The following is an 85,826-nucleotide window of genomic DNA, read 5'->3' as shown; positions in this document are numbered from 1 at the left end:
GGTGGTCGAATTCTGTAGGACTCAGCCCGACCAGCCGCTCAAAGGAACGTGCTCTGGACGTCAACTTCTCCAGCCGCAACACGCCTCAAGCTACCCACTTCCACTCCTACTGCGCAACAGGTCTTGATCTGATCCACAGGGAGAGGTCCGGGCCCGCGCTCGCGGGCGCCTCTCGGGCAGGAACAGCCCGTCCCCACACCCGGGGGCGGGTTTTGCCGTTTGCTGAAGGGATGAGCCCCGCTTCATTGGCCGTCATCGTGGAAGAACATGGAGGCCCCGAGGTGCTGCGCTGGCAGGCCCGGGCGCTGCCCCAGCGGGGCCCCGGGCAGGTGCGGGTGCGTGTGGAAGCCACGGGCGTGAACTACGCCGATGTGCTGTCCCGGCGCGGCGGCTACGGCCCCGGCGCCCCGCTGCCGTTTGTCCCCGGCCTGGACGCCGCCGGCACCGTGGACCGCCACGCCCAGGACTTCGTGGCCCTGACCCTGGAGTTGACGGGTGGCCGGGGGGCCGACGTGATTCTGGATTCGGTGAGCGGCGAGACGGCTGAGCGTGGCCTGATACGGGTTCCGAAAAATTCCGTAACGTGTTACGGAATTTTTTCGACCAGAGGAAGAGGGAAAAGAGACGGATTTCCGGGAATTGGGCTGGAACAGCGCCGAAGGCGGGGAACATCCGGCGCTGTCCCGGATGTTACGGAAATGGACGGAATCCGTATGAGCTGCCTCGCCCGTTTTGGCCGGCTGGTGACTTACGGGCACGCCGGCGGGCGCCCCGGCCTGATTCCCACCGCGCCCCTGCACCGCGAGGGCCGGGCCGTGATCGGCTATTCCGGCAGCACCCTGCGCCAGCACCGCCCCGAGCAGGCGCGGGCCGTTGCGCAGGCGGCCCTGGGTGCTCTGGCACGCGGTGAGGTGCATCTTCATGGCCCCCTTCCTCTGCCACTTGCCGAGGCAGAAGAGGCCCACCAGCTCGTCGAAGCCGGGCAGGTGAGGGGGCGCCTCACCCTGCTGGCTTAAGACCCGCTCAGCGACCCGGGCCCGTGACTGACCAGAGGCAGACACAGGCGCCGCTACAATGTGGGCCGCATGAAACACAACCTTCTCCTGATTGGCGCCGCCCTGAGCCTCAGCAGCTGCGCGGCCGTCTTTGGTCCCTCGCAGGTGGACGTGACTGTGATTGGCGTCAACGACTTTCACGGCAACCTCCTGCCCACCTCGTTCCGCGTGCCCGACCCCGCCGACCGCAGCAAGACGCTGACCGTGCAGGCCGGCGGCGTGGAGGCCATGGGCACCATTCTGGCCAACGCCCGCCGCACCAACCCCAACACGGTGTTCGTGGGCGTGGGCGACATGACCGGCGCCAGCCCCCTGATCAGCGGCCTGCTGCGCGACGAGCCCACCATTGACGCCCTGACTGGCCTGGGCATGAAGGTGAATGTGGTGGGCAACCACGAGTTCGACTACGGCTTTGCCGAGCTGCAGCGCTACCAGAAGGGCGGCTGCAACAGCAATGACGCTGCCAAGGCCTGCAAGTTTAACAACACCTTTGCGGGCGCGGGCTTTACCTACATCGCCGCGAACGTGCTGGACGAGAAGACCGGCCAGCCGGTGCTGCCCGCCTACAAGATCGTGCAGGTGGGCCCGGCCAAGATCGCCTTTGTGGGCGCGGTGCTCAAAGACACCCCCACCGTGGTCACCCCCAGCGGCGTGGCCGGCCTGCGGTTTGCTGACGAGGTGGCCAGCATCAACGCCGCCATTCCGGCCATCAAGCGCATGGGTGCCGACGCCATCGTGGCGCTGGTGCACCAGGGCGGCACCGCCCGCGACACCTTTGACATTGTGGACTGCACCACCCTGTCCGGGCCCATCGTGGACATTGCCAAGGGGCTGGACCCGGCGGTCAGCGCCATCATGACCGGGCACACCCACCGGGGCTACAACTGCCGCGTGCCCGACCCTAACGGCACCCCCCGCGTGGTGATTCAGGGCGACGCCCTGGGCCACCTGCTGCAGCGCCTGGACCTGACGGTGGACCTGCGCACCAACCGCGTGCTCGCCGTCAAGGCCAGCAACGTGGTGGTGGACGCCGCGAATACTGCCAAGGACCCGGCCATGACCGCGCTGGTGAACAAGGCCAAGGGCCTGACCGACCCGATTGCCAAGACCGTGATCGCCACCCTGGGCGTGGAGCAGATCAGCCGCACGGCTACCCCGAACGGCGAGAGCCCGCTGGGCCGCGTGATTGCTGACAGCCAGCTGGCCGCCACCAGCAGCCCCGACAAGGGCGGCGCCGTCATCGCCTTTATGAACCCCGGCGGCATCCGCGCCGACCTGCCCGTGAACGTGCCCAACGCCAGCAAGCAGGTGACCTACGGCGACGCCTTTGCGGTGCAGCCCTTCGGCAACATCCTGACCGTGATCACCCTGACGGGCGCGCAGATCAAGGCCGTGCTGGAGCAGCAGTTCGACAACCCCTCGGCGGGCAGTAACCGCATTCTGCAGGTCAGCAGGGGCCTGAGTTACACCTGGGACAACAGCAAGCCCAAGGGCGAGAAGGTCAGCAGCCTGCGCCTGAACGGGCAGGCCATTGATCCAGCCGCCAGTTACCGCGTGACCGTGAACAACTTCCTGGCCGACGGCGGCGACGGCTTCACGGTGTTTGCCCAGGGCACCAACCGTCTGGGCGGCGAACTGGACATCAACGCCTTCCAGGCGTTCCTGACTGCCGGCACCGTGACCCCCGACACGACCGAGCGCATCACCCGCCTGAACTGAGTCCGGGCAGAGCGGAGAGGGGAGAGCCAGCGTGCTCTCCCTTCTGCGTTGTTCCAGGAGGGGGGTGGGCCGGTCGCCCTCAAGCAGCGTGCGCTACGCCGTGGGCTGGGGGGAAACCCCATTCATTTCGCGCACCTGCCCGCCCTCCACCTGCCAGCGGCGGGTGGCCACCCGCGAGAGCAGCGCGCGGTCGTGGCTGGCCAGCAGCACGGTCCCCGGAAAGGTCACCAGCAGCCTTTCCAGGGTTTCAATGGCCCGCACGTCCAGGTGGTTCGTGGGTTCGTCCAGCACCAGCACCTGGGCGCGGGTCACGCTCAGGCGGGCCAGGCTCAGACGGGTGCGCCCGCCGCCGGACAGGGCGCTCAGGGCAAAGGCCGGGCCGCCGGGCACCTGCAGTCCCGCCGCCACCTCGTGCAACTGGTGGGGGCTCAGGTGCGGGTTGGCGTCCAGCAGGGCGTCGCCCACTGTGCTCAGGCCGCGCAGTTCCTCGCCGCCCTGCCCGATCACCGCGCGTACCAGTCCAGCGCCCCAGCGCACCGTGCCGTGGGCAGGCAACTCGCCCAGCAGGGCGCGCAGCAGCGTGCTTTTGCCGCCGCCGTTGGGGCCGGTCAGGGCGACGCGCTCGCCCCGGCGCACCTGCAGCGTCACGTCACTCAGTACGGTGCGCCCGCCGCGCGCGGCGCTCAGGCCCTGCACGGTCAGCACCTCGGCCGGCCCAGGGGGCGCGGGGGGCAGGTCCAGGCGCACCGTCCGGTGGTCGGTGTAGGGGCGGGCCACCGCCTGTTCGTCCAGGCGCTCCAGTTGCTTGTGCAGGGCGCGCGCGCGGGCCGAGTGAATCTGCTGGGCGCGCCCGGCCTTGTGGCTGGACAGAAACTTGTCGTTGTCGCGGGCGCGGCGGCGGTTTTCCGGTACGGCCCCCTTGCTGGCCTGCCGGCGCCGCTCCTCGTCCAGGGCGGCGCGTTTGCGCTGGTAGGCCGCGTAATCGCGGGCCTGGGCCCCGCGCAGGGCCGCTTTCAGGGCCATGGCCTCGGTGTAGCCGCCCGGGTACTCGCGCAGCTCGCCGCGTTCCAGTTCGGCCGCGCGCGTGGCCACCGCGTCCAGAAAGGCCCGGTCGTGGCTGGCCAGCACAAAGGCAGCGGGCGAGGCCTGAATCCAGGCTTCCAGCCACGCGGCCCCGGCGCTGTCCAGGTGATTGGTGGGTTCGTCCAGCAGGTACACGTCGGCGGGCGAGAGCAGCAGCCGCGCCAGCCACACGCGCCGTGTCTGGCCCCCGGACAGGCTGCCGGCCGGTGCGTGGCCCGGCAGGTTCAGGCCCGCCAGCACCGCCTCGGCCCGGGCTTCGGCGTCGTAGCCGCCTGCCACGCGCCAGTGCTCCTCGGCGTCGGCGAACGCCTGCAGCGCCGCCCCGGTGCCGCTGCCCAGCGCCGCCGAAGCCGTCTCGAAGGTCCGGCGCGCCCGGCGCAGCTCGGCGGGCATCACGGCGTCCAGCACCGTGCCGCGCAGCTCGGCCTGCTGGGCCAGGAGCGCCACCCGGCCGCTGCGGGTCACGGTGCCGGCGTCCGGGGTGTCCAGGCCCGCCAGCACCCGCAGCAGGGAACTCTTGCCGCTGCCGTTGGCGCCGATCAGCGCCACGCGGTCCCCGGCGCCCACCTCCAGATGAATGTGGGCAAAAACGGTGCGGTCGGCGTAGGCACGCGCGACCCCTGTGGCCTTGAGCATGTGGTGTCTCCCTGGGTGAATGGGCGCCCGGCGCCTACACAGCGGCGCGTGGGCAACGTCAACACGGTTTCAGGGATGATCAACGCAAGGGCAAAGGAGTCCTTTGAATGGGCGGAGGGCCGGGCCTCCGGCACGCCAGGCACCGGAAAGGAACCTTGGGGCGGGAGCGCTGAGCCCAGGGTACCCTCTGCGCCCAGACCTGGGGTGCGCCGAGTGGCCTAGTCGGTGGCCCAGTGGGCCCATCTGCAGCGCCGGGGGCGGCTGGGCCCCTTTACAGTGGGCGGGTGACCCCACTTCCCCGCACCTCTCCTGAAGCCCAGGGCCTGTCGTCGCGCGCCGTGCTCGCGTGGCTGGACGCGCTGGAGGCCAGTGGCCTGGAACTGCACGGCTTTGTGCTGCTGCGCGCGGGCGCGGTGGTGGCCGAGGGGCACTGGGCCCCGTATGCGCCGCAGCAGGTGCATCATCTGTACTCGCTGAGCAAGAGCGTGACAGCGCTGGCGGTGGGCGCTCTGGTGGCCGACGGGCGGGTCCGGGTGGCCGACCGACTGGTGGACCACTTTCCAGACGACCTGCCCGTCCCCGTGCCGCCCCACCTGGCGGCCATGCGGATAGAAGACCTGCTGACCATGCGCACCGGCCACGCCGAGGACGTGACTGGCGCCCTGATGGCCGCCCCTGATGGCGACTGGGTGCGGGCCTTTCTGGCGCAGCCGGTGGCGCACCCGCCCGGCACCCATTTCGTGTACAACAGCGCGGCCACCTTCATGCTCTCGGCGCTGGTGGAGCGGCTTTGCGGGCAGTCCCTGCTGGCGTTCCTGCACCCCCGGCTGCTGGCGCCACTGGGGATTGAACACGCCCGCTGGGTCGCCAACGCCCAGGGCATCCACCTGGGCGGCTGGGGCCTGCACCTGACCACTGAGGGGGTGGCCCGCCTGGGGCAGCTCTGCCTGCAACGGGGCGAGTGGGCGGGGCAGGCCCTCCTGCCCGCCGGGTGGATGGACGCCGCCACCCGCGCCCAGGTGCCCCCCGGAGACGACCCGGACAGCGACTGGGCCCAGGGCTACGGCTATCAGTTCTGGCGTTGCCGCCACGGGGCTTACCGGGCCGACGGCGCCTTCGGGCAGTTCTGCGTGGTCATGCCGGAGCCGCAGGCGGTGCTGGCCATCACCGCCAACGTCCCCGACATGCAGGGCGTGCTGAATCATGTCTGGACCCATCTGCACGCCGCAATGGGAGCCGGGACCTGTCCCGAGGACCCCGCTGCCCTGGCCGCCCTGCGCGCCCGCTGCGCCGGGCTGCATCTGCCCTTGCCCGCGCCGGGCGCGGTGTGGAACGGGCCGGTTCAGCCCGCCACCTTTGTGTTCGAGCCCAACGAGGTGGGGCTGGCGGCGCTCCGGGTCGAAGCGGGGCCGGGGGGCTGCTACATCACCTTCACCGATGAGCGGGGCGAGCACGCGCTGGAGGCGGGCGTGGGAGAGTGGCGAGAGAGCCGCACCACCGCGTGGCCCGTCAGCGAGGAACCCGTGCTGGCGCGGGCAGGGCTCACCCACCAAGGAGAACTTCACGTCATGGCGGTGTGGATTGAGGCCGGCTTTCACTGGACAGTGGCCGTCGACGAGGCGGCCGGCACCCTGAGCCTGCAGCTGCCGGCCACGATGGGCTTTGCCGGGCGGCCCCTGCGGGCGGTGCGCGCGGCGCCTAATCCCGCTTTCTGACCAACAGAGCCAGCAGAAAGATGGCCGTGTTCACCAGTACAATCGTCGCGCCCGGCGCCGTGTTCAGGAAATAGCTGAGGTACAGCCCGCTCACACCACCCAGGGTGCCCAGCAGCGCCGAGAGGGCCATCATCTTCTTCAGGCTGCGTGACAGCAGCCGGGCCGCCGCGCTGGACGTGATGAGCAGGCTCACGCTGAGGGTGGTGCCCACCAGTTGCACGGTGAGCACCACCACCAGGCCAATCAGAATAAGCAGCAGGCTGTCCAGCCGGCGCACGGGCAGGCCCACCGCCCGCGCCTCGGTGGGGTCGAAGGCGGCCAGCAGCAGTTCCTTTTGCAGCGCCAGAAGCACGCCGCCCACCACCAGCGTGACTGCCAGGGCGCCCCACAGATCGGCCGGGGTCACGCCCAGCGGGTTGCCAATCAGGAAGTTGCTCAGGTCGGTGGTGAAGGTGGGCACGCGTGAAAGCAGCACAATCCCCAGCGCGAACATGCCCACAAACACGATGCCGATAGCGCTGTCCTGTTTCAGCCCGCTGCGCCGCCCCACCGCGCCAATGCCCAGGGCGGTCAGCACGGCGGCCAGCAGGGCCCCCAGCAGCAGATTGCCTTTCATAAGGAAGGCCGCCACGATGCCCGGCAGCACCGCGTGGCTCATGGCGTCCCCGATGTAACTCAGCCCGCGCAGCACCACCCAGGCGCCCACCAGGGCACACAGCGCACTGACCAGCGTGACGGCCAGCAGGGCCCGCACGAAAAAGCCAAATTGCAGGGGATCAGTCAGCCAGTCCATAGGGATGTGGGGAGTGGGCTGTGGGAAAAGAGGGGAGACGCGGTGCGCAGGAGAAAGAAGCGAAGCTGCCCCCAGATGCTGGGCAGGAGTCCATTCACCATCAACCTTCCGCCATCACCGCCCCTACGCATGCGTAGGGCCCAGGTGGCTGGTGCTGAAGGTGGCTTCGATGTTGGCGGGGGTGTACACCTGCGGCGGGGTACCGTCGGCAATGACGCGGCGGTTCACGAGCACCAGATGGTCGCACCAGCGCCGGGCCTGTTCGAGGTCGTGGGTCACCATCACCACCGCCCGGCCCCGGTCCGCCTGGGCGCGCAGCAGGGCCATCAGCTGTTCCTGGGTGGCGGCGTCCACGCCGGTCAGGGGTTCGTCCAGCAGCAGCAGGTGCCCCTGGCGGGCCAGCATCCGGGCCAGCAGCACCCGCTGGCGCTGCCCGCCCGAGAGCGCGCCAATGTGGCGTCCGCGCAGTTCGTAGACCCCGGTTTCCTTCAGCGCTTCCTCCACAATCTGGCGGTCCCGGCGCCCTGGCCAGCGCAGCCAGCCCAGGCGCCCGGTGCGGCCCATCATGGCCACGTCCCACACGGTCACCGGAAAGGCCCAGTCCAGTGTCTGCTGCTGCGGCACATAGGAAATGCAGCCGCGCGCCGTGTGGCCCGGGTCAAAGCGCACGGCGCCCTCGGGGTCGGGCAGAATCCCGACCAGGGTCTTGAGCAGCGTGCTTTTGCCGGCGCCGTTGGGCCCGATCACCGCGCTGAAGGCGCCTGCCTCAAAGCGCACACTGGCCCGTTCCAGGGCGGTGTGTGCGCCGTAAGCCACTGTCAGGTTCTCCACGCCCAGCATCAGACCAGCATACTCTTCCGCCGCTTGATGTTGCGAGTGCAGAATCAAGAAGACAACGAGGCGTCGCCCGGCCACAGGCGAAGCCGGGCGCTGGGGACAGAGGAGAAGGGTCGTTAGCGGGCCTGCTTCAGCGCCCGGACCATGATGTCCACGTTGGCGCGCAGGGCCCGCAGGAAGGTGTCGCCCGCGCTGCCCTTGGGGCCCAGCGCGTCGGTGTACAGGGGCGGGGCCAGCACGGCGCCGGCCTCGCGGGCCAGGGTCTGGGCCAGGCGGGCGTTGACGGTGTTCTCGGTAAAGATCACGCGGGCGCCGGTCTTTTTCATGGTCTGGGCCAGGGTTGCCAGTTCACGGGCGCTGGGCTCGCGCTCGGTGCCCACGCCGGGAATCACCGCGCCCACCACCCTCAGGCCGTAGCGCTCGGCCAGGTAGTGCAGGCTGTCGTGATTGGTGACCAGCACCCGGCGCGCGGGCGGTACGGCGGCGAACTGTGTTCTGGCGTAGGCGTCGGCGGCGGCCAGGGCCCTGCGGTAAGCGGCGGCGTTCTTCGCGTACACGGCCTTACCGGCCGGGTCCAGCGCACCCAGAAACGACTGGGCGTTGTTCACGTAGCCGGCCGCCAGCCCCGCGTCCCACCACGCATGCGGATCCAGCGCGCCGTGGTCGCCGTGGCCGTGATCGTCGTCGTGCCCGGCCCCAGGCTCATGTTCCGCCGGGTGCAGCTTCAGGCCCTGGGTCAGCAGCTTCACCGGTACCTTTGGGGCGCTGGCCTGCAGTCTGGGCAGCCAGGGTTCCAGGCCTGCCCCATTGGCAAACAGCGCGCGGCTCTGGGCCAGGGCGCGAATCACGCCGGTGGAGGGCTGAAAGGTGTGGGTATCGCCGCCCGGGGGCACGATGGTGGTCACCTTCACGCGGCTGCCGCCCACCGCCTGCACAAAGTCCGCCATGATGCTGGTGGTGGCGCTCACCTGCAGGGGCGCGGCCTGGGCGGCGCCCACCAGCAGGGCGGCCAGAACGGGCAGCCGCCTCATACGAGTTCGGTGCCCCGCACCAGCCCCCGGCCCAGGGTGCGCAGCGCCGAGGCACTCAGCCATACGGTCTTGACCACGCCGCCCTCGCGGATAGTCCGCTTGTGCAGGTTGGCCCGCTGCACCCGCTTGGTGACGCCCGTGATCTTGCGGCCCACGCCGCCCTTGGCGCGCGCCTTGCCGCGCCGGACCACACTGTTGACCACCATGTTCTTCTTGCCTGTCAGGTAACATTCACGGCTCATCTTGATTTCTCCTTATCATATCCGGCGAGTAGGGAAAGGGGCAGGGTCACACCTTCGGCGGGCCTGTGCTCAGACGGAAGGCAGGTGGGCCGCAGGCGAGGAGTGAGCGGACGTGCCGCGCGAACCCGAGAACAGACGGAACACCTCTGATGACAACGCAGCTTGGGCAAGGCGCCAGCGTGCTGTTCCATCGTCGGCGCTCCGTCCTCAGCCCTGCAGGGCCTCAGTCAGCAGCCCGTCCAGCGCCTCGCCGTCCAGCGCGCGGCCAATAAACACCAGTTCGCTGTGGGCCTGCGCGGGGTCCAGCCACTCGCCGGCCTGTTCCAGTGCCAGCTGCCGCCCGGTGTGGTTCCACAGGGTGGCCACGCCGTCGCCCAGATTGATCCAGCCCTTGGAGCGAATCACGTTCTTTGGCAGCCCAGCCGTGAGCGCGCGGGTCAGGCGGTCGGGGTCGAAGGGCTTCTGGGCGCGGAACAGGTGCGTGTCCAGCCCGTAGGTTTCCGACTCCGGGGCGTGCGCTTTGCCCAGCTCGGCCATCCAGGCGTCCAGCCCGCTGGCCTGGTCAAAGTCGAACAGGCCGGTGTTCAGCAGAGCCCCGGCGGGCAGCACGCCGCGCACGGCGTCCAGCACCCGGGCGCGCGGGTTGGTGATGCGCACGAGGTCGCGCAGCGCCGCCACGTCGTCGGGGGCGGCCAGGTCCAGTTTGTTCAGCACCACGATGTCTGCAAATTCCAGCTGCTCGGCCAGCAATTCGCCAAAGCCGCGTTCCAGATCGTCGCCGGGAATAGCGTCCTGACGGTTCCACAGGGGGAAAAACTGCGCGCTGTCCACCACAGTCACCATCGCGTCCACATGCACGCGGCCCAGCAGGCTGGGCAGGGGGCCTTGGCCGTCTTCGGGCGCCAGATCCAGTTCTTCCGGAGTCAGGCAGAAGGTCTGCGCGATGGGCAGCGGCTCGCCAATGCCGGTGGACTCGATCAGAATGGCGTCCAGTTCGCGGGTGCTCAGCAACTCGTCCACCGCCTGCAGCAGGTCGCCGCGCAGCGTGCAGCAGATGCAGCCGTTGGACAGTTCGGTGATCTGCTCGTCAGTTTTTACCACCAGCGAGGCGTCAATGTTCACGGCCCCGAACTCGTTCACGATCACGGCGATGCGCTGCCCCTCCGTCTGGGTGAGCAGGTGGTTGAGCAGGGTGGTCTTGCCCGCGCCCAGAAAGCCACACAGCACGGTAATGGGGACAGAGGCAGGGAAGGGTGTGGAGGAACCAGGGCTGGTCATATTTGATAACGATAAACTATTCTCAATATCATGGCAAGGTTTCACACGGTTCGCTGCTGCCCCCTGACCGCCCAGTTCTGGTTTCTGGGCGTGGATGCTCGCCGGGGCGACTTGAGTCTGCGGGGGTTTTCCAGGGCGTGCGCTCCACAGGGCAGCAGCCTTTACACCCTGGAAAACCTGTCGCTGCACAGCGCCGGCCTGACCCTGCAGACGCCGCGCGGCCCGCTGCACTTCAACCGCCGCACGCAGACCTTCACGCTGGCCGGGCAGCATGTGCCGCTGGCCCTGGGGCGCACGCAGGTGCGCGCGGCGCTGCAGGCGCACGAACGCTGGATTGAAGGGCGCTACGGGCCCGGATACCGCCCGGCCCTGGCCCAGACGCTGCGGCCCCCGCGCCCAGTGCGGGCGGCTCTGCCGGCGTGGCAGGCGTGGCACAGGGGGTCACTGGCAGAGCCAGCCCCACTGGCGTTTGTGGGGACGGGCGGCGGGGCCTTCTCCCGACTCACCCAGGCTGAGCCTTACCTCTTGGCGGTCAATCAGATGGGCCCAGCCAGAGTGCCCGTTCACTGACCTCGACCATGGGGAGAGAGGGTTGCCAGGACACCCGGCCTATCCCCATGCGCACGCCCAGCAGCACCAGCGTGAACACAGCCGCACACCACAGCAGCGCGCCTAGGCCCCGCCAGCGCCGCTGCGCCAGAGCATGGCGGGTCAGAAAAGCCCCCAGACTCAGGGTGGCCAGAGTCAGGGCCCAGTTCAGCAGCAGCGGCAGGACATAAAAGGCGTACTCCCCGCTTGAACTTCCACCGAAGTGCGTGTAGGGGAAGGGAAAGCCGTACACGGGCAGGGGGGCAAGACCGCCAGGGGAGGGGGCGGCCGTGTCCGGCACCATCACCCTGGTGCGCACCGTGACCCAGTACGGAAGCACGAGGCTCAGGGGCAACACCAACCGCCACCAGACCAGCCTCATGCCGGGTTACCGCACGTCCTTCAGGGCCTCCCGGGCCGCCTGGGCATCCCGGGCAATCTGGGCCTTCAGTTCATCCAGGCCGCTGAACTTCTGCTCGCCGCGCAACTTTGTAAAGAATTTGATCTGCAGCTCCTGCCCGTACAGGTCACCTTCAAAATCGAACAGATGCACCTCGAAGCGGCGGGTGCGGCCATCCACCGTGGGCCGGAAACCCACATTCGCCACGCCGTGCCAGCGCCCGTGGTCGCCCAGCGCCACCACGGCGAACACGCCCAGCGGCAGCGCCTTGCCGTCCGGCACCTGAATGTTCGCCGTGGGCCAGCCCAGGGTGCGGCCCAGGTGGTCGCCGCTCACTACCACGCCCTGCGCGTCGTAGTGGCGGCCCAGCAGGCGCCGGGCGCCGTCCACGTCACCTGCTTTCAGGTACTCGCGCACCCGGGTGCTCTTGATGTCCTCGCCCCCCAGGCCATGAATGGGCACCACCACCACCTCGGGGGCCACCGTTTTCAGGTCCTCGGCGCTGCCGGCCCGGCCCTTGCCAAAATGAAAGTCCTCGCCCACCACAATCGTATGGGGCCGCAGGGTGCGCAGATCGTCTAAAAAGGCGTCCTTGGGACGCGAGGCGAATTCGGAGGTAAAGGCGGCGGCAATCGTCTCGTCCACGCCGTAGCGGGCCAGCAGGTCCAGCTTTTCGGGCAGCGTGGACAGGAACTCCACGCCCTGCGTGAGCACGCGGGTGGGCGGATCGAAGGTGTAGACCACGCTGGGCACACGGTGCTCGCGCGCCTTGGCCTTCAGCTGGGCAATCAGGGCCTGGTGGCCCAGATGCACGCCGTCAAACGAGCCGATGGCCACGGCGGTGGCGGTGTTCGGGCGCTGCGAGGGCGAGACGTAGGTTTTCACGCGCGCTCCGCGAGGCGCTGCAGGCCAAACAGCGCGGCCGTGACGGTGGACGCACTGCCCACCAGCGAGCCGCTGCGCAGCCCGGCCAGCACCTGGGCCGGGGGCAGCCACAGCACCTCAATGCCTTCCTCGTCCTCGTCGTGGGGCAGCTTGCTCTCGCGCAGGCCGGTGGCCTCGAACACATGCAGTTCCTCGTCGCAGAAGCCCGGGCTGGAATAAAAGCGGGTGAGCAGCGTCATGTCGCCGTCCAGGCCCGCTTCCTCCTGCAGTTCGCGGCGGGCGGCGGTTTCGGGCGACTCGCCCTCGTCAATCAGGCCCGCCGGCGCCTCCACCGTCACGGCGTCAATCGCGCGGCGCTGCTGGCGCACCAGGAGCATCTCGCCGCGCGCGTTCAGGGCCAGCACCGCCACCGCGCTGGCGTGGCGCACGATCTCCCATTTGCCGTCCTGCACTTCCAGCCGCACGATGTGGCCGTCATAGATCACCTGCGTCTGCTCACTCATCTTGCGGCAACTGTAATGCACCGGCCCCCGGGCGCGGGGGGCGCCGTACACTGCAGGGGATGATCACCCGGGCCCAGCTCGAAGCGCGCGAGGCCGCCACCCTGGCCCCCTACGCTGCCCTGAGCCGGGCAGCCACGCGCGAACACCCCGAGCGCGAGAGCGACACCCGCACGGCCTTTCAGAAAGACCGCGACCGGGTGCTGCACACCACGGCCTTCCGGCGCCTGGAGGCCAAGACGCAGGTGTTTCTCTCGGCGGCGGGCGACCATTACCGCACCCGCCTGACCCATACCCTGGAGGTGGGGCAGGTGGCCCGCAGCGCGGCGCTGTCGCTGGGCCTGAACGAAACGCTGGCCGAAGCGGTGGCCCTGGCGCACGACCTGGGCCACCCGCCGTTTGGCCACGCGGGCGAGCGGGTGCTGAACACCCTGATGGCCGGGCACGGCGGCTTTAACCACAACACCCAGGCGCGGCGCATCGTGACCGAACTGGAGCGCCCCAAATCCGAATACGCGGGTCTGAACCTCACCCTGGACACGCTGGACGGCCTGAACAAGCATGACCGCGCCGGCCTGGGTCGCCCCAGTCTGGAAGCGCAGCTGGTGGACGCCGCCGACGCCCTGGCCTACACCGCCCACGACATAGACGACGGCCTGCGCAGCGGCCTGATTACCCCGGCGCAGCTGTGTGCCCTGCCCCTGTGGTGCGAGCTGCTAGGGGGCGCGGGGCTGCGCGGCGACACCCTGACCGAGCGCGAGCGCCGCACCCTGCACCGCCGGCTGCTGGGCACCCTGATCCGCGACCTGACCCACGCCAGTCACGCGGCCATCGAGGCCAGCGGCGTGCGCCGCCCGGAGGCCGCCCGCACCTTTGCCGGGCCCCTGATCACCTACAGCCCGGCCATGCAGGAGCGCCTGCGCGAGACCAGTGCCTTTCTGCGCGAGAACCTTTACCGCCACTGGCGCGTGGAGATGCAGGTGGAGCAGGCCACCCGCGTGCTCACCACCCTGTTCGAGGCCCTGGTGAACCGCCCCAGCATGTTGCCGCCTACCTTCCGCGCCCGCGCCCAGGCGGGCGATCTGCCCCGCGCCGTGTGCGATTACCTGGCCGGCATGACCGACCGCTACGCCCTGGACGCCCACAGTTCCATCACCCCGCCGGCCACGCCCACGCTGTGGCCGCGCTGAGTGGCCGGGCGTTGACAGCCTTTGCCGGCCCTGCTACATTTATGCCCGCCTGCCCGAGAGGGCGCGGCCAAGAAGGGCGCGGGTGTAGCTCAGCTGGTTAGAGCGCACGCCTGATAAGCGTGAGGTCCCCAGTTCAAGTCTGGGCATCCGCACCAACAAAGAATTCCCCCGTCCTGGACGGGGGAATTCGGTTTTTACCTGTCGGGTCGTTGGGCATGCATCTGGCTGAATAGTGGCAAAAGCGTGGGGTCTGAAACTCCGGATTTTGGGGTCATCCAGCCCAGAGCTTGAGGTCATTCAGCCGGGTCGAAGGAGCCCGATATGCACTTCACCCTCCGCCAGCACACCCAGGACTTTCTCATGCACTGCCGCCAGAAGGGCCACGCACCAGGAACGATGGCCGCGTACAAGCTGTCGCTGGACAAGTTCCTGGACTACGCCGAGCCAGCGGGGGTGACCCTCGCCGAGGACGTCACCCGCACGCTGATGCGCGCCTACGTCACCCACCTGGGCGAGTGCCTGAGTCCCGGTGCGGCGCACGCCCGGCTGCGGCCCCTCAAGACCTTCTTCCGGTGGCTGGAGGACGACGAGATTCTGGAGAAGTCCCCGATGCAGCGTGTGCCGATGCCGAAGCTGCCCCGGAAGGTCCTGCCCGCCATCGACACAGCGGAAGTCCAGCAGCTCATGGACGTCGCCCGGAGCACCAAGCACCCGTTTCGGGACCGGGCGGTCCTGGCTGTGCTCTTCGACACGGGGGTGCGCGTTTCGGAGCTCTGCGCCCTTCAGCTGGACGACGTGCAGACGGGCGGGCGCATTCGCGTTCAGGAGGCCAAGGGAGGCCGGAGCCGGGTGGTCCCGGTCTCCAGGGCCGCGCTGCGGCACCTGACCCGTTACGTGAACACGGAACGCCCGGAAACCCGGTTGCCGTACTTGTTCCTGTCGAACGACGAGACCCCGATGAACCGGGACAGCGTGAAGCAGATGCTGGAGCGGCTGTGCCGCACGGCTGGGCTGCCCGTCTTCACGCCCCACACCTTCCGGCGGGGCTTCGCCGTGAACTACCTCAGGAATTCGGGGGACGTGTTCACGCTTCAGCGCATTCTCGGCCACACCACGCTGGAGATGACGAACCGCTACGCGGTCTTGCAGGACGACGACCTGAAAGACGTTCACCGCCGGGCCAGCCCGGTGAGCGCCCTGAAGCGCTGAGGAGGACGGGCCATGCCGAAGAAGAAGGATGAAACGCCAGCCCGTGATGTGGCGGGCGGGGCCGGTCCGGCAGACCCTGGGGGGCCACGGGGCCAGCAGGCCCAGAACCCCGCCAGAGCCTCGGGAAGGGCCGGGGGCGACATGGAGGCGACCGAACCCCGGACCGAGCGGATGCGGCTCGTCACGCTTGGCCTGGGCCGGAATCTCGCCCAGATTCGCTGGGCCTGGGAGCACCCCGCCAAGGCATACGACCACGTCTCGGTCCCCATGCAGCTCGTGATGACGCTGCTGGGCTTGGTCGTGCTCTGCCCGCTGGAGGAGATGGTGTTCGACCTGGCGGACGATGAGCTCACCACCCGGCGCATTCCTGCTGTGGTCAGCCGGGACCTGGACCTGCACAACCCGGAGGGCTTTGTGGCGAACCTGCCCCGCTGGCGGCGGGCGGTGGCGACGGGCCGGGTGGAACTCTTCACGGACGCGAAGGGAAGGAAGTTGGACGGTGTTCGTGCCTGGCTGCCTCCCTCGCCGGACACGGCTGCCTGGACCATGACGCTCGATACCGCCCGACTGGCCGAACTGGTGACATGCCTGACGGCCATCCTGCCGGCCTGGGGCACGCCGCCCATCCGCGTCACGCTGCCCCCGAACGTGCGGTGAGCGGGCTCAGGCGACCCAGGTAAGGCTGGAACGGGCAGAAGGGTGAGTCCGGGCGGACGGTGACGGTGGGCTGCCAGGCTGAGGCCGGGAGCAGGTAGAGGTACTTCAGGTCGGTCTGCTGCTCGTTCAGGATGACCAGCGCGAGGAAGTCGGTATCGCGCTGGTAGTCCTTGCCGTACTTGTGGGTCATGAAATGGGAGCTGCGGGACGCTTCGAGGCGGAACTCGTAGGTTGCCCCCGTGCCTGACTGGCCGCTTCGGCAGTAGCCGAGTTTCACGTCAACACGCCAGCCGTTCACCAGCAGGTCGAATGGCGCTCGGTGATGGGTGGAGGGCGTGACCTCTGCCCCTGAGGCCGAAAGAAGCTGGGCGGTCAGCTGCTCGGCGAGCTTTCCCCGGTTGTTGTGGTGGCAGTTGCTGCCCAGGCCCAGGTGCTGCCTGCGGCGCTTCACGGTAGCGAGGCTGATACCGAACAGGGCAGCCAATTCGGCATCCTTGCAGCCCCGCGCATGGGCGGCGACGAAGGAGGGCTCGTCGATGGTTTTCTTATACATGGGTGACCTCCGGGTCGAAGAAATTCGCCCGGCGCAAGCCGGGCGGTTGAGAGGGTGAAATGGTTTCGGTTGTTGTGGAGCAGGCCGTCCAGGCCCACCTATCTGAGTAGTCTGCGCAGGGCTCTTTCGGCATCACTGGTCGTCGCTGCGAAGACGCGGGTGGTCGATGCTCTGCCCGCTACGACCACCTTCACATCATGTTTCGTCAGTGCGTGAAGCGCAGGTTCATCAGCTGAATGAAGAGCTCCGGCGATCAGGGCTGTTGTGCTCCCATCGGCCGCCTTGAATTCCCCGAGGCGATGTTGGAGGACGTCGGGATGTGTCGTCCAGGCGAAAAGGACCGGAGCCTTAACTGGAGCTGCGGGGTCGGTCTTCAGCAGAAGCCGAAGTTCAGGCTCTATGGAGGTCCACAGCGCCTTTTCCATGGGTTTAGCTGTGTAGAGCTCCAGCCCTGCCAGACAGGCCTGCGGGACGCCGCCAAGGAGTGCGTGAAGCTCAGCTGCGATGGCCTGGACCGCCGCAGGGTGGAGCGGATTCTTGGCATGGCGACTGAAGCGGAGCTGAGGCTGAAAAGGCCGGGTCGTCGCCCAGGTGGGGGGAAGCTCTCCAGGATGGAAGAACAGGACGACGCGGGGGCGGTCGGGTGTACCCACAGGATAATTGGTCTGTCTACCACGGTGGAGCATTTGCAGCAGTTCGCTCTGGAAAGCGTGTCGCGCCAGCTGGTTCCGGTCGGATGGTGAGTGGGGGGCCAGAGCAGCCATCGTGTGCCACCTGTAGGTAACGGGACGGTGGGGGGGATGCCAGGCCACCACATGCCGCCCGTCGAACGAGTTGATGCCCCGTCCGCTGAACCACCACATGGTCTCGACGGCCTTCGGTGGAAGCGCAGTCAGAGGGGGTGATGACCGCCAAGACCAGCGGGCCTGGAGTTCTGGGTCTTCCAGGTGCTTGATGACATTCCGGTACGACAGCATCAAGGTTCCCGCAGGATGCCCCCGCGTCAGTTCGCCCGTCTCGGCCATCAGATAGTTGCGGAGCTGCGGCTGCTTCCCGGCCACGAGATTCACACGGTCGATTCCAAGATCGACTTCTCCTTCGTCCTCAGCGTCGTCAAGGTCTGTGGTGTGTTCAATGTCCAGCGGGGTAAAGGGCCACTCCTCGACATAGGTCACCGTATGATTGGGGAACAGTCGCTCGTACTGCCGCAGTTCCCGACTGGCATAAGCGTCCAGAACAACGATGGGTGGGGTGTCCCTCGGAATACGCCGGAGCACGTCCCCTCGGAACTGCATTCCCCTGATGGTGTGGTCCGCTGCTTTGATCCAGGTCAACCCGAACCGGGCGCTTTCCGCTTTGGGAGAAGCCAGGTCCTCTGTGAAGGCGGCGAAGAAATCTGCGGGAATTCGCTCTGTGTCGGTGTCAACAGCTGCGCGAAGACTGTCCTGGAAGTGGCGGAAATCAGGCACGGCCCCATCGAGCTCCTGGGCCAGTGCTTTCCAGAATGCAGCGCCAGTCAGACTGTAAGACGTCGACTTCCGTCGTCGGTTGGTTACGTGCTCAGCCTCGGCATCGAATGCACCAGTAGTCGCCCTGTCCATGAGACGCAAAATGGCCTGTTCGATATTCCCAGCCTGCCCCAGGGACTGGCGTGTCTGGAGGAAATCCCGGGTGATCGGGCTGTTCGCGGTGACGGTCGGGTCCTTGCGTGCTGCCCCCAGCGTGTAGATGAATGAGCTCGTGGGGTCTTCATCGATGACGATGAGTGATACGTCTTTAAGCTTTTGATAGTTCGGGTTGGACGGGTTGTTCAGGACCATAGGCAGATGCGCATGGCTGATAACCGACACCACACTGTTCCGGGACGTGGTGAACTGCTGTTCGTAATCAATCTGGTTGGCGGCGCAGTAGTCCCGGCCGTAGAGGACATTCACGACCTCCCAAGCTGGCTCGAACGGGTCGTAAGTCAGGAAGCTCAGTCTGGGATTCAGTAAGCCAGACAGATGTTCCCGCGCCTCTTGCCCCAGAGCTCTCCGCACCCTGGTGCTGTCTTTCGGGTCAGTCTTCTCTTGGGTGCCATGTGTCGCCCAAAGCGCCCGGAACCGGCGAAAGAGGAGAAGGTCCGGGTCTAGGACCATGTCATATACAGCTTCGTACATCGCCTTGCTCTTCCCAGAGCCAGGAGGGGCGACGATGACCAGGACATGGCCGTGGGAGGCCCCTTCAATGCGACGGCGGAGTTGGTCGCGTTCGACTTTGGAAGTGGGCGTTGTCATCGGCTTTCTCGACGGAATCATCTCATTCCAGCGCTGATACCCCCATGTGGGGGGTGGATGACAATACTACATATAGCAGTCCTGGTCTTGGACGCTGACCCCATAAGAGAGGAAAGTCAGTTCAAAAGAAATCCATATGCTGGAAAGAGAAGGAGCGCCAGCGCACCTGACCAGGAGCTGGGGCGACGTGGTGAGGGCATTGCCCCATAAGAATTGCACCCCTTGCCTGGCTGCGTGCGACTTGGCCTCGATTCCTTCACATGCAATCGCCTGCGGAGCAGGCCGACGCCGCAGGCGGCGGAGACTTTCGGGAACAGCGCGTCCGGCTGGTCACAGAGCAGGAGGACCTGAGCGGCAGTGTGGGGTAGGGGGCGGGGGGGACCTTACAAACCTGCGGGCCGGGGCGTTGGGGGGCTCTTCGAGGGGCAGGGGAGGGGGGGTGGTTTCCCACCTGAACTGCAACTCCGCTGCGGGCCTTTTTTCAGGGGGCAAAGGGGCCGACTGCCCGCTCAGGTCAGCGCATGTTCCCCGCCTACGGCGGGCCGCTGCGCGGCGGAAGAGGGCGGAGGTGAACGGGAGTACAGTCGTGCGGCGAACGCCTGACCTTTGCAGCCGTGAGGTTTCCCGAAGAGGAGGGGACGTGGTGAGGCACAGCGTCCGTCACAGGTCATGGTCCGCGCCGTGCCTGGCCAGCCAGCGCTTCCTTTCGGCATAGTCCGGCAGCAGCACCTCCAGGCGCTCCCAGAATTCAGGCTTGTGGTGATGGAACTCCAGGTGGACCAGTTCGTGCAGCAGCACATACTCGGCGATGCGTCTGGGCAGCAGGGCGACGCGCCAGTGCAACGAGACGGTACCGGTCCGGCTGGCGGCCCCCCAGCGGTAGCCGAGGTCCGTGACCTCCACCTGCTTCGGCTGGACCCTCAACCGCAGCGCGAGCCGCTGGACCTGGTGCCCGGCCCACTCCGTGAGCTGCTCGGTGTACCAGCGGACGAACAGCTCCCGGCCCTGGGCGGCCTGCGATTCCGGGAGTTCGAAGTGCTGGCCGTTCAGCGTCAGTAAGGCGTCTGGCCTGGTGGGGCTGTGGGCCTGGACCAGGTGCAGGCGGTACGACCGGCCCTCGAACAGGAACCCCTCACCGCTGACATACTCCCGTTGCGGTGAGGGGCGGTGCAGCGCGGTCTTCTCCGCGAGTTTGCCGTACAGCCAGTCCAGCCGGGACGTGACGAAGGCCGTCAGCTGCGCCTCACTGGTTCCGGCGGGCACGAGCAGCAGCAACTGCCCGTCCCGCTCGACGCCCAGGCTGAGGGTCTTGCGGCGGGCGCTCTCCCGCACGGTGAACTCCATCTCCTGAATGCGCAGGGTCCATTCGGCGGCAGGCTGGGCCTTCAGAGCGGCGCACTCCACCGGGCATTCAGCCGCTTCGCCAGGTGCATCAGGTCATCGGCCACCACGCCGCACTGCTCGAACTCCACCAGGTTGTGGTCGTCGAGGTGCGCTGCCATCCACCCGCGTACCTGGGTCTGCTGAACGGGATTCCGCCAGAAGTCAGGCACCGTAGTCCGCTGGCGCAGGCCCTGGACGATGTGGACGGTCCCCTCGATGAGCCGGCGCACTTCGGTCTCGGCCAAGTCCTCGAACTTCGCGTCCTGAGCGGCGACAATCAGGCTGAAGAAGGGCGCTTCCGTCTTCGGGTCGAGCCCCGTCCGGTCGGCGGGTCTGCCACTCTGCATCTCCGCGATGAACCGCTTGAGGGCCTCGACCAGGGCGTCCCAGTGCTCGTTGTGCAGCTTGATGATGTCTTGCAGCCGTTCACTCAGCTTCTGGTAGAACACCGGGTCGTCATCCAGGTGGGCGGTGATGAAGTGCCGGGCGGCGTGCTCCATGGCGGCAGCCTGGGTGCGTTTGGATTTGAAGCCGCCGACCTCCTGGCGGAAGTTCGGGTCGAGCACCTCGATGCGCGGCACCTTGACCTGGATGCCCTCGGCGTCTACGTACTGGGCGATGAGCGCCTTGACCTTCGCTCCCGCGCCCAGGGGCAGGCCCTCGTCCTCGGTGTCGCGGTACACCTTCCGGACCATGTCGTAAATCCGGCTGAGGAGCGTGGCGTCCCGGATGAACTTCAGCGCTTCCGGGCGGGGCAGCACGATGTCCAGGGCGTCGAGGAACTCCTTAAGCTTCACCTTGAATTCCGCCCGCTGTTTCGGGTCGGCCAGGTGGTTCACGCAGGCTTCCCGGTCATCCAGGGCCAGCCCGGCGTCCGTGAACAGGCGGGTGGCGTCCAGGTGGGCCGCTGCGAGCTTTGGCAGCGTGTCGGTGATGGATTGCATGCTGCCCTGGATGTCTGCCTGCGTGTAGTCGCTCAGGGCCTGCGCCAGGTGGTGCCCCACCCCGAAGTAGTCCACGACCAGCCCGTGGCGTTTGCCGGGGGCGGTGCGGTTCACACGGGCAATCGCCTGAAGCAGCTCATGGTTCCGGATGTTCCGGTCCAGATACAGCGCCTGCTCGACCGGCGCGTCGAAGCCCGTCAGTAGCATGCTCTTCACGATGATGAGGCCGAGCGGGTGCTTCGGGTCCTTGAACTGCCCGTCCTCGCCGATGCGCTTGGCCTGCTTGGCCGGGTCCGTCCATTCAGCCCACTCGGCGGGGTCGTCCTTCCCGCCGTCTGAAATCACCGTGGCGAACTCCAGCCCGGCCAGCCGCTCCCGGTGCGGATGGGCCGCCACGAGCCTGCGGGTACGTTCTTCCAGGCTGGCGAGCTTCTCGATGGGCAGACTCAGGAACAGGGGGTTCAGCTCGTTCAACTCGGTGACCAGGTCCTGCTGCGCCCGGACGAACGCCTTGTGGTACTGCACGGCAGCGGCGCGGCTGTGCGCCACGACCTGCGCCTTGAAGCCGTTCGGGAGCACCTCGCTGGCGTAGTGCAGCAGTATGTCCTGCGCCTTGTCCGCGATGAGCTTCGGGGAGTTCAGCAGTTCACCCTGCGTGGCGTACCTGCGCTGCAACTCGTCCCGCTGGTCGTCCGTCAGCTGGTCGAAGAACAGGTCGAAGAGCTGGTCCACGCTCTTCCCGTCTTTCAGGAAAGCATTGACCTTGCGGCCCTCGTACAGAATCGGCACGGTCGCCCGGTCCTCCTGGCTTTCCAGGATGGTGTACTGGTCAATCATCGGCCCGAAAATCTCGTGCGTCTTCTTCGCTTGCCCTTTGATAATCGGCGTACCGGTAAAGCCAATCATGGCGGCGTTCGGCAGGGCCGCCCGCAGGTTGGCGTGCTGGGCGCTGCTGTGCGAGCGGTGCGCTTCGTCCACCAGCACCAGCAGGTTCGGCTGCGCGTTGACCACAGCCTGGTTCGCGTCGAAGGTCTCTTCCGGCTGGCCGCGCAGCTTCTGCACCATCCCGAACACGAACCCCGCGCCCGGCACGGCCAGCGCCTGATACAGCTCCTTCACGCCCCTGGCGACCTTCACGGGCTCCCCGGCCACCCTCGCGGTGCTGGCAAGCTGCTTCTCCAGGTCCCGGCGGTCGGTGACGACGACAATCTTGTAGGACCGCAACTCTGGAATTGTCCGGATGGCCCGGACCAGGAACATCATCGTCAGGCTCTTGCCGGACCCCTGGGTGTGCCACACGACCCCGCCTCGCCCGTCCACTTCCGCGCCCAGCAGCTTGGTCTTCCCGGTCCTGAGCCGCTGGAGGGCCTTGCGTACGGCGCGGTACTGCTGGTAACGGGCGACGCGTTTGCTCTTCGCGTCCGTGAGCGTGAAATTCTCCAGCAGGTCCAGCAGCGTGGCTGGGTTCAGCACGCCCGCCGTGAGCACCTGCTGGGCATGCAACTGGGGCTTACCGAGCTGCGCCTGCACCTGTTCCCGTGTGAACGGGTACGTGTCCTTCCAGGTCAGGAAGCTCTCCAGGGGCGCACCGACCGTGCCGAGCACCGCCTCGTAGAAGCTTGTCCCCACGAGCAGCTGCACCGTGTGGAAGAAGCCCTGCACGCCTTCCGGCTCCACGCTGCCGCGCAGGTTCTGGTAGAGCAGCAGGTCGTTGACGCTCTTCTCGATGGGGGCCGTGACATCGGGGGACTTGCATTCCACGACCACCAGGGGAATGCCGTTCACGAACAGCACGACGTCCGGCACGATGTACCCGGCCCCGCCAGAGTGGCCGGGCGGGTCCACCCGGAACTGATTCACTGCCAGGAAGTCGTTCCGGTGCAGGTACTCCGGCCGGAATTCAATGAACCGGACCGTGTGACCCTTCCCGTCCGGTCCCGTGACCTGCGCCCCGTCCAGCAGCACCCTGGTCAGGTGCTCGTTCACGGCCATGAGCCCGTGGAGACCGGCTGGAAGCCGGGTGAGCTGGCTCACGGCCTGACTGATGTGCGCGTCCTCCAGCCAGGGGCAGTCGGGTGCGTTGATGCGCCTGACTGCTTCCCGCAGTCGCCCCTCCAGCAGGTGCTGCTGGAACGATTCCCGCTCCGTGACCGCAGGGACAAACTTGTCGCCCTCCAGGTAACTCCAGCCCAGGCCCTGAAGGTGCCGGAGCAGGGGGGCTTCCACCTCGTTGTATTCGGCTCCAGGGGTCATGCGTCCGCGTCCTGTTTTTCCTGAGCGGTCATCGGCTCGCTGGAGAACAACTGGTCGTTAATGTCCGTGACCAACTCCACCCGTGTCACGGTGACCCCGATGTGGTGCTTGATGAGCAGGTCGATGAGCTCGTCGCCATCCACCAGGGTGATTGGCACCGTGTTGTCCGGTGCGGCGGCTTCCCTGGCCTTCTTGGAGAAGCTGGCAACGGTGAAGATGGTGCCCTTAAGGGCCTTGGCGTTGTGCAGGCTGCCACGCAGCTCGTTGACGGTGCCCGGCTGGATGTTCTGCTGAACCCGCTTGACCTGGATGGCCTCACGGAATGAGGTGACGCCGAAGCGCAGGTCAGCCAGGACGTCAATTCCGCCGTCGCCACTCTGCTTCGTCACCTCGACATTTTCGTACCCCATCGCCATCAGCAGCGTCCGGATGAGGTGCTCAAACCGGTAAGGGTGCATGGTCCTCAGGAGGTCCCGCAGGCGGCTCCGCTGCTCAGCGCGGTACGTCGCCAGGGCGCTGTCCAGCGTGAGCTTGGCTGAGTTCTTCTGCTGAACTTCCACGCTCGTGGCGTACTTCCGGCCCTGGCTGGTCAGAACGTACTTGTGCCCATCGCGCTCAACCAGACCGCGCTCCACGACATTGACCAGACGGTCGTAAAGCTTGCTCTCCATCGTCCCCTGCGAACGGCCATCCCCACCTGGGGCGAGGGCCTCCATCCAGGGCACCACGATGTCTTTCCGCTGAGCTGTGCCAATCGTTGCCAGCACGGAGAGCAGCTGCGTGATCCCCTCCGCTTCGTCAATTTCCCGGATGATGGCGGGTTGCTGCGCAATGAAGGCCTGCCCTCTGGCCGTGAGTCTGTACACCCCTGCTGTATCGGTTTCCAGCAGTCCGTAGTTCCGCGCCAGGGCCATTTCCCCCCCGGAGTACCTGGGGTTCAGCTTCGGGCCGTCCCACAGTTGCCGGGCCAGGTCGCGGTCCTTGCCCTGGAGCCGGGCGTCAATCCACTCATCGGGATCGCTCCAGCTCACCTGGCTCTGAGGCGTGCCCATCTGTTTGCCGATGGCTTCGTCCATGCTGCGGAAGTCACTGGCGGCCACACCATCCATGGCCGTCATCATCTGCCGGGCACGCTGATACGTCGGAAACCAGGGGGTACGGGCGATTTTTTTCATTGGTCCAGTCCTCTGCGCCTGCGCTCCGACGCTTCCTTCCGGGGTTTTTGCGGCCAGCTGAGCTTGGTGGCCCAGCCCTCGATGAGTCCAGCTGCTTTCAGGATGGTGTAGATACTCACGCCATGCGGCACATCTTCGCCACGACCGACATACCCGGCCAGGTACTCTTCTGAGTTGGAGTCGAGCCCCAGGCGTCGGCACACGATGAATGCCACCGACTCCGCCTCGAACTCGGCCACCTGAGGGACCTCGTGTGGCCGCTGCGGCCAGTCGTCACTACTGATGCCGCCGACGTGCCCGCAGCACAGGTGACCCAGCTCGTGCAGCAAGGTGACGAACTGCGATGCCCGGTTGAGCTGGGTTGTCTGGCCGCTCAGCTGAACGCGGTACCTCACTGGAGGCTCCTCTTTGTTTAGCTTCTGTGGTTTCCAGCCAGTCCCCACTGGGAGCGAGTACGGTCCGATGCTTCCCGCTGCCCCAGAACCGTCGTCGCGGAACTCCACCAGGACGCCGCGCCGCCGGGCATTGCGCATCAAGCACTCCCAGGATTCACTGCTCACGTAGCCATGCGCCCGGTACGGCTCCAGCACCTGCTGCGGCAGCGGTTCTCCCTGGGTATCCTCGTAATCAATCACAAAATCCACGGGACCGAAGGGCTTGAGGATGACGAGTGGAAACACGGGTCGGTCACTGCGAACCGTTCGCCTGAACTTCCATTCCCAGTCGGGGAGCCGGGCAGCGAATCGCAGGGTGGGCCGCTGCACCTGGAGCAGGTAGGCGTTGAATGGCGAGAAGCCCGAAAGCGCCGCAACGACCCGTAGCGCTTCCAGGTACTCAGCGCTGTTCCGGTAAATCTGGGTACGACGGACCAGCTCGTCGAAGTGCGCCGCCGCGTCAGGTCGTGCCACGTCAGGGCTCGCCAGTGAGCTTATTGCTGAGTGCCTTGAGTTCAGCGGTGACGTTAGGCCGAAGCTTGGGAGGGTTTACGCGGCTCCAGTTCTTCGTTTCGTGCCCGTACCTTCCGGCGACGATGGAGATGTGCCGCCCGACCCTGCGAGCGAGATGGAACAGCTGAGGGTCGCTGGCAGGGTGCCTGGCGAAGAACGCCTGCCATTCATCAGGGGGAATCAGGAGGTCCTGAGCCCACCCGTTCGCGGCCTGCTCGTCTGGGCTGCTGGTGTCGTACTCCTCCAGCGATTCTTCGGGGACCGGTGCATGGCCCAGCCGAATGTGCGCGAGCTCGTGCAGCAGGTTGAACCAGAACACATCCAGGTACGGGTAGCGCAGAGACAGGCCCACGACAGGCTGCGTGCGCCCCGGCTCGTCCAGATAGAAGGCCGCACCGTTTGTTTTGCTCTGGCTGGTGTGAGGGAGCAGCATGAAGCGGACCCCCGCCTTCGAGAGGACGTCCGGTACCTTCAGGAGACCCTGGCGGTCAGAGGTCAGACCCATAAGCTCCGGCAGCACCGCGTCCAGCGCATCGGGAGTGTACGTTGCCACCCGCTGGCCCTGGACGGCCTCTACCAGCTGGCGTGTCCATTCAGACATGGCTTGGGTATCAGCACCAGCCGCAGCACGGTACATGGCAGGCTGGGGGACCAGAGCGGGCATCGTCGGGATAACGGGGAAGTCCTCTGGGACAGCAATTTGAGCAGCAGGTCGAAGAGGATGACCAGCATCGCTGTCTTCGACTTCGGCAGCAGGCAAGGGCACCCGCACCCGCCCGGTGAGCAGGTCGTCCATCAGGCCACGCTTGAGCGCCTGGAGCTTGTCCAGCTTGGAGAGTTCCGTGTCCACTCGGTTTTGAAATCCGTCGAGCAGTCCTGCGATGCGCGCTTGCTCGTCAACCGAGGGCAGCGGAATGATGAGTTGCTGGATAGCTCCCTGAAACAGATTCGGCTGTGCAGCCTGAAGCTGCGTGTTGCGAATTTGGGCTTGTGTTCCAGAAGAACGCAGCGCCCATTCAGCAAAGCGGGTGGTGAGCTGAGTTTGGTTCAGTTTTACAAGCGCGGCACTGCGGACCAAGCAGCACCTCATCCCCGCTGGGATGGCTGCAACCCTCCCGATGGTCCCAGAACACGAAATAAGGATGTCTCCAGGCTCAGGGAAACAACGCCGAATCATCCGCTGGTATTCCTGTTCTGGCACATAGTCAACGTCATCAAGGGCAAGTTCTCCGTTAAGGACGTTTCTTGCGCTTAATAGCAAAACGCCCGAACTGGCCCGTTTCGGTGTGTGATGGTCACCATCGGTAATTTTGTGTGCCACATTTTGAAGCTGTGTGACGTTCCAGTCTCTCGGCAATATGCCCAGCTCTGTGCTTTCGAACTGTTGTGGGTTCTGCTCTGGGTCTCGGAGCTGACCCCGTTCGTCTAACCCTCGCTTCAGGAGGTCGTGTAGCAGGCCCTGGCGGCTGGCCTGAAGCTTCTCGATGACGCGCTGCGTGCCCTCAATGGTGCGGTCAAGGGTGTCGAGGATTTCAGCTATACGGCGCTGTTCGGGGAGGGGTGGAGTGAGAAGCTCATATCCCTCTAACTCACTCTTCTTGATGTGAACTAGGCCAGAAGCTCCATGGGCATCTTGTTCAATAGTCGGGGTGAGATGTTTAAGAGATTGAAATAGCCATGAAGGGTCCACTCCTGAAGTTAAGTGGAGCTTGAAAATGTGTTGGTTTAACAGCCCCTTAGCTCCATTCCAACGAAAGGGCCCAAAGGATGTTCCTCTACTGCCCGACCACGAGAAGAGTAAGTCACCAGGATTGACGACGACATGCCCTTCGCTGCTTCTCTCGAAGCAGTTGAAGTCGGTGCTGCCGTTCAAATTCTGAATTCGAATTATGGGCAATCCATGACTTCCCCAGTCTTCTGGCCTGAATGCTGAGCCGTTCTCGAACCGACATAACTGCCCCAGTGTTTTCTTCTGCACGTCAAGCCGAGGCATAGCCCAGCTCCCGTAAAAACTCGTCCAACTGTGCCGACGCTTCGTCCCGCTCCCGCTCCAGCTCGCGCAGGCTGATGTGATACTTGTCGTGCCAGCCTTCCAGCACAGCCACGATTTGGTTGCGATGTGCTGTGACAGCACGCTTCAGAGCTCTCTCTATGTTCTCTTGCATGAAGGTCAGCGCGAGCTGCTGCCGCCCCTCGTCGGTCATCGCTTCCACGGTGGCCTGAAGGCTGCTCAGTGCCTCGGTCAGCGTTGTCTTGTGGACCTTCTTCGTGTCGGTCAGCTTCTTCTTGACCAGCTTGGCGACGGCCGCATTCTGGGCGGCGGCCAGCGGGTCGTGGCCCTCGACTTCGTCGCCTTCCTCGGTCCCTTCGCCATCCAATGCCGTCAGCTCGGCTTCCAGCTCAGCGCGGCGCTCCTCCAGAGTTTGCAGGTCTGCCATATGTTTTGGGGCCAGGGCATTGAGCAACCGGTCCCGGTCGATGCCGCCCGTGGTGCTGCCGTCATTGTCCTCGCTGGTGGCGTTCTGAATCCAGCCATTCAGAAGTTCCTGCCAGCCGTTCGCGGCGAGGGTTTTCAGGTTGTTCTTGTTGTCGTCCCACCAGGCGGCGATGACGCCCGCAACCTGGAAAGGACCGAGCAGTGCAGCGCGGTCGCCCGAGGGGCCAAGGTGGTCCTGGAAGGTGCCGAGCAGCTCGCTCCGGACCTTCTGGAACGCCCTGGTCTCCGGCAGCGTGACGAGGTGGTGCTGCTGGGCGCTCCACCAGTTCTGGAAGCGCCGGTTCAGGTCCCGCTCCACCTCCTGCACGCCGCCGTCGTTCTCGACGACCCAGCGCTGGGCCTGCCGGGTTTCGGCATGTCCCCCGAAGTGCAGGTAGCGCGCATCCTCCGGGTTGTTGTGGAACACGACCTGCATGGGGTCGAATCCGTGTGAAGCGAACAGGTCCCGCTTCGCCTCGACTTCGGTCCTGGGCACGCCGCCCTGAAGGTGGGCACGCACATCGTGTGGTTCAGGCGCAGGCGTGTTGTCGGCGTACCGCCGAATGTTCAGGTTGTCGCCCTGTTCGCGCAGTTCTTCGCGGGTCACGACACGGGCATACCCCGGCACGTCCCGGAAGGCCTCATAGGTGCTGACGATTTTCTCGATGTGCTCAGGGCGCAGGACGTTCTGGGCGCGGATGGAGTGGTATTCAGCGTCAGCATTGATGAACAGCACCTTGCCCTGACGTTCGGCGGGTTTGTCCCCGGAGTGCCGGAGAACCAGGATGGCCGCGGGGATGCCAGTCCCGTAGAACAGGTTGGCGGGCAGGCCGATGACGGCTTCCAGCACATCGTCGTCCAGGAGGCCGGTGCGTATGGCCTTCTCTTCACCGCCCCGGAACAGCACGCCATGCGGCATGACCGTGGCAACCTTGCCGCCTTTCCGGGTGACGGCCAGCATGTGCTGGAGGAACATCAGGTCGGCTTTCTTGCCGGACTCCGGCGTGAACCCGTACTGGAAGCGCCCCGGCACGTCCATATCCTTGATGGTGTAGTTCAGGCTGAAGGGCGGGTTGGCGATGACGTAGTCGAACCGCAGCAGGCTGCCGTCCGGGTCCCGGTGAAGGGGATGCGCCAGCGTGTCCTCGTTGCGCAGGTCGGCGTCGTGGATGCCGTGCATGATGAGGTTCATCTTCGCCATCGCCCAGGAACTGCCACTGGCATCCTGACCGTACAGCTGCACGCTATCGGGATTTCCGCCATGTTCCTCGACGTACTGGCGGCTCTGGATGAGCATCCCGCCGGAGCCGACGCTGGGGTCATACACCCGCTTGTTCGGCTGCGGGTCCAGGAGGCGCACCATCAGCCGCACGACGTCGCGGGGCGTGTAAAACTCGCCGCCCTTCTTCCCGGCGCTGTCAGCGAACTGCTTGACAAGGTACTCATAGGCCGCGCCAATGAGGTCCGGGAACTCGAAGTCCTCATCCCGGAGGCGCTGCTCGCCGAAGTGCTGAATCAGTGCCCGCAGGCGCACGTCCGGCACCCGCGTCTGACCGACCTGGCGGTTGAAGTCGATGTGCTTCAGTACGCCTTCGAGGGCCGTGTGGTTCTCGCGTTCCAGGGCCGCCAGCGCCTTGTTCAGTCCGTTCCCGATGTCCTTGTGAAGCTCGTCGTGAATGTACGTCCAGCGGGCCTCCGGAGGCACGTAGAAGATGTTTTGCGTGTCGTACCGGTCCCGCTGCCCCGCCCGCTGCGCCGCCTGTTCCGGAGTGCGGCCGAGGGCGAGCTGCTGAGCGGTAATCCGCTCGTACTCGGCCTCGAACACGTCCGAGGCCCGTTTCAGGAAGAGCATCCCGAAGATGTACTCCTTGAATTCGGAGGCGTCCATCTTCCCGCGCAGGATGTCGGCAGCGGCGAACAGATGCCGCTCAAGTTGTTTCAGGGTGAGCTTGGGCATGAAATCCTTCTTAAGATAGGCGCATGGGGCTGAATGTGGATGAGTCCTGGACGCGATTTTTGTCGTCCAGGACTCTGTTTCTGTTAAATTCTGGACTACAGCTTTTCCAGCAGCTTTGCCTTGAATGCCTTGAATTCCTCCGCATCAAGCACGCCCTTGGCGTGTAGTTCGGCCAGACGCTCCAGCTCGGCAGTAACGGAGATACCTCCCGCCGCAACTTGAGGTGTGGCGGGAGTTGGCTGGGACTCTGCGACGAACAGATGCCGAAACTCGGCCATGTGGTCAATGACTTTCTGGGCGTTCAGTGCGCCAGCATGTACGCTGAGGCCGCCCCAGATTTCGAATTTGACACGCTGCTTCACATCATTGATGCGGCAGACCACCACCACCGTGTTCTTGAGCCGGTGCACGTCGTTGTCATGTCCGCCTGCAATGATGCTGCGCACCATACTGACTTTGAAGTTCTCCAGCTCAAGGTCATGGGTATCGCAGTAAGGGAGATGAATCACGGTTTGGTGCTTGACCCATACCAGGTCCCACTCGCCGACATACAGTTCGCCGCCATCGATGATATCGGGCATGCCGGGGTACCCGCCGTGGTAGTTGGCAGCGACCTTGAATTTCACAATGCTCGGTATGTGCTGAGCCAGGAATGCATCCGTATCTGCCTTCTTCCTGGCAGCCTCTGCCTCGGCGACTTTGCGCTGTTCTTCGGTTTTCTGTTGATATTCGGCGTAACGTTTCTGACTTTCGACACCAATTTCAGAGGCAACTTCGGTGGCCTTCTTGCTGATTTCCTCAAGCTTCTTCAAGAACGACATGATGACCTCACCAGCCCAACTTCGGGCGGGACATGATGCACTCGTAGCTCATGGTTGGGCTGTAATCGCTGCCGTCCGAAGCCCGGCGACAGCTTTCGGTTTTCCAGCCTGCCGCACCGTAGTTGTCCATCTCGGCTTTAAAGGTGATGTCGCTGGGCCCGACCGTCATGTATTCGTACTTGGGGCGGTGGGTGAGCTGGAAAGCCAGTAGACCCAGCAGGATGATGTTCGTCAGCATCAGGACGCGGGGCAGCCAGATGCGGAAGTCCTCCTGTCCTGAGGCAGCTTGCTTGGGCTGGGTGGTCCTTGCGCCTGCTTCGCGTTCGGGTTGAGCTTGAGGGGAGGGAGTGGCCGAGGTGGGCACCTGGCCTGTGGGCACGGTGTGGCGTCCGGTCATGCGTGTTCTCCGATGGGCTGCGCAGTTTCGGTGTTGACTTCGGCTACGGCTTGGGTAGACGTAGGTGCGGCCGAAACGGCAGAGGTTCCGGTGATGTGCTCAGTGATGTGTTCGGCGCTGCGGAGGTAGGCGACGAACATCAGGATGGACACTGCTCCCATGGCGATGCCGAGCCAGCTGCCTGCCAGGAAGTCGTACAGGCCGTGAATCAGGGCGGCGACGCCCAGGCCGAGGAGGAGCAGAGCGGTGCGTCGCTGTGGGGCAAGCAGACTCAGGCCCAGGTAGTACCCGGCGATGCCGGTGAACACGCAGTGCAGGAAGGGCAGCGTGATGAGCCGCAGGAACTCCATGATGACGTAGTTGCCGCTGCCAACGACGCCGTAGGCCATGCCAACGGTATTGAGGTCGGTGTAGCTGATGGAGTACGCCACGGCTTCGGCCACGCCGAACGCCAGGCCGCTCAGACCTGCGTAGAAGGCCGCTTCACGGGGCGTGTAGATTTCGCGGAGCTTCACGGCGAGCCAGAAGATGGGCAGGAGCTTCACGGCCTCTTCCAGGAGGCCGACGCCAACGACGAAGCCGACCAGGCGAGCCGGACTGAACGACCACTCGGTGGCACTGTACAGCAGGCTGACGAACGGCAGCTGCTGGATGCCCAGGACCAGCAGGACGCCCACGATGGCGGTAAAGACCGTGGGGATGACGATGTTGCGGCGTTTCAGGGTGCCGGGCTGCACGAGAAGCCACAGGACGTAGCCCCACAGCAGAGCGAAGTACAGGCCGATGGCCCAGGCGGCCTCGTGAATTTCCGCGCCGATGCCCCACAGGTGGGTCAGGGACAGCGGGAAGAGTGCAAAGAACAGCAGGGCCTGCACCCAGCGCATCTTCCAGGGCTGGTCGCCAAGCCAGCGTTTCACAGGGAAAAGGACATCGAAGGGCAGGCCCTTGAAGTCGTCGATGAGGTTCTGAAGGGGACGCTCGGAACGGACAGGTGGTGACGTAAGAGAAGATTGGGGTTCCGAGGTGGGCAGTGGAGCTGATGTGGTTGTGTCAGTCACGGTTCACCTGTTGGTAGGGCGACGATAGGGGAGGGGGCTGAGGGTGTGGGGCACACTTGACGCAGGCCCCCCCAAACACCCCCAGCGGGGTTCGCGCCCCCTTCAGTGATGGGGCCGGGACAGGGCACTCAGGACGGGGTAGGCAGCCTCCAACTCGGCGCGGCGTTCGTGGTGTTCACGGCAGAGCTTTGCCAGGGCGTCCTGCCCTGGCTCGTCGAAGGCGCAGGGCGTGAGCAGGGTCTCCAGGGCGTTCAGGTTGGTGAGCACTTGCAGGTACTCCATGGCGACGGCCGCAGGCACCGCGGTCAGCCCAAGGCGGGCGCGGATGAGTTCGACATCGTAAAAGGGGGTTTGGTTCATGGGAGGTCCTCCAAAGAGAGAGCCCCAGCGCATCCGGTGGATGGCTGGGGCGGGAATGGGATGAGAAACAGTGGGGGTGTCCTCTGACTGGCTTGAGACAGCTGGGGTGTTTCGGTAGACTATTGGGGTCCAAGGACCCTCGGAATAAAGCTTGGTGTCGCGGTCAGGAGGAAATAGAAGTTGTGCGTGCTGGACAGGGTTCAGCGGTTGGAGCGCACACGAGTCCTGATAAGCGTGAGGTCCCCAGTTCAAGTCTGGGCATCCGCACCAAAGAGAGAGCCCCCGCCACGTGCGGGGGTTTTTGCTGGGCTCCGCCGCTTTACTGTTGGCACTCCACCTCGACCGGCTGCGCCTGCCCCAGCAGGGTGCGAATCACGTCGCTGATGGTCAGCACACCCAGCAGTTCGCCTTCTCCAGTAATAATCGGCAGGCCGCGCACGTTCAGTTCCAGCATGCGCCGTACCGCGTCGTGCATCGGCACGCCTTCGAGCAGGTAGCCGGTGGGCGGGCGCATCAGGTCGCGCACGCTCACGCCGCCCAGCACGAACTGCGCGGCCATCACGGTGGGGCCGTGGGCGGCGCCGGCGCGGTCAAGGGCCGCTGCCACGTCCTTTTCGTGCAGCACGCCCACCAGTTGCCCGCCGTCCACCACGGGCAGCACCCGCAGGCGCGTCACCTTCAGTTTGGCGGCGGCCTCGGCAGCCGGGGCGTCGGGGGCGGTGGTGACCACGCTGCGGGTCATATGCTGGTCCGCCAGTCCCCAGTGCAGGCGGGGCGCCTGCACCTGGGCGCGCAGGATGTCGGTCAGGGTGAGCATGCCCAGCGCCTCGCCGGCCTCGCTCACCACCGGCAGGCCGCCCACCCGGCGGTCCAGCATGGTCTGCAGGGCCTCGCGCAGCGGCGTGTCGGGGGTCACGGTATGCACCGGCGCGCGCATAATCTCGCGCAGGCGAATACGGCCCACCCTCGCCGTAAAGGTCCAGGGGTTCAGGCCCTCGGTCAGGGTGGGCAGGGCACGCTGCACCTCGCCGTCGGTGACGATGCCCACCACCCGCCCCTCCTGCACCACGGGCAGCCGTTTGATGCCCAGCTCTTCCATGGTCACCACGGCGGCGGGCAGCGGGTCGTGCGGCGAAATGGTGACGGCGCGGGGGTGCATGGCGTCCTGCACGCGGGTGGGTCGGGTCATGGTGGAACCTCCTGGCTCCAGGGTCACCCGCGTGGATTACGGAGGCATTACAGCAGAGGCAAAGCAGCGGCGCGGCGAAGGCAGAGGCCTCGCCGCGCCTCCTGCCTTCGCCCTTAAATCAGGCTCAGCTGCTCGCCGCCTTCAAGGTGCGCCAGATGCTCGGGCAGAGTGCCGGGTTTGTCCATCACGATCTGCTCGGCCTTGTACGAGGAGCGTACCAGCGGCCCCGACACGACTTCCAGAAAGCCCAGTTGCATGGCTTCCTCGCGGATCTCGTCGAATTCGGCCGGCGACACGTAGCGCTCCACCGGCAGGTGGTGCATGGTGGGCCGCAGGTACTGTCCGAAGGTCAGCACGTCCACGCCCGCCGCGCGGCAGTCGCGCATGGTCTCGCGCAGTTCCTCGCGGGTTTCGCCCAGCCCCAGCATGATGCTGGTCTTGGTGATCACGTCCGGGCGGGCCCCCTTGGCGTGGGCCAGCACCCTGAGCGTCTGGTCGTAACTGGCGCGGATGTCACGCACGGGGTGCGTCAGGCGGCGCACGGTCTCCAGGTTCTGGGCATAGGTGTCCACGCCGCTGTCCAGCACCAGATCAACGCAGTGGAGGTTGCCGCCGAAGTCGGGGGTCAGGGCCTCCACACGGGTCTCCGGGTTCAGGCGCTTGATGGCCGCCACCGTCTTGGCGAAGTGGTAGGCGCCGCCGTCGGGCAGATCGTCGCGGTCCACGCTCGTCAGCACCACGTACTTCAGGCCCATGAGCTTGACGCTCTCGGCCACGCCCTGGGGCTCGTCCAGATCCAGCTTGCCCATGGGGTTGCCGGTGTCCACGGCGCAGAAGCGGCAGGCCCGCGTGCAGATGTGGCCCATCAGCATGAAGGTGGCCGTGCCGCGCGACCAGCACTCGCCAATATTGGGGCACATGGCTTCCTCGCAGACCGTGTGCAGGCGGTGCTCCTTGACGATCTTGCGCACCTCGGTAAACACCTGCCCCGTGGGGATAGTCACTTTCAGCCACTCGGGCTTCTTGTCGCGCACCGGCACGCTGTCTTTGCGGTAGATGCCGTTCTTGATGAACTTGGGTTCCTTGGGGTCGGTCTGGGTCATGGTGGCTCTCAGCTCCCGGCGGCGGCCAGCGTGGGCCGCGTCCAATCGTAGGTGGCAAAGGTGGTCGTAAAGGCGCCGTGCAGGGCCGTTTTGGCCTGGGGCATGGTGGGGGGGGTGCCCAGGCCGCGCAACTCATATTCGCGCGCTGCGCTGGTCATCTGGGTGCCGTGCAGGCCGCAGGGCACGATCAGGTCAAAGTGTGGCAGGGTGGTGGTCACGTTCAGCGCCAGCCCGTGCAGGGCCACCTGCCGCTGCACCGCCACGCCAAACGAGGCGATCTTCTGTTCGTAGGTCAGGCCGTTCACCTCCCGGGGGCTCACGTACACCCCGGCGTACCCCGGATTGGGGCGGGCGTCTTCCAGGCCCAGCTCGCGCAGCGCAGCGATGGTGGCGCCCTCCAGCAGCCGCAGAAAATCCGCCACCTTGCGGCCCACGGGGAAAATCGCGTAGGCCACCAGTTGCCCGGGGCCGTGATAGGTCACGTCGCCGCCGCGTTCGGTCTCCAGCACCTCGATGCCCTGCGCCGCCAGATACTCGCGCGTGACCACGATATTGGTGCCCTCTTTCGCCTTACGGCCCAGGGTCAGCACCGGGGGATGCTCCACCAGCAGCAGCGTGGGCCGCGCCGCCGCCGCCACCACCTGCGCGTGCAGGGTTTTCTGAAGGGCCCAGGCATCCCGGTACCCCATCACGCCCAGGTCCAGCACGTCAAAGGCGGGGTCACTCATGGGCCCCATGGTACGCCCCGGGGCGCCTTTTTCACCGTGTCACAGGCGGCGGTCTGGCCGCCATTGACCAGGGGCGGTGGTGAATCGCGCGCCCTGCGCTGGTTGTGGCCGTCCAGACTGCGGGGACACTGCAGGAGGTGCGCCAGATGGCCGAGGGCAAGGGGGCCCCGGGCCCCCTACCCTGGGCCATGCCGGCACTTGTGATTCCCGATGTCCGTTATCAGGCCAGCTTTCTGGAGGCTGTGCGAGAGGCCCAGCGCGAGGGCAGCGGCCTGGGCGACACCCTGAACTGGAACCTGGCTGAACTGGCCGCTGATTTCCCGGCCTTCCTGGCGGCGCTGCGGCGCTACGAACCCGGCAACGTCCTGCCTGAAGGCTACGTGCACTCCGAGGCGCTGTGGCTGGTGCAGGGCCAGGACTATCTGGGCCGCGTGAGCATCCGCCACACTCTGAACGGGCGCCTGCGCGAATTCGGCGGCCACATCGGCTATGAGGTGCGCCCCGGCGCGCGGCGGCGCGGCCACGCCACCCTGGCCCTCCGGCTGGCGCTGGCCCGCGCCCGCGAACTGGGCATTGAGCGCGCCCTGGTCACCTGCGACGTGGCCAATCTGGGCTCGCGCGCCGTGATTGAGGCCAATGGCGGGCAGCTGGAAGGAGAATTCACCGTGCCGGACCACGACCAGCCTATTCGCCGGTACTGGGTGCCCACGCCCGAATAAGTGGCGTGCTCTCCCGGCGCCGGCAGCCTGAGGGCCTCGCTCTGCGGCGCAGCTGTAGCTGTCCCAGCCCGCTCGGTTGACCTGGAGATCAACCGAGTGGAGTGAGGGGCGAGGCCCTTAAGGACGTTGCCCCTCAGGGTGCCACTGTTCAGGAGAACACCGAACAGCCTCCACGCCCGGTGCAACATACTTTTTTCGAGACTCGCTTCGCTCGGTTGATCTCAAGATCAACAGCGAGTGAGACGGGTTCCGAACAATTCCGCCGTGTGTTCCGGAATTGTTCCGACCGGAGGGACTCGAAGAGCTGCGGAGCAGAGAAGGAAAAAATACGGATTTCCGGGAATTGGGCTGGAACAGCGCCGAAGGCGGGGAACATCCCCCTTCTTCCCGGATGGTACGGAAATGGACGGCAGTCCGTATGACTTAAGGACGTTGCACCTCACGTTACGACTTTGCAGGAGAGCACCGCAAAGTCTCCACTCCCGGTGCAACGTACTTTTTTCGATACTCGCTCTGCTGCGCAGCTGTTCCAGCCCGCTCGGTTGATCTAAAGATCAACAGCGAGCTACTTAGCTCTGGCGCACTTCCCGGGCCTTCTCGTCCATCAGCTCGGCCAGGTCCTGCAGGGCCTGGGCCTGCTCGGCGGGCGGGGCGGCTGTGTCGGTCAGGCCGTCGGCCACTGCCTCGCCAATGCGGGTCAGGGCCGCCATCTGGGCGGGGGGGGCGTCGTCCAGTTCGCTCAGGCGGCTCACCACCTGCTGCCCGGTCTCGCCCAGCGCCTGGGCTTCTTCCTGGGCACTCAGCTGGCCCAGGCCCGCCACCTTCTCGTGAAACTCGGTGCTCACGCGCGAGAGCTGGCTCACCTGTTCCAGCGTCTGCGCCTGCACCTGCGCGGCGTGAACCAGGGTGTCCAGGGCCGCCACCTGCTCGCGCACCCGCGCGTGAATGTCTTTCAGGCGCTGCACGTTCATCTCTTCCAGGGGGGTGTCGGCCACGTCGGTCAGCGCCTCACACACCAGGGCGTCCAGGGCCTGGGCCGCCGTTAACTGGGCCTCGCTGCTTTCCAGCAGCCCCTGCAGGGCGCGCGCCTGCGTCGCCTGTTCCCCGGCCGCGTCACTCAGGGGCAGGGCGCGCAGCTGCTCGGTGGTCAGGTGCATCACCTGCCGCAGGGCGTCGGTGGCGGCCAGACCCTCACGCCCGGCGCGCACAATGGCGTCCAGCGCGCTGCTCTGGGCCCAGCCAGCGGCGCCCACATGCTGCCGGGCGCGCATCTCGGACACCCGGCGGCGCTGCGCCAGCGACGCGGCCCGAACCTTGCCCACCTGCTCTGCCGTCTCCGACCCATTCATCAAGTCTTCAGGCTGCCGCACATGGCGACCGTTTAACGTAACGTGGATTGCCTTTGGCTGCTCGCGCTGAGTGCCTGCCCCTTGCCGCGCCTGGGGCCGGGCGCGTATACTTTTCCGGTTTGGCCGTGCGGCAAGCGCCGGGGCCAGTGCAACAGGAGTAAGAACGTCTCTGGCTGCCCACGCAGCAGTGTGGGACGGTCCGCTGCCCAAAGGAGAGAAGTTATGCAGAGCAGCATCAAAGTGAACCGTGGCGCCATTCTGCGCGCCGTCGAGCAGCCCCACATCAAGAGTGACCACCCCGAGTTCCGCCCCGGTGATACGGTGCGCGTGGAAACCAAAGTGGTGGAAGGCAACCGCACCCGTAACCAGGCGTTTGAAGGCGTGGTGATCGCCATCAACGGCACGGGCAGCCGCCGCAGCTTCACGGTCCGCAAGATTTCTTTCGGTGAAGGCGTGGAGCGCGTATTCCCCTTCTCCAGCCCCCTGATTGCCAAAGTGAGCGTGCTGGAGCGCGGCAAGGTGCGCCGCGCCAAGCTGTACTACCTGCGCGACCTGCGCGGCAAGGCGGCCCGCATCAAGAGCGACCGCAGCCGCGTGATGAAAGACGCAGCCCGCGCCCAGCAGAGCAAGCAGGCCGCCGCCCAGGCTGCCCAGGCCCCGGCCGCAGAAGCCCCGGCCAGCGACGCCGAGTAAGCAACGGTTTTTTTCAGCCGCCCCCGCACGTAGCGGGGGCGGCTGCTTGTGGCTGGCGAAGCGGCGCCGCCTCGCCTACCGTGAAGGCGTGGACACCCTGCCCTTTGCCCTGCTGGCCCTGGATCTGGACGGCACGCTGCTGAACGAGGCCGGTGAGGCGCCGCCAGGGCTGCTGGCCGAGCTGCGGGCGTGGGAGGCAGCGGGCGCGCACCTCGCCATCCTGACCGCGCGGGCCTGGGTGCCCACCCTGCTGAGTGACTGGCCGGTCAACACGGTGTCGCGCTGTTACGGGGCCCAGCTGCGGCAAGGTGGGCAGGTGATCCGCGAGCGGGCGCTGGCGCCGCAGACGGTGGCGGCGGCGCTGGGCCTGCTGGATGCCCGAGATCTGGCCGCTGGGGGCAAGACGGTTGTGGTCACGCGCGATCCTGCACACGCCGTTCGGCCCACAAACATGGCGGCGCTGCGCCGGGGTGCTGCTGCCCCGGGCGTGCTGAAGGTGGTGCAGGGCGGCGACCCGAAGCGGCTGGATGACCTTCAGGTGGCGTGGGCCGCCCTGCCGGGTGCGGCGGTGATCCGCGAGCGGCCGGGCCGCGTGGTGCTGGTGGCGCCGGGGGCCGACAAGGGCCGGGCCCTGGCTGGGCTGCGCCGCCGCCTGGGGGTGCCCCGGCGCCGCGTGCTGGCTGCTGGCGATGGCCCCGCCGACGCCACGATGCTGGGCCACGCGGGGCTGTTCGTGCGGGTGGGCGCGTGCGCCGCGCTGGCCCACGCCGGACAGACGGTGGCGGGGCCAGCAGAACTGTGCCGCTTGCTGGAAGCGCGGCGCCTGAACCCCGGAAGCCCGCGTCCCCCGGCCGCCCCGGCCCAGATGCGCTAGGCTGCCGCCCGTGAGGGACCTGCCCGCCGACGCCCCGACCACGCTGCCGCTGCTGATGGCCTTTGATCTGGACGGCACCCTGATTCCCGATGCCGGGCGGGAGGTGCCACCGGACACCACAGCGGCCCTGGCCCGGCTGCGGGCGCTGGGCGTGAAGGTGGCGATCATCACCGGGCGCGACACGCCGCCCGCGCAGGTGCGCCTGAGCGCGCACCCTGACGCGGTGGCCACCAACAACGGCGGGCGCATTCTGGTGGGCGATGACCTGCATCTCGAAGCGCAGTTCTCGGACAGTGACCTGGAAGCGGTGCTGGCCCACGAACTGCACGGGGCGCGCGTGGTGCTGTTCACTGCCGACGCGCTGTATGTGGACCTGCCGTCCGGCACCCAGCCCGAAGCCTGGATGGTGGCCCGGCAGTTCCGGCCCCTGGCCGAGGCGCCAAGCAGCGGCATCCTGAAGGTGGGCTTCTACCACCCCGGCGTGGCCGATCTGGCCGCGCGCCTGCGCCAGTCTCATCCGCATCTGGTGCTGACCGGGGCGCAGACGCCCTATCCGCACTTTCTGACGGTGACCCCGGAGGGCGCGCACAAGGGCGCGGCGCTGACGCTGATTGCCGACACCCTGGGCGTGCCCCACGACCGCACCGTGGCTTTTGGTGACAGCGACAACGATGAAGCGATGCTGGAAGTGGCTGGCTACGGCGTGCAGGTGGGCACCCTGCCCCTGCTGGCCCCCCACGCCTGGGCCCAGGTGCCGGTGCAGGAGGATCTGGGCACGTTTCTGCAGGCCTGGGCGAACCGGATGGAAAGGGATGGGGCCAGCGTGGAGCGTCGAACGTAAAGCGTGGCGAAGGCCCGGAGGGGCTCTCGAACGCCGTTCTGGCAGGGCATGCCAAAGGGGGTGGAGCGGCTGGGGCTTTTCCCCACGCTCCACCCCCTTTGGCACGCCTACTTCAGCGTCATGCTGGTCAGAATGGCGCGGCCCTGCTCGGCCAGGTCGGCGGGGGTGCCGCTGGGCAGCATCAGGGTGGCGGTATACAGGCGGTTGTTCTTCAGGGTGAAAATCTGGGTCCAGCGCACGGTGCCGCCCTCGCCGTCGCCGGTGTAGCTCCACAGGATCGCGGGCTGGCCGCTCACCTTCACGTTCTTCTCGCCCAGGAATTTGAGCTTGGTGACCACCTCAGGCATCCTGCGCTCGTTGATGTCGCGCACGTCGGCCAGGGTGGCTTTCAGTTCGGCCGGGATGTCCTGCACCACGACCGTGACGGTGGGCCGCAGGGCGCCGATGGTCTTGTTGATAAACGCCACGTCGGCGCCGGGCACGTTCTTCAGAGGGGTCCAGCCGCTTGGCACGCGAATGCTGTAGCCCTTGGAACTGGTGGCGGTGATGGTCTCAATGGTGCGGGGTTCGGTGGGGGCAGCGGGCGCGGTCTGGGCCTGAACAGTTACGAAAGGGCCAGCCAGCAGGGCGAGACTCAGGAGCACGCGGTTCATGGGCCCCAAGGTAGAGCCTGAAGGTGAGCCCAATCTGACGCCAGCGGCCCGGCAAAGGCCACCTGCCCCGCGTGCAGGTGCAGGTGGTGGGTCAGCCCGGGTAGGGCGTCACCCGCGCGGTGCGCCACCACCAGCAGGTGGGTGCCGCCCCGGGCCAGTTCGGGCAGGAGCGCCAGAAAGGCCGCGCGCGCCGCGGCGTCCAGAAAATCCAGGCCCTCGTCCAGCAGCAGCAGCCGGGGGCGGTGCAGCGCGGCGCGCGCCAGCAGCAGCCGGCGCAGCTGCCCCTGTGAGAGGGTGTCGGCCGGGCGGGCCAGCAGGTCGGCAGCCCCCAGCCGGGCGGCCAGCGCCTCCACTTCGGCCTGCTGGGCCGCGTTCAGATCTGGGGCAAAGCCCTGGGTGCCGCTCCAGGCGCTCCCCAGTACCTCGCGCCCGGTCCAGCTCTGCCGCTGGCGAATGCCCACCTCGGCGCCCACCAGCCCGGTGGCGGCGCGGCGGTCTTCCAGGCGGTCGCGGGCCAGAAAAGGGCGCTCGATCTGCCCGCCCAGCGCCGGGTGCAGCTCGCCGGCGATCAGGCGCGTGAGGGTGCTCTTGCCGCTGCCGTTCTCACCGGTCAGCAGCCAGTGTTGCCCGGCCGCCCAGGTCCAGCTCAGGGGGCCCAGGGCGCGGTGGCCGTTGCGGTACACGGTGGCGTTCGTCAGGCGCACCAGGGGGTGTGGGGTGGGGGGCCCAGGGGGTGGGCCAAGATGGGGAAGGGGGGCGGCAGATTCTGTGGGCGCTGCGGGGGCAGTCTCTGTAACCTGCCCGTCGGCCACCCGCACAGTGCGCCAGGGCAGCGGCGGCGCTTCTTCGGGGCGGTGGGTGGCCAGCACCACGGCCACCCCGGAGCGCCAGAGATCGGTCAGCACCTGCCCCAGCTCGTTTCGCGCCCCCTCGCTCAGGCCGTCAGTGAATTCGTCCAGCAGCAGCAGCTCAGGGCCCGGCATCAGGGCGGCGGCCAGCAGCACCCGGCGGCGCTGGCCGTGGCTGAGGGTGCGGAAATCCCGGTCCAGTAGCGGTCCCAGGCCGGTCAGGGCCGCCACCTGGGCCAGCCGGGCCCGCGCCGGGGGAGTGGGCGTCCACAGGTTCAGGGCCTCCCCCTCGAAGGCGGCCAGCAGCACGTCCTGCACACTCTGCACCCACTCACGGGTGAGGTAGAAGGCTTCGGCGTCTGGCCCCACCACGCGCAGGGTGCGCCGGGCCGACACCGCCGAGCGCTGCGGCTGGCCACCCAGGGCATACGTCCGCTGGCCGCCAACGGGCGCCACCTGCCCGGCCAGCAGGCGCAGCAGCGTGGTTTTGCCGCCGCCGTTGGGGCCCCACAGCCGCAGGGCCTCACCGCGCGCCACCTGCAGGGTCACGCCGCGCAGCGCCGGCTGGCCGCCCTGAAGCGCCGTCACATCCTGCAGGGTCACCAGTGGCCGGTCCATGCGCGCGAGTCTAGCGGTCAGGGCGCCAGGGGCAGGGCACTCCGTCTGAACCGGGAACCCAGGGCCGGCCGGCCTCGTACACAGCCCCAGACACAGGAGACCTAAGGGGGACTATGGGATTTACGATTTTTGTGGCGGTGCTGGTGCTGCTGGTGATCGTCACGCTGTTTGCCGGGGTCAAGAGTGTGCCGCAGGGCTCGCAGTGGACCCTGGAGCGTTTCGGCAAGTTTCAGCGCAGCCTCAAGCCAGGCCTGAACCTGATCATGCCCTACATTGACCGCGTGGGCCGCAAGGTCAACATGATGGAGCAGGTGCTGGACGTGCCCAGTCAGGAAGTCATCACCAAGGACAACGCGCTGGTCACGGTGGACGGCGTGGTGTTCTATCAGGTGCTGGACGCGGCCAAGGCCAGCTACGAGGTCAGCAACCTGCAGCAGGCCATCCTCAACCTCACCATGACCAACATCCGCACCGTGATGGGCAGCATGGACCTGGACGAACTGCTCTCAAACCGCGACCAGATCAATGCCCGGCTGCTGACGGTGGTGGACGAGGCCACCGAGCCGTGGGGCGTCAAGGCCACGCGCATTGAGGTCAAGGACATCAAACCGCCTGCCGATCTGGTCGCCAGCATGGCCCGCCAGATGAAGGCCGAACGCGAGAAACGCGCCAACATTCTGGACGCCGAGGGCTTCCGGCAGGCCGCCATTCTGAAGGCCGAAGGCGAGAAGCAGGCCGAGATTCTGTCGGCCGAGGGCCGCCGCCAGGCCGCCTTTCTGGAAGCCGAGGCCCGCGAGCGCGCCGCTCAGGCCGAGGCTGAAGCCACCCGCATGGTCAGCGAGGCGATTGCCAACGGCAACGCCCAGGCCATCAACTACTTTGTGGCCCAGAAGTACGTGGAGGCCCTGCGCGACATTGCCACTGCCCCCAACCAGAAGACCCTGATTCTGCCGGTCGAGGCCACCAGCGTGCTGGGCAGCCTGCAGGGCATTGCCGAGGTGGCCCGCGAGGCCTTCGGCGGGCGCAAGGGGTAGCGGCCATGGACTGGTGGCCCACCCTGGGACGGGTGCAGCCCTGGCACTGGTGGGTGCTGGGCGCCCTGCTGCTGATTCTGGAAGTCGCCGCGCCCGGCATCTTCTTCGTGTGGCTGGCGTTGGCGGCCTTTGCACTGGGGCTGCTGGTGTTTGTGCTGCCGCTGCCGGTGGCGGTGCAACTGCTGCTGTTTGCCGCGTTCAGCGTGGCGGCGGTGGTACTGGGCCGCCGCTATCTGGCCCGGCTGCTCCCCGATTCCCCCGAAGCCGAGCGCCTGAATCAGGGCTCTCACCGCCTGGTGGGGCAAACCGTGGTGGTGACCCGCGCCATCGAGAATGGCGTGGGCCGCGTGCGCGTGGGCGACGGGGAGTGGCGTGTCACGGGCCCCGACACCCCCCAGGGCGCCCGCGTGCTGATCGTGGCCGCCGACGGCGCGACCCTGCACGTGCGCGAGGTCAGCGGCACCTGGACGTGAAGGGAGAGGGCTGTGGGCCATGAGCCATGGGGCAAACCCCCAAAGCTCATGGCCCACAGCCCATGGCACAGTTCAGCTCCGCTGAGCCGGATACAGCCAGCGCCGCAACAGGCGGGAGAGCAGCGGCAAGACCGGCCAGTTCAGGAACACGGTGGCCAGAAACGCCGACGGAATAATGGCCGCCCACCAGGGCCAGCCTTCTGTAAAGAAGCCGCACAGGTAGCTGAACAGCAGAATCAGGGGGTACACCCCCACAAACCCCACCACGATGTTCTTCCACAGCGGCGGGGCGGGCAGGCTGCCCGGCAGGTCAAACCACGCCTCCAGGCCGCGCGCCTCGCGGTAATCCACATCGGAGGCCGTGAAGCCCGGCAATTCGCGCAGGGCCGCCTGATACGCCGGATTCGTGCGCCATGCGTCCAGCGCCTCCTGGCTGGCGAAGCGCAGCAGGGTGATGTACTCGGGCACCGGGCCGGAGGGGTCCCGCAGCACATGCAGGCCCAGGAAGCCGGGCTGCTGGCCCAGCAGGGCGTGGACGCCGCGCGCCCAGGCTTCGTAGGGCTCTACCTGCGAGGAGCGCACGCGCTCGGTAATGACCAGCGTCACGCCCTCGGGGGCCGTGGAACTGGGGGACGGCACGGTCATGGGGGGGGTGGATGGGGTCACGAACACCTCCTTGAATACGGACAGCCGCGTCCGGTTTCCGTGACAGGAAAAACCCCCTTCCGCACGGGGAAGGGGGCAGGGGGCGGGAACGTCGAATCAGCGCTTGCTGAACTGGGGCGCGCGGCGGGCCTTTTTCAGGCCGTACTTCTTGCGCTCGACTTCGCGGGGGTCGCGGGTCAGCAGGCCCTTGGGCTTCAGCTGGGCGCGGAAGTCGGGGTTGACCTTCAGCAGCGCGCGGGCAATACCCAGCTTGATCGCGTCGGCCTGACCGGTGGGGCCGCCGCCAGCCACGGTGATCACGGCGTCGTAGCGGCCAGCAGTGCCGGTTTCACGGAACGCCTGCAGGGCGTGCACGGCGCGCAGCAGTCCACGGAAGTAGGACTGGAACTCCTTGCCGTTCACGATGATCTTGCCTTCGCCAGGGCGGAGGAACACGCGGGCCACGGCGCTCTTGCGGCGGCCGGTGCCGTAAAACTGTTCGGGTTGCTGAATCGCCATTATTTAACCTCGAGGGTCTGGGGCTTCTGAGCCGCGTGGGGGTGCGTCTGGCCAGCGTAGACCTTCAGGCGGCTGTGCATGGCGCGGCCCTGACGGCCCTTGGGCAGCATGCCGAACACGGCGTGCTCGATCACGCGCTCGGGGTGCTTGGCCAGCGCCTGACGGGCGGTTTCGGTCTTCAGGCCACCCTGGTAGCCGGTGTAGCGGGTGTAGACCTTGCCGTCCAGCTTGTTGCCGGTCAGGGCGACCTGCTGGGCGTTCACGACCACCACGAAGTCACCCTGAATCATATTGGGGGTGAAGTCGGGGCGGTGCTTGCCACGGATGCGGCTGGCGATCAGCGTGGCCAGACGGCCCAGGGGCACATTGGCTGCGTCCACGACGACCCAGTTCTGCTCGTCATTTTTGGGGATGTAGGTTTTCACCGTGAAACTCCATAAAAGATGGGATTTGGCTGCGACATGCCCCGCCCCATCGGGGGAGAAGGTGGCGTGCATGTCCGGGTGCCCCCCGGTCGTCCCGCGCCCTACCAAGCACAAGACACTAAAGGCAAAGGTATCAGAAATGAGGGAGGCGGGGCAAGCGGCTTACGGGATTTCGTGGGGAAGGGGCGGACGGACATGGGCCTCAAGGCCCGGCTCACAGGCGCCATATCGGCTGAAGTAAAGCCGCGCCTGTGACAGCGAAAGACCGTTGGCTTCGCTCAGTTCATCGGGTTTGAGGACACAGCCGGTTTCGTCTTCCCAGAAACACACTGGGCAGACCTCATATTCCCCTCGTGCTGCGAGCGTCAGGAAGCCGCAGCAGAAGCAGGCGAGCCTCTTGCTCATCCCTCCACCAGTGCCTCCATCCCCAGCCGGTACCCTAAAAAACCCAGGCCGCTGATCTTGCCCCGGCACACGGCGGCCGTCACGCTCTGGTGCCGGAATTCCTCGCGGGCGTCCACGTTGCTGATGTGCACTTCCACCACCGGCACGCGCTGCCCGGCAATCGCGTCGCGCAGGGCGTAGGAATAGTGCGTCAGGGCCCCCGGGTTGATCACGATGCCGGTAAAGCCGTGCTCCTCGGCGTCCTGCACCCATTCCACCAGTTGCCCTTCATAGTTGCTCTGGCGGCAGGTGACCGATTGGCCCAGTTCCGCGCCCCAGGTTTCACACTGCCGCTCCAGGTCTTCGAGTGTCTGCGAGCCGTACACCCCCGGTTCACGCAGGCCAAGGCGGTTCAGGTTGGGACCGTTCAGCACGAGCAGCATGAGAGGAGGGTAGCAGTGTGCAGCGGGCGGGGCGCGGGAAAAGAACAGGGAGGGGTTCAGGCCCTCGCCCCTCCCACTCCACCGGTTCAGAACAGGGCAGAACCGTGTCCATTTCCGGTGCGAGCCCCTGTGTTCGCCACTCGCTCTGCGGCACCGCTGTTCCAGCCCGCTCGGTTGATCCGGGGATCAACCGAGCGCGACTCAGCCTTCCCCGCGCTCCGCTTCCCGCACCCCGCGCACCTCTTTTGCCCATCCTTCAAACTCTGCCCGCAGCACCGCGTCCGGCACCCGCGCCAGATATGGCTGGGCGAGGTCGCGCAGCAGCACAAAGCGCACGCCCACGGCATCGGCCTTCTTGTCCCGCGCCATGAACGGGGCCACCTCGTCGTAGCGCAGGGGCGGCAGGGCCTGAGGCCGCTGCCAGTGCAGAAAGGCCAGGGTGTGCGCCGTCAGATCGGCGCCGCCCAGGGCGCGGGAGAGACGGGCGGCGTAGTGCATGCCGTAGCCCACCGCCTGACCGTGGGGCAGGGCGTGGTGGGTCACGGCTTCCAGCGCGTGCGCCAGCGTGTGCCCAAAATTCAGAAAAGCCCGCTCGCCCTGCTCGGTCAGGTCGCGGGTGACCACGCCCGCCTTCACGGCAATGGCGTCAGCCAGGGTGGCTTCCAGACCGGGGCCACCAGGGCGAAAGTCTGGGGCCAGAACGCGCGGCAGCAGGCTGGGGTCGGCCATCAGGCCGTGTTTGTACGCCTCGGCGGCGCCCTCGCGGAACACGGCGGGCGGCAGGGTGGTCAGCGTCTCGGTGTCGCACCACACGGCCTGGGGGGGCCAGAAGGCGCCCACCAGATTCTTGCCTTCGGGCAGGTTCACGCCGGTCTTGCCGCCCACCGCCGCGTCCACCATGCCCAGCAGGGTGGTGGGGGCGGTGTAAAAGGCCACGCCGCGCAGGTAGCTGGCCGCCGCAAAGCCCGCCAGATCGGTGGCCGCGCCGCCGCCTAGGCCAAGCACGGCCCCGTCGCGGGGAATGTTGGCTCTGGCCAGTTGGGACAGAACCTCGCCCAGCACCGCCAGGGTTTTGCAGTCGTCGCGGGCGGGGACGGGGATGGTGACCACCGGCTGCACGGCTGCCTGCACCGCCGCCACGAATGTGGAGGGCAGGTCCACCGGGTGAATCAGGGCCACGTGGCGCTGCGGGAGCTGCAACTGCCCCAGCAGCCCCGGGCCCACCTGCACCGCGTAGGGCGAGGCGCCGCCCACCTCAATCTGCCGCACGGTCCCCCAGCTCGGGCCGCTCGGGGCCCGCGTCGGCCCACGCCTGCTGCACATCGGCCCAGGCCCACAGGCGCTCAATGATCTCCTCGACAATTTCCTCGCTGGGGCGGCCGTCGCTGTGCACATGAATGGTGCCCTGGCGGTACACAGGTTCGCGTTCGTGCATCAGCGTGCGAATCTTGGACAGGGGGTCCTCGGCGCGCAGCAGCGGGCGGTCGCTGTGCTTGGTGCGCTGGTAAACCGTTTCCGGGCTGGCCCACAGCACCACCACGGGCCCCCGCTCCAGCAGCTCGCAGCGGTTGTCCTCGTTGATGAAGGTGCCGCCCCCCAGACTGATCACCGCGTGTTCCAGCCGGGTCACGCGCCGCACCACCTCGTGCTCGCAGGCGCGGAAGTAGCCCTCGCCTTCCTGGGCAAAGACCTCGGGGATGCTTTTGCCCACCACACGGGTGATCAGCTTGTCAGTGTCCACAAAATGCAGCGCCAGGGCGCGCGACAGCTCCCAGCCGATGCGGCTTTTGCCCGTGCCCATGAAGCCCGCCAGCGCCACCCACGACACCGGGCGCTCAATCAGGCCGGAACTGAACATGGGGGACAGTGTACGGCAGTCCTCCGCAGGCGGCGTGACGGGCGCACCCTCTGGCGCCGGGCCGGGTCCGCGCAGCTCGTCGGCCAGGGCCTGTTCCAGCCGGGCCTGCAGGCTGGCCAGGGGTTCACCCGCAGCGTCGCTGAGCACAGGGCCTTCAGTAGTGCTGGGCGTAGGCGCGCGCCTGGGCCACCCGCTCCTGCAGCTCGGGGAGGGTGTCGCCACCGAATTTTTCCAGCATGGCCTCGGCCAGCACCCAGCCGACGGCGCACTGCAGAATCACGCCGGCGGCGGGCACCGCCGTGGTATCGCTGCGCTCACGGGCGGCGTCGCTGGCCTCATGGGTGACCACGTTCACGGTGGGCAGCGGCTTCATCAGGGTGGCAATGGGTTTCATGGCCACACGCACGATCAGCTCCTCGCCGTTCGTCATGCCCGCTTCCAGTCCCCCGGCGCCGTTCGTGTCGCGGGCGTAGGTGCCCCCACGGTAGAACACGGGATCATGCACGCCGCTGCCGGGTTTCCGGGCATTCTCGAAGGCGCGGCCAATCTCCACCCCCTTCATGGCCTGCACGCTCAGGCAGGCGGCGGCAATGCGGCCGTCCAGCTTGCGGTCGGCGTGCACGTAGCTGCCCAGGCCCACCGGCAGACCCCGGAAGCGCACCTCCAGAATGCCGCCCAGGGTGTCGCCGTCCTTTTTGGCCTGGTCAATGCGCTCGCGCATCTGGGCGGCGGCGTCGGGGTCGGGGGTACGCAGGTCACTGTCCTCAATGGCGTCCAGCGCGCTCCAGGCGAACGGCACCCCCGTGTCAATGCCCGCCAAGCTGGACACATAGTTCGCGCCCTCCACGCCCAGTTCCGAGAGCAGTTTCAGGGCCACGCTGCCCACGGCCACCCGGGCCGCCGTTTCGCGCGCGCTGGCGCGTTCCAGCACGTCGCGCAGGTCCTTGTGGCGGTACTTGATGCCGCCGGTCAGGTCGGCGTGGCCGGGGCGGGCGTCCGTCAGGGCCTTTTTGCGTGGCTCGCCGCCGGGCTCGGGCGACATGATCTCCACCCAGTTGCGGTGGTCCCTGTTGGCAATCGCCAGCGTGACCGGGGCCCCGGTGGTGCGCCCGGCGCGCACGCCGCTGAGAATGTCGGCCTCGTCAGTTTCGATGACCATGCGGCGGCCCCGCCCGTAGCCGCCCTGGCGCTTTTTCAGCCAGGGGTCAATGTCGCCCTTGCCCAGCGGCAACTGCGCAGGCAGCCCCTCAATGATGGCCGTCAGCTGCGGTCCGTGCGATTCCCCGGCGGTCAGGTACCTCATGGGGGCGACTGTAGCGCCTGGGGCGCGGCCCGCCCCCACCCCTGCACAAACAAACGCGCCCCCGCTGACAGGGGGCGCGCCGGGCAGGGAAACGGTCAGCGGACGATGTTGCCGGTAATGACCACGAGCAGCTGCGTCTGTTCGCGCGTGGTGCTCTGGTTGCCGAACAGGGCGCCCACCACCGGAATGCTGGACAGGAAGGGCACGCCCGAGTTGGTGGTGGATTCCTTGGTGGCCAGCAGGCCGCTGAGCAGCAGCGTTTCGCCGTTCTTGAAGTTCAGCGTGGTCTGGGCCTCGCTGTTGGTGAACTGCAGGATGTTGGGCAGGGTGCTGGCGTTGATGGCCGTTTGCAGGGCGTTGACCTGCCCACGCACCCGCAGGGTGATGGTGCCGTCCGGTGCCACCTGGGGGCTGTAGAAATCCAGGTTCACGCCGTAGTCAATCTGCTTCTGAATGGCCTGCACGTTGGCCGCCGCCGAGGGAATGTTGACTTCCAGGCGCCCGCCGCTCTTGATGGTGGCGGCGGCGGTGCTCGACGCGTTTTGCGTGTCGCCCGAGGCCCCCAGCGAGCGCTGGCCGCTCTGCATGGTGATGCTGCCGTCGTAGACGCTCTTGCTCAGGCCCTGGTTTTGCAGGGTGTTCAGGGTGGCGCCCAGGTTAAAGCCAATCAGGCTCTGGGTGGGGTCAAACGAGGCTGCCAGGCCGGTGCCGCCGCTGGTGGACACCGTGAAGCCACCAAAGCCTGCACGCAGGTTCACGCCAAGGCTGCGTGCGGCGCGCTCGGTGATCTCCTGAATGCGCACCTGCACGTTGATTTGCGGCACGCGCTGGTCGAGCTGCGGAATCAGTTCGGCCACCTGCGTGACCTGTTCCGGGGTGCCGCGCACGATCAGGGTGTTTGTGCGCTTGTCAGCAATGATGGTGACCGCATTGGCCTGGGCCGTGGCTGGCGTGGTGGCCGGGGCAGCCGCTGTGCCAGTAGGCAGGCCCGTGGTCACAGAGGTACTGACCGAGGTGGCGCTGGTGCCGGTGCCTGGGGTTGGAGCAGCGGTGCTGCTCACGTCGCGCGCCAGGGTGCCTTCCAGGGTGGCTTTCACTTCCTCGGCGCTGGCGTTGACCAGCTGGAACACGCGCTGCGTGATCTGGGCATTGGTCACGGCGGGTGCCGGGCGGTCCACCTGCCCCAGCAGGGTCAGCGCGGCGTCCAGCTGGTTCTGGGGCCCGGTGATGACCAGTTGCCCGGTCTGCCCTACAGGGGTCACCTTCAGGCCCGGATACTGCGCCGAGAGCAGCCCCGTAATGTCGGCCTGGGCGCCGCGCACCGCATAGACACGCTGCACCGTCTGTGCCTCGGCCGAGGGGGTGGTGGTGCCAGCCGTGGGGGTGGTGCTGCTGGTGTCCAGCTGCCCCAGCAGGCGCGTGACCTCGGCCACTTCCTTGTTGGTCCCGCGCACGATCACGGCGTTGCTGCGCACGTCCGGCACAATTCGCAGGGTGGGGGAGTCCAGCTTCACGTCCACCAGGGTGCGGGTGACGCTCACCGTGTTGCCCTGAGCGTCACGCTGCGGGGTTTCGCTGTAGGTGGGCGTGCCGAAAAACAGCTTGACCTGCTGCGCGGCCTGCGTCGCGTCGGCGTTGCGCAGGGTGACCGTGCGCTGAATCGGCGTGTTGCTCACGCGCAGCACCGGCTGACCGCCCAGTTGAAGCACGTCGTAGCTCAGGCCGTACACATCCATGAGCAGCGGCCAGACCTCGTTAAAGGGCTTGTTCTGGAAGGAGTACACGATGGGGCGCGCGGTGGCGCTGCCCGCAGCTGTACCGGTGGCCGGCGTGGTTCCCGTGGGGGTAGCGGCTGCGTCGGGGGTGGCCGTGCCGCTGGCACCCGGCAGGGCGTCCACGTTCGTGTCCAGAATCAGGCCGTAGCCGGCCGACTTGGCCAGCGCGGCCAGCAGGCTGGACAGCGGCCCACCGTAGCGGCCAATCTCGATGGTCACGTTGGCCCCGGTCAGCGAGGGGTCAGCGATGGCGGGCGTGGCGGGCGCCGCCGGGCCAGCGGTCTGCGCGGCGGCCATGCCCAGTGCGGCGGTCAGCAGGAGGGATGCGAAGCGGTTAGTCATGGCTCACCTTTTTTCCAGTTCGAGTGTGGTCGTGTTGTTGCCCAGGCTCAGCGTGGCGCTCGTGGCGGTGACTTCCTTGACCGTCACCTGCGTGTCGGGCAGGGTCTGCCCCACCGAGACGACCACGAAGCCGTCCTTACTGCGGAAGATGGCGGTGTTCACCGGGCCCAGCACCACCGCGTTAAAGGCCAGTTGCTGCGTCTGCACGAAGCTGTCCAGCGGGTTGCTGGTGGCCGCCGGGGTGCTGGTGCTGGGCGGCGCGCTCAGATCGGTAATGACCTGGGGCGTGCCCGGGGTGGGTGCAGCGGTGACGGGGGTGCCAGCGCCGGCACTGCCCAGGGTGTCGCTGCCGCCCGGGGTGCCCGTGCCAGATGCGCCCGTGCCAGGGGTCCCGCCTGCGCCCGGGGTGCTTGCCGCGCCCGAGGGCAGGCGGGTTACGCCGGGCACCTGCACGCCGGCCACGGGGGGCGCGGGGGGCCGCGCGGTGGCCGGGCCACCAGCGCCGGGCGCGCCAGCAGTGCCGCCAGAGACAGCGCTGCCGTCGCCGTTGCCACCGGCCGGGTTCCCGCCAGCGCCGCTGGCGCCACTGCTGGGGGTGCGGCCACCCACCACCACAGGCTGGTCGGTGGTGGGCAGCGGGGTCACGACCACCGGGCCGGCGCCGCTGCTGCCGCTGTCCTCCCCCACACTGGGCGCGCCGTCGCCACCGGGAATCTGCGGCACGGGAATGGGGCCGCTGCTGCTGCCACTGCTGTCGCCTTCACTGCCGGCCAGCGGGCCCAGGCCCAGGGCGCCGCCCGTGGAGGTGATGGGAGTGACGCTGCCCGTGGGCTGGCCTGCGGACTGGTCTGGGGTATTGACCGCCACAGGGGCGGGCGTGGGCCCGGTCGTGGTGGTACCGGCGGCCCCTTCAGTGGCCTTGACCTCCAGGGGCCGGAAGGGGTTGTTGCCGGGCACCGAGGACAGCGCCGTATCCGGGTTGATGCCGCCAGGGGTTGGGGGCACGTCGGTTGGCTCCGCGTCCGGGTCAGGGGCGCCGCCGGTGGGGAAGGGAGGAATGACTTCCACGTCCACCGTGCCGTCGGGCTGCACGGTGTCGGGATTGCCCTGGGGGTTGTCCTCGGGATCCGGGGCGACCGGCACGGTGGTGCCGGGCTCGGTGCTCACCGGCGGCTGGGTGGCCGTCAGGTCGTCACCCGCCGAACGCTGGCTGGTGAGGATGTACCACAGGCCAATGGCCGCCACGAGCAGCAGCAGGCCCAGCAGCACCTTCATCTCGCGGGAGAGCTTGACGGGCGCGCGTGTCACTGTGTGCCTCCTGCGGGCGCGCTGGGCGCTGCGGGGGCAGCGTTGGGCGCTTCAGGCGTGCCGGTGGGGCTGGTCGCCGCCTGGGTTGGGTCAAAGGTGTAAACGGTCAGGCCCATGGTGCTTTCCAGGCGGGGGTCCAGACTGGTGGCGGCGGGCAGCTGCAGGTTGACGTTGGTCACCGTGCTGAAACGGTTCATGGTTTCCAGCGAGCGCAGCAGCGTGAACAGCTCGCCAAAGCGCCCGCTGGCACTCAGGCTGAGGTTAATGGGCCGCACGCCCGCTGGCAGGCTGGTGGCGTTGCCGCTTTGCACCGTAAAGCCGCTCAGGGTGGCCCCGGCGGCGCTGGCGTTCAGACGCACCTCGTCCAGCACAGCGTTGTAATTGGCGGCCTGGGGCAGGGCCGCCAGAAACACCTGCTGCTCCTCGGTCAGCTTGGCCACTTCCTCGCGCAGGGCGGGCAGGCGCGCGGCGTTGGCGCGCAGCGTCAGCACGCGGGCGTTCACGGTGTCCAGTTCACCCTGCAGCTGGCTGATTTCGGCCTGGCGCGCCTGAAAGCGCATGGTGTACCACAGCGCGCCCACAATCAGGCAGGCGGCCAGCACCAGCAGAAAGATGTTGCGCGGGGCAAGTTTAGTTGACACGGCCGTCTCCTTCCGTGGTGCCGGTCGGCGCGTCCGGTGCGGCGGGGGTCTCGCCCGGCACCGCTGGCGTCTGGGCCGGAGCCGTCTGCGCCTGCACGACGCCCACCGAGGCGTTGAAGGTGTAGCGTCCGGTGTCGCCCTCGCTTTGCAGGCTGCGGAAATTCACGCCGAAGTTGGGGTTGTTCTCGAAGGTGCGCAGAAAGTTCACCACCGCCTGCTGGCTGCTGGCGTTGCCGGTCAGGTCAATCTCACGTGTCACGTTCTTGCCGGTGTACACGCCGGTTTGCTGCAGGCTGCCCAGGGCATTGGCGTCCAGCGCCTTGATGCTCATGCTTTGCAGCGCCACGCCGCCGCCGCTGGGCAGCTGCGCCGTGAAGGCCGCGAGGTCGTTGGTCCAGTAGGTTTTGCCCGAGCGCAGCTGCTGGGCCACACTGGTCACCTGCTCCAGCTGCGTCTTTTGCTGGGTCAGCTGCGTGAATTCGGCGTTGGCCGGGGCCAGGGCGGTGGCCTCGCCGTTCAGGGCGTCAAGCTGTTTGCGCAGCTCGCCCGCGCGGGTGCCAGTGGCAATCTCGCCGGCCAGCAGGGCCAGCCCGGTCACCACCGCCACGCCAATGGCCGCCGGAATCCAGGCGTTGGGCTCACTCTGCTTGCGGTACTGCTGCGGCAGCAGGTTGATTTCAACCACGGCTGCCCACCCCCCGCAGCGCCAGGCCCAGTGGCACAGTGAATTCCGGCGCGTTGGCCTGCAGGTAGCCGGTGTCCACGTTGGCCTGATCGGTCTGCACCGTCAGCCAGGGGCTGGCCACCTCCACCCGGAAGCCCAGCGCGTCGCTGATGGCGGCGGCCAGCCCACGCAGCTTGGCGCCGCCGCCAGCCAGGAAGGTCCGGTCAATCACCACGTCGCCGCTTTGCACGCGGTAGAACTCCAGGCTGCGGCGAATCTCGGTGATCAGGTCGCCCAGCACGGGGCGAATCACCTCGAACACGCGCGCCGGGGAGTACTGCTCGCGGGCCATGTCGAAGTTCAGCAGGTCTTCCTCGTCCTCGGTGGGGGTGGTGGCTGTGGCGTAGCCCAGCTTTACCTCTTCGGCGGCCGAGAAATCCAGGTCGAAGGCCTTTTGCAGCGCCATGGTGAAGTCGTCGGCCGAGACGTTGATGTTACGGGCCATCAGCACGCGGTCGCCGCGCACGAGGTTGATCACGGAGCTGCTGGCTCCAATTTCCATGACCAGCGCCACCTCGCCGGCCTCGGTGTAGTTGCTGCCGGTCAGGGTGCTCTTGGTAAGGTGCTCGCCCAGCAGGTTGCCGCGCAGGGCGCGCAGCGAGGCGAAGCTCTTGAGGTCCACCACGGTGGGTTCCAGCCCTGCCAGCCGCAGCACCTCTACCTGCCGGGCCACCGCCTCGGTGGGGGCAGCGGCAATCACGACTTCCATCTGGCCGTCGTCGGGGACGTTGGCCGGGTCGTCAAGCAGGTCAAAGTCCAGGCTCACGTCATCAATGGGGTAGGGAATATAACGCTCGGCCTCCCACTTGATGGCCTCCTGCAAGTCCTTGCGCTCCATCTTGGGCACCATGATGTTGCGTGTGACGGCCGCCTGGTTGGGCACGGCCGTGACGGCGTGCCGGGTGGTGATGCGGTGTTCGGCCAGCAGGTTTTTCAGCTCGGTGGCCACCGCCTGGGGCTCGACCACCAGACCGTCGCGCATGCTGCCAATGGGCGTGGGCACCATGATGGCGTGCTGGAGGGAAGGCGGAGAGCCGGGGCGAAGGGCCACAACCTTGATGGCGCTGGTGCCGATCTCGACGCCCAGCGCATTTGGCCGTGGATTCAGTAAGCGGTTCAGGAAACTCGACATTCTCCCTCCAGGATCACGAGGATTTTAGCATTCCCTCATCTGACTGAGGGAAGGGGACTGGAGGCGCATGCGAGCAGAGCGACAGGAAAACGGCGTGAGGGTCATGGGCTTGGGCCATATGACCATCATTCCGCTTACCGAACACTTACATCTGTACAAAATCGAATATTGCCGGCCAGGCGGGCAAAATGAGACCCCGGGCAGCATTGGTCTGCAGGCCGTGGGTTACGGCTGAGTGCCGTCTTCAGAACACCTGAACGCGGGGGCGCACTGGACAGATGGTCGGGGGCAGGAGGCTGAAGCTCAGTCGCTCGCTGTTGATCTTGAGATCAACCGAGCGGGCTGGAACAGCTGCGCCGCAGAGCGAGTATCGAAAAAAGGACGTTGCACCGGGCGTGGAGACTTTGTGGTGCTCTCCTGAACAGTCGCACTGTGAGGGGCAACGTCCTTAGATGGAGTAAGAGGAGAAGGGGATTCCGGCAAGCCCGGCGCCTTCATCGCTTACCGCTGCGCTGGCGTCCACTCCTGCAGATCGGGGCCAAAGCGGCGCAGCTGACCGCCCGGGCTGACCGTGACCAGTTCGGTGCCCACCAGCCCCAGGCGGCCCTCGCTGTGGGGCACCTGCGCGCGCACCTGCCCGGCGGCGTCCAGCCGCACCAGGGCCTGACCGGTCAGCCGGTAGGTGCCGGTGGGGGTCTGCACCTGGGGGTGTGCCGCGCCCACCACGCCGGTGGGGGTGGGAGCCAGAAAGGCGGCCGGACCCTGCCCACCTTCCTGGCCCGGGCGCACCACCCGGCTGTGCAGCAGCGCGTAGTCCTCGCCCTGGGGGCCCGTGAGCGCGGCCTGGGGGGCGCCGCGTACCCCGGGCACCCGCTGGCCGGTGTAGTCCACGGCGCTGCCATCCTCGCGGTAGGCGCGGGTGGCGCTCAGGGCAACCACGCGGCCCACGTTCACGGTGCGCGGCGCGCGGTCCAGGGTGACCAGCAGTCCCTGCCCCGGCAGCGCAGCCCAGGCGTCGCCCTGGGCCCACGCCACATCCACCGCTCCTGACAGCCTGGGACAGACCGGCTGAAATGACGGCGCGCGCGCCACGCAGGCCCGCCCCCCAGACACCCAGGCCACGCCCAGCTCACTGAAGGCGGCCCGGAACGGCCAGTCGGCCGGCCCAGAGGACATGGGCCCAGACAGGACGGCCGGCGTGCAGGCCGTGAGCAGCAGAGCCAGAGGCAGCAGGAAACGCATGCCTGCATTCTGGGCACGCCAGACCCTGAGGGGCGTGAAGATTCGGGTTGAGTCCTATGTCCCGTCCGGCCGCTCCACCTGAGCGTCCAGCGGTGCCCGCGCCGCCAGCAGCGCCTGCACCACGGTGTCCAGCCCCACGCCCTCCTGCGCCCGGCGCTCGGGGCTCCAGGAAATGCCGCGACTGGCCTTGACCAGCACCACGTCCCCGGCGCGCAGGTCCGCCAGCAGGGCGGCGGTCAGTTCGGGCACCGTGGCGTAGGCCCGCTCGCCCAGTTCGGCAGCGAAGGCGCCCACACCATAGGTCACGTCGGCGCGTGTCCGGGCGTGGGCGCCCACCTCGGCGTGCAGATCGCGCTCGGTGGGTCCCAGTTCCAGCATGCGGCCCAGCACGCTGATCCTGCGGCCGGGCAGGGCGCCCAGCGCGTCCAGCGCGGCGCGGACCGCCACGGGAGAGGCGTTGTAGGCGTCGTCAATCACGGTCACGGCTCCGGGGTGAACCCGGTAGCGTCCGCCGGGCACCTGCACGGCGCGCAGGCGGGCGGCGGCGTCCGGCAGAGGCACGCCCGCCTCCCGGGCCAGCACCAGTCCCAGCACGGCGGCCTCGGCCTGTACCTGGGCGGCGTGCGGCAGGAAGACCGGCACCCCCGCAAAGGAGAAGCGCGAGCCTTCCGGGGTCACGCGCAGGCTCTGACCGGCAAAGGTCACGTCGCCAAAGCCGTAGCTGTCCACGCCGGGGTAATAGGCGCTCGCCTGCGCGCCCACCAGCGCGCGCGTGCCCTGCAGAATGCCGCCCTTTTCCCGGGCGATGTTCTCGATGCTGCCCAGCTGCTCCAGGTGCGCGGGCCCAATCGAGGTCACCACCCCCACGTCGGGCCGCACGAGGTCGACCAGTTCGGCCATCTCACCGGGGCGGTCAATGCCCATTTCCACCACCAGCGGCTGCTGGGCGCCGCCCTGCTCAATCAGAAAGCACGCGATGGCGGGCAGGGTGTTGTACACCGGCATGTACAGGGCCTGCAGGGCGGCGGCGGCGTAACTTTTGGCGGTGGTCTTGCCGGCGCTGCCGGTGATGCCCACGACCAGCGGGGCGCGGGTGCGCTCGGCGCGGGCCCAGGCAAACAGCGCCGCCCGGGCGTCCGGTACCCGCAGGGCGCGCGGCACGTCCAGGTCGGTCAGAACGAAGGGTGCCCCGGCGGCCAGGGCTGCTTCCACGAAGGCGTTGCCGTGCATGCGTTCACCGGGCAGGGCCACAAAGGCGGTGTCGGGGCCTGCCTCGCGCGAGTCCCAGGTCAGGCGCCGGGCCGGGCGGGCCTGTGGGTGGAGGGCGGCGGACAGCGGCGCGGCGCGGGGGTCGAGCATGGCGCGAGGCTACCAGAGAGCCCCCCCGGCAGGTGGGCACAGCGAAGTGCCAACAAGCTCACATAGCCATGAGAGCAGATGAGTAGAATGCGAACGTTCTTATGAAAAAAACCCCCCTGCTGCTGCTGACGGTGGCCCTGGGCCTGAGCGCCTGCACGCCCCCCAACACGACGCTTCCTGCTGATCCCGTGAACGTGACCGTTCTGGGCCTGAACGACTTTCACGGCTACCTGGAACCCAGTGGGTTCCGGCCTGCTGGAGCCACCGCCGACATCCGGGCCGGCGGCGTGGAAGCCATTGCCGCTGAACTGAGCGACGCACGCAAGGCCAACCCCAACACCATCTTTGTGGGGGGCGGCGACCTGATCGGCGCCAGCCCCATTTCCTCGGGCCTGCTGCGCGACGAGCCGGCCGTGTACGCCCTGAACGCCATGGGCATGCGGGTGAGCGCACTGGGCAACCACGAGTTCGACCAGGGCCTGGCCGAGCTGCTGCGCATGCAAAACGGCGGCTGCGCCAGCAACGACACCGCCAAAGCCTGCAAGTTCGACCCGAACTACCGGGGCGCGAGCTTCCAGTGGATTGCCGCGAACGTGGCCTACAACGCCGCTTCCGGCAAGACCGGCAGTCCCTTCAAGTCCTACGTGATTGAGCAGGTGGGCGGCGCCCGCATTGCCTTCGTGGGCGCCGTGACCGCCGAAACCCCCGGCATCGTGTCGCCCGAGGGCGTCAAGGACCTGACCTTCAGTGACCCCGCAGCGGCCGTGAACCGGGTGCTGCCCGAGATCAAGGCCCAGAACCCCGACGCGATCATCATGCTGATTCATGAGGGCGGGGAAATCGCCGCTGGCAGCACCGACAACTACGCCACCGTGGGTTGCAAGAGCCTGAAAACCGACAGCCCCATCTACAAGATTGCCACGGCGGTGGACCCGGCAGTCAGCGCGATTATCACGGGTCACAGCCACAAGGGCTACAACTGCCTCGTGCCCGATCCCACCGGCAAGGACCGCATCGTGATTCAGGGCGAGCAGTACGGCCACCTGTTGCAGCGCCTGGACCTGACCGTGGACAAGGCCAACCACAAGGTCATGACGGTAAAGGCCGCCAACCTCGTCGTGGATTACGACGCCCGCGCCAAGGCCGGGCAGCTGGACTTCGGCATGACCCAGCTGGTGACCACCGCCAAGGCCCGGGTCGAGGCCATCAGCAGTGTGGAGATTGCCCGTCTGGGCTCGCCGCAGATCCGGCGCGGCTACACGGCCGCTGGCGCGCAGGACCGCACCATCGAAAGTGCGCTGGGCGACGTGGTGGCCGACGCGCTGCTGGACGCCGGCAAGCCCCAGGGCGCCCAGATCGGCCTGATGAACCCCGGCGGCATCCGCTCGGATCTGCCCGACAGCACCAAGATCAAGCCGGGCAACGCTGTGAACTTCGGTGACGTGTTCGCCGTGCATCCCTTTGGCAACACCACCACCGTTCTGAGCCTGACCGGCCAGCAGATTGACGAGGTGCTGGAGCAGCAGTTCTCGGGTGCCAACGCCACCGCCGTGAAGCTGCTGCAGGTCTCCGAGGGCTTCAGCTACAAGTACAGCCAGAGCGCCCCGGCTGGCAGCAAGATCAACATTGCCGACATCACGTTGAACGGCACGCCCATCAGCGCCACGGCCAAGTACCGCGTCGTCACCAACAACTTCCTGGCGGGCGGCGGCGACAACTTTGCTGCGTTCAAGAGCGCCACCGACGTGGTGCAGCTGCCGGGCCTCGCCGACACCGACGTGCTGAGCAACTACCTGAAGGCCAAGGGCCCCAGCCTGACCAACACCGTCAAGGGCCGCATCGTCGTTCTGCCCTAAGCGGCAGTAGGCACAAAGCAGATGGCAGAGGCTCGCAGGGGCCTCTGCCATCTGCTTTGTGCGCTGGGCCATCTGCCACCGGCCCGCTTACAGCGTGCCCCGCGCAAAGTCTGCCATCACGCCCGGCGCCGCCGAGTCGAAGCCCACCACGTCCAGCATGTCGGCCCGCCCTGGATCGGCAATCGTGAACCCGCTGGCGGTCAGGCCCACCACGATCAGGCGCGCGCCAATGCCCATCTTCTGGCGGTAGCGGTCCAGGGCCACCGTGGGGTGAACCTGTCCGGCCCAGGTTTCGTTGTCGGTGTACACCACGAAGGTGTCCACCTTCACGCGTTCCTTCAGGGCCCACAGCATCGGCTGGGCGCAGTCGGTCGCGCCAAAGCTGGCGCTCTGGGCCTTGCGCATGGCCGCTTCCAGGGTGTCACGCGCTGTGATGTTCAGGGGCCGGAACTGCCCGGCAAAGCCCATCGTCAGCGCGCTGGCCTCGGTGCGCAGGGCCACCAGGCTCATGGCGGCGGCGGCCATGTTGGGGCTGAGGCCGGGCACGCCCGCCACCTGTCCACAGGTCATGGAGCCCGAGACGTCCAGCGCCAGCAGGTGCCGCGTACCCGCCGCCTGCACGTTTCCGAAGGCGAGGTGGAAGGCGTCTTCCAGCGCGTCCACCACTGCCGGCACCGGCAGCCACTCGCCCTTGCCCTTCACTCCGCGCCCCTGGGCGTAGACCAGGCGGGCCTTCAGGACATCCAGCGGGTGAATGTGCCCGCGCCGCAGGGCGTCCGGGTTGGTCAGGCGCTCCACCACCGCCTGTACGGTGTCACGGTCGTTCACCGTCAGCACGCCCACGCGGCCCAGATTCCCCAGGTTGCGCAGCAGCCACGTCAGGCCGTTGGTGTGCATGGCGGCGCGGTAGACCTCGGCGCCGCGCAGGTGCGTGGGCACTGCCTCGATGGGTAGACCGTACCCCCGCATCAGCGTGGCTGCGTCCTGGTCCGTGCCCGCGCTGGCGGCCAGCAGGTGCCCTTCAATCACGCGCAGGGCCGGGGCCTCCACATCGGCGCCCAACTCGGGCAGCGCGCCGCTCACCATGAACTTCAGCACGGCGTTGCGCTCGGTGTCCACCGTCTTGGGGTGGCTCTTGCGCAGGGCGTCACGCTGGCTCCAGCCGTCACGGCTCTTGTACTTCACCGCCCACAGGGCCAGCTTGGACACATCGGCGGTCTCGTACACGTTGGCCACGCCCCGGCGGGTCAGACGGCCCCAGCCGCCCAGGGCATCGGCAAACGCCAGAAAGTGCAGCAGCATGGTGCCGGTGCGCGCCACCTCGGGCAGCGCGGCCCAGGCGGCCTGACGGTCGGCGGCGTTCGGCGCGGTCTTGGCCACCAGGGCCAGCACCAGGAGCGCGGGGTCAGCCCTGGGTGCCCGGCCCGCGCGCACCACCTCCAGCGTCACGCGCAGGGCGGTGGCGGCGTCCAGTTGCACGAAGGTCTTCACGAATTCGGTGGCCTGCGTGGTGTGTGCGCGCTCGGCCGCGTAGAACGTGCCGCCCTCTGTTCCCAGAATCAGAAAGCGCGTCAGCCGGGCCTCGTCACTCAGGCCGTAGACAAACCCGCCGGCGTTGTTGTTTACCTGGCGTGGGTCGAGTTGTTCGGTCTGGGGACGGCGGGCAGGGGTCAGCGCGTTCAGTAGGTTCTTCATGGGAATCGGCCCTCCTCTGTGGGGGCGGGGGAGATGGTGCTGGACATGCGCCAGCAGCGACCCGGCGCCGCGCGCCTGGGTGGTGAACGGGGCAGGACTCGAACCTGCGTCTGCTGGGATTCAGCCAGCCGCTCTGCCCTCTGAGCTACCAGTTCATATGGGGTGGAACGTGTGGGAGTCGAACCCACGACCTCCAAGGTTCGCGGTCCATAAGCCAGGTGCCATCGGCTCTACGGGCAAGGTGCGGCGCTGGCAAAGTGCTCTGATCGCTGAGCTGCCGTTCCGTGAAAAGGGGTGGGGGACGGGCGGGACCCCAGCCCGCAGGTCTTGCGACAAATGTTCCCAATAAGCCTTCGCCGTCGGCCCGCAGGGCAGGCAAGGGGGCGCAAAGGCAAAGCCTCCCGGGGGAAGCAACATTCGTGTCTACCAGTTCCACCACCGTCCCCACGGTGATGTTGCAAAGAAGGGGTGCAGCGGGGCGGGAGTCGAACCCGCGACCCATTGATGAACAAGTGTAACCACTCAGCACGAAAGATCATGGCTGTTACCTTAAACCCGCCATATAGATTGAAAGCCAATGAGTAAAACTTTCAAATTCATTAACTACAACGTAATCCCCGATCACATAGCTTCTGACCGTAACTCCTGATTCAGCACCAACAAAGCAGGAAAAAGCGTAGCCAAGATGATCAGAGAAAACAAAAAACTTTTCCGGAAGCTCGGCATCCGGCCAATCCTCACTCACGATCCTGAGGAAGAAAGTTTTGTAATTTGCGAGAATATTATAATTTAGTTCAAGTTCATCGTTATAATCCCCTAATCTCTTACCGCAAATAGTTAAAAAATAGACGTAATCAACAGGCAAATCAAAAAAATCTTGAGATTCACAAATATCTCTAATTTCATCTTTATTACATCCCTCGATATCCGCAGAAAAGAGGCTCTTTTCTCGGATAAAATGTGTGACTAATTCTTGAATTGACAGGTGTTTGTTCATGGAACTGTATATCGCACGGCAAATACTCAACACTAGAAGTTAGATATGAGGCGACTAATCAGTATTATTGGGCATCTCGTACGAACTATTTACGAAAGCATTCTCAGTATGCCGCTTCTGATTCCGTTAAGTAAATCCATTTATCGAAAATGCGTTCAGCGCGCTGTGGGGAGACGTGAACATATCGATACCACAGGCCCCAATTATCATGAGGGTAAGCACACAGTGTAGAAAACACTGCACCCACCAACCAAAGTTGCTCATCATGGAGTTCTGACCAGTGGACTGTTCCCCACATATAAGAGAGCGCTTGGATCTCTTGCAAGCTATAGCCTAATAAAGTAGGCATCAGGTCGGCGGATACAAAGTGGCCAGATGCAAACGCCTGAAGGACGTCACCAATAACCTACTGCTCAGGAAGAGTAAGGTCAACTTTCGCCATAAGTACCCACTCAATGAGAGAAGTTAGGCATAAGGACGTCATTGCGGAAAATGCTGACGAGGCCCTGCCATATGTTCATCCCCTGCTTGTGAAGCGTCGAAGTATAGCTTCGAATGCGGCAGAAACTCATACCACCCTCCGCCGAACGAAAACCGCCAGAGACTTTGCGCTTCACGCAGGCCATCCGAATGTCCCGCTCCGCCTGATTGTTGTCAAACGGCACTTGTTTGTCATGGAGGAACCGCAGGACCTTATCACGGTGCCGCTGGCACCGCAGCGCCAAGTTTCGTCCCCGAGTCTGCTTCGCCCGACCTCGCTGCCCAGCAATGGGTTCCGCTGCTGGGTTGGCATCCAACCCAGCTTGTACCAATGCGTCGAATGTTCCCAGGAACGCCGCTCTTCCCTCCGCGGTCAGGGTGCCTGCCTTATTCTCGTGGTAGACGAGTTGCATGGCACTGCGGAGTTCTCCAGCCCAGGTCTGTCCATGCACCTCGTCGAGGTTTCGCCATTCCCTCAGGAGATGGGCGTTGCACAAGGCGTGCTGTGCAGAAAGTTGGAAGTAGCTGTTCCAGGCGTCATGCATCAAGGTGCCCTGAAAGCGGGGAAGGACGTCCATGTCCTTCAGGGCGGCGTACCCTCGTTGCTCATGATGCCCGTACAGCGTGAGTTGCCTGCAGCTCACCACATGCATCCAAGCCAACGTCCCATTCACCTTGCTACCGGTCTCGTCCGCGTGCAGGACAGGCTCCTTGAGGAGTGCAGTTTTGAGCTCCGTCTCAAAAGCAGCCAGACGCTCAGCGGCCACATTCAGGCTGAGAGCAATCGTCCCGTCACTGAGACTTGCCCCGCAGATGGCCTGCAGAATGTGCGCGGTGCGTTTCAAGGGAACGAAGTGCACAGTGTTCAGAAAGACTGCCAAGCCGTGGATTTGGGGACCGTACTGCACCTGCCCAGGAACGTGCGCTGGAAAAGCGGCCTGTTCTCGGCGGTGACAGGTTGGGCAGATCTTGACTTGGGCGCGATACTCCACGGCATGCAGTCGGATCTCTGGCAAGTCCAGAACCTGCCGCGCCAGTTCATCGCTGACCGTCACGGTGTCCCAGGCCTGCCCACACCCACAGTGCCCAGTGACAGGAAGCGTGACGACCTCGTCAGGGTGCTCGACCATCTTCAGCGTCTTCCCCTTGTGACCTGGTTGAGCGCCAGAAGACCGGCCGGTCTTCTGGCGCTCACTCTTCGGCGTCCAAGGCTTGTCCTGGCTCGGAGGTTGGTGCGAGGTCGTGCTGTTCAGGCCGAGACGCGCCTTGATGTCTTGAAGTTCAGCGAGCACGTTGGCCAGCTGAGCTTCCAACTTTTTGCAATTTGGGCAGGCGTCCTCGGAGATGCTTCTACTCTACCTGCTCAGCCAAGTCCAGGCCCCCTGGTGAGTAGTCACGAACAAGTAACCCTTCACTGTCGGCCCAGAGGTGGGCAAATGGGCGTGAAGGGAAACTGCCCTTTCAGGCAGTCAATTGCTCTACCGGCTGAGCTACCCGCTGCGTATTGGATGGAGTGAAGTTGAACTTATTGGCCTGGAGGGAAAAAATGCATTGCCTTGCGGGGCACCCTTGGTCTGAGACGGTGGGGAGCGGCAACATCCACCACGCTTTGTCGTGTAAAGGGCTGGTACTCCGAGTCGGATTTGAACCGACACTGGCACGGTTCTGAGCCGTGTTCCTCTACCAAATTGGGATACCGGAGCATAGGAGACCTCGGGGGGGCCAGAGCGGTCGGGAAGATAACCCCTGTGCTTCGGCCCACAGACTGGGCAAGGGGGTGCAAAAGGGACATAAAGTCCCGTGGAGCAGGCTGGTCGGAAGGGGTGGCCTCAGGCTCAGGGGCGGCCCTTCGCCTTTCTTGTCGTCATCTACGTAGGCTTACCTGCCCTTAGTTGCACCGCCATCTCCCGGCGGTTGCCGGGCATCTCGCTGATGAGAAGAAGCCTGCGTGAAGGGTGGACAAGGCAGAGCCATGAGCGGATGTCCTGGAAAGGGAGAACTCATGGCCTTTGGCCCACCCTGCAGAGTGGTACACCCAGCCGGAATTGAACCGGCGTTTCCTGAGTGAAAATCAGGGGTCCTGACCTCTAGACGATGGGTGCAGAAGCTGGCCGGGCAAGGCAGGAACGGAGGGATCGTTGGAAGGATAACCCTCCGTCTTCGGCCCGGTCAGCAGGCACAGGGGAAGTGTAGGGGCAGAGGCGTGTGCGTCACATTCGCCGTTCGGCGCAGTCTGCGCCTAGGCCAAAGAGCGAAGGCCAGAGCGCGGCTGCTCCGGCCTTCAGCCATAGATGTTGCCCTGCGCTTATTCCAGGGTCACCAGATAGTCGTACAGGTCCGGGCCGCCCATATGGATTTCCACCTCGGCGTCGCTGTAGGCCTCCGAGATGCGCGCCGACAGGGCGTCCAGGTCCTCCTGGGTTTTCTGCGGGCCGCCAAATACGGTGATGATCTCCTGGCCCTCGTAGTGGCGGCCCAGCATTTCCAGCACGCTGTCTTCGGGGCTGCCACCACTTTGCACCAGCTCGTCGTCCTTCAGGCCGATCACGTCGCCTTCAGCAATGTCCAGGGTCCGGCCATCCTTCACCGTGATGTTGGTGGTGCGGCTGGCGCGCGTGACTTCCAGGGTGGTCACGGCCCCGGCGGCCTCGGTCATGGCTTCCTGAAGGTCCTCAGCGGGGCTGTCCGGGCTGAAGTTCAGCGCGGCGCCCATGCCCTGGCCCAGCGTGCGGGTGGGAATGACCACCGCGCGGCCTTCCATCAGCTCCATCGCTTTTTCAGCAGCCATCAGGACGTTCTTGTTGTTCGGCAGGATGATGACCTTCTCGGCGCTGACCGAGCGCACCGCGTCCACGATGTCCTGCACACTGGGGTTGGCCGTCTGCCCTCCGGAAACGATCCGCGCGCCAAAACCGCGGAACAGCTTGACCAGGCCGTAGCCGCTGGCCACCGCCACCAGACCACTGGGCGCAATTTCCTCCTCGGCCCGCGCCGCCGAGCCCGCCATGCCCAGGATCTCGGTGTGCTGCTCGGACATGTCCTCGACCTTGGTTTTCAGCATCTTGCCGTAGCGGCCCACCGTGGCCAGCAGCTGGTCGGGCTCGTTGGTGTGGATGTGGCCCTTGACATACCCCTCGGCACCCACCACCAGCAGGCTGTCCCCGAACGGGCTCACCAGTTCGCGGATTTCCTCAATGGGCTTGGTGGCCTCGCTCATCAGGAATTCGGTGCAGAACCCGAATTCCTCGTTTTCAAACTGTTCCTGGGCGTAGCTGGAGATCTCGGGGGCGGGGGGCAACGCCTCGCCGCGCAGCTGCGCCAGCATGCCCTGCACGATGTACAGGTAGCCCTGACCGCCACTGTCAATCACGCCGGCCTGTTTCAGCGCCGGCAGCATCTCCGGGGTCTGGTCCAGCAGTTCCTGGCCCCGGAACAGGGCCTGTTCCAGCACCGTCTCGATGTTCTCGCCCTTCGCACCTTCGGCCACGCCCCGGGCCACGGTCAGAATGGTGCCTTCTACGGGCTTCATCACCGCGCCGTAGCCGGTCTTCTGGGCCGCCTGGAAGGCGCGCGCCAGCGTGGCAGCGTCCACGGCCTTCTGGTCCTTGATGGTTTCGGCAAAGCCCTTGAGCAGCTGCGAGAGAATCACGCCGCTGTTGCCGCGTGCGCCCAGCAGCGCGCCGTAGCTGATGGCGCGCGCCACCTGCGCCATGTTGCTCTCGTCGCAGGTGTCCAGCTCGCGCCGCACCGACTGCATCGTGAGGTGCATGTTGGTGCCAGTGTCGCCGTCGGGGACCGGGTACACGTTCAGGGCGTTGACCTGCTCGCGGTACACGCCCAGCCAGTCGGTGGCGTAGCGCAGCATGCGGGCCAGATCGGCCGGGGTCAGGTGGGCGTGGGCGGCAACCTCAGACACGCTGCACCCCCACGGCGTGGACGCGGGTGGCGGCCAGCTCCTGGTTGGCGTGGGTCTTGACGGTGTGCTCCACCCGCTCGGCGATGTTGCGCGCCACGGTGGGAATGCTGACGCCGTAGGCCACAACCACGTACAGGTCGGCGGTGTAGCGCGCGCCGTCTTTGCCAATCACCACGCCGTCACTGGCCTGGGCGCGCCCCAGCACGCGGCTGATGCCTTCTTTGAGATTGGCGGGGGCCATGCCGACCACGCCCGGAACTTCATGAGCCGTCAGGCCGATCAGCGAGGCCAGCGCCGCCTCGGTAATTTGAATGGAGCCGTTCACAGTAAGGGGCAGTATACGGGGCCGGGGAGACGGGAGGGGCGGCAGGGGACGGTGGGCAGTGCGCAGAAAAAAGCGGGTGTGGAGGCGACAGGGAGAGAGACCCATACGGACTGCCGTCTGTTCTGCCGACACGCCCGGAGGGACGTGTTGCTCCTGCTCGCGCTGCGAAGCAGCCCTCCGAGTCCGCCCGGATGGAACCGCTGACAGACGCAGTGGGGTCGGCGTTCGTATCAGGCCGCCGTCTTGCGTTCGTGAACAGTGGCCAGCCGCGCGTGCTCTACTCCGCGCATGTCACTTGTGAATAGGCTGGAGCGGGCGGACCTCTCGTTGGTGTTTGCGGCCCCCGAGCATCCTGGGCGCCTGACGCAGGGCCTGAAGCCGGGCGAGGTGCGGCTGCTGGCCCGCACGGCGGCTGGTGACGAGGCCGTGGCCCTGGCCCCTGGCAGCGCCCAGCAAGCCCGCGAGCTGGGCGCGGCGCTGGCTGGACTGGCGCGCGACCTGAAAGCGGCCTCGGTGCGGGTGCCGGCCAGCGGGCACGGCGCGGCGCTGGCGCAGGCGGCCCTGGCAGAAGGCTGGCGGGAAGCGCGGTATCGCCAGCACAGCACCCAGCCTCCCCAGCTCCTGGTGGAGGGCCTGAGTGACCAGGACCACGCCCACGTCAGCGCCCTGAGCGCTGGCCTGACCTTCGCCCGCGAACTGACCAGCGCGCCCGCCAATGTGCTGGGCCCCGCCACCCTGGCCCGCGAGGCCCGCCGCCTGGAAGCCCTGGGACTGGATGTGGACGTCTGGGACGGCGACGACATTCAGGCGCGCGGTATGGGCCTGCTGGTCGCCGTGGCTGCGGGCAGTGCCACGGGCCCGCGCCTGATTCGGGTCACGCTGCCTGCGCGCGGCGAGAAGACGGCGGTGCTGGCGCTGGTGGGCAAGGGCATCACCTTTGACACGGGCGGCTATTCCATCAAGCCAGCGGCCGGCATGAACGGCATGAAAAACGACATGGGCGGCGCGGCGGCCGTGCTGGGGGCCATGCGCGCCCTGGGCGAACTGCGCGCGCAGGTCCCTGAAGGTGTGGAAGTCCGGGCGTACATCGCCGCCGCCGAGAACATGGTGGGCCCTCACGCCATGCGCCCCGGCGACATCTACCGCGCCGCCAACGACCTGCAGGTGGAAGTCACGAACACCGACGCCGAGGGCCGCCTGGTGCTGGCCGACGCCCTGACCGTGGCCTGCGATGAGGGCGCCACCGAACTGATTGACCTGGCCACCCTGACCGGCGTGAAGGTGAGTGCCCTGGGGGCCGAGATTGCGGCCCTGTTCAGCAGCGACGCCGCCCTGACGGGCCGCCTGAAAGCCGCCGCCGAAGCTGCTGGCGAATATATCTGGGAATTGCCGCTGCACCAGCCGTACCTGAAGAGCTACCAGAAACAGACGGTGGCCGACCTGAAAAACAGTGACATGAACCCGGCTGGCGCCAGCATCAAGGCCGCGCTGTTCCTGCAGCAGTTCGTCACCCGCCCCTGGGCCCACCTGGACATCGCCGGCAACGCCACCCGGGAGGACGTGGCGACCGGGTGGGGCGTGGGCACGCTGGTGGCGTACGTGCTGGGCAGGTAGGCGGTTGGCCGGAGGCGGTGCGCAGTGAATATCTTTTTCTGCGTACCGCCTCCGGCGCACTGCGTTCCCTCTACACTGCTGGCCCCAGCTTGCCGCGCAGCATCAGGCGCATGCGCTGGCGCAGGCGTTTGTAGATGGGCGGGGAATACTGGGCGCGGAACTGCACCGTGGCGGCCTCGCTGCCCACATCGTGGCCGTCGTGCTGGGTCAGGAAATAGCGGTGGTCCATGATCCACAGGTACAGGTCGGCCTCGGTGCGGCCGGGAAAGCGCGCCATCACGTCGTGCTTGCCAATGTTGTCCACGATGCGGCAGTACAGGCGGCGGTACCAGCTGTCCACCGCCTCTTCCCAGGTGACGGGCGGCAGGCCGGCGCGTTCAGGCTTGCGGTCCAGAAAATACTGCCGGGTGCGGATGTGCTCCAGCAGCTTCTCGTAGCGTCCCGGCGTGGTGAACAGGATTTCATGGTGGCCCGGCACCACGCGGTCCAGGTTGGTGGCCTTCAGGAACTGGGCGTACTCCCCCTTGATAATCAGGTCCTTGAGGGTGTCGCCTTCCTCGGGCGGCACAGTGACCTGCAGCTCGATCACATCGGCATCAATGTATTTCTGACCCTGGCGCCGGGCCACCGAGACGCGGTGGTTGCCGTCCTTGACGAAATACAGCTCGCCCACCTGATACACCTGGATGGGCGGCAGTTCCTTGCCCTGCAGCTGCGCCGAGCGCACGCCGATCCAGCGTTCGTCCAGGTGGCGTTCCTTGGGCAGGTAGTGGCGGTCAAATTCGCGGTAGCGGTCCACCGACCCGATGATGTGATCCACCTCGATGGTTTGCAGGCCGCGCGCGTACTCGCCTTCCGGGGCGAGGTGGCGCACCCAGTCGAAGGGCAGCAGCTCATTGGGCTGCCGCCGCAGGAGAGAAAGCAGATCACGCACGTCGCCCAGAAAGCGCGCGCGTTCTACCTCGTGCCGGGCCTGATCGAATGCGGACATGGGGGTTCGGCTCCTTGAGGGGCCCCGCTGAAGCAGCGGAGCGGGAGTCGGCCGGGTCGCCTTCGTTACCGGGGAAACAGAGAAGACCCCGGTCGCTGGTGTCCAGGGTACACCAAGGGGTGTCAGGCGGGTGTGATGAAAGCCCCGCGGCCGGAGGGGCCACACATAGGGCAAGCCTTTAGGCGGCCCACACATCGTGGGCTGGGCCCTGGGCGGGCGGCGCGGCGCAGGGGTTGAATGCGGCCATGCTTGGCAAGTTTTTCAAGAAGCCCGCAGATGACATGGGCGGCCGGGTGCCCCCGGGCCAGAGTCTGACCACTCGATTCCCGGTGCTGACCTACGGCCCCACCCAGCACTACGCGCCGCAGGAGGTGGCCGTGCGCATCTTCGGGCTGGCCGAGGAGCACACCTTTACCTGGGCTGACCTGCTGGCCCTGCCCCAGACCACCCTGACCTACGACATTCACTGCGTGACCCACTGGAGCAAGCTGGACACCACCTGGACCGGCGTGCGCGTGACCGACCTGATAACCCACCTTCGTCTGAAGCCCGGCGCCACCCACGTCATGCAGCATTCGGTGGGCGGCTACACCACCAACCTGTCGCTGGACGACTTTGTGCGCCCCGAGAACCTGCTGGCCCACACCTTTGGCGGCCAGCCGCTGGACGCCGAGCACGGCGGACCGCTGCGGCTGGTGGTGCCGCACCTGTATTTCTGGAAAAGTGCCAAGTGGCTGAGTGGCCTGGAATTCATGGACGCCGACCGCCCCGGGTTCTGGGAGCGCAACGGTTACCACATGCGCGGCGATCCCTTTCAGGAAGAGCGCTATGACGATGACTGAGCCAACAACTGACCCGACGACGGAAGGAGCCCCGGCCGACCTGACCGGCAGCGGCGAGTATCTGGTCCCGGATGTGCTGCAAGAGGGGCTGACCCTGGTGCTGGTGGGCACGGCCCCCAGTCGCATCAGCGCGCGGGCGCGGGCCTACTACGCCAACCCTGAAAACCGCTTCTGGCGCACCCTGCACGAGGTGGGTCTGACGCCCCGGCAACTCTCGCCACACGAGTACCCCCTGCTGCCGGGGTACGGCATTGGCCTGACCGATGTGGCCAAGCGCCACTCGGGCGTGGACGCGGCCCTACCGGCAGAGGCCTGGGCCCCCGGGGAACTGCGCGCCAAGGTGCAGCGCTACAGGCCGCAAGTGGTGGCCTTTACCAGCAAGCGCGGGGCCTCGGAAACGCTGGGGGTGGCGACGGGCCGCCTCCCCTATGGCCCGCAGGCCCAGGATCTGGAAGGCGCCGAACTGTGGGTGCTGCCCAGCACCAGCCCGCTGGGGCAGACCCATTTTCAGCTGGCCCCCTGGCAGGCACTTGCCGCGCGGGTGCAGGCCCTGCGCGCGGCGGGAACCCCCGGGCCCGGGGCACCGTAACCGGGGTATGGCCTTGCATTCTCCACGACCCCTCCGGGCTGGCCGGGCCCGCCGGCTGGTCCGGGCGCCCCTGCGCCTGACCCAGGCCCTGTGGCATGCGGCGCAGCCCGGGTCCGTCCGGCCCAGCGATCCCTGGGCCCTGGCGCCCCGGCCCGGCCCCGGCGAGGCCCTGCGCCGGGTGGCGGGTCTGGGCGCGGTGGCGCTGCTGACCCTGCTGGCGCTGTCCTTTCTGGGCACCCTGACGGTGCTGCTGGGCATTGGGGTGGCCTCGGGCAGTGACGTGGCCGGGTGGCTGCTGGGCCTGACCCTGCTGGCCCTGGGCCTGACCCTGCTGTGGGCGCGCCGCCGCCTGCGGCAGTGGCGGACCCAGGTGCAGGCGGCGCCCGCATCTGATGAGCTGGGGCAATTGCGGGTGCTGCAGGCCCAGGCCCGCGCGTTGCCGCGCCCGGAACGCACGGCTCTGCTGGGCGCCCTGCAGGCCACCGCGCAGGCCCTGCAGGTCACCGGCGGCGAGGGCACCCTGACGCGCGACGCCTTTGACGCCCGGCAGGCTGCCCGTGAAGACCTGCCCGAGCTGCTGGCAGCGGCCCGGACGCCGGTGGACGGCGCGGTACAGGCGCAACTGGCCCTGATCGAGACGCGCATGACGGCCATTGCCGAGCGGGGGCGTGCGGCGCAGTTGCGTTCGGCGCGGGCCAGAACTGCTTACCTGCAGGACAAGTACGCGGCAGGCGAGGAGGGTGACCCGGCGCCGCCACGGCGTTAAATTTTGAACAGTGGCCAAAAGCGGGTGCTAAACTGCCTCTCGTGCTCCCGCCAAGCCTGTGGTCAACCCTGCTGCTGATGGGTGGCGCGGGCCTGCTGGGCTACGCCACAGTTCGGGACCACCACGGCCTGATGATCGCCGCCGCCCTGGGAATGGCGGTGCTGACGGCGGGGCGCCGGGGCACCCTGCGCTGGGTGCCGCTGGGCGCCTATGCCCTGGCCTTTGTAGTCTCGCTGCTACTGCCGGGGCCCACCTCGGGCGTGCCCGAACTGGGCGCGGCCCTGCTGACCCTGCTGAGCCTGGGTCTGCTGACGGTGCGCGAGCAGGCCAGCGCCCGGGAACTGACCTGGCAGCGCAACACGGTGGCGGCCCTGCGCGCCGGCAGCGAGCGCCTGGCCGATGCCCGCGACGCCGACGCCATTATTCGCGCGGGGATTGGCATTCTGGACAAGCTGCAGGTGGCGCCCAATCTGGCGTTCGTGGCCTACCGTAAGGGCACGCCGCACATTCTGGCCGCCACCGGGGCCTTCGACGCCTTTCTGGAGCGCCCCATTCATCCCAGCGACAACGACAGCCGCAGCGTGCAGGCCGACCACTGGGTGGCCGAGGAAGTGCTGGCGCTGCTGGACAAGACCCAGCGCCGGGTGTTTCATGTGGCCCCGGTCTACGGCCGCGCCTCCAATCATCTGGGCGTGGTGATTCTGGCCCGCCCCGTGCCCACCCCCTTCGACGAGGATGAAAAGGGGGTGGTGGGCGCCTTTTCACGCCTGCTGGGCGCGCAGCTGGGGCAGTGGCAGGCCATCCGGGACCTGCGCGACGCCAACGACCTGACCCTGCGATCGCTGGGCGCGGCCCTGGAACGCCGCGACGACGACACCGGCGGCCACACCATGCGCGTGGTCAGCATGAGCGTGCGCCTGGCGCGGCGCCTGGGCTGGGACGAGGATCAGGTCAAGGCGCTGCGCTGGGGCGCGTACCTGCACGATCTGGGCAAGCTGGCCATTCCCGACGGCGTGCTGCACAAGCGCGGGCCCCTCAGCCCCGATGAACGCCGCGTCATTCAGACCCATACCGTGATCGGCTACGACATGCTGCAGGACCTGCATTTCCTGCCCGCCGAGACGCTGGACCTTGTGCGCTACCACCACGAACGCTGGGACGGCACCGGCTACCCCAGCGGGCTGCGCGGCCAGAACATCCCCGATACCGCGCGCCTGTTTACCCTGATTGACGTGTTTGACGCCCTGACCAATGCCCGGCCCTACAAGCCCGCCTGGACGCGGGAACGCGCCCTGAACGAGATCCGGGCCCAGGCGGGGCGCCAGTTCGACCCGCAGTACGTGGACGCCTTTTTGCGCATGATGGCCGAACACGACGACGCCCATCTGGTGATGTAGCGCTCTAGTGCGGGAGGGGGGCTGGCCCTCCCGCTCTGGCTTCACTCCGGCTTCAGGCCGTGGACTGCACGTTCAATTCCTGGCGGGTGGGGGCGTAGGCGCCGGGGTGGGCGCAGGCGGCAGCGGCGGCCTGCAGGCCCAGCTGAAGATGCTCGGTCCACAGGGCGTCCGGGCGCTCCGCCGCGCCCACCAGCAGGCCCGCACACAGGGCGTCGCCGGCTCCCACCGTGTCGGCCACCTGCACGGGGACCGCCGGCAGGTTGGCCTGCCCCGCTGCGTGGTACAGGGTGGCGCCCGCCGCGCCGCGCGTGACCACGATGGGCGCTCTGGCATTCAGGCCGCGCAACTGGCGCAGAATGTCCGCCTCACCCAGCCCGGGGAAGAAAAACGCGAGGTCCTCGTCGCTGAATTTCAGCAGATCGGCGCGTCGGGCCACTGCCTCGAACACTGCCGGATAGTTGGGATGCCGGTGCGTGCTGCGCGCGTTGGGATCGAAACTGATTTTCACGCCGGCCGCCCGCGCCGTTTCCACGAGGCCCAGCAGCGTGTCAGCCAGCGGCCAGCGGCTAAGGCTGATGCCGCCCACATGCAGCCAGCGGGCCTGGCGCAGCCAGCCGGCGGGCAGGCCGGTGGGGTCAAAGTGCAGGTCCGCGCTGTTCTCGCCCAGAAAGCGGTAGGCGGGGGGGTGGGCGCGGTACACCACGGCCATCAGGGTGGGGGCAGGCACACGCTGCAAGAAGCGCAGGTCCAGCCCCGCTTCCAGCGAGGCGCGCGCCAGATCGTCCCCGAAGTTGTCCTGGCCCACGGCCCCGGCAAAGGCGCTGGGCACCCCCAGGGCCGCGCAGGCCCGCGCCACGTTCCATCCCGCGCCGCCCGGGTGCGCCGTCCAGCGGTGCTCACCTGCGGTCACGAGGTCGGTCAGGGCTTCGCCAGCGCTCACGATCAGGGGCAGGGGGGCCATGGCCTGCATGCTACTGCGGCCAAAAGAGGCCGCGCGCCAGCCACCTCACGTCAAGCCACACGGGCCAATCCACAGAGGCCCCGTCTCTGGCAGCGGTGAGCCGGCGTTGGCCCCGCAGCGCCGATTCCTCTGCCCGCCCGGCCCGCACCGCTTGCACCGCCGCCTGCACCAGCGCTCTTATCAGGCATGACGATCACGACTGAGCAGGAACTGCGGGGCATGCAGCGCGCCGGGCGCGTGGTGGCCCAGACCCTTCGGGCGCTCCGGGCGGCCGTGGCGCCGGGTGTCACGCCAGCCGAGCTGGATGCGCTGGCGGGCGAGATTTTTGCCGAGCAGGACGCTATTTCGGCGCCACGGCAGGTGTATGGGGCGCCCGTCCACGTTTTTGTCAGCGTGAACGACGACATCGTTCATGGCCTGCCCACCACGCGGCCGCTTCAGCCGGGCGACGTGGTGAAACTGGACGTGACCCCCTTTGTAGCCGGCTACGTGGCCGACGCCGCCATCACCGTGGTGGTGCCGCCCGCCTCGCCCGTGGCCCTGCGGCTGGTGGCGTGCGCCGAGGCGGCGTTTCGGGCGGCGATGGGGGTGGCCCGGGCGGGGCAGCCAGTGAATGTGATTGGCCGGGCTGTGGAAGCGGAAGTGGCCCGGCGCGGCTTTTCGCTGCTGCGCGAACTGCAGGGCCACGGCGTGGGCCGCACGATCCACGAGGCCCCGGACGTGCCAAACTTTTACCATCCGGCCTTCAGAACCCCGCTGCGTGAGGGCATGGTGATTGCGGTCGAGCCGATGGTGTCGTCCGGCCGCTCGCCGCGCACCCGGACCCGCCGCGACGGCTGGACCATCCGCACCCACGATGGCGGTCTGGCGGCCCACCACGAGCACACCGTCATGATCACCCAGGGGCAGCCACTGATCCTGACCGCCTGATGAAAGCAGGGCGGTTTTGCCCCTCCCCCTTGGGGGATCCGGAGAGGAGCGCAGGGCGGGACGAGGTTTTTGCAACTGCCGTCTCGCCAGACTTGAAAACCATCCGAACCATTGATTACAGCAGGAGGAGGGTAGAACAGGGAGATGGCCTTCGCCCCACCTCGAAGCTGATCACGGCCTGATCATGGCGGTGGACGACCATGAACCTGGGGGCGCACAGGCGCTGTCACTGCCGACAGAACCAGTCTGCGCCCATTCCACAACCCAGGAGACCTGCAATGCCCGACGCCCAGCGCCCGCCCGACCCCACTGCCGAGCCGCTTCTCTGTCCGCCCGCGCCCCACGAGTTGCTGGCCCTGGCCGAGGAGGTGGCCGCCCTGCACCGCAGCCTGGAGCGGCTGGCCCAGGCCGATCATCTGGAGCGGCTGCTCAAACTGATTGCCCGGCCCGGCTGGACCACCCCGGCGGAATATGAACTGCTGCGCGGCGGCGTGGCCCACATGCAGATGCATGTGCGGGCCCTGCACGATGCCCAGGCGGCGCTGCTGCGGGGCGCGCAGCTGGTGGGCGGGCGCAGCTGAGGGCGGAATCGGGCAGGGTCGTGACGGCGCCCGTGGGGTGACAAGCGCCCCGGCAGCCAGCGCTTATGCCAACTAAGTAGCTCGCTGTTGATCTTTAGATCAACCGAGCGGGCTGGAACAGCTGCGCCGCAGAGCGAGTCTCGAAAAAAGGACGTTGCACCGGGAGTGGAGACTTTGCGGTGCTCTCCTGCAAAGTCGTAACGTGAGGTGCAACGTCCTTAACGGATGCGCCGCTCCCCGTGCCCCTCCAGGCTGGTGCCGATGCCCACCAAGCCGCAGGCGCCACAGTGCCCAGTCAAGCGAAGAACCTGGCAGGCGGCCTGGGCAACCCTCAGGCGAGGGTTGGGGGACGCGGGTCTGGCGCTCAATGGCCTTCTGGGACAGGGTACCCCGCCCCCACCCCCCGTTCACCACTGGAGTGCGCCGCCCCTGCCGGAACACGAGCTCAGCGCCGCTTTCCGCCGGGTTCGGCAGGAAAGTCGAGCCGGGCCGCCCCCTGTTCAGGCGGTGCAGGCTCCAGAGCGGCCACCCTGACGCTCCCTGGCCGCGCTGAGGCTGGCGCCCGCTACGCCCCGGCGCCGCTGGCCTGCCGGAACAGCACCACCCGGAACCCGAAGACCTCCCGTTCCCCGCACGCCTCAAAGCCCACCCGCTTATACAGCTGGCGCAGCGCGGGGCGATCGGCGGCCGTGTCCAGTTTCAGCCAGGGCCGGCCCGCCGACCGGGCGCGCGCCCGCGCGTCGGCCAGCAGAAGGGCGCTTAGCCCGGTGCCCTGTGCGGCCGGGTGCACAGCCAGTTTGTGCAGGTACAGCGCCTCGCCTGGGGGGTCGTCGGGCCAGAAGGGAGGGTCACGCTCCAGCAGGCAGTAGGTGCCCACCGCCTGCCCCGCGCGCCACGCCACCTGCCAGCCGTGGGCCGGGTAGTGCCGCCCCAGACGCTCCAGGGTCAGGCTGTCCAGCGGCCACAGGGGCTGGCCCCGGGTTTCCAGTTCTGCCGCGCTGGCCCGCAGGACGCCGGCGGCCGCCTCCAGATCGCCGGCCGTGTAGGTGAGCTTGGTCACGGCGTTCAGCCCCCCAGGGCGGGCGCGGGTTCAATTCCCGTGGCCCACACCGTGGCCTGGGCGCCCGCGCCGCGCAGTTCCAGGCGGACCCGGGGCAGCGGCCCATTGGCCTTGCCAAACACGGCCTGCCCGGCCGCCAGGGGTGAAAACACGCTGTAGTGGCAGCGGCAGCCCAGGTGCGGCTGGCCGTCGGGGGGGCGGTAGTTGAAGGCGAAGGCCAGCACCTCCGGGTCGCGCACCAGATTCACGGCGCAGCCCAGGTGGGTACAGACCCGGGAAAAGGCCGCCAGATGAACGTCCCCGGCACTCAGGCCGCCGGGCACCGGGCGCGGCAGGCGCAGCAGCGTGCAGGGCCGCCCGGCATAGCTAAAGGTTTGCTCGGTCCACTCCGTCTTCAGGGCCGAGAGCGCTGAGAGCGGCTGTGCAGGCCCCGGTTCAAAGGCTGGCGGGCCCGCTTCGCCCTTGCCGCGAATGACCCGGGTGGCGTAGTAGCCCATGTAGCCAAAGGCCCCGGCCGTGCCAGCCACCGGCAGCACCCACCAGCGTTCCAGCACCTCCCGCCGACTCAGGCGCCGGGCCTTCACGGCTGCCAGCTCTCCAGCAGGTCCAGCAGGGCCTCCAATTCCGCGCCCCGAATGTTCGGAAAGGCGGGCATGGCGCCCTTGCCCTGCACGGTGATCTGCCGCAGGGCGTCCCGGCTGAGCACAGACTGGCGCAGGCTGGGCCCCACGCCGCCGCCGCCGCTGGGCCCATGGCAGGAGGCGCAGTTGGCCGCGTACACGCGCAGGCCCGGGTCGCTCTCGTTCTGGCGGGCACGGATGGCGGTAATCAGTTCGTCGGCGTCGCGGCCCTGGGGGTCCAGGGTGCGGTAGCGTTCCAGGGCGCGTAGGGCTCCATCATCCTCCCCGAAGCGGGCCAGGGCAAAGCCCAGCAGCAGCTGGGATTCGGCCTCGTTGGGTGCGAGTTGCGCGGCGGTGCGGATCAGCAGCGCCGCCTGGGTCGCGTCCTGGGCACTGGGGGCCTCGCTGCCCCGCTCGCCGCGCGTGAGCAGCAAGATGCCCAGGCGGCGCAGGGCCTCGGGCTGACGCGGATTGAGTTTCAGGGCGTTGCCGTAGGCGCTCACGGCCTCGTCGTAGCGGCCCGAATCAAAGGCCGCCTTGCCCCAGGCGAGGTAATCGGCGTTCTGACGGGTGCGCTCGGCGCGGGTCTTCAGGGCCGGCAGCGCCAGTGTGGCCTGCACGTTCTGGGCCTCGGCGGCGTTCAGGGCGGCCAGCTGCCAGCGCGGAATGACCGTCAGGGCCCCGGCGCCCACCGCCAGGGCGGCCAGGGCCAGCGTGCCCAGCGCGAGGGGCCGCAGCCGGGCGCCGGCGCGTGGGGCGGGGGGCAGGGCGTCCAGCGCGCGCAGGGTCAGGGCCGCGCGCCGTTCCAGGGCGGGGCGCGCGGCCTCGTCGTCCAGGGTCTGCAACTGGGTGTACAGGCGCTCACGCTCGGCGTCCAGCCGGGCCCGCTCGGCGGCGTCGGGGTCCTCGGGGGCCCCGGCGCGCAGCGGTGACAGCACCAGCCACAGGCACAGCAGCAGCGTCAGCGCCAGCACGCTCAGGCTCAGCAGAGCGGCGGCGGTCATTCCGGCCCCCGGGCGCGGGTCTCGCGCTGCACCTGCGTCAGGTAGGGATCAAAGGTGGTTTCTGGCTCGGGGCTCTGCTGTGCGGCAGCGGCGCGGCCCCGGCGCAGCAGGCCCCACAGCACGCCGGCCCCCGCCGCCAGGGCCAGCAGCGGCGTGCCCCACAGCAGCAGCCCCGGCCCGGTCTTGGGGGGGTCCAGCAGCACAAAGTTGCCGTAGCGCTGCGAGAAATACACGTAGATGTCGCCGTCGGTGCGCCCGGTCGCCACCTGCTCGCGCACCGACTCGCGCATCTTGGCACTGATGTCGGCGCGGGACTCCGCGATGGATTCGCCGGTATCGCACAGCGGGCAGCGCAGGTTCTTCTGAATGGCCACGGCGCGCGCTTCCTGGGCCGGGGTCAGCGCCGGGGCGGCCAGTGCGCCGCCCAGCAGGCACAGGCTCAGCAGCAGGAAAAGGACGGTCTTCACAGGCCCGGCACCCCAATGGCCTGCAGACCCGCGTTCAGCTTCTCGTGGGTCAGGCCGCCCCGGTCCATGTGCCGCACCACGCCCCCGGCGTCCACGAACACGGTTTCGGGAATCCCCGAGACGCCGTAGTTCACGCCAGTATCCAGCCCCGGGTCTTTCAGGTTGGGGTAGGCCAGGGCGTACTCCCGGATAAAATCGCGGGCATTTTTCTCGCTGGTTTCGTTGAACAGAATGCCAATCACCGCCAACCCCTGCCCCGCGCCCTGGCGCTCACTGAGTTCCCGCAGCAGCGGCGCTTCGGCGCGGCAGGGGCCACACCACGAGGCCCAGAAGTTCAGGACCACCGGGCGCCCTTTCAGGCTCTCCAGGCTGACCGGCACGCCGTCCAGGCTCTGCAGGGTAAAGGCGGGGGCGGGCTTGCCCACCAGCGGCCCGCCGCTGGTGGCCCCCCGCGAGGGGCTCAGCAGCGCTGCGGCCAGCGCGGCCACCAGGGCAAAGGCGATGGCGGGTGGCAGCAGGCGGCGCCACAGTGGCGCGGAGTTCGGGGCAGGGGAGGGTTCACTCATGGGGTTCCTCTCGTCAGTCGGTGGCGGGGGCCAGCCGGGGCGCCGGGGCGCGCGCGGTGCGGGCCGGGCTGACCAGCGTGAAGCTGGCGCCCAGGCAGATCAGCAGGGTGCCCCACCACAGCCACGACACCAGCGGGCTTTCAATCAGGCGCACACTGGCCCACTGCCCTTTGGGGTCGGTGCTGGTGACCACCAGATAGGTGTCGCCGGTCAGGCGGTAGCGCACGGCGGGGGAGGGAAACGGAGTATCGCCGCCCTGGACATAGGTGTTCATGCGCGCGCGAAAGGGTTCGCCGTCAATGCGCACCTGCGCCACCACCGAGCGGCCATCCGAACGGGTTTCCTGGCGAATGGCCGTGAGTTCCAGCTGCTCGGCCAGCACCTGCACGGGCTGTCCCAGGTTCAGGGTCACCTGGGCGTCGCGGCGGTAGGTGCCGCTGCCGGCCAGGCCCAGCGCCAGTACCACCAGCCCGGTGTGGGCCAGGTAGGCGCCGTAGCGCCGGGGCTGGGCGCGCAGGGTGGCCCCCAGGCCGCCAGCCTGCCGGGCAGCTCGGGCGGTCAGCAGGCCCAGCCCCAGCAGGTTGTAAGCGCTCAGACCCACGGTCGCCAGCACGCCGGGGTGGCGCACGCCCAGCAGGGCGGCCAGGGCGGCGGCCCCCAGCCCGGCCACCAGCAGTGGCCGCAGCGCCCGCCACAGGCCCTGGCCCTCAGCGCGGCGCCAGGGCAGCAGCGGGCCCACACCCATCAGGAGCAGCAGGCCCAGGCCCAGCGGAATGGCAAAGGCGTTGTAAAAGGCCGGACCCACGCTGGCGTCCCGGCGCCCCTGCACCGCCTCCACAAAGGTGGGAAACAGGGTCCCCACCAGCACCATCACCGCAAAGACCACGAACAGCCAGTTGCCTGCCAGAAAAGCACCTTCACGGCTCAGGGCGGCTGGGGGCTCGGCGTCGTCGCGCAGCTTCGGGGCGCGCCACGCGGCCAGCAGGGTGCCCAGCACCAGCAGCAGCGCCAGAAAGCCCAGGAACACGGGCCCCACCGGTCCACCCGCAAAGGCGTGCACGCTCTGCACAATGCCGCTGCGGTTCAGGAAGGTGCCCAGCACGGTGCTGGCGTAGGCCAGGACAATCAGCCACACGTTCCACGAGCGCATCAGGCCCCGGCGCTCCTGAATCTGAATGGAATGCAGGAAGGCGGTGGTCAGCAGCCAGGGAATCAGGGACGCGTTTTCCACCGGGTCCCAGGCCCAGTAGCCGCCCCAGCCCAGCGTTTCGTAGCTCCACCAGCCGCCCGCCACAATCGCCGCTGTCAGGAAGGTCCAGGCCACCAGGGTCCAGCGCCGGGTGACCACCACCCAGTGGTCCGAGAGGCGCCCGGTCACCAGCGCCGCCACCGCGTAGGCAAAGGGCACCGACAGGCCCACGAAGCCCAGGTACAGCAGCACGGGGTGAACAGCCATCATCCAGTGGTTCTGCAGGGCGGGGTTGGGACCGCGTCCGTCCGCAGGAATGGCCGCCAGCGGGGTAAAGGGCGAGGCCACCGTGGCGCACACGCCCACGAAGAACAGCAGGCTCACGAACATGGTGGCCAGGGCCCAGGGCCGCAGGGCGTCGCGGCGCAGGGTCAGGCTGAGGATGAAGGTAAAGCCCGCCAGCAACCACGCCCACAGCAGAATGCTGCCTTCCAGCGCGCCCCACAGCCCGGTCACCTTGACCCAGGTGGGCGAGGCGCGCATGGAGTGTTCGGCCACGTAGCGCACGCCCATGTCGTCGCGCAGCAGCGCCATGAGCAGCACCAGCGTGCCCAGCGAGACCAGCGCGAACACCGCCCAGGTGGCGCGCCGGGCGGCTTCCACCGCGCGCGCGTCCCGGGTCACGCCGCCCAGCAGCGCCAGCCCCAGCCCGCCGAGGCAGAACAGCAGCGCGCCCAGCAGGCTCAGCTGTCCCAGGGGCGCGGCGGCGCCCCCGTCAAAGGTGATCAGGTTTAGCACGGGGTCTTCCGTCCTTGTGGGCAGGAGCGCCTCACGGCGCGGTCTTGAGCATGTCCTTCAGTTCGGCCTGGGTTTCGGGCACCCGGTACTCCTCGGAGTGCTTGACCACCAGTTCCGAGGCGTGGAAGGTCTCGCCCTGAAACTGGCCGCGCACCACGACGCCCTGGTTGTCCTTGAACAGATCGCTGACCGCGCCCCGGTACTGCACCGGAAAGCTGGCCCCGCCGTCCGAGACCACAAAGCGCAGGTCCAGCGTCTGGGGGTCATACTTCGCCTCGCGCACCAGCCCGCCAATACGGATGGCGCGGCCCTGCAGCTCGGCGCGCTGCTGCTGGTACTCGGTGGGGGTGACAAAATATTCCAGGCTCTTGTTCAGGTTGCCGTAGGCGATGGCGCCCACCAGCGCCGCCAGCGCCGTTACACCCAGCACCGGGGGCCAGGGATTGCGGCGGCGGGCGCGGGCGCGGGGCAGCGGCGAGAGGGGCGCGCTCACTTCGGGGCCTCGCGGTGGTCCTCGCCGCGCAGGTGGCGCAGTCGCCCCCACATCCAGACCAGATAGCCAGCCAGCACCCCAAAAGAAGCGGCGTAGGTCACGATCACGTACCAGGCGTATTTATCCACGGGCAGCCTCCAGGCCAGCACCCAGCTCACCCATCAGTTCGCGTTCCTCGCGCGCTTCCTCGCGCGCCGCCAGAATGCCGCGCAGGCGCAGCAGATACACGTACAGCACCGTAAAGGCAAAGACCGAGAACAGCAGCGTGGGCAGATACACGGCCTCGGCTTTCCACTGGATCTTGCCCAGCAGCATCAGCGTCTGGGTCTGGTGCACGCCGCGCCACCATTCCACAGCCATGTAGTTGACCGGCACGTACAGCGTGCCCACGATGCCCACCACCGCTGAGACGCGCGCGCGCTTGTCGGGGTCGTCCATCAGGGTACGGATCAGCAGGTAGCCGCCGTACACCACCAGACTCAGGGCGGTGGTGGTCAGCCGCGCGTCCCACACCCAGTAGGTGCCCCAGGTGGGTTTGGCCCACAGCATGCCGCCCACGATGGTGGCCAGGGTAAACAGCACGCCAATCTCTGCGCTGGCCACCGCCAGGCGGTCCCAGTGGCGCCGGCGCTGCCACAGGTACAGCAGGCCGAACAGGCCGGTGCCGCCGTAGGCGAGGTAACTCAGCCACGCGGTGGGCACATGCACAAACATCAGCCGCACCAGCGAGCCCTGGTTGGCGTCCAGCGGCGCGCTGAGGCCCAGGCCCAGCACCGCCAGCACGCTGGCCAGGGCGGCCGCGCCCAGCAGGGTTGTCGTGAGGTCTCGTTTCATATCGCTCCTCTATTGTGCCGCGCCGGAGATGAAGATGACCGTGCGCGCCGCGTCAGTGTGCGCAGACTCGCGTCTGAGAGGCGGCTGGGGCAAGTGCGAGTGTCCCCGGCAGGACGGCGCGCCCCCAGGCCGAAGCCGAGAGGGGCACAACGCCAGCGCACCCAGGACCGCACACACAGAGGCGAAAGCGCAGACAGAAAAGAACGGGAGCCGCAGCCCCCGTTCTGTTTGCTTCGCTGTTTACTGACGGACCAGAACCACCTTGTCCACCTCGGCCGTGCCCGTGTAGGTGGTGGGGGCGTTCAGGTAGCCCTTGAGCACCACTTTCCAGGCGCCCGCAGCAGGGCTGGGAATGCTGACCGCTTCACCTGTGCTGGTGCCCTGGGCGCTGGAGCCCACCAGCTGCCCGGCGGGGTTGTAGACCTCTAGGTCCAGGTCGAAGGCGGGGTTGCCCCAGTCGGTGCTCACGCGCAGCACGCTGCTGCCGGCGGGCACGTTCAGGGTGTGGGTATGGCCGGCATTCTGCACGCAGCCAGCGGTGGGGGCACACACGGCGGTCTGCACCGTGCCGCTCCAGCCCGGCAGGGTGGTGGTCTGCACGCTGTAGCGGGTGGGGTTCAGGCGCACGGCCTCGCGCACGGCGGCGTTCGCGTTCACGTAGCCGTAGCCCACTTCCCACTCTTCACGCTGCTTGACGACCACCTGGTTGGGGTCCAGGCCACCCGTGGCCTGCGCTACGTAGTACATCTTGCGGCTGGTCTTCTTGAATACGTTCAGAATGCTGTCCAGGTTCATCCTGGGGTTGGCTTCCAGCATCAGCGCCACCACGCCGCTGATGTGCGGGGTTGCCATGCTGGTGCCGCTGATGGTGCTGTACTGGGGGTTGTCCACGTCGGGCACGGTGGTGGCGGCCAGACCGGTCAGGGCGCGCGCCGCGCTGATATCCACGCCGGGGGCGGTGACGTCGGGGTGCACCAGGGCGTCGCCCGCACGGCCACGGCTGGAGAAGTCGGCCAGGTAGCCCTGCTTGTCGCCGGCGGCCACGCTCATCACGCAGGGGCTGGCCGAGTAGGGGTTGAGGGTGTTGGCGCCGGGGCCCTCGTTGCCAGCGGCGAACACCACCACCATGCCCGCCTCATAGGCGCGCTTGGACGCGAGGCTGATGGGGTTGTACGGCGCGAATTCGCCGCTGCTGCCCCAGGAGTTGCTGATCACGCGGATGTTGTGGGTCTCGCGGATTTCAGGTTTCATCAGGTAGTCAAAGCCCTGCAGCGCGTACAGAATGCTCAGGCCGTCGCCCGCGCCCACGCCCACCAGGGTGGCGCCAGGGGCCACACCGCGCCGCTCGCGCCCGCCTGCCGAGGCCGCGCCCGAACCGCCGATGGTGCTGGCCACGTGGGTGCCGTGCCCGCTGCTGGTGTCGGTGTTGGGCAGGTCCAGGTACAGGTAGCCGCCCGCCGGGGTATCGGTGATGGGGCCCACCAGCTTCACGTTCTTGGCCACGTGCGCCAGATCGGGGTGGGTGCCGTCCACGCCCGAGTCGATGATGCCCACGCCCACGCCGCGCCCACTCAGGCCGTAGGTGGTGCGCGCCGTGTCGGCCCCGATGAACTTCACGCTCTCGGCCAGCTTGTAGCTCAGCGGCGCGTCCTGATAGATGGACACCAGGCCCGGCAGGTTGGCCTGCAGCTGCGCCACGAGGTCCTGGGTCACCACCGTCTTCAGGGCGATCATGGGCAGGTTCTCAAAGGCGCCCAGGCCATTGCCCGGGTCCACGGGCAGCGTGGAGTCCATCCAGGTGATCGCGCGGCCCTTGCTGGTGTCGTCGGCAAAGGCCAGGATCAGGGTGCCCACCTGGCCGTAGCGCATATTGCTGTCCACCTGCACGCCGCTCGGGGCGCTGGCATACAGCGCCGAGCAGGCCGAGAGGGTCGTGGTCGTGGCCTGGGCGCCCAGGGTGCGGCTGGACTGGGTAGCCACCGGGGCCGTGGCCGCGCCCTGGGGAGTGCTCTGCCCGCAGGCGGAGAGAATGACCGTCAGACCCAGAATGGTGGTGGACACTTTCTTCATCACAGACTCCTTGGGGGGGTGAAACAGCATGGCGGTTTTGAAGTGCCCCTATTCCAGCAAGCGGCGCTCAAAAAAAACACAAAACAATCGTCAATGATCCGCTGAGGGGGTGAAGTTCAAGTTTTGCTTAAGAGTGTGGGGTGCGGGCGGGTGAAATTCGTGGTTTTTTCCACGCGGCAAGCTGCCCTGGCCGTCAGATGAGGTTGGTTTGAACAGGGCCCGGTTCTGGATGAAGAGGGCCGTGGCCTGCCCGCAAGACGGGACGCCCCGCCACTCGCTGGCCGACAGCACTGGGCCGGATTTGCCGTCCGGCTGGGGGTTCCACCCTATACTGGGCAGATGCTCCCTCTGCCCAAGCGGCTGCTGGCGCGTCTGGACGCGGCGCCCGGGGGGATTGTGGCCCCCGTGGACGTGGGGGCCAACCAGGCCGGGCTGATCGCCTGGGCCCAGGCGACTGGCCGCGCGGTGCTGCGGGTGCCTGGGCCCACTGACGGCCCCTGGCTGTGGGTGCCCGCGCGGCGCCGCGACCTGGAGGGGGTGCCGCTGAACGGCTCCCCGCCGCTCCTGCTGAGCGCCCGCGACCTGCTGTACACCGCCGCCGAGTGGCAGGCTGCGCTGCCCAGGCAAACCGCGCAGGATGCGGGGAGCACCTTTGCGGCGTCTGGGGGCTGGCCCGGCGCCCTGCCGCTGGCCCAGGCGTTTCCCGGCGACCCCCACGCCCACATCCACCCTCAGGCCCACGCCCTGCTGGGCCCGCTGCTGCCGCCCCCTGAACTGCGGGCGGCGGCCCGCTGCCTGGCCTGCGCCACCTGGCTCACCCCGGCGGTGGCCGAGGCCCTGGGCGTGCCCCGAGCCGAGTGGGCCGCGCTGCTGGACGGCGGCTGGCTGTGGCTGGACGGCGCGGGCGCCGCCTTTCCAGCTCCGCTGCGCCGCTTCCTGGCGCCGCTGCCCGACCCCGGGGACGTGCGCCGCGCGGCCCAGGCCCTGCAGGAAGGCGGCCACGCGGCCCACGCTCTGGACACCCTGGCAGCAGGCGGCGCCTGGACGCAGTACCTGGACCTGCTGGCCTGGACCACCCGCAGCGCTCAGGGCGAGGACACGCTGCGCGCCCGGCTGGGGGCCCTGCCACCCGCGCACCGCGAGTG

Annotated in this window: 81 protein-coding genes and 5 tRNA genes (1 of these 86 only partly in view); 24 read left to right on the top strand and 62 right to left on the bottom strand. The window is 67.4% G+C overall.

Translation table 11 applies throughout. From position 1 onward, the window contains the following. Window positions 1-230 precede the first annotated feature (230 nt). Entirely contained in the window at window positions 231-1,016 is a 786-nt protein-coding gene (locus C8263_RS13765) for an alcohol dehydrogenase catalytic domain-containing protein (RefSeq protein ID WP_107138697.1), read from the top strand. A gap of 69 nt (window positions 1,017-1,085) precedes the next feature. After that, the gene (locus C8263_RS13760; protein ID WP_107138696.1) at window positions 1,086-2,774 is read left to right on the top strand and encodes a bifunctional metallophosphatase/5'-nucleotidase; all 1,689 of its coding nucleotides are present in this window, start codon (window positions 1,086-1,088) and stop codon (window positions 2,772-2,774) included. 93 nt (window positions 2,775-2,867) lie between these two features. Here C8263_RS13760 and C8263_RS13755 read toward each other — a convergent pair whose 3' ends face one another. Further along, the gene (locus C8263_RS13755) at window positions 2,868-4,493 is read right to left on the bottom strand and encodes an ABC-F family ATP-binding cassette domain-containing protein (RefSeq protein ID WP_107138695.1); all 1,626 of its coding nucleotides are present in this window, start codon (window positions 4,491-4,493) and stop codon (window positions 2,868-2,870) included. A gap of 284 nt (window positions 4,494-4,777) precedes the next feature. On the opposite strand from C8263_RS13755, the gene C8263_RS13750 reads away from it, so the two are divergent. After that, the gene (locus C8263_RS13750) at window positions 4,778-6,208 is read left to right on the top strand and encodes a serine hydrolase domain-containing protein (RefSeq protein ID WP_158263805.1); all 1,431 of its coding nucleotides are present in this window, start codon (window positions 4,778-4,780) and stop codon (window positions 6,206-6,208) included. Here C8263_RS13750 and mntB read toward each other — a convergent pair. The 5 genes from mntB to C8263_RS13725 all read right to left on the bottom strand — a co-directional run bounded on the left by mntB (window position 6,192) and on the right by C8263_RS13725 (window position 10,389). Then, the gene (gene mntB / locus C8263_RS13745) at window positions 6,192-7,001 is read right to left on the bottom strand and encodes a manganese ABC transporter permease MntB (protein ID WP_107138693.1); all 810 of its coding nucleotides are present in this window, start codon (window positions 6,999-7,001) and stop codon (window positions 6,192-6,194) included. The genes C8263_RS13750 and mntB overlap by 17 nt on opposite strands. 123 nt (window positions 7,002-7,124) lie before the next feature. After that, a complete protein-coding gene (gene mntA / locus C8263_RS13740) occupies window positions 7,125-7,841 on the bottom strand; it encodes a manganese ABC transporter ATP-binding protein MntA (RefSeq protein ID WP_107138692.1) in 717 nt (238 codons plus the stop codon). Between the two features lie 113 nt (window positions 7,842-7,954). Continuing rightward, complete coding sequence (gene mntC, locus C8263_RS13735) at window positions 7,955-8,869, bottom strand: manganese ABC transporter substrate-binding protein MntC (protein ID WP_107138691.1); 915 nt, start codon at window positions 8,867-8,869, stop codon at window positions 7,955-7,957. Further along, window positions 8,866-9,111, bottom strand: coding sequence for a 50S ribosomal protein L28 (rpmB, locus tag C8263_RS13730; protein ID WP_107138690.1), 246 nt, complete (start codon window positions 9,109-9,111; stop codon window positions 8,866-8,868). The genes mntC and rpmB overlap by 4 nt, the downstream gene beginning before the upstream one ends. A 207-nt stretch (window positions 9,112-9,318) precedes the next feature. Next, window positions 9,319-10,389 carry a CobW family GTP-binding protein gene (locus tag C8263_RS13725; protein ID WP_107138689.1) on the bottom strand — a complete coding sequence of 357 codons (1,071 nt, stop codon included), beginning with the start codon at window positions 10,387-10,389 and terminating at the stop codon, window positions 9,319-9,321. Between the two features lie 30 nt (window positions 10,390-10,419). On the opposite strand from C8263_RS13725, the gene C8263_RS13720 reads away from it, so the two are divergent. Then, window positions 10,420-10,959: a hypothetical protein gene (locus C8263_RS13720; RefSeq protein ID WP_107138688.1), complete on the top strand. Its 540-nt coding sequence runs from the start codon at window positions 10,420-10,422 to the stop codon at window positions 10,957-10,959. On the opposite strand, the gene C8263_RS13715 is transcribed toward C8263_RS13720, so the two are convergent. The 3 genes from C8263_RS13715 to C8263_RS13705 are packed head-to-tail and all read right to left on the bottom strand — an operon-like array spanning window position 10,922 to window position 12,765. Then, entirely contained in the window at window positions 10,922-11,359 is a 438-nt protein-coding gene (locus C8263_RS13715) for a hypothetical protein (RefSeq protein WP_107138687.1), read from the bottom strand. The genes C8263_RS13720 and C8263_RS13715 overlap by 38 nt on opposite strands. Before the next feature lie 6 nt (window positions 11,360-11,365). Then, complete coding sequence (ribF, locus tag C8263_RS13710) at window positions 11,366-12,262, bottom strand: riboflavin biosynthesis protein RibF (protein WP_107138686.1); 897 nt, start codon at window positions 12,260-12,262, stop codon at window positions 11,366-11,368. Further along, window positions 12,259-12,765: an NUDIX domain-containing protein gene (locus C8263_RS13705; protein WP_107138715.1), complete on the bottom strand. Its 507-nt coding sequence runs from the start codon at window positions 12,763-12,765 to the stop codon at window positions 12,259-12,261. Before C8263_RS13705 ends, ribF begins: the two co-directional genes overlap by 4 nt. A gap of 59 nt (window positions 12,766-12,824) precedes the next feature. Here C8263_RS13705 and dgt point away from each other — a divergent pair, with 59 nt between their 5' ends. The 4 genes from dgt to C8263_RS13685 all read left to right on the top strand — a co-directional run bounded on the left by dgt (window position 12,825) and on the right by C8263_RS13685 (window position 15,818). Next, a complete protein-coding gene (dgt, locus tag C8263_RS13700) occupies window positions 12,825-13,952 on the top strand; it encodes a dGTP triphosphohydrolase (RefSeq protein WP_107138685.1) in 1,128 nt (375 codons plus the stop codon). Between the two features lie 78 nt (window positions 13,953-14,030). Then, window positions 14,031-14,107 (top strand) — tRNA-Ile (locus C8263_RS13695). A gap of 166 nt (window positions 14,108-14,273) precedes the next feature. Next, a complete protein-coding gene (locus C8263_RS13690; RefSeq protein WP_107138684.1) occupies window positions 14,274-15,161 on the top strand; it encodes a tyrosine-type recombinase/integrase in 888 nt (295 codons plus the stop codon). A gap of 12 nt (window positions 15,162-15,173) precedes the next feature. Continuing rightward, window positions 15,174-15,818 (top strand): hypothetical protein, encoded by a 645-nt coding sequence (locus C8263_RS13685; RefSeq protein ID WP_146160691.1) that lies wholly within the window; start codon window positions 15,174-15,176, stop codon window positions 15,816-15,818. Here C8263_RS13685 and C8263_RS13680 read toward each other — a convergent pair. The 12 genes from C8263_RS13680 to C8263_RS13625 all read right to left on the bottom strand — a co-directional run bounded on the left by C8263_RS13680 (window position 15,793) and on the right by C8263_RS13625 (window position 32,418). Further along, window positions 15,793-16,371, bottom strand: a complete 579-nt coding sequence (locus C8263_RS13680) for a hypothetical protein (protein WP_107138682.1) — start codon at window positions 16,369-16,371, stop codon at window positions 15,793-15,795. The genes C8263_RS13685 and C8263_RS13680 overlap by 26 nt on opposite strands. Window positions 16,372-16,469: 98 nt before the next feature. Then, window positions 16,470-18,305: a hypothetical protein gene (locus tag C8263_RS13675; RefSeq protein ID WP_146160690.1), complete on the bottom strand. Its 1,836-nt coding sequence runs from the start codon at window positions 18,303-18,305 to the stop codon at window positions 16,470-16,472. A gap of 1,002 nt (window positions 18,306-19,307) precedes the next feature. Continuing rightward, a complete protein-coding gene (locus tag C8263_RS13670) occupies window positions 19,308-20,051 on the bottom strand; it encodes a M48 family metallopeptidase (RefSeq protein WP_199188403.1) in 744 nt (247 codons plus the stop codon). Next, window positions 20,033-23,227 (bottom strand): type I restriction endonuclease subunit R, encoded by a 3,195-nt coding sequence (locus C8263_RS13665; RefSeq protein ID WP_107138680.1) that lies wholly within the window; start codon window positions 23,225-23,227, stop codon window positions 20,033-20,035. Before C8263_RS13665 ends, C8263_RS13670 begins: the two co-directional genes overlap by 19 nt. Further along, a complete protein-coding gene (locus tag C8263_RS13660) occupies window positions 23,224-24,402 on the bottom strand; it encodes a restriction endonuclease (protein WP_107138679.1) in 1,179 nt (392 codons plus the stop codon). The genes C8263_RS13665 and C8263_RS13660 overlap by 4 nt, the downstream gene beginning before the upstream one ends. After that, window positions 24,399-25,310, bottom strand: coding sequence for a hypothetical protein (locus C8263_RS13655; RefSeq protein WP_107138678.1), 912 nt, complete (start codon window positions 25,308-25,310; stop codon window positions 24,399-24,401). The genes C8263_RS13660 and C8263_RS13655 overlap by 4 nt, the downstream gene beginning before the upstream one ends. Before the next feature lies 1 nt (window position 25,311). After that, window positions 25,312-27,342, bottom strand: a complete 2,031-nt coding sequence (locus C8263_RS13650; protein ID WP_107138677.1) for a restriction endonuclease subunit S — start codon at window positions 27,340-27,342, stop codon at window positions 25,312-25,314. Further along, window positions 27,329-29,782: a type I restriction-modification system subunit M gene (locus C8263_RS13645; protein WP_107138676.1), complete on the bottom strand. Its 2,454-nt coding sequence runs from the start codon at window positions 29,780-29,782 to the stop codon at window positions 27,329-27,331. The genes C8263_RS13650 and C8263_RS13645 overlap by 14 nt, the downstream gene beginning before the upstream one ends. A gap of 95 nt (window positions 29,783-29,877) precedes the next feature. After that, window positions 29,878-30,594: an SHOCT domain-containing protein gene (locus C8263_RS13640; protein WP_146160689.1), complete on the bottom strand. Its 717-nt coding sequence runs from the start codon at window positions 30,592-30,594 to the stop codon at window positions 29,878-29,880. 16 nt (window positions 30,595-30,610) lie between these two features. Further along, on the bottom strand, window positions 30,611-31,000 hold the full coding sequence (locus tag C8263_RS13635) for a hypothetical protein (protein ID WP_107138674.1): 390 nt from the start codon (window positions 30,998-31,000) through the stop codon (window positions 30,611-30,613). Further along, a complete protein-coding gene (locus tag C8263_RS13630) occupies window positions 30,997-31,917 on the bottom strand; it encodes a PrsW family glutamic-type intramembrane protease (protein WP_107138673.1) in 921 nt (306 codons plus the stop codon). Before C8263_RS13630 ends, C8263_RS13635 begins: the two co-directional genes overlap by 4 nt. Window positions 31,918-32,160: 243 nt before the next feature. Further along, window positions 32,161-32,418 (bottom strand): hypothetical protein, encoded by a 258-nt coding sequence (locus tag C8263_RS13625; protein ID WP_107138672.1) that lies wholly within the window; start codon window positions 32,416-32,418, stop codon window positions 32,161-32,163. Window positions 32,419-32,606: 188 nt separating this feature from the next. On the opposite strand from C8263_RS13625, the gene C8263_RS19320 reads away from it, so the two are divergent. Next, window positions 32,607-32,688, top strand: a tRNA-Ile gene (locus C8263_RS19320). A gap of 49 nt (window positions 32,689-32,737) precedes the next feature. On the opposite strand, the gene C8263_RS13620 is transcribed toward C8263_RS19320, so the two are convergent. The 3 genes from C8263_RS13620 to lipB all read right to left on the bottom strand — a co-directional run bounded on the left by C8263_RS13620 (window position 32,738) and on the right by lipB (window position 35,438). Beyond that, window positions 32,738-33,607 carry a CBS domain-containing protein gene (locus C8263_RS13620; RefSeq protein ID WP_107138671.1) on the bottom strand — a complete coding sequence of 290 codons (870 nt, stop codon included), beginning with the start codon at window positions 33,605-33,607 and terminating at the stop codon, window positions 32,738-32,740. A gap of 113 nt (window positions 33,608-33,720) precedes the next feature. Then, the gene (gene lipA, locus C8263_RS13615; RefSeq protein ID WP_107138713.1) at window positions 33,721-34,710 is read right to left on the bottom strand and encodes a lipoyl synthase; all 990 of its coding nucleotides are present in this window, start codon (window positions 34,708-34,710) and stop codon (window positions 33,721-33,723) included. Window positions 34,711-34,718: 8 nt separating this feature from the next. Continuing rightward, window positions 34,719-35,438 carry a lipoyl(octanoyl) transferase LipB gene (gene lipB, locus C8263_RS13610; RefSeq protein WP_107138670.1) on the bottom strand — a complete coding sequence of 240 codons (720 nt, stop codon included), beginning with the start codon at window positions 35,436-35,438 and terminating at the stop codon, window positions 34,719-34,721. Window positions 35,439-35,626: 188 nt separating this feature from the next. Between lipB and C8263_RS13605 the strand changes: the two genes are divergently transcribed. Beyond that, a complete protein-coding gene (locus tag C8263_RS13605; protein ID WP_107138712.1) occupies window positions 35,627-36,157 on the top strand; it encodes a GNAT family N-acetyltransferase in 531 nt (176 codons plus the stop codon). Between the two features lie 569 nt (window positions 36,158-36,726). On the opposite strand, the gene C8263_RS13600 is transcribed toward C8263_RS13605, so the two are convergent. Further along, a complete protein-coding gene (locus C8263_RS13600) occupies window positions 36,727-37,506 on the bottom strand; it encodes a hypothetical protein (RefSeq protein ID WP_107138669.1) in 780 nt (259 codons plus the stop codon). Between the two features lie 222 nt (window positions 37,507-37,728). Between C8263_RS13600 and rplS the strand changes: the two genes are divergently transcribed. Genes rplS through C8263_RS13585 form a run of 3 tightly spaced genes read left to right on the top strand, consistent with a single transcriptional unit; the run spans window position 37,729 to window position 39,914 of the window. After that, the gene (gene rplS, locus C8263_RS13595; protein WP_107138668.1) at window positions 37,729-38,199 is read left to right on the top strand and encodes a 50S ribosomal protein L19; all 471 of its coding nucleotides are present in this window, start codon (window positions 37,729-37,731) and stop codon (window positions 38,197-38,199) included. A gap of 46 nt (window positions 38,200-38,245) precedes the next feature. Continuing rightward, window positions 38,246-39,073 carry an HAD family hydrolase gene (locus C8263_RS13590; RefSeq protein WP_107138667.1) on the top strand — a complete coding sequence of 276 codons (828 nt, stop codon included), beginning with the start codon at window positions 38,246-38,248 and terminating at the stop codon, window positions 39,071-39,073. A gap of 10 nt (window positions 39,074-39,083) precedes the next feature. After that, on the top strand, window positions 39,084-39,914 hold the full coding sequence (locus C8263_RS13585; protein WP_269845140.1) for an HAD-IIB family hydrolase: 831 nt from the start codon (window positions 39,084-39,086) through the stop codon (window positions 39,912-39,914). A gap of 107 nt (window positions 39,915-40,021) precedes the next feature. Here C8263_RS13585 and C8263_RS13580 read toward each other — a convergent pair whose 3' ends face one another. Together C8263_RS13580 and C8263_RS13575 are read right to left on the bottom strand one after the other, a co-directional pair. Further along, the gene (locus C8263_RS13580; protein ID WP_107138666.1) at window positions 40,022-40,567 is read right to left on the bottom strand and encodes a PsbP-related protein; all 546 of its coding nucleotides are present in this window, start codon (window positions 40,565-40,567) and stop codon (window positions 40,022-40,024) included. Further along, on the bottom strand, window positions 40,564-42,033 hold the full coding sequence (locus C8263_RS13575; protein ID WP_107138665.1) for an ATP-binding cassette domain-containing protein: 1,470 nt from the start codon (window positions 42,031-42,033) through the stop codon (window positions 40,564-40,566). The genes C8263_RS13580 and C8263_RS13575 overlap by 4 nt, the downstream gene beginning before the upstream one ends. A 113-nt stretch (window positions 42,034-42,146) precedes the next feature. Here C8263_RS13575 and C8263_RS13570 point away from each other — a divergent pair, with 113 nt between their 5' ends. Together C8263_RS13570 and C8263_RS13565 are read left to right on the top strand one after the other, a co-directional pair. Continuing rightward, window positions 42,147-43,067, top strand: a complete 921-nt coding sequence (locus C8263_RS13570; RefSeq protein ID WP_107138664.1) for an SPFH domain-containing protein — start codon at window positions 42,147-42,149, stop codon at window positions 43,065-43,067. Window positions 43,068-43,072: 5 nt separating this feature from the next. After that, window positions 43,073-43,540, top strand: coding sequence for an NfeD family protein (locus C8263_RS13565; protein WP_107138663.1), 468 nt, complete (start codon window positions 43,073-43,075; stop codon window positions 43,538-43,540). 72 nt (window positions 43,541-43,612) lie between these two features. Here C8263_RS13565 and C8263_RS13560 read toward each other — a convergent pair whose 3' ends face one another. From C8263_RS13560 to murF, 15 genes are all read right to left on the bottom strand, one after another. Further along, on the bottom strand, window positions 43,613-44,206 hold the full coding sequence (locus C8263_RS13560; protein WP_233218816.1) for an antibiotic biosynthesis monooxygenase: 594 nt from the start codon (window positions 44,204-44,206) through the stop codon (window positions 43,613-43,615). 96 nt (window positions 44,207-44,302) lie between these two features. Then, window positions 44,303-44,704 (bottom strand): 30S ribosomal protein S9, encoded by a 402-nt coding sequence (rpsI, locus tag C8263_RS13555; protein ID WP_107138662.1) that lies wholly within the window; start codon window positions 44,702-44,704, stop codon window positions 44,303-44,305. Further along, entirely contained in the window at window positions 44,704-45,129 is a 426-nt protein-coding gene (gene rplM, locus C8263_RS13550; protein WP_107138661.1) for a 50S ribosomal protein L13, read from the bottom strand. Before rplM ends, rpsI begins: the two co-directional genes overlap by 1 nt. Before the next feature lie 162 nt (window positions 45,130-45,291). Further along, window positions 45,292-45,534 (bottom strand): CPCC family cysteine-rich protein, encoded by a 243-nt coding sequence (locus tag C8263_RS13545; protein WP_107138660.1) that lies wholly within the window; start codon window positions 45,532-45,534, stop codon window positions 45,292-45,294. Then, window positions 45,531-45,956, bottom strand: coding sequence for a type II 3-dehydroquinate dehydratase (aroQ, locus tag C8263_RS13540; RefSeq protein ID WP_107138659.1), 426 nt, complete (start codon window positions 45,954-45,956; stop codon window positions 45,531-45,533). Before aroQ ends, C8263_RS13545 begins: the two co-directional genes overlap by 4 nt. A 201-nt stretch (window positions 45,957-46,157) precedes the next feature. Beyond that, window positions 46,158-47,225, bottom strand: a complete 1,068-nt coding sequence (aroB, locus tag C8263_RS13535) for a 3-dehydroquinate synthase (protein ID WP_107138658.1) — start codon at window positions 47,223-47,225, stop codon at window positions 46,158-46,160. Further along, window positions 47,212-47,814, bottom strand: coding sequence for a shikimate kinase (locus tag C8263_RS13530; protein ID WP_107138709.1), 603 nt, complete (start codon window positions 47,812-47,814; stop codon window positions 47,212-47,214). Before C8263_RS13530 ends, aroB begins: the two co-directional genes overlap by 14 nt. 154 nt (window positions 47,815-47,968) lie before the next feature. Continuing rightward, window positions 47,969-49,117 carry a chorismate synthase gene (gene aroC, locus C8263_RS13525; RefSeq protein WP_107138657.1) on the bottom strand — a complete coding sequence of 383 codons (1,149 nt, stop codon included), beginning with the start codon at window positions 49,115-49,117 and terminating at the stop codon, window positions 47,969-47,971. 95 nt (window positions 49,118-49,212) lie between these two features. Continuing rightward, window positions 49,213-51,234 (bottom strand): secretin N-terminal domain-containing protein, encoded by a 2,022-nt coding sequence (locus C8263_RS13520; RefSeq protein WP_107138656.1) that lies wholly within the window; start codon window positions 51,232-51,234, stop codon window positions 49,213-49,215. Window positions 51,235-51,237: 3 nt separating this feature from the next. Next, window positions 51,238-52,542, bottom strand: a complete 1,305-nt coding sequence (locus C8263_RS13515) for a hypothetical protein (RefSeq protein WP_107138655.1) — start codon at window positions 52,540-52,542, stop codon at window positions 51,238-51,240. After that, a complete protein-coding gene (locus tag C8263_RS13510; RefSeq protein WP_107138654.1) occupies window positions 52,539-53,183 on the bottom strand; it encodes a type IV pilus inner membrane component PilO in 645 nt (214 codons plus the stop codon). Before C8263_RS13510 ends, C8263_RS13515 begins: the two co-directional genes overlap by 4 nt. Continuing rightward, the gene (locus C8263_RS13505; RefSeq protein ID WP_107138653.1) at window positions 53,173-53,868 is read right to left on the bottom strand and encodes a fimbrial assembly protein; all 696 of its coding nucleotides are present in this window, start codon (window positions 53,866-53,868) and stop codon (window positions 53,173-53,175) included. The genes C8263_RS13510 and C8263_RS13505 overlap by 11 nt, the downstream gene beginning before the upstream one ends. Continuing rightward, window positions 53,861-55,039, bottom strand: a complete 1,179-nt coding sequence (gene pilM / locus C8263_RS13500; RefSeq protein ID WP_107138652.1) for a type IV pilus assembly protein PilM — start codon at window positions 55,037-55,039, stop codon at window positions 53,861-53,863. The genes C8263_RS13505 and pilM overlap by 8 nt, the downstream gene beginning before the upstream one ends. Before the next feature lie 501 nt (window positions 55,040-55,540). Then, window positions 55,541-56,281, bottom strand: coding sequence for a hypothetical protein (locus tag C8263_RS13495; protein WP_107138651.1), 741 nt, complete (start codon window positions 56,279-56,281; stop codon window positions 55,541-55,543). 54 nt (window positions 56,282-56,335) lie between these two features. After that, window positions 56,336-57,640: a UDP-N-acetylmuramoyl-tripeptide--D-alanyl-D-alanine ligase gene (gene murF, locus C8263_RS13490; RefSeq protein ID WP_107138650.1), complete on the bottom strand. Its 1,305-nt coding sequence runs from the start codon at window positions 57,638-57,640 to the stop codon at window positions 56,336-56,338. Between the two features lie 101 nt (window positions 57,641-57,741). Here murF and C8263_RS13485 point away from each other — a divergent pair, with 101 nt between their 5' ends. Then, a complete protein-coding gene (locus C8263_RS13485; RefSeq protein WP_107138649.1) occupies window positions 57,742-59,496 on the top strand; it encodes a bifunctional metallophosphatase/5'-nucleotidase in 1,755 nt (584 codons plus the stop codon). An 87-nt stretch (window positions 59,497-59,583) separates the two neighbouring features. On the opposite strand, the gene rsr is transcribed toward C8263_RS13485, so the two are convergent. From rsr to C8263_RS13450, 8 genes are all read right to left on the bottom strand, one after another. Further along, on the bottom strand, window positions 59,584-61,191 hold the full coding sequence (rsr, locus tag C8263_RS13480; protein ID WP_107138648.1) for an RNA-binding protein Rsr: 1,608 nt from the start codon (window positions 61,189-61,191) through the stop codon (window positions 59,584-59,586). An 80-nt stretch (window positions 61,192-61,271) separates the two neighbouring features. Further along, window positions 61,272-61,346: transfer RNA gene (locus C8263_RS13475), tRNA-Phe, on the bottom strand. 389 nt (window positions 61,347-61,735) lie between these two features. Continuing rightward, window positions 61,736-62,188, bottom strand: coding sequence for a hypothetical protein (locus C8263_RS18965; RefSeq protein ID WP_146160688.1), 453 nt, complete (start codon window positions 62,186-62,188; stop codon window positions 61,736-61,738). Window positions 62,189-62,640: 452 nt separating this feature from the next. Further along, window positions 62,641-64,014 carry an IS66 family transposase gene (gene tnpC / locus C8263_RS13470; RefSeq protein ID WP_107138647.1) on the bottom strand — a complete coding sequence of 458 codons (1,374 nt, stop codon included), beginning with the start codon at window positions 64,012-64,014 and terminating at the stop codon, window positions 62,641-62,643. A gap of 279 nt (window positions 64,015-64,293) precedes the next feature. Then, window positions 64,294-64,371, bottom strand: a tRNA-Leu gene (locus C8263_RS13465). A 324-nt stretch (window positions 64,372-64,695) separates the two neighbouring features. Continuing rightward, window positions 64,696-64,770, bottom strand: a tRNA-Glu gene (locus tag C8263_RS13460). Window positions 64,771-64,973: 203 nt separating this feature from the next. Continuing rightward, window positions 64,974-66,533, bottom strand: a complete 1,560-nt coding sequence (locus C8263_RS13455) for a DAK2 domain-containing protein (RefSeq protein WP_107138708.1) — start codon at window positions 66,531-66,533, stop codon at window positions 64,974-64,976. A gap of 43 nt (window positions 66,534-66,576) precedes the next feature. Further along, window positions 66,577-66,909, bottom strand: coding sequence for an Asp23/Gls24 family envelope stress response protein (locus tag C8263_RS13450; RefSeq protein ID WP_107138646.1), 333 nt, complete (start codon window positions 66,907-66,909; stop codon window positions 66,577-66,579). Window positions 66,910-67,197: 288 nt separating this feature from the next. Here C8263_RS13450 and C8263_RS13445 point away from each other — a divergent pair, with 288 nt between their 5' ends. Beyond that, complete coding sequence (locus C8263_RS13445; RefSeq protein WP_107138645.1) at window positions 67,198-68,523, top strand: M17 family metallopeptidase; 1,326 nt, start codon at window positions 67,198-67,200, stop codon at window positions 68,521-68,523. Window positions 68,524-68,593: 70 nt separating this feature from the next. Here C8263_RS13445 and C8263_RS13440 read toward each other — a convergent pair whose 3' ends face one another. Beyond that, complete coding sequence (locus C8263_RS13440; RefSeq protein WP_107138644.1) at window positions 68,594-69,514, bottom strand: transcriptional regulator; 921 nt, start codon at window positions 69,512-69,514, stop codon at window positions 68,594-68,596. A 245-nt stretch (window positions 69,515-69,759) separates the two neighbouring features. Here C8263_RS13440 and C8263_RS13435 point away from each other — a divergent pair, with 245 nt between their 5' ends. From C8263_RS13435 to C8263_RS13415, 4 genes are read left to right on the top strand one after another with little or no spacing between them, the layout of a single operon-like run. Next, the gene (locus C8263_RS13435; RefSeq protein WP_107138643.1) at window positions 69,760-70,356 is read left to right on the top strand and encodes a sulfite oxidase-like oxidoreductase; all 597 of its coding nucleotides are present in this window, start codon (window positions 69,760-69,762) and stop codon (window positions 70,354-70,356) included. Beyond that, the gene (locus tag C8263_RS13430) at window positions 70,349-70,945 is read left to right on the top strand and encodes a mismatch-specific DNA-glycosylase (RefSeq protein ID WP_107138642.1); all 597 of its coding nucleotides are present in this window, start codon (window positions 70,349-70,351) and stop codon (window positions 70,943-70,945) included. The genes C8263_RS13435 and C8263_RS13430 overlap by 8 nt, the downstream gene beginning before the upstream one ends. A gap of 13 nt (window positions 70,946-70,958) precedes the next feature. Continuing rightward, window positions 70,959-71,711, top strand: a complete 753-nt coding sequence (locus C8263_RS13420) for a hypothetical protein (RefSeq protein WP_146160687.1) — start codon at window positions 70,959-70,961, stop codon at window positions 71,709-71,711. Between the two features lie 41 nt (window positions 71,712-71,752). Then, window positions 71,753-73,108, top strand: coding sequence for an HD-GYP domain-containing protein (locus C8263_RS13415; RefSeq protein ID WP_332888949.1), 1,356 nt, complete (start codon window positions 71,753-71,755; stop codon window positions 73,106-73,108). Window positions 73,109-73,160: 52 nt separating this feature from the next. On the opposite strand, the gene C8263_RS13410 is transcribed toward C8263_RS13415, so the two are convergent. Then, complete coding sequence (locus C8263_RS13410) at window positions 73,161-74,069, bottom strand: carbohydrate kinase family protein (protein WP_107138706.1); 909 nt, start codon at window positions 74,067-74,069, stop codon at window positions 73,161-73,163. A gap of 186 nt (window positions 74,070-74,255) precedes the next feature. On the opposite strand from C8263_RS13410, the gene map reads away from it, so the two are divergent. Together map and C8263_RS13400 are read left to right on the top strand one after the other, a co-directional pair. Continuing rightward, window positions 74,256-74,999 (top strand): type I methionyl aminopeptidase, encoded by a 744-nt coding sequence (gene map, locus C8263_RS13405; RefSeq protein ID WP_107138639.1) that lies wholly within the window; start codon window positions 74,256-74,258, stop codon window positions 74,997-74,999. 278 nt (window positions 75,000-75,277) lie between these two features. After that, entirely contained in the window at window positions 75,278-75,580 is a 303-nt protein-coding gene (locus C8263_RS13400; RefSeq protein ID WP_107138638.1) for a hypothetical protein, read from the top strand. Between the two features lie 565 nt (window positions 75,581-76,145). Here C8263_RS13400 and C8263_RS13395 read toward each other — a convergent pair. The 10 genes from C8263_RS13395 to C8263_RS13355 all read right to left on the bottom strand — a co-directional run bounded on the left by C8263_RS13395 (window position 76,146) and on the right by C8263_RS13355 (window position 84,681). Continuing rightward, window positions 76,146-76,640: a GNAT family N-acetyltransferase gene (locus tag C8263_RS13395; protein ID WP_107138637.1), complete on the bottom strand. Its 495-nt coding sequence runs from the start codon at window positions 76,638-76,640 to the stop codon at window positions 76,146-76,148. Between the two features lie 5 nt (window positions 76,641-76,645). Then, complete coding sequence (locus C8263_RS13390) at window positions 76,646-77,224, bottom strand: Rieske (2Fe-2S) protein (protein WP_332888948.1); 579 nt, start codon at window positions 77,222-77,224, stop codon at window positions 76,646-76,648. Further along, window positions 77,221-78,264 (bottom strand): c-type cytochrome, encoded by a 1,044-nt coding sequence (locus tag C8263_RS13385; RefSeq protein ID WP_107138635.1) that lies wholly within the window; start codon window positions 78,262-78,264, stop codon window positions 77,221-77,223. Before C8263_RS13385 ends, C8263_RS13390 begins: the two co-directional genes overlap by 4 nt. Continuing rightward, complete coding sequence (locus C8263_RS13380) at window positions 78,261-78,731, bottom strand: cytochrome c-type biogenesis protein (protein ID WP_233218815.1); 471 nt, start codon at window positions 78,729-78,731, stop codon at window positions 78,261-78,263. The genes C8263_RS13385 and C8263_RS13380 overlap by 4 nt, the downstream gene beginning before the upstream one ends. Further along, a complete protein-coding gene (locus C8263_RS13375; RefSeq protein ID WP_107138634.1) occupies window positions 78,728-79,297 on the bottom strand; it encodes a TlpA family protein disulfide reductase in 570 nt (189 codons plus the stop codon). The genes C8263_RS13380 and C8263_RS13375 overlap by 4 nt, the downstream gene beginning before the upstream one ends. Window positions 79,298-79,310: 13 nt before the next feature. Further along, entirely contained in the window at window positions 79,311-81,284 is a 1,974-nt protein-coding gene (locus tag C8263_RS13370; RefSeq protein WP_107138633.1) for a heme lyase CcmF/NrfE family subunit, read from the bottom strand. 31 nt (window positions 81,285-81,315) lie between these two features. Further along, window positions 81,316-81,777, bottom strand: a complete 462-nt coding sequence (gene ccmE, locus C8263_RS13365) for a cytochrome c maturation protein CcmE (RefSeq protein ID WP_107138632.1) — start codon at window positions 81,775-81,777, stop codon at window positions 81,316-81,318. Further along, entirely contained in the window at window positions 81,774-81,905 is a 132-nt protein-coding gene (locus C8263_RS19830; RefSeq protein WP_199188401.1) for a heme exporter protein CcmD, read from the bottom strand. The genes ccmE and C8263_RS19830 overlap by 4 nt, the downstream gene beginning before the upstream one ends. Then, entirely contained in the window at window positions 81,898-82,611 is a 714-nt protein-coding gene (gene ccsA, locus C8263_RS13360; protein WP_107138631.1) for a cytochrome c biogenesis protein CcsA, read from the bottom strand. Before ccsA ends, C8263_RS19830 begins: the two co-directional genes overlap by 8 nt. A gap of 240 nt (window positions 82,612-82,851) precedes the next feature. Next, window positions 82,852-84,681 carry a S8 family serine peptidase gene (locus C8263_RS13355; RefSeq protein ID WP_107138704.1) on the bottom strand — a complete coding sequence of 610 codons (1,830 nt, stop codon included), beginning with the start codon at window positions 84,679-84,681 and terminating at the stop codon, window positions 82,852-82,854. Between the two features lie 339 nt (window positions 84,682-85,020). On the opposite strand from C8263_RS13355, the gene C8263_RS13350 reads away from it, so the two are divergent. Next, on the top strand, window positions 85,021-85,826 hold the 5' portion of the coding sequence (locus C8263_RS13350; protein WP_107138630.1) for a tetratricopeptide repeat protein. 1,636 nt of this gene lie beyond the right edge of the window; only the first 806 of its 2,442 coding nucleotides appear in the window; its start codon is at window positions 85,021-85,023; the stop codon falls past the right edge of the window.

The sequence above is a fragment of the Deinococcus arcticus genome (genome assembly GCF_003028415.1).
GTDB lineage: Bacteria > Deinococcota > Deinococci > Deinococcales > Deinococcaceae > Deinococcus > Deinococcus arcticus.
The sequence above is the reverse complement of the archived record's forward strand: the minus strand, read 5'-3'. Positions and strand labels throughout refer to the sequence as shown.

What these genes read in the sequence shown, in the direction of transcription:
- C8263_RS13485 (WP_107138649.1), top strand. Translation starts at nt 57,742, where the DNA reads ATGAAAAAAACCCCCCTGCTGCTGCTGACGGTGGCCCTGGGCCTGAGC.
- C8263_RS13725 (WP_107138689.1), bottom strand. Translation starts at nt 10,389, where the DNA reads ATGACCAGCCCTGGTTCCTCCACACCCTTCCCTGCCTCTGTCCCCATT.
- pilM (WP_107138652.1), bottom strand. Translation starts at nt 55,039, where the DNA reads ATGTCGAGTTTCCTGAACCGCTTACTGAATCCACGGCCAAATGCGCTG.
- C8263_RS13765 (WP_107138697.1), top strand. Translation starts at nt 231, where the DNA reads ATGAGCCCCGCTTCATTGGCCGTCATCGTGGAAGAACATGGAGGCCCC.
- aroC (WP_107138657.1), bottom strand. Translation starts at nt 49,117, where the DNA reads ATGAGGTACCTGACCGCCGGGGAATCGCACGGACCGCAGCTGACGGCC.
- C8263_RS13620 (WP_107138671.1), bottom strand. Translation starts at nt 33,607, where the DNA reads ATGACCCGACCCACCCGCGTGCAGGACGCCATGCACCCCCGCGCCGTC.
- C8263_RS13755 (WP_107138695.1), bottom strand. Translation starts at nt 4,493, where the DNA reads ATGCTCAAGGCCACAGGGGTCGCGCGTGCCTACGCCGACCGCACCGTT.
- C8263_RS13430 (WP_107138642.1), top strand. Translation starts at nt 70,349, where the DNA reads ATGACTGAGCCAACAACTGACCCGACGACGGAAGGAGCCCCGGCCGAC.
- C8263_RS13650 (WP_107138677.1), bottom strand. Translation starts at nt 27,342, where the DNA reads ATGCCTCGGCTTGACGTGCAGAAGAAAACACTGGGGCAGTTATGTCGG.
- C8263_RS13575 (WP_107138665.1), bottom strand. Translation starts at nt 42,033, where the DNA reads ATGGACCGGCCACTGGTGACCCTGCAGGATGTGACGGCGCTTCAGGGC.
- C8263_RS13645 (WP_107138676.1), bottom strand. Translation starts at nt 29,782, where the DNA reads ATGCCCAAGCTCACCCTGAAACAACTTGAGCGGCATCTGTTCGCCGCT.
- C8263_RS13375 (WP_107138634.1), bottom strand. Translation starts at nt 79,297, where the DNA reads ATGAGTGAACCCTCCCCTGCCCCGAACTCCGCGCCACTGTGGCGCCGC.
- C8263_RS13605 (WP_107138712.1), top strand. Translation starts at nt 35,627, where the DNA reads ATGCCGGCACTTGTGATTCCCGATGTCCGTTATCAGGCCAGCTTTCTG.
- C8263_RS13690 (WP_107138684.1), top strand. Translation starts at nt 14,274, where the DNA reads ATGCACTTCACCCTCCGCCAGCACACCCAGGACTTTCTCATGCACTGC.
- C8263_RS13355 (WP_107138704.1), bottom strand. Translation starts at nt 84,681, where the DNA reads ATGAAGAAAGTGTCCACCACCATTCTGGGTCTGACGGTCATTCTCTCC.
- C8263_RS13660 (WP_107138679.1), bottom strand. Translation starts at nt 24,402, where the DNA reads ATGAAAAAAATCGCCCGTACCCCCTGGTTTCCGACGTATCAGCGTGCC.
- C8263_RS13530 (WP_107138709.1), bottom strand. Translation starts at nt 47,814, where the DNA reads ATGTTCAGTTCCGGCCTGATTGAGCGCCCGGTGTCGTGGGTGGCGCTG.
- rsr (WP_107138648.1), bottom strand. Translation starts at nt 61,191, where the DNA reads ATGAAGAACCTACTGAACGCGCTGACCCCTGCCCGCCGTCCCCAGACC.
- aroQ (WP_107138659.1), bottom strand. Translation starts at nt 45,956, where the DNA reads ATGCTGCTCGTGCTGAACGGTCCCAACCTGAACCGCCTTGGCCTGCGT.
- C8263_RS13705 (WP_107138715.1), bottom strand. Translation starts at nt 12,765, where the DNA reads ATGAGTGAGCAGACGCAGGTGATCTATGACGGCCACATCGTGCGGCTG.
- C8263_RS13570 (WP_107138664.1), top strand. Translation starts at nt 42,147, where the DNA reads ATGGGATTTACGATTTTTGTGGCGGTGCTGGTGCTGCTGGTGATCGTC.
- C8263_RS13685 (WP_146160691.1), top strand. Translation starts at nt 15,174, where the DNA reads ATGCCGAAGAAGAAGGATGAAACGCCAGCCCGTGATGTGGCGGGCGGG.
- C8263_RS13580 (WP_107138666.1), bottom strand. Translation starts at nt 40,567, where the DNA reads ATGAACCGCGTGCTCCTGAGTCTCGCCCTGCTGGCTGGCCCTTTCGTA.
- C8263_RS13600 (WP_107138669.1), bottom strand. Translation starts at nt 37,506, where the DNA reads ATGAATGGGTCGGAGACGGCAGAGCAGGTGGGCAAGGTTCGGGCCGCG.
- murF (WP_107138650.1), bottom strand. Translation starts at nt 57,640, where the DNA reads ATGCTCGACCCCCGCGCCGCGCCGCTGTCCGCCGCCCTCCACCCACAG.
- ccsA (WP_107138631.1), bottom strand. Translation starts at nt 82,611, where the DNA reads ATGAAACGAGACCTCACGACAACCCTGCTGGGCGCGGCCGCCCTGGCC.
- mntC (WP_107138691.1), bottom strand. Translation starts at nt 8,869, where the DNA reads ATGAGGCGGCTGCCCGTTCTGGCCGCCCTGCTGGTGGGCGCCGCCCAG.
- C8263_RS13520 (WP_107138656.1), bottom strand. Translation starts at nt 51,234, where the DNA reads ATGACTAACCGCTTCGCATCCCTCCTGCTGACCGCCGCACTGGGCATG.
- C8263_RS13545 (WP_107138660.1), bottom strand. Translation starts at nt 45,534, where the DNA reads ATGAGCAAGAGGCTCGCCTGCTTCTGCTGCGGCTTCCTGACGCTCGCA.
- C8263_RS13715 (WP_107138687.1), bottom strand. Translation starts at nt 11,359, where the DNA reads ATGAGGCTGGTCTGGTGGCGGTTGGTGTTGCCCCTGAGCCTCGTGCTT.
- C8263_RS13440 (WP_107138644.1), bottom strand. Translation starts at nt 69,514, where the DNA reads ATGTCCGCATTCGATCAGGCCCGGCACGAGGTAGAACGCGCGCGCTTT.
- rpmB (WP_107138690.1), bottom strand. Translation starts at nt 9,111, where the DNA reads ATGAGCCGTGAATGTTACCTGACAGGCAAGAAGAACATGGTGGTCAAC.
- C8263_RS13680 (WP_107138682.1), bottom strand. Translation starts at nt 16,371, where the DNA reads ATGTATAAGAAAACCATCGACGAGCCCTCCTTCGTCGCCGCCCATGCG.
- dgt (WP_107138685.1), top strand. Translation starts at nt 12,825, where the DNA reads ATGATCACCCGGGCCCAGCTCGAAGCGCGCGAGGCCGCCACCCTGGCC.
- rplS (WP_107138668.1), top strand. Translation starts at nt 37,729, where the DNA reads ATGCAGAGCAGCATCAAAGTGAACCGTGGCGCCATTCTGCGCGCCGTC.
- lipA (WP_107138713.1), bottom strand. Translation starts at nt 34,710, where the DNA reads ATGACCCAGACCGACCCCAAGGAACCCAAGTTCATCAAGAACGGCATC.
- C8263_RS13385 (WP_107138635.1), bottom strand. Translation starts at nt 78,264, where the DNA reads ATGACCGCCGCCGCTCTGCTGAGCCTGAGCGTGCTGGCGCTGACGCTG.
- C8263_RS13410 (WP_107138706.1), bottom strand. Translation starts at nt 74,069, where the DNA reads ATGGCCCCCCTGCCCCTGATCGTGAGCGCTGGCGAAGCCCTGACCGAC.
- C8263_RS13435 (WP_107138643.1), top strand. Translation starts at nt 69,760, where the DNA reads ATGCTTGGCAAGTTTTTCAAGAAGCCCGCAGATGACATGGGCGGCCGG.
- mntA (WP_107138692.1), bottom strand. Translation starts at nt 7,841, where the DNA reads ATGCTGGGCGTGGAGAACCTGACAGTGGCTTACGGCGCACACACCGCC.
- C8263_RS13400 (WP_107138638.1), top strand. Translation starts at nt 75,278, where the DNA reads ATGCCCGACGCCCAGCGCCCGCCCGACCCCACTGCCGAGCCGCTTCTC.
- C8263_RS18965 (WP_146160688.1), bottom strand. Translation starts at nt 62,188, where the DNA reads ATGAACAAACACCTGTCAATTCAAGAATTAGTCACACATTTTATCCGA.
- C8263_RS13720 (WP_107138688.1), top strand. Translation starts at nt 10,420, where the DNA reads ATGGCAAGGTTTCACACGGTTCGCTGCTGCCCCCTGACCGCCCAGTTC.
- C8263_RS13635 (WP_107138674.1), bottom strand. Translation starts at nt 31,000, where the DNA reads ATGACCGGACGCCACACCGTGCCCACAGGCCAGGTGCCCACCTCGGCC.
- C8263_RS13760 (WP_107138696.1), top strand. Translation starts at nt 1,086, where the DNA reads ATGAAACACAACCTTCTCCTGATTGGCGCCGCCCTGAGCCTCAGCAGC.
- C8263_RS13625 (WP_107138672.1), bottom strand. Translation starts at nt 32,418, where the DNA reads ATGAACCAAACCCCCTTTTACGATGTCGAACTCATCCGCGCCCGCCTT.
- C8263_RS13495 (WP_107138651.1), bottom strand. Translation starts at nt 56,281, where the DNA reads ATGCGTTTCCTGCTGCCTCTGGCTCTGCTGCTCACGGCCTGCACGCCG.
- C8263_RS13565 (WP_107138663.1), top strand. Translation starts at nt 43,073, where the DNA reads ATGGACTGGTGGCCCACCCTGGGACGGGTGCAGCCCTGGCACTGGTGG.
- lipB (WP_107138670.1), bottom strand. Translation starts at nt 35,438, where the DNA reads ATGAGTGACCCCGCCTTTGACGTGCTGGACCTGGGCGTGATGGGGTAC.
- C8263_RS13455 (WP_107138708.1), bottom strand. Translation starts at nt 66,533, where the DNA reads ATGCTGCGCTACGCCACCGACTGGCTGGGCGTGTACCGCGAGCAGGTC.
- rpsI (WP_107138662.1), bottom strand. Translation starts at nt 44,704, where the DNA reads ATGGCGATTCAGCAACCCGAACAGTTTTACGGCACCGGCCGCCGCAAG.
- mntB (WP_107138693.1), bottom strand. Translation starts at nt 7,001, where the DNA reads ATGGACTGGCTGACTGATCCCCTGCAATTTGGCTTTTTCGTGCGGGCC.
- C8263_RS13665 (WP_107138680.1), bottom strand. Translation starts at nt 23,227, where the DNA reads ATGACCCCTGGAGCCGAATACAACGAGGTGGAAGCCCCCCTGCTCCGG.
- C8263_RS13445 (WP_107138645.1), top strand. Translation starts at nt 67,198, where the DNA reads ATGTCACTTGTGAATAGGCTGGAGCGGGCGGACCTCTCGTTGGTGTTT.
- map (WP_107138639.1), top strand. Translation starts at nt 74,256, where the DNA reads ATGACGATCACGACTGAGCAGGAACTGCGGGGCATGCAGCGCGCCGGG.